The sequence below is a fragment of the Acidithiobacillus ferrivorans genome (assembly GCF_016250455.1).
In the GTDB taxonomy this organism is placed as follows: domain Bacteria; phylum Pseudomonadota; class Gammaproteobacteria; order Acidithiobacillales; family Acidithiobacillaceae; genus Acidithiobacillus; species Acidithiobacillus ferrivorans.
In genome coordinates this window covers 715,344-827,718 of sequence record NZ_CP059488.1, presented here as the reverse complement: position 1 = coordinate 827,718, position 112,375 = coordinate 715,344, and the positions used below count along the sequence as shown (strand labels likewise).

The window sequence follows — 112,375 nt, the reverse complement described above, 5'->3', positions numbered from 1 at the left end:
GGCCCGCAACAGCAACGGAAAATCCTTTTCCAGAATTTGGTCCTGCAAGGCTTTGCTACCCGTAGAAACCAGTACTTTGCGTCCGGAAAGCATGGCCGGCAGAAGATAGGCGAAAGTTTTGCCCGTCCCTGTCCCTGCCTCGATCAAGGCGACACCGCCGTCGCGCAACGTATGGGCCACCTGCGCGGCCATGGCCTGTTGCTGCTCCCGTGCCCGGAACTGCGGCAGCACTTGGGCCAGCGCCCCGGCTTGCCCCAACAGCACGGACCAGTCTTCTTCCTCCCCGATCACTCCCGACACCCCATTTCCGCTCCCATTTTATCGTCAGCCCTGCTATTTTTACACAATTTCGTGGTAAAGAGGGCATTCCATGTATAAGCGGCGCGCACGCGTCCTATTCTGGCATCCGACTGATCCGGCAAAGGCCCACTATGCCGCCGCGTTAGCGGAAGCCTTGGGTGCGGACTGGCTGGAAGCGAGGGCGGATGAAACCGACCATGCCTGGCCTGATCTCCTTATCGCCCTCGATTGCCACGCTGCGCCAGATATCCCTCGCGCGGCGCATACCCAATGCAAATACTGGCCCCTGACCCAGGATGACTGGGAAGACGCGGTGCGTGCGCGCATCCTCGGCGTCCTCGGCGGCTTGCGTCTGCTCGCCCGCATGGACCAGAGTCCGGCGCCCGGCCAGACGTCGCCCGTTGACAAGACACCCCGGCTGAACTAAACCTCTAACAGTTGATCACATCTGTATGCGCCATAGAAACGCATTATCGGTCGGCGCAATCATTCATCGACAGAGCACACTGCCTGTTGACTTCAGGAGGAGAGCACGATGGAAGTCATCCATAAGGACGCGCAAGGTATCACCATCCGCTTCGACAAAAAGGATCTTGCTAAAATAGCCGAACCCATAGTGAAAAATGCCGAAAGCTTTGCCAAGGATACCTTGGATATTGTCTACCTGCTGGCCGAGCAGGACTACCGAACAGATGATCACTTCGAACAACCACCCCATGTTTTTGACTAAAGGAAGCCATCCATGCGAATTCGCGAAGAGAAGGAGCAGAGCGTAGATATTGTTCTGACCGCCCGCGAGGCGGCGCAAATCGCCAGAAACATCCTGGAGAACCAAAAAGCGGCCGGTCCAGGGGCGGTGGCACTGGCCGAACTGCTCCAGAAAGAAGGCTTCACGGCTGCTCAGGGTCAGGCATCTGATCGTTACGAGTGGAAGACGCCGGATGATATGGAGCAGAACACCTAAGCACTCTTGTACATCGCGGCCAACCGTGTTGCGGGCATTTAAGACCCTGCGGGCTGAAACAGTGCGCGGGGTTTTTAGCACTGATGGGCATATATTTACTTGGTCGTCAGGAAGCGTTGGATACTGGCAAGCTCCGCGCGCCGTCAAAATGTGCCGCCCAATAAGGGTCCTTCAGGCTTGCCACCTGAACGCCCGTACGTGGGGTCTGGGCACTGACAAAGTGCTGGTGACCAATGTAAATCCCGACATGGGAATAAGGCCGATGCAACGTGTCAAAAAACACCAGATCACCAGGTTTCAGATTGACCCGGGAAACTTTCCGCAACTCAGATGCCTGGGCATAAGCGGTACGCGGCACCTTAATATCAAACTTCGCTAATATATATTTAACAAAGCCACTACAATCGAACCCAGAGGATGGGCTCATACCACCCCAACGATAGGGAGCACCAATAAATTTAAGTGCGGAAACCACCATCGAACGAGGTGATAGCCAAGAATGGTCAGCAGAGTGACTGTCCGTCTCCGCATACTGCCCTTCTTGCGCAATATCATTGGCTAGTTCGGTTACTGCTTGTGGCCCGGCAGCGGCATCACCACTGCTTTCCAACGCCTGCAAGGGGTGGCGTGCCCAATGATAGGCATGGCTGGCCAACATCGCCAAAGCGAGTCGCAAATGAGACTGCTCTGGTGCTGAAGTAGCGATTACCGCATCCACCGGCGTCTCATTCGTCACCATACCTGCCTTGACCGGCGCCAGCGCATGATCGACAAAAACGGGGGTCGTTACCTGTTCCGCATCGGCCGCAGGAAAGGATTGCACTTTAAAGTCATAAGTCGCAACGCGCTGCGGCGCCGCACCCACTCCGGCAAACTCGACAGGCGCGAGGTGCATCAACCGCAACGCCGTCGGTGTCAACGCTATATAATCGTCTTTTGGAGCTCGTAATAGCGTCCTATGGGCAGTTCGAAAAACCACCTTTTTCGCCTGCCTGGCAGGTACCAGCCTCTTGTTACGGATGAACTGTATTTCGACTGCTTTCGAGTTTCTCGAAGCGCTCTTATCACGGAGCCCTGCGTGGGTGTGCTGACTGGTCCGATGCAAAGCCTTGTGGCCTGCCTCGTGCGGCGCCGCCTGACACACACTGATCCCACCTAGAAACGTCAATACCGCCACAGCAATCCGCCAGCGATGCTTCTGCATTCTTAAATCTCCCGAATCACCTGGGAATCGCCGCTGCATAATATGCCATCTGGCTGATTATGCAGCGCCATTGCCGTTTCTCATTAAAGACTAGAGAAACTTTGAGGCTAGCCCTTGCTCACAATAAAAAAGCCGAATAAGTTCGGCTCGATATGCATACTGGACGTGGATGCACGGCAACGACTCAGAGTATCGTACGGGCGGACGCCCGCACGATAGCTCCCTCCCAAATCGGGTCGAAAATCAGCCATTAGCAAAATCGATGCTCCATAGTCCATGTTTGGGACTATAGGTCGTATCCATGCTCGAGGCAAGACCCCATCACTAGTTATAATATGACATGGCGTCAGCCCTTATAGCTACTGGCCCGACAATTGCTTATAAAGATTGGGCATGATCGTCATGGAGAGGAAACCGATGCATATTTCGACAGTGAAAAGGCGGGGGCAAATACCTGCCGGCAAAACCCTGATGCGCTCCAGAAATGGACTCTGGTCCCGATCTGCCCTCTTGTCTGGCTTACTCGCCCTCTTGCTCTTCCTGGTGCCCCCTCTGGTGGCGGCTGCCCCAAATGGCGCAGTGCAAGACGCTGCACCGCTCCTCCAACGGCTGGACCATGCCCACTGGATCGCTCAGGGACATGGTCCGCACGTCCTCTATGTCATCTTTGATCCTAACTGTCCCTACTGCCATGTCCTCTATGATGAACTACAACCACGTATCCAGCCGGATCAACTTACGGTTCGCTATGTGCCGGTGGGATACCTCGCCCCCTCCAGTTTTGGCAAGGCGGCCGCAATACTGGAAGCCAAAAATCCACTGGCCGCTATACAAAAGAATGAAACGGGCTTCAATGTGACCAGTCATGACGGCGCCATTCCTGAAATCCTGCCCAATACAGCCAGCACCAACGCGCTCCACTCAAACATGGGGATTCTTAAGGCTACCGGGCAAAAAATCGTCCCCACCTTGATTTACACACGCCGCGACAACACCGTGAAAATTATCAAAGGCACCCCAGACCAGGCGGATTTGCCTGCGGTTTTGAAGGAGATTCGCTGAGGCCACCCAGTAATGCGCTAAGTTGTAGATCAACGACGAGAACCTGTTGACAGGCACACCCATTTATATAATATTAAGAATCATTCTCATTCAATATAAAGAGTGGCCCGTGCCTTTGCTTTTCCGCCCCACTACTGTGCTTCTCTTCTTCTGCGCCAGCGTCCTCGGATCCGTCTCCGATACCTGGGCGGCGGATGGTCCCGCGTCCTCCGGAAATGGGCCGATCCTGAACATCTCCGGTATTTCGCCCAAATATTTGCCTACTTACAACTATATTGCCGATGGCCTCTCCTGGGCCGGACACCTTGATAGCGAGGTTTTCACCAATTTATCCGGCGGGATCAAACAGGGCAACGAAGGCAATATCGTCGGGCAGATAGGCGCCGAATATGACACCGGAAAGGCTGGTCTGTGGAAAGGCGGTAAATTTACCCTCTCCCTGATAGGCATTTACAACAGCGCTATTCAACAGAACTATAGTGGCGACATCCAGACGGCCAGTAACATCTGGGCACCCGACGCGGTCCGTTTTTACGATGCCGCCTTCCGTCAACACTGGACGGACTGGCTCAATACCCGTGTCGGTTACATGGATGTGAACTATTACTTCGATGTCACTGCCAACGCCTTGCAGCTCATGAACAGCTCCTTTGGCATGGCGCCGACCATGACCGTTAATGTCCCTGGTATCGCCACCTATCCTTACCCAGGCCTGGGGCTTCTGGTGGGCACCCATAGCGAGCACCTGAGTAGCAAGATCGCACTATTTCAGGGTAATCCTCAGCATCAGGTCTCGGCCTTTGAGCGCGGCTACATGGCCTTGTGGGAAGGCGGTCTGCACTGGGGCAAAGCGGCGGAAGACGACCTTGAGGACAGCAGCGACAACTATGGTCAGTACATCCTTAAAGCAGGTGCCTGGCATTACCAGCTGTCCGACCCGGACCGCTACGGGCTCTCCCCCACAACTTCGGGCGTCTATGCCGTCGCCGAAGGGAACTGGAGCCTGCCGGGAGAACGTCGGCTGGGGGCCTTTTTCCAGATGGGTGCTGCACCACAGGACATCAACCCCGTCCCCTGGTATCTGGGACTGGGCCTACGCCTGGGTCACCCCTTCGCCAGTCGCCCGGATGACAGCCTGTCCATCGGTATGGCGCGCACTTGGCTGCGTCCAAATCCCGTGGCAGAGAGCATTGGCAGGGAAGCCACAGCTATCCGCAATGCCGAGACGGCTTACGAACTCACCTACGTCGCGCAGCTCACTGGGCACCTCAACCTGCAGCCTGATCTGCAATATATACAGCATCCCAACGGCTATTTTCCTGATGCAACCGTCGGTATGTTGCGTTTGCATGTGGAGTTTTTCTGAATGCGGAGGCCGAGTCAGTGAATCCATCCCTGTTCGTAGGAGATCTTAAACTGGGCGACAGCGCCAGAGTACGCGATGTCACCGGCGGCAGCGGCATGCAGCAACGCATGCGCATGCTCGGTATCCGCCGGGGCACCGATATCCGCGTGGTCCATGGCCCGGGCCAGCGCGGTGCGGTATTGCAGGTGGGTGGAGCACGCATTGCGCTGGGCTGGGGCGTCATCCAGCGTATTGAGGTGGAGTTGCCGGGGGCCGATTCCCGGAATACAGGAGAGCAGGCATGAGCGCATGTCACGAAGAAAACCAGAAAATTCCAGCCACAGCAGGACTGCCGATCATTGCCCTGGCAGGTAATCCGAACTGCGGTAAAACCACCCTGTTCAACCTGCTGACTGGCACCCATCAACAGGTAGGCAACTGGCCAGGCGTTACCGTGGAGCGGCGCAGCGGCAGCATGAGCCTGGACGGACGCAAAGTCTCCGTGGTGGACCTGCCGGGTGTGTACAGCCTGCTGGGGGGAGGCGGCGAGGATCAAGCCGTGGCGCGCGACTGCCTGCTCGACGGGCCGGTCGACCTGATCGTCAACATTGTCGACGCCTCCAATCTCGAGCGGCATCTGGCCCTGACTGCCGAATTGCTGGAAACAGGTCGCCCGATGGTTCTGGTAATGAACATGGTTGACGAGGCCGAGGCCCAGGGACTGGAAGTGCTCACGACTGAGCTCTCCGCAGCGTTAGGTCTGCCGGTTGTATCCATGGTCGCCCGCAAGGGCAGGGGACGCAGTGACCTACTGGACAGCCTGACGCAGGCACTTAGGCAAGCACCTCATGGCACGCCGCCTCCCCATGGCCTGCTGATTGAACGGGCATTGGGTACCCTGACCGCCCTGCTGCCGGAGAGCAATCCCGTGCGCCGGCGCTTCGCAGCCTTGCGCCTGCTCGAAGGCAGCGCCGAACCCGCCGACTCCGGGATGGAACATACCCTGCAGCAAATCATCGCAGAGGTGGAGGATGGCAGCGCTGAAACCCCTGCCGATCTGATCATGGACCAACGTTTCGGCTGGGCGCAGGAAATGGCCGCCACGGCGCTGCGTCGTAACGGACATGCCGGAATGCGCCAGCGGGTCACCGACCTGCTGGATCATGTGGTACTGAATGACTGGCTCGGTGTTCCCGTTTTTTTGCTGGTGCTCTATCTGATTTTCGTCGTCAGTTTCAGCGGCGGCAATATCTTTTTGGATTTCTTCGATCAGGCCTCCGCTGCGCTCCTGATTCACGGGGTCGGTCATGTGCTGCTGGAGACGGGGCTACCCACTTGGCTGATCTCTATCGTTGCGGGGGGCGTTGGCGGTGGACTGAATCTCGTGATTTCCTTCATTCCCCCTATTGGCCTGACTTTCATCTTTCTGGCCTTACTCGACGATTCGGGTTACATGGCCCGCGCCGCCTATGCCATGGATCGTCTGATGCGCCGCCTGGGACTACCCGGCAACGCGCTCGTTCCCATGGTGATCGGTTTCGGCTGTAATGTACCCGCCATCATGGGATCACGCATCATCGAAGATCCGCGCGGACGTATCCTGACCGTGTTGATACAGCCCTTCATGTCCTGCTCCGCACGCCTGACCATTTATATGGCCTTTGCCGTGGTGTTCTTTCGCAGCAATGGCGGACAGGTAGTCTTCGCCCTCTATGTGCTGGGTATTATCGTCGCCCTGCTGACGGCCTGGCTGCTCGGCAAAACCGCCTTGCGCGGTGAGGCACTGCCCTTCGTCATGGAACTGCCGCCCTATCGCCTGCCCAGCATCCGGAGTGTGGTGTTGCAGAGTTGGCAACGCCTGAAGGTATTCATCTTCCGAGTAGGCCGGGTGATTGCGGTCATCGGCGTGGTGCTCTTCATTCTCCCAGGCATAGGCTGGACAGATCACGGGCTGCGCAGTACCGACATTGACCATTCCCTGCTCGCCCAGGGCAGCCGCGCGCTGGTGCCAATTTTTGCGCCCATGGGGATTGACCAGGGGAACTGGCCAGCCATTTCCGGCCTGATCGCAGGGGCCGCCGCCAAGGAGATCGTGATCGGCACGCTGAATGGCATTTATCAGCGGCAGAATGCAGCCGACCTGATGGCAACCTACCGCAACCCCGACATTGCCGGGCAACTCTGGGGTGCGCTCAAGACAATCCCCACTAATGCCATCACCTTTATTACCACGCTGGACGACCCTTTGGGCCTGTCCGCTATAGAATCCACTGCTTCCACCCAACAGGCCTCGGGGGCAGAAAGCGCCACCCTCCAGGCGATTGCGGCCGGCTTCACCGCCCTTTCGGCATTTGCTTACCTGGTTTTTGTGCTGCTTTACGTGCCCTGCGCCAGCACCATGGGCGCACTCCGCCGGGAAGTCGGCTGGGGTTGGATGATCTTCTCCCTGCTGTATGGCTCCAGCCTGGCCTGGGGAGCGAGCACGCTGATTTACCAGACGGGCACCTTCGCCGAACATCCGGGATCCTCTGGAGCATGGATCATAGGGGTGCTGGCAGCCTTTGCCTTGCTGGTCATCGGTCTGCGGCTTTATGGGCAGCGCGCGGCCACCTTAGCGAAGCCCTCTCTGAACCAGAGGGCGCCAGCATGAAACCTTTGTTCGCGGTTCGGGAGGTACTGCAGAAACAGGGCATGGCCAGCGCCAGCCAGATCGCAACCGAATTAAAGCTTTCTGTCAGGCTGGTCGAGGATATGCTGACCTACTGGCAGCGCCGAGGCACGGCAGAGCTGGTACTGGTCGGAGCCCCTAAAAGCTGTGGCACCCGTTGCAATTCAGGCGGATGCGGCAGTTGCAGCAGTACCTCTGCGGCCCCCGTTCAGGCCTACCGCTGGTGCGACAACGCAGGAAAAGCAGCAATAGCTATCGTACCAATTGCTCCGCTGCTACATGGGGATAGAAACAATATAGATGTCGTGTAGCTTAATCGTATTGATGAAGGTAGCCTTTATAACCCCCATTAGACCGCATGCGCTCAACTGGCTGTTGCGCTCAATGGACGAGGATCGACCGCCTCGCGCTTGATGTCAACCATCTTGGCCGGACGTTTCGCAGAATGCAGAATATTGTATCATGCAGGGAGCAGCCTAAGGTTTGAAGTGCACCGGCCAAACTAACCGCAAACAAAGGCCCCACCTGCTCGATAACCTGACCCATTGTCTCAATGATGGGGTCCTTCTATGTTATCTTAAATACTCAGAGCGGTGTTTGATCGACCATGGCGAACGAGGTGGCAAATGCGGGTAAAAGTAGCAGCCATTCAGATGGCCGTAGAGGGCGACGAGGCTGACAATATCGCCAAGGCGTTGCGACAAGTAACCTCGGCGGCGGACGCCGGTGCCCAGATTATCCTCCTCCAGGAACTTTTCAGCACGCCGTACTTCTGCAAGGACCAGAACCCGGATTTCCTGCTGCTGGCGCAACCCCGCGAAACCCACCCTGCCCTGCTGGCCATGCAAAAGCTGGCGCGGCAACGCGAAGTCGTGCTCCCCGTCAGCTTCTTTGAGCGGGCCAATAACGCGCTCTTTAACAGCCTGGTAGTCTTTGATGCGGACGGTAGTGCTCTGGGGCTCTACCGCAAGGCACACATTCCGGATGGCCCCGGTTATCAGGAAAAATTCTATTTCAGTCCGGGTGATACGGAATTCCGTGTGTTTGACAGCCGTTACGGACGCCTCGGCGTCGCCATCTGCTGGGACCAATGGTTCCCGGAGGCGGCGCGGGTGATGGCGCTGCAAGGTGCAGAAATCCTGCTCTATCCAACCGCCATCGGCTCTGAACCTCAAGCTCCGGAAATCAACAGCCGCGGGCACTGGACCCGGGTTATGCAGGGCCATGCTGCTGCCAATCTGGTCCCCGTGGTGGCTGCCAACCGGGTGGGCCGGGAAATCGGCCGGGAGAGCGAAATCACCTTCTATGGCGGATCTTTCATCAGCGATGCTACCGGCGCGCTTATAGTCCACGCCGAACAGGAGGAGACCATCCTCTACGCCGATTTCGACCTGCAAGCCCTCGCCGCACAGCGGCTGGAGTGGGGCCTCTTCCGTGATCGCCGCCCTGAACTGTACACGCCCATCCTGACGTTAGACGGGAATCCGCGTCGTGGATGATTCCCGCCCCCCCGTGCCACCCGTCATCGCGTTGAGCGCCTATGAGCGCAACGGAGAGGCCTTTTCCCTCGCCCCTCAGTATGCCGCCGCCGTCTGTCAGGCGGGCGGGTTGCCTATCCTCTTTTCACCCCAGCACCCCGAGGCTCAACTTATTCTGTCGCACTGTAACGCGCTAGTGCTCACCGGCGGCGGCGATATCTCTCCCGATTTTTACGGTGCGCCATGTGACGACAGCATCTATGCCGTGCACCCAGACCGCGACACCGCTGAGATTGCTCTGGCGCGCGAGGCCATCGCCCAGGGTATCCCGGTGTTCGGCATCTGCCGCGGCCTGCAGATCATTAATGTCGCCTTGGGCGGTGACCTTCTCCAGGACCTGCCCAAAAGCATCGGTACCCGCATCTGCCACCGCAACGCCGAGTATAATCCCATCATGCATGAGGTCATCGTCTTGGCGGACACGTTGCTAGGGAGAATCGCCGGGCGGGATACCCTGGAGATATCCTCCTGGCACCACCAGGCCATCGCGAATATGGCCCCCGCACTACGCATCAACGCCATCGCCGAGGATGGCGTCATTGAAGCCGTGGATATGCCCGACAATCCAGATGTCTTCGCCGTCCAGTGGCACCCGGAACATACGGCCGCCGGTGACCCGCATCAGCAGGCCCTGTTTAACTGGCTGGTACAGCGCGCTGCCCGGCGCATAGCGCGCGCAACGGGGCACAGCGAGAAAAAGGCTTAGCGGGAAGGGTGTTCGGAAGGCTGCAACCGCTGTTGCAGCCAGGCCAGCGCAGCGGGAATCAGCGAAATCACGATAATGGCGACAATCACCATATTCAGATGGCTTTTGACCCAGGGAAAACGCCCGAGGAAATAGCCCGCGCCGAGCAAGCTCCCCACCCACAGGAAAGCGCCCGTCAGATTAAAGCCAAAGAAGCGACGGTACGGCATGGCGGCAACCCCTGCCACAAAGGGCGCGAAGGTACGAATAATAGGCAGAAAACGGGCGATAATCACCGTCTTGCCGCCATGTCGTGCATAGAAGCGCTGGGTCGTATCCAGGTGCCGGACATTGAGCAGGCGCCCGCCAAAAAGGCGGATACCCCAGCGCCGGCCCACCCAGTAATTCACCGCGTCACCCAGCACCGCCGCGGTCACCAGCAAACCCAGCAGCCAGGGTGCGCTCATGATGCCCGCACCGGCCAGGGTACCGCAGATAAATAACATGGAGTCACCCGGCAGGACCGGCATGATCACCAGCCCTGTCTCGGCGAAGAGAATCAGGAACAACAGGGCATAGACCCAAGCCCCATATTCCTGAAGAAACACTATCAGGTATTGGTCAAAGTGCAGCAGAATCTGCACGAGATGATGGATATCCGACATTGGCGCAATCACCACCCGGTGCAACGTGGATTCACACGTCTTCCAGAGCGCCGCAGTAACGCTGATAGTGCCGTTTGAACATCAGCTCCAATTCAACAACGACCGTCCCTGCCGCTTCCCCCCCCATCACATGCCTGGACATCAAACTGGAGGTGTCGTTGAGCATCTCCTTGGCATCAAGCATGGCATAGCTTTCCCGCAGGCGTTTAATCGCGCCAATAACGGTCTCACCCTCCTTAGCGGGCAAAATCTTCGGTTCCTGATGCACCACCGATGTTTCTGGCTGTTGCCGGCTTCTCAAAAAATCGGCAAAGGCCAGCAACTGTTCCTGCTCCGCATCTCCCAGCTTCCGCATGACACGGAGAAAATGACGCTCCCGGCTATTCATACATCATTCCCGGTATCCACCTTGAGGGAGAATACCCGTGGTTTGCGTTTCTCCGTCATGAGAGACAACTCGCGAACCAGGGCGATGATGACCCGGTCCGTAGTTTTCTGCATCTCCGGCCACAGCGCCCGCGCCTGCGCCAGGAGTTCGCCGATATTCTCGGGCGTTTCGCGGTCTTCCTCCATGAGGATATCTTCAATCAGCCCCGGCTTCATCTCCGGCCGGAACAGCAACCCTACCACCCCCTCTTCCGGGCGGAAGGCTATCCAGCGACCCTCGTCATCCACCACCAGTGGCTTGACACCCTCCGGCAGGGTAGCGGTTCCCGGTGACCAGACCATTACCTGAGCGCCGTCCACCGCCTGCGCCAGCGGGTCGTTACGGCCGGCATCGGTGGTATGGGCGGTGGTGAAATAGGCGTTATGGTAGGGCTCCAGATGCAATTCGGCCCCTTCATACTGCGCCAGCAATAACGCGCCCAGACCAAAGCCCACCACTGGCCGCTTCGCCTTGCGGAACATGGCGATGGTGTTGAGTTCCTGGGTAAGCCATTTATATTTGTCGGATTCGAGCGGAGACATGGGACCGCCCAGCAAAAACAGCGCATCAAAAGTCAGCGCATTGCTTGGCAGTTCGTTACTGAGAAAAACCCGGAAGTAACTGAACCCGATGTCACGCTTCTCCAGTTGAGTCTCCACGATGCCCAAAAACTCGGAGTAACTGTGCTGCACCACGGCAAAATGCTTCATATTAACGCTCTCGACGCACCGGCACGGATAGTATGTCCCTGCTACAACGGTCTTTGGCGAATTCCAGAAACTCATCCATCACCAAACTGCGGAATTTTTGCTTCTGATAAACGAAGGAATAGGGGCGGGCCAGCGGCGGATTCAAGGGGCGCGCCAGTAAAGTACCCAACGCCAACTCCTTGAGGACCGTCGTCTCGGAGACAATAGCCACGCCCAGCCCGCCTTCTACCGCCCCTTTGACCGCTTCCGGACTACCCAATTCCATAGTGATATGCAGATCGTTGGCGTCCACACCGACCTGGTGCAAATACTCCATAGTCACCTCACGGGTGCCTGATCCTTCCTCACGGGAAACAAAAGGATAATCCAGCAACTCCTGCGCGGTCACACTTTCATGGGCACCCAGGGGATGATCCGGCTCGGCAATAACCACCATGGAATCCATGCAGCACTTGAGGGTGGCGAGGCTCTTGTTGGTTATCAAACCTTCCACCAGCCCCAAATCGATACTGTTATCCTCAATCATGTGGACAATTTTATCCGTATTACCCACATGCAGGCGCACCTGCACGTCGGGATACTTCATTTTAAAGTCACCCAGCACCCGAGGCAGCATATATTCGGCGATGGTCGTACTGGCGCCGATGAGCAGATACCCGCGCAGATCACCCGTCATTTCCCCGACTCGATTGGACATCTCGGTATACAGCGAGATGATCCGCTCGGAATACTCATAAACCACCATGCCAGCCTCGGTAAGGCTGATGCGGTTATGGGTGCGGTCAAACAAACGCGTGTTGAACTGCTCTTCCAGTTGCTTGACCTGGAAGGTCACCGCCGGTTGGGTCATATGCAACGTATCAGCCGCTTTGGTAAAGCTGAGCAGCTTTGCCACGGTGTGAAAAACCTGTAACCGCCTGTCTGCCATGGAAGTCCTTAAGTCGCCCGCGACTTTTCACCAGTTTAGAGGTAATATCTGAGCGCTTCAATACAGTACTAATGGAGGATAACCCATGCCCAAAGCTTGGGAAAAGCTCGACCTGCAGGGCGCTGGGGTACAGAGTCTACAAATTCGCTTGCAAAAACTCCAGAAAAAATCCCTAAGGAGTTATCTATACTGGTGCTTATTTCCTGTTGGCGCGCATCGTTTCTATCTGGAACAGTCCTGGGCCTGGGCTTTTCCGCTGGTCAGCGCTGGAGTCATTGTGCTGGCCTTTCTAGGCTTAACTTGGGCAGCCATCGGCCTTGCCGTTGTGCTCTGCGCCGTTGCGCTCTGGGACCTCAGCCGCATTAGCCTGTGGATCAGCGCCAACAATAAGGAACTGCGTAAGGCCAGCTGGTTCGCCCAACAAACGCCGGCCGCCCCGTCCAATTACCAGGGACGCGTGGATACCGGCGAGCAGCCAGCGCAATGGCAGCGCGAGTTGCAAGACTATACCCAAGCCAAGGAGAGCGAGCGGGCCGGGCACCCTGCCGCCAATGCCCCCGCCCAAAAGGGTTTTGCGCCAGGCCAGCGCCGCCTCTCTTTCGCAGAACAGGAGCGCCTGCTCGCCGCAATGACCAAAGCCCCCAAAAGTACCCTGGGGCAGGAACCAGCGGACTCCACCAAAAAATAACCGGAAGCCTTTTGATGCATGCTACTCCTCCTTCTCAAACATGGCCAGATAGCGCCCCTTCGGGAGGGGAAGCTGCCTGGCCACCGCCAGCAAATCGGCGAGATGCCGGGGCATGCTCAGTCCCACCAGCGTCACACCGATGCCTGGTGTCGAACGCACGAACTGGATGGCACGCTGCGCGGCATCGGCCAGTTCCGGCATAGCCTCCAGTAGAGAAGGCACCTCTTCCCGTGCCAGCAAACCTTTACCGAGAGGATGACTCGCCATAATGGTCAGTTTGAGCTGAAAAGCCGCCTGGATGGTCGAGCCGATATTGCCCTGCCCCGTCACCTGACTGAAGCGGGTGTAAGCTTCTGGCATCAAGGCATTAAAGGGTAACTGTACCACCCGCAGGTGGTGGCGCTTGCCTTGCCCCGCAGCCTTTTCGGCCAGCCCGATCAGACTGGTCAGGGACTGGAACAGGGTATCATCCGTCGCTACCCGGCAGGCATTGAAAGTGGAAATGCCATAATAGCGAATCTTGTTGGCTTGCACTGCCGCTTCGAGCATGGTGAACACGTCAATCAACTTATCGTACATCGCTCCCTTGCCGATCACCGGGATATGCACTTCCGGCTGATCGATCAGATAGACATCCAGAGTCTCTAGGCCCATCTGTGCACGCAGGGTATCCAGTTGCCAGGCGATATATTCTGGGCTCAGGCAATGGACGCGCTGAGCAAGGTCTGCCTCCTTACCCAGCCCCTTGACCACCACTTTTTCTCGGAAGAAGGCCAGCGGATCTTCTGGGCGTCCCTCGGCGAAGGTCAGGAAACCGCCCTTCCCGACCACAAAAAACTCCTCTCGCTGAATGCCTGCCGCCATCGCCTTGGCAATTCCCACCCCGACCGCCCGCCCGGCCCGCCCGAAACGATAGTTGGCCCCGGTGTCGATGACGTTGATGCCCGACCGCAAGGCCTGCGCCACAATGGCCGCAACGGCGACATCCGTCACGTCATCCACCGCGCCGGGGAAGGTGCCAACGCCCAGAGAGGACAGCTTGATGCGGGTGTTTAGAAAGTCACTGAAGTGTTCGTCAGCAAGGATCCCGGCGAAGCGCCCCGCATAGGCCTTGGTACCAGCACTGCTGGCGGCCCCCGGAATCAACCCATTTTCCGCAGCATTCACGCAGTGTTACTCCTGTTGGTAAAGAGGGGATGATGGTGCAGCAAAAAATCCAGGCGTTCGCGCAATTCGGTACGCACCGGGCCGGGCCGGGGTGTATCTTGCAATGCCAGGAACTGTTGACCATAGTCCGGTGCGTCCGCATCGTCCAGCTCCCATTCGACCGCCTTGAGCAGGGTTTGCCCGGTAGCGGGCAATTCCGCAGGCAACGAACGCCCTGTCAATATCGCCCAAAGGCCGGTCCAGCAACGCGCCAGGGCAATGGGATGATAACCACCCCCGCCCAGCACCAGCAGACGCGGACTTTCCGCCACAATCTGGCGTAGGACCTGCCAGAATAGGCCGTTGGAGACCCGAAACTTGCTCAAGGGGTCGGGTGCGAGGATATCGGTGCCCGCCTGCAAAACGACGACATCTGGGGCGAAGTGCTGCAAAAGGCGCGGCCACAACACCGCAAAAGCCAGAGCATACTCACTATCATTCACTTCTTTGGGCAACGGCAGATTAACCGCTAATCCCGGCCAGTCGGTGAGCTTCCCGCCCTGATAGGGATAGGCATAGTCCGTATCCATGTGCAGGGAGACCGTCAGCGTGTCGGGGTCCTCCACAAAGGCCGCCTCCACCCCATCACCGTGGTGGGCATCCATATCCCAGTACAGCACCCGCAAACCGGCACGACGCAAACGCTGGATGGCCAATACTGGATCGTTGAAATAGCAAAAGCCACGGGCCTGACCCGGTGCGGCATGGTGCATTCCGCCTGCGGGGCTGAAGGCGGTTACGCCTTCCAGCACGGCTTCCGCCGCGAGCACGCTGGAACCGGTAGCCAGGGAGGCTGTATCAAAAAAACCGGGGAAATACGGATTCTCCAGCGTACCCAACTGATAACGCTGGCGATCGCTGTCTTCCACGCCACCGCGAAACTGGGCACGCTCAAAGGCCTGTATGTAATCCTTGGTATGGAAGCCAAAAAGCTCCCGATGGCTGGCCGGGCGGCCCTGCCGGTATTCTTCCGGCGCCATGGCCCCGTAGCTATTGATGAGGTCCAGGGCCAGGGACACCCGCGGAATCGCCAGGGGATGGTTACTCCCATAACTCGCCCGCCGGTAACGCATCGCCCCGACGAAGACTGCCCGACGGGTCGCGACGATCTGCGGGCGCAGCATCTCCCGCTCATTCATTCTGCCAACGACCGCCTGCACCGCACCTGTCATGCACTGTGGCCGCGCAGGCGCAGGTAAATCTCCGGCAGGCGCATCGGCAGATTATCGAGATGGGGCAGCACGAGATAATGTCCGGGGCCAAAAACCAGCGGCAGATATTCGCCGCCGCGTGGGTCGAGACTGATGCAAAAGGCATGGACACCCAAGTCCTGCGCCTCCTTCACCGCCATGCGTGTATCCTCCTGCAAATAGCGGGAATCACCGGCATCATCATAATCCGCCGGACGACCATCCGACAGGATCAACAGCAAACGCCGCTGCGCCGGACTCTGCAGCATCAGCCGCGAGCTATGACGGATTGCTGCGCCCATGCGCGTCGCCAGCCGTCCAGACAAGCCGCCCAGCAAGGCCCGCACTCGCGCATCAAATGTGTCGGCAAAGCGCTTGATGGGGTAAAGCAATACCTCGTCATGATACTTGCTGGCGAATCCATAAAGGGCAAAAGGATCCCCCACTTCCACCAGTGCCGCACCAAAAAGCAACATTGCCGCACGCAAGCGATCCACCACCCGCACGCCGGAGTCTCCGATCTCCGCCATGATGGAGGTAGAGAGATCGGCGAGCAGCAGCACCGAATTATCCCGCTGTTGCGGTCGTCGTTGCTGGTAGATACTGGCTTTAGGCGAATGCCCCGCGCGCCGTTCCACCACGAACTGCACTGCCGCCTCCAAATCAGGCTCGTCACCCTCGTACTGGCGACGGCGCGGCGCCATCCGCGTCGGCTTCTGCGCTTGTAGTACCCGCTTCAGACGCCTTAACGTACCGTCATATTCGGTAGCAAGGGCGATGGCCCTGGCTTCATCGTGTTCACGCAGGGGACGCTCATGCACCCGCGCCCAGCCCTCTTTATAATTCTGCTGCCGGTAGTCCCATTCGCGATAAGGCCAGCCGCCTTCAGGCCCTTGTACCCCGCGACCACTGCCCATGACCTTGGCAGGCATGGGAATACCGACCCCAACCCGTCCGCCGGTCCCCTGAATATCCTCAGGAGGAATATCCATATCCGGATCATTGCCTTCTGCCTGTTGCGGGGCCTCTCGCGGCTTTTCCTCATGACCGGCAACCCCCAGTTCACCGCCGCCATCCATCTCTGGAACATCCATATCGCGCTTCTGGCGTGGATACACCGGTCGTGCCGCATTGGGCGAATGACCGGGCAGATAGGCGCGGGCGCGCTCAGCTAGGGAGATCGGTGGCAAATCCGTCGTTGCATAGAGGGTGAGCGCTGCCCGGAAGGCGTCAACAATATCGGTTTGTGCCGTCATCAACACCGCAAGACCCCCGGGCAATCTTCCGGCCATAGCATCTTCCAGCATGTTCATAGCCGCCTGATAGTAGCACCCGGCAGCCCCCTCCGGCCGGCTGCGCTGATGGGATATCCGCAGCACCCGCGCCAGATAACCGGGCATCTCCCGCTCCAGTGCGCTATCCACACGTAAATCTTCACAGAGATCAAAAATCAGCTGAAAACGAATCATATCGTCGCCAAACTGGGCGAACAGTGGCCGCCAGGTGATCCGCTGGTCGGGATCCAGAGGTGGGTGCTGCACGCCGATCTCGGCAAAAAGGGCATGGATGGCGTCTTGCTCATAACTGTCGAAGACCAGATGCGCACCCGTATGATAGAAGGCCAACAAAGCCTCCTCCCGGTCGAGCATCACCGCCGGCACGAAGAGGCTGCGCCCGTCGGTCTCGACAAAACTGCGGCCGCCCTCCTCCAGGCTCCATTCCCCCTCTTCCAGGGGTAGATGCAGCCCGGTCCAGGCCTGGAGCAGGAGCCCGAAGAGCCGCTTGTGGGTTCCCATACGAAAGCCCGGCAGGATCTCCAGCAAAAAGCTGCGCGACTCATCACTCTCCAGCCGGAACCAAGCCTCACCACGCACCCTTCCCGCCGCCAGCACATCGCCGCCGCGCCGCGCCCATGCCGCCACGCCCGCCAGACCGCAGATGCCGCGCACTTTGATGGCACCGTCCAGATATGTCTCCAACCCCAGACGCCCCTTGGCGAGGGAATCAGCAGGCGTTAACAGCGCCCGCAGCCCCTCAACTCCCGCATCGCCAAACAGGATGGCTGCAGGCACCTGGAAATAGGACGCCGCGCTGTCCACATGCCGGTCAATCCAAGCAGCACCCAAGGCAAACCACAACGCCTCGCCCTCTGCACCCCAACCCCGGCGTACCGCACTGGCCTGCGCGAAGAAGCCCACCGCCGCCCGAAAGGTACCGCGCTGACGGAGGAACTGGCGCGCCTGATCCAGCCAGGGGTCCAGGCCCCCGAAGGTCTTTAGCAGATCGGCGGTAGCATGGAAAAACGCCTTGCCTACTTCCCGGTCATAGAAAAACAAATCCCGTCCGCTCTCCAAGTAACGTAAGGTTACCGCCTCCCCGAATGGAGTGACCGCTGGCAAAGCGAGTCGCGCATCCCGCCCCGCCACAAAACTGATGGCCGCCAGATGGTCGAGGATATCCTCCGTCGCCGCCGACATGGGCGCTCCTTAGCCCTGTTCCGGGAAAAAGGTCCGAAAAATCTCCAGCAGCGCCTCCGCCAACTCCGGATCGTCCGTCTGCGGATTGATGATCGCCACAGTACAAGCCTCCAGCGCATCGAGACCCGCCACCATCAATGCACCCGCATAAATCAGCGCCCGAGTGGAGGTGACTTCCTGCAAGCCCTGTTCCTTCAGGTTACGGGCCTTGCCTGCAGCGGCTACCAGTGCCCGGGCCCGGGCCTCATCGATACCGGCCTCCTTCATCACAATCCGCGTTTCCACATCAGCAGGCGGATAATTAAAGTTCATCCCGACAAAGCGCTGTTTGGTAGAGGGTTTGAGGTCCTTCAGCACCGTCTGGTAACCTGGGTTGTAGGAAATGACCAGCATAAAATCGGGGTGCGCGGTAATTTCCACGCCGAGCTTTTCAATGGGCAGAGAACGGCGATGGTCGGTCAGTGGATGGATGACGACCGTGGTATCAGTGCGCGCTTCAACAATCTCATCCAAGTAGCAGATTGCCCCGGCCCGCACTGCTTTGGTCAGCGGGCCATCCTGCCAGACCGTTTCGTCGCCCTCAATCAGAAAGCGTCCGACCAGGTCTGAACTGGTGAGGTCTTCATGGCAGGCTACGGTCACCACCGGTCGCTTCAGACGCCACGCCATGTGCTCCAGAAAGCGGGTTTTGCCGCAGCCTGTCGGCCCTTTGAGCATTACCGGCAGACGCCGACCCCAGGCCGCCATGAATACCCCGACCTCATTCGCCACCGGCTGATAAAAGGGCTCCACGAAGAGCAAGCGCAAGCCGTTACTCTCTGCCATTTTCGTCTCACTCATACCTTGCCCCCATGATTTTGCTCAGCATGACTGCGCATGTATAGAAAGATGTGACGCAAAGTATGAATCACCATGCGCTCCGGCTGTGCGGGCAACGCATCTGCACGCTCTGCGTTCAGACAATTCTGGTAATAAACCAGTTCACGGCAATTATCGCGAATGGTATTCCAGTGGGGTAAGCCCTTCACCAGCGTTTTCCATAACTCCAGCAAATCTGCATCACTGGCATAGGGCTTGTGCTCTGCAGCCAGCATGATGCGCAACATCGCTGCCGCTTCTGCCACACCCGCCGCCACCAACTCCGGCAACGCCATTCCGGCAACCTGTTGCCGTGCCAGTGCTTCAATACGCTCGTGCGCTGCATCTAATGTGCTTATTAATTCGCTTGACTTGCTCATCATCACTCCTGATGGGATTTACGGTCGCACCTGCTACCACTCCGGGCGATTTTCGTCTAGGATAAAAGAGTTTTAACCGAATGTGTGTACAATTCATTTTATAGCGTGATTAAGAAGGGGCTACCATGAGTACGAATCTGATCAAAATGGTCAAACTCAACAACCTGCAATACAACGCCAACCGCGACCCGCAAGTTTATCGCCGCGTCGCTGGCCATCCTTTCCGGATTCAGGCCATGCTGGAAGGCAAGGGCAGCGCCCAGATCAGCGTCACCTGCGAAGGCAAGACGCTGAAAGAAGCCAGCCTCGAATTGCCCGGTATTTTCTCCTACGAAATTACCTTCAAGAACGCCGGCATCCGTATCGCCACCCTCACTGTCAGCGCTGGCGGCCAGAGCGAAAGCCACGACCTGCTGCTGGACACCGAAGCTCACGCCAAAGTCGGTTAATAGTTCACCGTCGGTAGCGCCCATCGGTGCTCCAACTGATGGGCAAGACCCCCAACATTTACCAGCCAAACTGGGCAAAAAACTCCGGCAGGCGCTGTAAACCCGTGTCTCGGTCAAAAAAACGATCCGCCCGCGCCGAACGCGCCGCATCCCGCCGTTCCTGACTTCCGCCCAAACAAAATATCGCAATATTCAACTGATATTCCCGCCGCAAGGTGTCAATCAGCTCAATAGGATCCCCAATCTCCGGATCATCCAGATTGAGCAGCATAAAACGATGCAGTAAGACTTCCTGCCAATCACCGAGGTCGTCCAAGTCCGTCGCCTCCGTCATCTCCCAGCCTTCGGGCGTCGTCGTCACGACGGCCACGCGCAGCTCTGGATCACTCGCCATGAGAATAAAACGCTTGCGCATCCGATCACTGATACTGGGCACCAGGCCACCTCCATTACATTGATTTGGAACAAACCACCCACACCGACAGACTCAATCCGCCCATACTGCCGTTTCCAATAGTCGTTCACCCCAGAGCGAAGCCTCTTTGCCGACGACTTCTCGCAACTGTTCACCTAGCCGGACAGAGTCAGGCTGCAGGAGGCCTATTAACCGGCCCGCCTGCTCCGCTGGCCAGGCCGAACCCGCGACGCGACGCAAGGCACCATTTTCCGTCCATACCCGCAGCCAGTGGCCATCGGGCCAGTCTCGCTCCGTCAGGAAAGCGCCCGCTTTGAGCTTGATACCGGCAGGCACCCGACGACGGGCCGGTTGGTTCCAGTCCACGTCCTCCAACTCCGCCTGTACCATCGCACGTTGTTCGGTCTCGGTAGGAGCCGTCGGCAGGACGACATCCCAACCTGCCGCTCTGAGCAACGCCGGGCAGGCCTCCAGCACAGCCTCGGGACTGACCACCCTGCCCAATAACGGCAACCAACTACACAGCCCTTCCTGCAACGCCTCGAGCAGCCATGTGCGAAAACCCGCCGAAGGCGCTGCCACGCACTCCACAAAGGACGCCCACTGCGCCTCGAGGATGAAGCTGCCGCCCAGCACCAGACTGTGCCTGATGGTCGCGGCCCCGGTACCACCGATCTTGCACCCCTGACACCAGAAATCATGCCCTCCCCGCGCCTCCACTTTCAGGCCGAAATACGCATGCACCGCGATCACCCAAGGGGCCATCAGAGCAAACAGTTCAGGTGCGCGGCGCACCCGCGTGGCAGGCGGAAAGATAAAGAAATAACTCAACTGACCAGGATCTACCCAGACCAGACCGCCACCCAGGGCGCGTTGCACAAGCGGAATTTTCAGCCGCTCGCAAGCCGAGCGATCCAGCTCCGCAGCTGGCCCCTGCGCGGCTCCCAGACTCAGGTGGGCGGCAGACCGCGCCAACAGCAGAATGGGTACATCCTGCTCGCCCTGCGCCTCCGCCAAGCCAACATAAGCACGATGCAGAGCCTCCGGGGCGAGCATCCCCAGATGAATCAGGCGAATTCGCATAATTTACAATACCGCATCCAGTCGGAACGACCTATGCGCCCAATCAGCTCTGGGCGACCCCATCCTGCACTTCTTTATCCTTCGGCCGATAAAAAGCGGAGAAATAGAAGTCGCGCTCATTGAGGGCCTGATGCCAGAGCACCCGTTCTTCCACGCCCGCCTGCATGATCCCTGCCATGGCCATGGACTGCTCACTGTCGAGGATCAGAATGGTATCCTGCAGGTCCTCGTCCAGATCGATGAAATGCGCCGCCAGTCCTTGCGGCTCCTGAATATGCACCAAAAAGGACTTGCAGGACGGGTCTTCGGGGTCCAGCGGCGTCATCACCAGTCGCCCCATGTAAGCCATGCGCGCCAGTTGATTGAACCGGGGAATCTCCAGCTTCTTCCCCATCTTGTACTTTTTCAGCTCATTTTTCAGACTGCTTACATCGGTAATCGGTATCGACTTCATGATAATCCCTAGTAATGCGCTCTGTTATATGTTCCCCCAAAACCTCCTCTCCGCGCAAGGCGCCCACACAAAAAAGGGGGACGGTTGCCCGTCCCCCGCATACCCTTGAGGAGGGATTTTTTAGAAGTCGTAACCGACCTGAAGACCGTAGGAGTTTTCATACATGGTAGCGCTGGCGGGCATAGGTCCACCAAAAGGGGAAGAACCTGCCGGACCAGTGTTGGTATTGGAGAATTCGTGCATGTAGGCCTCCGTCAACTTCCACCCCATACCCAACTTTTGCGTGGCGCCGAAGGTGATGGCATTCTGCACGATGGCCGGGAAGATCAGGTTGGAGGCAATCGTGTTGTTACTGATGGGATTGGAGCCCCAAGTATAACCGGCACGCACCTGCAACCAGTTGTTCACGTCATACTGCGTACCGAAATTGGCTACCCATTGGTTGCTCCAGTGCATGGGAAGTGCAATGGAGGATGCCCCACCCACTGCCGAACCGCCCTGGTAAGCCGTCCATGGACCATAAATATTAAAATTATTCATCGTATTGTGCCAGTTGATCCACTGCCCTTCGACACTAATCAACCACCGCCGAACCGGACGGATCGCCATACCCAAGGCAATTTGCTGAGGATAATTGAGGTGTCCGCTATACTGACCAGGCGCTCCCATCACACCATTACCTGTCGCCGGATTCACCTGATTTTGCTGGCCTGCTTGCCAAGTCATGGGAGTAAACATGATGGGGGATTTATAGGTCGCACCCAACGTGACCATATCATTGACTTTATAGAGCACGCCCAGTGTTGCCCCTACACCATAGGCCCAGGAAGGAGTTGACAAATTCAGCCCACCGGTAGCTGGTAAAGGACCAAAACTTGTGGGTACATATTGGGTAAGCGTCTGCTGAAAAGAGCCCTGCTCCGCAGCAATATTCAACGACGCGCCGACGGCGAGACGATCATTAACCTTCCACGCAACCGACGGTGCCATCTGCATGAAAGAGATACTGCTATAGGCTTGCGCATAACCACCCATGGGCATCTGGGGATTTGGCGCTAAATTCTGCAAATAGTTAACGCCCAATCCGGAAGTTCCATAAACACCACCACCAAAAACCCAATTCTTGGCGAATGCCGGGGCTACCCAACCGATGGCCGGAATACCGTAGACATTAGTGTGGCTGCCGATCTCGCCAAATCCCAAATTCGTCTTGCGCACCGGATTAAAAATCTCCGCCGAAAATGCCGCCTGCGGAGTCATCAACGCCAATCCGGCCGGGTTGCTCATGGCCGCAGACAAAGGATCATCCGGAGCCGCAACAACGGCACCCGCCATGCCCATGGCATACTGCCCAATACCAATCAACTGATAACCATCTGTTGCAAATGCACTGACCGACAGGCCCACCGCCAACGTCGCGCCAACCGCAATTCCTAAAATCTGTGACTTTTTCATTTTAATCCTCCGCCCTCAGTTGTATCGCTAATGACACAGTGATTGTGTTGGAACTGGAACGGTGTTGCAAGGCCTTGGTTCTATCAAATTTTTAATCCATTTATCAATCCATAAAATATTGGTTTATTAGCAATAATAAATATTATGAGATTTTATGATTGCCACGCACAGCGCCCAACAAAAAAGGGGCCAAAGCCCCTCTATGCGCACTACATAATACGCCCCGATTCGGGGCGAGACCTTGGTGCTAACCCAAAAACTGTAAATCCTGCAAGCGCATCTGGCGCCGCACGACCTCCACATCTTCCTTGTTCAGCGCGAAAGGAAAGGAACGGATGTCCGAAGGCGACGAATCCCCATAAGGCCGGTTACAGGCGCTGACTTCTTCATCGTCCTTTCCTGGGCAGCCAGAGGTTTGAAAGGGCTTACCGGAGTTGATGATGTCTTCCAATTCGGCCTGCGGGTACCCGAAGTCTGCAACCCGGCCATAGACGTCAAATCCCATATCTTCGTAACGGCCACCGGCATAGTCAATCAGGAAGCGGCCCAACTGCACCCGGCGCCAATGATCCTGGGGCACAGCATCCCAATCTTCCATCATGGAACCCTTCTCGGGGAAGAAGGCGAACATATGATTGTGACCGCCCATATCTTTCATCTTCTGGCAGACGGCGAGGATTTCCTGCTCCGTCTCACCCATGCCGCAGATCAGGTGCGCGCCGAATTTCTCGGGTCCATAAATCTCAGCCGCCCATTCGATGGTCTGCCAGTACTTATCCCAGGAATGAGGGCTCTGTACCGTCTTGCCACGGGTGCGCTCAAAGATTTCCGGCGTCACGGCGTCCAGTGCGACGGTAAAGATATCGGCACCCATCGCCTTGAGGTCGATAAGATCCTGCTTCTCCATGGTGGTTGGATTAGAAAGGATGGATACAGGGATGTGGGGCGCCACTTCCATCCAGCGCTTCAGCATGACTTGTGTATCATGATCAGAATCGGGGTGGGTAATCATACTGATGCACATGCGCTGGAACTGGCCCTTGTCGCCGTTCTTGGCGACACGTTCGAGCATTTCATCCACGCGCACCGTCGGCCAGTCCACCCGGATGAAGTTGCGGTCGGCGTAATCACGGCTCTCTTCGCGGTGCCGGGCCAGACCACAATAGGTACAGTTGGCACGACAACCTTCCGGATAGGTCATCAACAGGTTCAGGCAATTGGTACAGGAGGTCCGGTGCATCACCCCGGGCACCAGACCCAGCGTAATCGCCGCCGCGGTGCTTAACTGCACATATTCAGGCGACCGCATCGTCGGCGTTTTGACGAAATAATCCGGGCGATAAAAGTTCAAGGTCTGGGAATTTTCTTGCGCTACCGCACTCATGGAAGTTCCTCCTGTCATTCCGCCTTAAGCGGCAAAGTATTCATCAAAGGCGATCCAACCGGATCGCATCACCCTGTCTTCCTGGGCCGCAGGCTGTCGCCAGACGGCCTCCAAAGATTTTCTCCGTTGCACAGCCCGCGCGAGGGCCGGACCAAACTGATCCTGCATATCTTCTGCGTAACTCTCTAATGCGTCCTCATCACCCGCCAGGTAATCAGCGGCCGCCAATCCTGCGCCCGCACCACTGATCACCGCCGCGGGGATGCCCGCCCCGGTAATGGGATGGGTAAGCCCGGCTGCATCTCCGGCAAGTACCACGTTGCCATGCACCATGCGCCGAATGCCGCCCACGGGGATCGCGCCGCCGGTACGCCCAAGGACTGATTCACCGACGATACCACGCTCTACCATCTGCTGATGCAACTGTTCCAGCGGCAACTTAAGATTGTCCTCAAAACGCCGATCCGCACCCAGTCCGAGATTGGCCACCGGCCCGCGCGGGAACAACCAGCCATAGCCTCCCGGAAAAGCATCCGAAAGGAAAATATCCGTATCCGCATAGGGACGCAGCAACGGCACCGTGTATTGACGCGTATAAACCACCTGTTGATGCGGCAAGCCTACAGCCTTCGCCACCAGGCTGTGCGGCCCATCGGCACCGATCAGCAAGCGGGGACGCACGGTGAACGCTTCATCCGTGCCGCGCCGCAGGCGGGCCACTTCGCCATCCCAAGCGAGGAACTGACAACGGATTTTCACCTGCGCGCCCGCCGCCTGCGCCAATTCCGCCAGCCCCTGATCAAAACGTGCCCGGTCAATCATCATACCGGGGAAGACGCTGTGATGCTGTAGCCCGGATGGCAGCACCGTCAGCATTCCTTCTACGTCCTGCACCCGCGAATCCGTTTCATGCACGGTACGCAAGAGCGGCATGGGGACAAATTCGGCGCATTGCACCGGGACACCGATCTCCGCACGGCGATCAACGCAAATCACCGTAAGGCCGCGGCCCGCAGCGGCACGCGCTGCCGCCGCGCCAGCCGGACCGGCACCAATCACCAGTACATCTGTGGCTAAAGGGCTCACGCGTCTTTTGCCGCCATCCGCAATACCGTCGCGAAATGCTCCGGCTGTAAGCCGAAACCATCGACGGCCTGTTCCTCGAATAATCCCGCAATGATGCCATCCACGTCATTCAGATGGACATTACGCAGCGCTGCCTCAAGGTCGACAATAGCGCGCTGCGGCTGGATAAAATAGTCACCGCTAAAGTGGACTTGCCGCACCCGGTTCCCATAGTTATCCCAGAGCATTTCCGCTTGCAGTGTGCCACCGGGGGCGCGTAACGTCGCTTTACGCAACGGCATATCGTCACGCGCGCGGTGGTTGATGCCGAGCCACTCCGCGTCACGCACCTTCGCCAATGCTTCCGGCAGCAATGCGGCAACCGCATCTGGCAAGTCGCCCTGGACAAAAGACAGCCCCAACTGCGCACGGAAACCATCCAGCAAGGCTTTCTGCACCACCATCAACTCCGGCGCTTTACCCAGCAAGGCTTTTAAGCTCGTCACCCGTTCCGCCACCGAAGAAACTGCATGGGCGTCCAGTTTCTCCAATGGCACGCGCAGTACGCGCAGCATGCGCGGGATATCCAGATCGACGAGCACCGTGCCCTGAAACAGCAACACGTCTCCATCCATAATCCCTCCGGTGCCGGAAATCTTTCGCCCTTCCACTTCAATGTCATTGCGCGGACGAAACTGCGCGCGCACCCCCAAAAGTGACAAGCCGGTCGCTGCCGCTTCACAGATCTTCCGTGACAGTGACGCCATATCACCCTGGGGCAGTGCGTCCCGCCGACACACCAACTCCCAGCCTATCTGGGTGGGATCAAAAATTAGTGCGCCACCGCCGGTGAGACGACGCTGCACGGCGATCCCTTGTGCACGGCAAAACTCCAGGTTGAGTTCCTGCTCTGGTGACTGGTGATAACCGACTAGCGCGGATTCCTCAAAGCGCAGGAAACGAAAAATGTTGGGAGTCCGATTTTCCAACATCGCCAGGAGCAACGCTTTGTCTAAAGCCATATTTTCGTCGGCAGCGCGCAGTCCGGTATCAACCACAAGCCAGTCATCAGAGGCGTGTGCCGTCATAATGCAAGCCACCGGGAAAACATGGAGCCCAGAGAAAGCACTATCGTCTCAGGCCGTAAACACAATCGGGATATCCCGCAGTTGTGTACGACGCTTCGGCGCGACAGGAACATAATCCAAGGGTATGGTGGTCGTCTCATCACCGAGTGCCAGGACTTCTTCACCCACGATCATGGAACAACAAGAAGGTGTCACAAAAACATCCCGGTCCAGATGTTTGGCGAGCGCCAGCATGCCATCAGAGGGAAAGGCCACGCCGTTCAGTCCCGCCATGACCGCATAGGTGTCGGTGATGGAACGATGCACGCCAGACGGACGCGCGCAGCCCAGCAATAGCGGGGTTTCCGGCAGAGCAGCACGCGCATCCATAAAGAATTTGCCGATTTCTTCTGTCGCTGGCGTCGCGAAGGGGCGACTCGAAGAAGCATACTGCGGCATGATTACCACCAGCACCAACGCACTGGGCAGATGCCGCCGGATAATTTCGAGAGAGTTCCACTCACCCAGCAGCTCTCCGTAATGCAACCCGATGACAATATGCGGCACCACTTTCATCTTGGTGGCCACCAAGGCTTCCAGCGCGTCCTCAAAATCATCCACCGAACGGCGCAAATGGTAGACCTGGTTGATGGTATCCTGCGCACCGATTACATCCATCATGGCCACATCGACGCCCGCATCCTCCATCCCGCGGGCAAACTCCGGGGTCGCAATACCCGTATGCATGGCAATCTGTAAATTCGGATAGCGATCCTTAATCTTGCGCACCATCGGGAAATAGGGTTCATAATGGACCACGTTCTGATGGTCAGACCCCCCCGAAAGAAGCAGCCCACGGCCCCCATCCAGGACAATCTGGTCCACCAGCCGATCCAGTTCTTCTGGCGTCCGCACCGCAATCATCGGCTCCAGTATCTTCGCCTTACAGTGATCGCACTGTAACTTGCAGTCCCCACCGGTGATGGAAATGGCCGGGAAGGCATTCTTCCCGCAGGCGGAGACCTCCGACGTTTCATGATGCTTGAAAGAAGGCGTATAGAAATTGATACGACCCACCTGGCTACCGGACAAACCGGACCACCGTTCGCGCATAGAGTCCACTAAATCTGCATTGAGGACCAAATCCTCCAAAGCCTCTACTTGAGAAACCGCGTTCAACCATGGGTTCATATGAAGTTCCATCCTTTACACAAAGAGAAAGCTAGACGGCCGCATGTGCGGCCGTCTTCTGGAGTCATGGCGGGTTTTGCTGGTCAGCAGCCGCCAAAACCATCCGTCGTCATCTTTTCCTCAAAGGCCACCAAGACATCGGCACCAGTCTTCAATTCACCGGAATCACCGGCAAAGTCCGCCGGGGTCAGCTTAGCGATCCAACCGCTGCCATAGGGGTCTTTATTGATAAGGCCGGGATCTTTCGCAACGTCTTCATTGCTTGACAAGACCGTGCCACTGACGGGACTCTTCAACGGGCCTACCCACTTGCCAGACTCAACCGTGGCTGCCGACTTGTCCTTCTTGATATCCTTACCGGCACCCTTGGGCGTATAAGAGACGATCTGTCCAGCCAACGCACAGGCATAGGAGGTCATGCCGATGGTCACACTGCCATCGTCTTCCCTGCGCAGCCACACGTTGGTATCAACGTTGTACATCAGATCTTCGGGGATTTCACAGCCACGTACAGTTCCCATCATTTTCTCCTTCGGGTTACATTTTAGGTAAACAGAGGCTGCTGCCAAGCAGCATTATTAAAAAAACAGCAATCGGTCCACGGACAAAATCAAGTCGGCGAGATCACCGGCAGATGCCACCGCATCCACTTCCTCAATCAGGTTATCGGCCTCGATCTCATAACCAGGAAGTGCCGGGCGACAGACGTGAATGACTACCCCGGCATTTTTCGCGTCACGAATAAAGTCGATAATGCGCTTACCACCGGCCACCGCCGAGAGGTTCTCCGCAACCCCCGTCTGCATCAGTCTGACCGCTTCCATCGTGCAAAAAATCTTAACCTCGGCATCCATAGAAGACAACAGGGCGCCCAGATAAAACGGTGTTGCACAGCGATGTGCCATGCTCGGCCCACTGGTCATCACGATGACTACCGACTTTTCGCCCTGATCCTCCAGATAGTGATCGCTCATCGCATTCCTCGTTCACAGTGAATATCGTCACGCAAACAGCGCTGCCGGTACAACTCAAAGGCAGCATCTCCAGTAGACAGCCTTTCGAGCGCAACGTCTACCGAAGCCACGGGACGCACCCGTGCGATCCATGCTTCGTAGGGTTCAATATTGAGAAGATTAGGATCTTCCAATACATCTTCGTTGGCCAAATCAATCACGCAATCAAAAACATTTGGCACCGGTCCCGCCCATTTCGCACTCTCAATAGTGGCAACCGGCTTACCCACCGGACGACGTGTCCCAGGCCGGCGTACCCGGACATGCAAGATCTTTCCCGCAATCGACTGAGATATGTCGGTCATACCCACAGTAAGTGTGCCATCACCTTCGCGTCGCACCCAGATTTGACATTCCCGATCGTAATATAACTCGGCGCGGAACTCGCAACCGTTACATTCCATAGCCTTCCCCTGAGGTCAGCGGCGGGTAAAAAGCGCCCCGCAAAGGGGCGCCTTTCTACACCTTTAGATAATACCTTTGGCAGCGAGGAGATCCATCGAGTCGCTGACATTGTCGGGAATGCCAACTTTGCGCGCAGATAGACCCATGGCCAAACCGAGCAGCTGGGTGAAGTAAATCACCTTGACGTTCGACTTGATGCCGAACTCTATTTCAGCACGGACCTGATGCATTTCCAGGCCAGAGTGGCAGGTAGGACATTCGGTGGCGATCACTTCCGCACCGGCATCTTCCGCCGCCTGGAGGATGTTCAACACCAGCTGAGTGGAGGTATCCGAATCCGACAGCGTGTGCGCACCACCACAGCATGCAGTTTTGAGGGGAAAATCGACATTGACAGCACCGGCAGCGGACAACAAATCATCCATAAAATGTGGTGCATAAGAAGACTCAGAATCAGGACCCTGGTCCTTCTCCGGAAAAATCTGCCGGGGACGGGTGTACATGCAACCGTAGTAGTTGGCAATTTTCAGTCCATTCAAGCTCTTCTTGACCTTGCTCTTGATGCCATCGGTGCCCACTTCCTCCATGAACCATTCCAACGCATGCAAGCTGCGCACGTCGCCTTCATAAACAGGATCACCCGCTTTGTTGGCGAGTTCCTGCACCGTCTTCATGGTTTCTTCCGAAGTAGCACACTCATATTCAGTCTGCTTCAGGTTACGATAGCAACCGTTACAAGGCGCCATCACCGTATCGCAGCCCTGCAGCTTACTGGCAATGGCCAGATTCCGCGCCGACATATAGGTCTGCAACATGGGATGAATATTCTTCACCTCCATAGCGCCACAGCAGTTGTAGTCTTCGAGGTTTTCCATCTCCAGACCGAGCTCTTTCACCAGAACACGGGTGGATTTGTCATAGGGTCCGCCGGAACCTTCCAGCGCACAGCCGGGATAATATGCAACCTTAGCCATGATGAGCGGCCTCCTTCTGTGCCTTCACATATTCAGCGAGGACTTCACCAGTTTTACCCCAGGATTTGGTCTTCGGACGGAACATCACATTCATTCCCATTTTGGCCAACTGACCTAATGGCATGTGCTTAGTCAGACGCTTGCCAAATTCCACGATCCAGGCCTGTACCAGGGGCTGGCCAGAGCGCTTGAAGAATCCCACCATGACCTCGGTATCTTCGATACGCCCGAATTCGATGCATTGATGGGTAAACTCCTCATCAAAATGCGTCGACAGCGTCTTCGGCGTCAAACCGTTATCTTCCAGCCAATGCGCCGTCGCTTTCATAACCCCTTCAGGACGGACATCCTTAGGGCAGATATTGGTGCATTTATTGCAGGAAACACACTGCCAGATGATATCTTTATCTTTTATCAACTCGGCTTTCAGCCCCAGACGAATCAGATAAATCCAGTAACGCGGATTAAAATCCACATTCTGCGCATACATGGTGCAGGAATTGGTGCACGAACCGCACTGCCAGCAGCGATGCACGTTCTCACCGCCACTGTAACTCTGGATGATCTCTTCAAAATGCTCTTCATAGTCCGTCAGCGTGCGCGGGGTAATCATGGTGTTCCAGGAACCGGAAACATCCACCCCATCCACCACCAGGTGATCGTGCTGCAAAATCCGATCGGGATCGATCAGTGTTTTCTCATGAATAGCCATAGCTGCTCCTATACCCTAATTCATTAATGAATGTCGTCTCTTTTGATACGAGAACCACCCATTCGCCGGTGTACCTCTACGCCCAGCAACTTACGGATCTGTTCCGTAAAATCTGTTTGGCCGCCAAAATCGGAACGCAAAAAACCTTCTGCCATAGCACGCACGTATTGCGAATACTGGTGGGCCAGGATGATATCGACCATATAAGGTACATCACGATACACCCCTAATTCTAACAGCGCTTCCCGCATCCACTGGCGCAAGCCCTCAAACATTTCCGGACTTTCACCGAAAGGGAAATCAGTCAGGTAGTCACCGCCACGGATGAATTCCCGCACTGCACCTGAGCTCGTACTTTGATCCCAGACCCAGCGCGTCATCAGCGGATATCGCTCGGGATCGCTGAAGTGTAAAACTTCGGCCCCCATATCCCTGATAACGCGTTTCGCCTTTCCTGTAGCAGGCAAAGCCTCTTCAAAACGCATCATGCGCTGTGCCAGATCGCCGTGACCATCCAGCAAATCGCGCATCACGTCACCCACCCGTGCAGCGCCCTGCTCTTCTATGACCGGCCAGATTTTGCGTCTCGCGGTGAACATCTGTTCAACGAGATGCGCCATTCGCTCATCGGTCAGCGGCTGCTGGTCTTCCAGAAGAAGACGTCGAAAATTCGCCGTCTTTTCTGTCAGACTACTCACCAGGTCAGCAAGACCCTGCTGTCCCTCAAATGCCGTTTCAAGCTCATAAAAGGATCTGTTGAGCAGTCCCTTATCGAGATTAATCGGCAGCGAGGCAGGAACGATATGCTCTGCGTTCCCGTTGTCGTAGATGTCAGCTGGCAATTTTCTGCTGTCCGTAGAGATCCGCCACCGCCCGCGCACCGGCGGACTGGCCTTGCGCGATAGATGTATCAATATCTTCTGGACCAGTCGCCGCGCCACACACGTAGATACCCTTGCGCGTCGTGCCCTGGCTGTTCGTGTACTGTTCCGCACGATCGATAAATCCATGCTTTTCCAGACCAATACCAAAAGTCTTGGCGATTTCTGGATTTAAGGTGTTAGGATCCATACCGATGGCATGCACGACAAGATCCATCGGAATGACGATCGGACGTTTGACCAAAGTATCTTCACCCTTGACCAGCAAACGGCCATCGGGAGACATGGTGACCTCGGCAATACGCGCCTTGACGAACTTAGTCTTATACTCTTCCTGGCTCTTCCAGTAGAACTTGTCTTCGTAAAGGCCAAAGGTACGGATATCCATGTAATAAATGAACACATCAGTACTCGGAGAGATTTCCTTGATCTCCATGGCAAGATTGGTGGAAACCGTGCAGCAGATCTTGGAGCACCATTCACGACCAATCTGGCGGTCGCGCGAACCGACGCAAAGCAGAATAGCCACGCGCTCTGGAACCCGGCCATCGGAGGGACAACGAATCTGACCTGCAGTCACCATCTGCTCCATCTGGGTAGTGGTAAGCACATCTTCGTAAGTGCCGAAGCCCCATTCCGGCTTGTTGATGGAGTCGAAATGGGTGAACCCGGTGCCGAGAATGATCGCTCCCGCTTCGACCTTATCGCCGTTGCTCAGGGTAGCTGTAAAGTTACCGGCTTCGCCCGCCACCTGCGTGACCTTAGCAGACTTGTGGATGCTGACGTTCCCGTCGCCTTCCACACGGCTGACCATACGGCCAATGGCATCTTTAGCCCACTCGCCCGATGGTACCAGCTTGGCATAGCCCGAGATAATGGGAGCACCACCAAGGATATCTTCTCTTTCGACGATGACCGCCTTTTTACCCATCGATGCGATGGTGGCTGCCGCCGACAAACCTGCCGGACCAGCACCTACGACTAAAACCGTATCTTGTGCACTCACTGAACTTCCTCCTTAAGCGCCCGCTTTCATATTAATATTTTGATTGGTGGCGAGTTCGGGGTTGTAGAGGTATTCCACATTACCCTGTTCCACCTGTTTGAGATATTCCTGGAAGCCGGCCTTGGCTTTATCCCAGCTGATGCCCATTTTTTCGACCAGGTCTTCACAGGGTGAAGCGTGCCACTGCAACTGGACGATTTTGAAGGGATCGGCGCCACAGGCCAGGGCCGCGAGTTGCACGTCGGCGATGATCGGCATGGAGTAATTCATGTCGTGCGCCTTGCCGATCCACTGGTTCTTGTCCAGCGTGGTGATGCAGCCGGTGTCGATGCCGATCATGACGTCGGCCTTGGCTTCTTCCCGGGCTACCTTGATCTTGCGATTCATGGAAAAGCTGCGGGTGAACTCGCGCTCGGAAATGATGTGGCGGAAACCAAAGCCACAGCAGTCGTACCAGGTGGAGTAGTCGATAACCTGCGCACCCAGGGCCTGCGCGACGGAGGTGCCGACCGCTGTGCGATTGCCGCCGAGCACCGTGTTGTCATACACGGCGTCTTCCTGCACCATCTTGTAGTAATGACAGGCGGCATGGACGGTGACGCGAATATTGCTCATGTCGACCACCTGCATCTCCGAGGCAATGCGGTGACGCATAACGTGCAGCCATTCACTGTAGTGCACCACTTCTTCGGGGATGACGATCTTGCCGTCGACCAGACGCCCAAGTTTGCCCAGAATCTTCTTGACCTTTTCGCGCAGTTCAGCGGATTCGATCAGATACTTGCGGATTTCCTTGTAATTGCCGAAGGAAGTGCCGCAGTGGACCAGAGGGAAGAAGTGGCCATTCTCAAAACCGTGCTGCTTGCCGGAGACATAGGCCTGATGGAAATTGCGCAGGAAAACGGCGGCGAGAGATTCAACGTTGCCGATGCCGGAACCGTGGTAGTTCCAGGCGGTGCAGGAGGTCTGATCGGTTTCGTCCAGGTAATCGACCCCCAGGTGATTCATGAACCACATGAGACTGGTGGGGTAGCCGGGGATATTGCCGCACTGACCACAGCTTTTGTGATGCCAGAGATTGTTGGTCGGAACCCGTTTTTTCCAGCCAAACAACGTGTCCACTTCGACGGCCTTATGTTCGTCGGTGATACGGTGGACGATGATCTCGCCTTCCTTCTCCAGTTGCCACATGTGATCACGGATGTCGTCCATCCGCTCACCCAGGTCCACCGTGCGCCGGTCAACATGATTACGCACCCAGGCCGTAGCCGCCTCAGCTTCGTTCGCCGAAAGATTCGTATCCTGAAAAAAAGCGCCGTGACCCGCTACGCCCTGCTGCGTGCTGTTGTCGCTCATGATGGTCTCCTCAGTCCTTATCACTCTGGCTCTCAAGCCAGTCTTCATAATCTTCGCGCTTCTCGTCAATGAAGTCCTCAATAACATCGAACAGATTTTCATCCATAGTTTCCAATGACTTAAGTACACCCGTCATTTCCCATATGGTGTACATCTCTACGGAGGTCTTCAGCGAAACTTCCCACGCCGTTTCCACAGTCTGCAAGGTGCGCACCGGAATGGCCTTACGCAGGATCCGTAGATCACCTTCCACCTTTTGGATATTGGGGCCCCAGTCGGGGAAGTGATCGGGCTGAATCATATCCGGGGACAACTGGTTGCCCGTGGTGATTAGCTTGAGCATGACGCGACCGAAGGGCCGCAACACATCTTTCGCCGACTGCATGCCATGACGAATAGACACTTCGCGCAGAATCATAACCAGCCCACCAGGGGAATTCTTGAAAGGGCAACGTGCCGCGCAGGTCATGCACTGTGCACAAGCCCATATTTTTTCCTGCATCACATCATATATTTGCTCGACATTCTCGGTCCACAGCAGCTGGACGATCTCGCGCGGACTGTAATCATAGAACTGCGCAGACGGGCAGGTAGCCGTACAAATGCCACAATTCAAACATCCATTGAGTTCATGGTCATAACGAAAATCCGCGCGGACTTCGTCAAACATCTCCTTCATCTCAGCGTAAGTCGCCATTTACTCGCTCCTCGCTAGCAATTAATACGTCATACCTGTTGGCCCGCAGTGCAGATCGGCAGTTCACATAAAGAGTGTGATATCAGACTCTCCGGCAAACTCAAAGAACGAGGCAGCACCACCAAGTTCAATTCCGTCAATAAAATCCGCCGTATCAAAATCGAAAAGATCAACGGTCATCTGACAGGCAATCATCCGCACTTCTGCTTCAACACAGAGTTCACGCAGTTCTTCAAGACTAGCAACACCTTTTGCCTTCATTTTGCTCTTCATCATGGACGTGGCCATTCCTTCCATGCCCGGAAGCACCATCATCAGTGTCGGCATGGGTATCGGCATTGGCATTGCGGGATTTCCAAGCGGGCTCACGCGCAGATGGCTCAAGTCCTTCTTCAACAACTGCAAGCCGTAGAAGGTGAAGAATATCTCCACCCCATAGCCGAGCGCTGCTGCGGTAGATGCCAGAATGAAGGGCGGATAACCCCAGTCCAGAGTGCCCTTCGTGGCAATAATTGCTAATTTTTTCTCGTCCATTGCTTTGTGCTCCCGGTCGGGCTTCGCTTCCCAACCTTATTAAGTTAGGCCTTCTGGATAAAGAAGATGAATTCGCCAGCGGCTTCCGCATGCTCCAGCAGAGGATTCTTGGTCTGCTTGGCAAATGCTTCGAAGTCCTTTACGGCGCCTGGATCAGTAGCAACAATCTTCAAGACCTGTCCGGAGGTCAGTTCACCAAGCGCCTTCTTGGTGCGGAGAATCGGTAGCGGGCAATTCAGTCCGCGGGCGTCGAGTACTTTGTCTTCTTGTACCATGAGTTAACCTCCTCAGTTATAATGCCTGAAAAACTACTTGCAAGACTCTATCAGGAAAAGCATGAACAGCAAGGCAAATATTTTGATTTGATGATTAAGCACCCCTATTTTAGAATATCCTTATTTACCTGGCAGCTGCACAATGGGCAAGCCCCGATTGGCCCATGCAGATATTCCCCCATGCAAATTAAGCACTTGGCTAAAGCCCTGTGCTGCGGCAAAGGCCGCTGCCTGTGCCGAACGCCCACCGCTCAGACAGTAAAAAATGATCGGTTGCGATTTATCCAGCTGCTGCAGTGACATGGGCAGCAGGTGCAAGGGCAGGTGTTTGGCACCATCGATGACCCCCCGGGCGACTTCGCCGGGCGAGCGCACATCGATCAAGGTGAACACGCCCCCCTGTTCCGTTAAGGTATTAAGCTGATCTGCGGTGATTTCTTGAAAACCGTACATGCGTCACTCGTTTACATGAAAGAAAGGTTAATTGATCAGTCTACACGATGCTCCGCACAGCGTGTAGCACCAGTTACCGGCAACGTCAGAACCCCAGAGGCTACCCCCCGAGTCGCATCATGAACACCCTCGCAGAACGGCTTGGGTCATTTACAAACTGATGTCGCTCCGGTTTATCGCGCCAGATACCCTGAATAATGGCCTCGGCAATTTGTCTGTCACTATTCGACCCCCGTATAAGGGGCAAAAGTTCCAATCCGTTATCCTGACCCAGACAATGTACCAGGCGCCCCGCCGCCGTGAGCCGTACCCGATTACAAGTTGCACAAAAATTATCGCTGATGGGGGTAATAAAGCCCACCTGGGAACGCACTGCCGGAAGCTGATAAAGACGGGCCGGACCATTATCCGCAGGCCTGGTCACGGGTGGCAGCGGACCGAATTGCTGCTCTATGACTTGCTGCGCTTCCGCGGCGCTCAAAAATTGTACGTCCTGGGCGTCCGCCCCAGCCTCGCCCAGGGGCATAGTCTCAATAAAGCGTATGTCGATATCGCGCTGCATCGCATACTCCACCAGCGCGGGCAGGTCATTTCCATTATCCTGGCGAAGCAGCACGACATTGAGCTTAATCCGTGGAATTTCCGCGAGAATAGCTGCTTCGATACCGCTCAGCACACGCTGCAAGTCACCGCCCCGGGTCACCCGGGCAAAGACTTCAGGATCAAGACTGTCGAGACTGATATTTAAATTATTGACGCCTGCCTGCCGCAGAGCCTCTGCGTGACGCCCTAACAGCAACCCATTTGTGCTGATACTGATCTTGCCCACACCGTGACGACGTGCGGAGCCGACGAGAGCAAGAATCTGCGGATGAATGAGCGGTTCGCCACCCGTAAACCGCATATGGCGGACGCCGAGCTCGCTGAAAACACGAATCAGGCGATCATATTCTTCTGCCTGAAGATGGTCGTCCCGCGCGAAGAAGGGGGTCCCCTCTTCAGGAGAACAATAACTACAGCGAAAGTTGCAGTGCTCAGTCACCGAAATTCGCAGGTAGGTGACATACCGACCAAACTGGTCCGCTAATGCGGATTCCCGTATCGGTTCTGCAAGGAACCTCTGCAACATGCCTTCCACTCCTTGGGGATTTCTCCCTCAGAAATCTATACTAGACCTCTTTTAAGATCGAGTTCAACACTGCTGGCGACCATGATAGAGGTTGACCACATGCTGTGCTTCGACAAAAAACAGCCAGCGCTCCACACCGATTCCGAAGATGACCGACAGAACGGCAATCCAGGCGAAGGCTGGCTGTCCAGTGGCCATACTGATCACCAGTGCGACAATAGGAATGACAAAGGCGAAGATAAACATCATGACCTTGATGCTCCGCGCTTTAGCCGTCGGCAAGGTATGCCCGAATTCTTCCGTCAGGAAGGTACCAAAGGTATGTCCCTGTTCCAGAATGCGCACGGTAGAACGATTGAAACCGATAGCGGTACGTATGGTCGGTCCACCTGGACGACCGATCCAGAAATAATAGATCCCCTTCATGACGGCGGACGCAGCCAACAGGGCCAGAGCGACACCCACCAGCGTGCTCGCCGGAGCGCCCATGATAATCCGCTCTGCGGCCAACACCGTAGCACCGATCGCCAGGCCCATGGCGTAAAAATTGGCGGGGACCAGCGCTGTATTCCACTGACGAATCGTACGCAGTACCGCGTAAATCATGCCTTGGCAGAAAATGGTGACCAGTCCGACCACCCCAGCTAGATTCAACAGAATCAGCCCGGCGGTGTCGTGGGTACCACCGGTGAAGAAAACCCAGCTCAGATAGAGCGCCGCGAATGGATAATAGAGCACCGCAAAAACACCCTCCCGCGCCAGCCAGGAAGTGCGCCAGCGGGTAAAGGCTCGCCAGGCATTCTTGGGATTTGCGAGATGGGCCGTGGAGGACAACATCCCGATACTGACGAAAACGAGGGAGAGAATCACCGCGACCATCGTCTGCAACGGATTAAGACCTCCGTCAATCTGGAAGTCATTGACGATGGCCGTAAGGGCCATGATGCCAAAACCGCCGCCGGAGAACAGGGTCAGGAATATAACTGCGAGAGCCGGATGCATGGGATTTCCTTAACGCTCAACCACGCGATTGACCCACTCCTTCACCTTGCGAACAGCCTTTTTCTTGAGCTCTTCGGTCGGGATGGGGGCGTGGACACGAGGGGGCAAATAGTGATTTGTGGGGTTGTAATCAAGCTCGGGCATAAGCTGGTAACCACCCCGGTCGCGTACCGCCCGGCTCACCGGGCTTTCCGGATCGTCCACATCGCCGAACATACGGGCGTGTGCCGGGCAGGTCAGCACGCAGGCGGGCTGCCGCTCTTCTTCCGGAATCTCCATGTCGTAAATGCGGTCGATGCAAAGCGTGCATTTCTTCATGGTGCCGGAGACACGATCCAGTTCGCGGGCGCCGTAAGGGCAGGCCCAGGAACAGTAGTTGCAGCCCATGCATTTATTCTGATCGACCAGCACAATACCGTCTTCAGCGCGTTTGTAGGAGGCTCCGGTCGGACACACAGTCACGCATTCAGCGTTCTCACAGTGCATGCAGGACATGGGGAAATTAATGGTTTTGTTGTGGGGGTAGTCGCCCACCTCAAAGTGACGGATGCGGTTGAACCATACGCCCGAGGGCTTGGCGCCATAGGGGTCGTAGTCCGTCAGCGGCGCTGTTGTACCGCTGGTATTCCATTCCTTACAGGCCACTGCGCAGGCATGGCAACCTACGCAAGTGTCCAGATCAATGACCAAACCGAGTCTCATGGCATTCTCCTTGGCGCCTCAGGATTTCAGGTTGACGGGCCTGTGGGTGTGATAACGCAGCACATCAGGGGTAGGGGTGTCTCCAGGTAGAGGCTTTATGGTTGGGAATACTGGCCAAGTGCCCTCTTCTCCCGGTGCTGCCGGATAGATCTTGACCATCAGGTCATACCAAGCAGCCTGTCCGGTGATCGGATCGGAATTCGTCAGGCGTCGTTCACCCTGCTTGGCTGGCAGCAGTTCGGAGATGAGATGGTTCATCAGGAAACCACGAGTCGCTTCGGCAGCCTCGGGTTTCAATCCCCAGGCACCTGATTGCTTGCCAATGGCATTCCAGGTCCACACCGTATCTGCCTGGCAGCCTTCGATGAGCTTGACCTGCACACGAATTTTACCGTTGTGACTCTCTACCCAAACCCAGCTTTTATCCTCAATCCCCATCTGCAGGCCGCGCTGACGGTTCATATAGAGATAGTTCTGGGCGATGATCTGACGCAGCCAGGCATTCTGGCTGTCCCAGGAGTGGTACATCATCATCGGTCGCTGGTTGACGGCGTAGAAAGGATATTCCTTCTTATCGATGCGCTGCTGCTCTAAAGGCTCATAGAAATCGGGCAGCGGATCAAAGTAGGTTGCCAGACGTTCGCGATCCACCGGATCTTTGGGCTGCGGCCCATCGTAAAGTCCTTGTCCCGCCAAACGGAAGCGCTGGAAGGTCTCAGAATACAATTCGATGACAATAGGATCAGCCGTCGGATTGAAGCCAACACGCTGCGCCAGCTCCAGATAATCCTTGTTGGCAAAGCGGTAAAAAGCCATGGATTCCGGCAGGTGATACTTGAAGAACCCTTGATTTTCGATATACCGATCCCACTGGTTGGGGTTTGGCTCGCCACGCAAATGGCTATTACCATCCGCGCCACGCCAACCCGCCAGGAAGCCAATACCCGGCGCCCGCTCATAGTTAATGATGAAGTCTTTATAACTCGTAAACCGGGGCTCTCCATTCTCTTTGGTGAATGCCGGAAACTTGAGACGACCGGCGATATCCACCATCACTTCCTGCCAGGGCCGCACATTGCGGTCGGGCTGGAGAATGGGATGACGAATGGAGTCACAAATGGCGTCCGGTTCCGAAATGGGGCGATCAAGCAGAGAAATCGCGTCGTAGCGCTCCAGATAGGTGGTATCAGGCAGAATCAGATCGCCGAAATTGACCATTTCGGAATGGAAGGCATCCACGACCACAAGGAAGGGGATTTTGTATTCGCCATCGTCGTCCTTAGATTTAAGCATCTCCTGCACGTTAGCCGTGTTCATGGTGGAGTTCCAACTCATGTTGGCCATGAAGAAAATCAACGTGTCGATAGCATAGGGATCTTTGTTGACCGCGTTGGTGATTACCATGTGCATCAGGCCATGGTTGGCGATCGGTGCCTCCCACGAATACGCCTTATCGATGCGTTTGGGTTGACCATTTTCATCAATGACCAAATCCTCCGGTGCCGTGGGAAAACCCAGCGGCAGGGACTTGAGCGGCGTATTCGGTGCGCTGTGTTGCGCGGGCTTATTGGGTGGCGGTACCGGCTTGGGGTAGGGCGCTTTGGAACGGAAGCCACCGGGACAGTCGATGGTGCCCAGCAAAACCTGGAGCAGATGGATGGCGCGGGCCGACTGCATACCGTTGGAGTGGGCAGAGATACCGCGCATGGCATGCATGGACACCGGACGCCCGATGAATTTGTCGTGTTTGCGACCCGCCCAGTCGGTCCACTCCACTTCGATTTCAATACTCTCCTTGAAGGCCACATGGGCCATTTCCAAGGCCAGACGCTCAATGGTCTCGGCAGGAATCCCGGTAATCTTGCTGGCATTTTTGGGCGAGAACTGATCGTCCAGATAACGCTCAGTGAGCACGGACATAACGGTGCGCACGGGCCTCCCGTCTGGCGCGCTATACGCGCCAAAGAGGGCGCCAGTGGAACCGGCTTCCATCCCGTTGGCGAAGGCCTCTTTTTTGAGGTCCCAAATCATGGGATGCCCTTCGGCATCCCGCAGAATCAGGCCATCACCCTTTTTGCCGGGGGTGTTGACCACGAGGAAGGGTGCATTTGTGTAGCGCAGGAGAAAATCCCAGTCGAACTGTTCGTTCTGCAAAAGTACATGCACCATGGAGAGTGCCAGCAGTCCGTCAGTGCCCGGCTTGATTGGCACCCATTCGTCCGCAATAGCCTGATAGCCGGTGCGCGCCGGATTGATGCCGACAAATTTACCGCCGTGACGCTTGAGTTTCTCTAGTCCGATCTTCAAGGGGTTGGAAGAATGGTCTTCAGCAACACCCCAAAGCATGAAATACTTGGTGCGCTCCCAGTCTGGGTCGCCAAACTCCCAGAAGGCATGCCCCAACATATACAGGCCCGCAGTGGCCATATTCACCGAACAGAAGCCACCATGAGCAGACCAGTTGAGCGTACCGAACTGCTGCGCCCAAAGGCCGGTAAGTGCCTGCATCTGGTCTCGGCCAGTAAAAAAGGCGAGTTTGTTGGGGTCCGTGGCACGAATGTGGGCGAGCCGCTGAGTCAGGGAATCGATAGCCTCATCCCAGGAGATTTCTTCAAACTCACCGGCACCACGCTCGGTACCCGGCTTACGCCGCAGCGGATTACGCAGCTTCCCGGGGGAATACTGCTTCATGATCCCGGCGGAACCCTTTGCACAGAGAACGCCCTGATTGATCGGGTGGTTGCGATTGCCCTGAATAAATCGCACCTTGTTATCCTCTACCGTGACCTTGATGCCACAACGGCAAGCACACATGTAGCAAGTCGTGTATTTAATTTCCTGCTTGCTGTGGTCTTCAAATTCTGTGGCGCTAGCCATCTTGTACCTCGCGTCTGCATGCACCAAATTAGAGACATCCTTGTTATCCCCGGAATGTTGGCGGAGCAGACCTGATAAAGCAAGTCAGCGTTTTTGATTTTGTAATAAGTAGCTCTTATTTGCTTTGTACCCGGCGCGGTGAGTAGCTTAAGGGTACTTAATCCGAGGAGAGTCACGCATGAATCGCAATGAGTTCAAAGAACATTCGCGCATTACCGTTTCCTGGAAGGATAGAGAAGGCAAGCTGCGCCCCGGCAATTTCTACGTCTATGCTCTCCTCAAGGACGCCATGATCGTCCGCGCCACGGACAAAGACGGCTTGTTACGCAAACTTGCCTTCAGCGACGTGCTGCGCGTGGTGAAGTTTCAGGACGTGGCGCCGCAAGATCGCTACATGATCCCTGATGAGATCCTGAAGGAGGCGAACTGGAAAGATCGGGATGTGATGGTGCGCTACAGTTCTTCACCAAACTGCGGTAAGTAGGTATCAGGCGGAAGGCGGATATGACGTCTGATCTCTCTCCCAGAGGCCCGTCTTGCCGCCGTCTTTCCGCAAGAGGCGGATATTTTGCAGCAGCATCTCGCGATCTATGGCCTTGCACATGTCGTAAATAGTAAGCAAACCCACGGAAACCGCCGTGAGCGCTTCCATCTCGACACCCGTCTGGCCGGCGCAACGCACTTCGCTACGGCAAACAATCCGCGCCGGATCATACGCAGGCGTCAATTCGACTTCGACGCCCGTGAGGAGCAGGGGGTGTGCCAAAGGGATCAGTTCCCACGTTTTTTTGGTGGCTTGAATAGCTGCGATGCGTGCCACCCCCAGGACATCGCCCTTCCCGATCCGTCCAGATTCTATGCACTCCAGCGTCGCTACCGCCATGACGATTTCGCCCGCCGCCAGTGCCGCCCGAATGGTCACCGTTTTTTCACCAACGTCGACCATGTGCGCTTCCCCAAGCACATTAAAATGATTGAGACTATCGAGACTTGACATAAATCTGGCACTCCTTTTGCTTAATGCTATGGACATACGCAACTCAGGAAGCGGACATGACCTTTCCAAAACGCCTCTGGCTGTGGATGATTCTCTGTTTTTTCAGCATCTCTGCGCAAGCCGATCTGCGCTTTTTGCTGCCGCCGGTCAGCAGCCCGGCGGTGATGTATGCCGCGTTCACGCCGCTCGCCAAGTATCTGAGCCAGGCAGTAGGCCAGAAGGTCGTCCTCAGCTTCAGTGCCAACCTGGAAAACTTTTATAATGAGGCCGAGAAACCGACGGCACAGATTGTCCTGTTCTGCCCGATTTCCTATATTCGCACCGCGCATACCGAAGCCTACCGACCACTGGTTGCGGTGACCCCCACTCCTGGCGGGAATCATAGTGTGATTGTCGTACGCAAGGATAGCCACATTCATAGGATACTCCAGCTCCGCAACCAGAGCTTCGTGATGGGCGATCCGGCCTGTGCGGCTTCATCGCTGATTCCCCTGTCGCTGTTCCACGAAGTGGGACTCACGCGCAAAAGCTTCAGCACCTTTCGCCAGAGCGGCTCTGACCAAAGCGCTCTGATGGACGTGGCCGCACGTTTCTATGATGCAACGGCCGTAGCAGAAAACGTGGCGGCGCCCTACTTGCGTTCAGGCAGTTTGCGCATTATCGCCCGCGCTGATGTAGGGCCAGGCGACCTGCTAGCAGCCTCATCCGAGGTTCCGGCGGCAGTACGATCGCGCCTGACCGCCGCTTTTTTACAGGCTGATCGGACCGATCCAGCCGCCCTCCATGCTTTGGGTGGGCTGGCTGCGGGCTTTCAGCCCATCAGCGATGAAGACTACAATGTACTGCGTACGCTCTATAAGGACATACATGGTGTCGCCTTGAATCCCAAGATTCGGCAGGAAGCATTGACACTCGGTATCCCGCCCACGTTCACCCCCCTCTCCGCCTATCGTATTTTTGCGCCACTGCAAGCGACCTTATCTCAAATCACCCAGCGCCCTGTCCGGATCGTCATCCCCCGTAATGAGAACGCATATGTCGCAGATGGACGCAAGGGCCGTTTTGACTTCGCCTTGCTGACGCCCAAAATGGTACCTGCGGAAAAAAAATGGATGATTCCGCTCGCAGAATCTGTGCCGTACAAACACGAACAGGGGCTAGCCATCATCGCGCGCGATGCCCCGCAGGGGACCAAACTTAGATTATCCGACCCGCTGTCGGTCGCCTACGCCAGTCCCTATTGCAGTGGGAAGTCTATTATGACGAAAAAACTGCATAAACTCGCAAACGGGCGCACTATCGTTTGGTTGGCCGTCGGATCAGAGCGCGCCGTATTCACCCATTTAGCCGACGGCAAGGCGCAATTGGGCGTTGTTCGGGTAGCAACCATCACTGCTCTGGAAAAGGAGTTACCTGGAACCTGGTCTATTATACAGAATGCGGGAGATGCACCGGCCTGGACACTGGCTGCCAATCGGCAGTTGTCGGCGGAGTTGCGTGATCGTGTGGAAAAGAAGGTCCTGGCGCTACCCGCGGAGGCCATGAAGGGCACGGGCTTTCAGAACTTTAGTTCGCCCAGGCCATGAGCAGTTCTTTCAAGGACGACCAGGTATCGGTGCGCGGCAGCGCGTCTCCGGACCCGCATGAGGTAAGCACATTACCCACCTTCTTGGCGCGCTTCGTGCGCAATTTGACCCGGTCCTATATCGTGGTGGTGCATCCCATTTTTCGGTCTTGGCAGAATATGACCTGGCGTGCCAAGAGCATGGCTTTTGTGCTCTTGCTGGTGGCCCTCATCTATCTTTTGATTGCCCTCTTCTTGTATACCTCTGTACGCACGGATCTTACCAGTCAGGTGCAGACTGAACTGATGCGCCTGACCCAGAATCTGGCTAGCGACGCCGCCGATCCGTTGCTCCTCAAGGATGGCGGCAAACTCAGCAAGCTAGCCAACTCCAATAATCCTTTAGTGCGCTCGATCGTGGTGGTTAACCACTTGGGCGTTATTGTCGCCAGCAAGAATATTTCGCAATTGGGGCAAGTCCTCCGGCTGCCACTGCCCGATATGGCGAACCATCAGACCGATCAGTTTATAGCCCCTATTCTGGCGGGCGGGCATCGCCTCGGGGCTGTCTGGGTGAATAGCGACCGTCAGCAAATTGCTGAACTGGTCAACCAGCGATTGAATCGCACGACCAGCCGTTTGCTGATACTTGGCTTGATTACAGCTTTACTGGGTTTGCTGGGTGCTTACCTGGTGAGTTTGGCAATGACGCGTCCAGTACTGCGGCTCCTTGGCGAGATTGAGAACATGGGAGCACGACTAGGCCTTGAGGAACGTCCGACAACACCGTGCCAACAACAACCCCTGTCCGGGGATGAATTGCATCGTCTGGAACGTGCTTTCCGCCTGACAGAGCAACGTCTCAAAGAGCACCTAACGGAACTTCGGCAGTTACATCAACGCCAGCAAGCCATGCAATGTATGGCCACTATCGGTGAGATGTCGGCGCAAGTGGCGCATGAAATTCGCAATGCCTTGTCATCTCTGCGCGGCGCCGCACGCTATCTGGTACGCCATGGGAACGAGGAAAATCAAGGGGATTTTATTTGCATCATTGAAGAGGAAGTACAACGCCTCTACGACATGACTCAGGGCTTTCTCGATTTTGGCAGGCCCTATGCCGCTATGCCCGTGGATATAGAGATCCGCAGTTTGCTGAAACATAGCGTACAGCGCCACACCATCGATCTGGAGGCTAAGGCCATCACCATTTCTGTGGATTGCCCTCCGTCGCTACACGCAGTGCTGGACCCATCGCTGATCGGGCAGGCACTCAGCAACCTGCTCCTCAATGCCATAGATGCCCTGCCACCAACAGGTGGTCATATCTTCCTTTACGCAGAGTCGCTGCCATACTACCAACTCAATATTGGTGTCCGCGATAACGGTCCTGGCATACCCGATGAAAAACGCAGCACCATTTTCAAGCCTTACGTCACCACCAAAACCAAAGGCAGCGGACTCGGGCTGGCTGTAGTTACCAAAATCATGATGGTGCATGATGGCGGGGTAGAACTACGTGCCACAGCAAGCGGTGCAGATTTTGTCCTGCATTTGCCGCTGCGCCTCCCCGCTCAGGTCAAAAATAGGTTAAGTTAGAGCCATTCGAAATTCAGCAGCGAGTAGTCCATGACAAATCCTGTATTGATTGTAGAAGACGAAAAAAATCTGCGCCGTGTACTTGTCGCTGTCCTAGAGGCGGAAGGCTACCCGACCATCGCGGCGGAAAATGCCGAAGAAGCTCTGGACATGATACAGACCAAGCATCCCGCCCTGGTTCTGACCGATCAGCGACTGCCCGGACTCTCAGGAACAGAGCTGTTGCGCCGGATTAAGGAAACGCACCCAGAGATCCCAGTCATTATCTCCACGGCCTACGGAGAGATTGAACAGGCCGTGGAAGCCATCAAGGCGGGGGCCGAGCATTATCTGACCAAGCCGGTCGATGAAGGCGAGCTTATTGCCCTCATTCGCCAGACTTTAGCTCGGCACGGGGAATCTCTGCCGCCGCTGCACCGGGAGCTGCGCCGATATGGCCTGATTGGCGTGAGTCGTGTCATTGAGACGTTATTGGAGACTATTGATCTGGTAGCGCCAGCACCATCAAACGTACTCATCACTGGAGAATCCGGTACCGGAAAGGAGCTGGTTGCGCGCGCGCTGCATCAGGCGTCGCCACGAGCCGAGCAGCCTTTTGTCGCGTTCAACTGCGGTGCCATTCCTCTGGAACTGGTGGAAAGTGAAATTTTTGGCTATGAGCGCGGTGCTTTTACCGGCGCCACCCGAGCTCAGGCGGGCAAGCTGGAAATGGCGGCCAGTGGCACGCTCTTCCTCGACGAAGTCGGTGACATGCCACTGCCCATGCAGGTCAAAATGTTACGTGCCTTGCAGGAACGGGAGTTTACCCGCCTCGGCACTCATCAGCCACAACGCCTTGCGGCCCGCATCGTCGCGGCCACACATGTTGATCTCGCGAAGGCAGTTAGTGATGGCCACTTTCGTGAAGACCTGTACTATCGCCTCAATGTGATTCCGCTCCATATCCCGCCGTTGCGGCAGCGACGAGCCGATATCGCACCTTTGGTGCACCATTTTCTGCGACAAATTTGTACGGTTATCGGCCGGGATCCCATGGTCACCATCGCTCCAGACGCCCTGGCCGCCCTGGAGGCATATGAGTGGCCAGGGAACATCCGTCAACTCGAGAATCTTCTGGAACGAATGGTTGTCCTCAATCGCCATGGCCACCTCCAGCGGAGTGATCTACCCGCCGAAATTGCTCGACACCAAAGCGATAACGCTTTCCCTACTTCCAGCAGCCCGTTCGACCTGCCAGCGCTCGAGCGCCAAACCGTACTCAACGCGCTCGAAAAGACCCGGTTCAACCAGAGCCAGGCGGCAGTTCTCCTGGGAATCAGTCGCAAACAACTGCGCACCAAAATGAAGAACATCGGACTCCTGGGTGATCAGGATGGTGAAGACGACACCATCGACACCTGATGGAAGAAATAAACGGGACACGCTATAACAAACTGGCCCTTTTGGCGCAGCAGAAGCCACCCAGAATGCACCGCACGACACTCCTGGGATCGGCACCACCGATCCCAGACAACAGCAATCCCGCCCGACATACCACGCCTCTTTACATAACTTGAATTAAAACAGGCTGATTTTATCTGATGTTCAAAGCTCTGCGTCGGCGCATCCCCCCACATCATCGACGACAATATCAATCGCCGCCCGGCAACAAGCGTGCAAGTTTTCTTTGGCATGAAAGCTGCTAGATATCCTTGCCGCACCCGTGGAATTTTCAGCGTCAGAGGAACATTTCAATGCAGCGCAGCTTGAGTCGACTTGTCAACCTGATGTTACTGGCTAGCTTTTCATCCGCTCTGCCTTTCGCGGTGATCGCGTACGCCACTGTCGCTGATTCCACGATCCATAATATTGAAACTGGCGCACTATCGCCGCTGATCGTGCAAACGGGACTTGCTTGGCCTGTCATGCGCACCCCGGCGGAAGCATGGCGGGGAAGGTAGGCGCGGCATGGCCCATAAAGGGTATCAGCTTTCAACAGAGGTTTCGGAGCAAAGAAAAGTTGGTCTATTTTCTCGGTGATTCTGAAAATCTGTTCCCTTACGCATGGTACCGGGATTTGGCAAAAATGTGGTCTTTGAATTAAACCAGAGAGCAAACTTAAGGAGACTTTTTGTGATGAATAACACGATACATAGACGCCAGTTTTTGGGTACTACTTTAGCCACTGGGGCGGTCGCCGCCGCAGCGGGAATCGGCCTGATAAAGCCCCAACTGGCCTTTGCAGATAATGTACCCGGCTGGCCCGCCAAGGCCTTTGATGCCAAGGTTCTTAAAGATGCTATGAGCAATGCCATTGGCAAAACACAAGTGGCTGTTTCACCAAAAGTTAAACTGACTGCACCGTCCATCGCTGAAAACGGTGGTGCAGTGCCAGTCACCATCGAAATTGATTCGCCGATGACCGCCGATGACTATATCGCCACGGTTTACTTGTTCGTGGATCACAACCCGACCCCCCTTACCAGCCAGTTCACCTTCACTCCGGCTTGCGGACAGGCTTATATTCAGGAACGCATCAAGATGGCCAAGACGGATAACGTCCGCGTGGTAGCGAAAACCAACAAAGGTGAATTCATGGCCTCAGCACCGCGTGAAGTCAAAGTTACTATCGGTGGTTGCGGCGGTTAATTCCAGAAAACTCCAATTTTACAGAGGATATCATTCATGTCAGAAAATATCGGCAACCCCATGATTCGCATGGAAAGCAGCGCAAAAAAAGGTGAGATTATCGAAGTGCGCTCGTTGATCATGCACCCTATGAGCACCGGCCTGATGAAGGATAAGGCGGGCAAGATTATTCCCGCTCATATCATCCAGACAGTAAACATTACGTTCAATGACAAGCCACTCCTGAATATCGATTGGAGCACCGCAGTGAGCACCAATCCCTATCTGGCCTTTAAATTACGCGCGGAAGACAGCGGCACCCTGAAGATGGTCTGGAAAGACAACAAAGGTGGGGTTTGGAGCGCCGACGCCAAACTGACCGTAGCCTGATTTTATGCGTGCCGTCCGGAAATCTCTAGCCAATATCAAACGGCAGTGCCGCTATGACTACGCTGCAGACCAATCTTACATCCCTTTTCGAGAGCTGCCGATACCGGGAGTCGGCGCTTACTTCCCGACCTGTCGGGTCACGTGACCTGCCGAGAATACGCTGCAAAAACGTATGGAAGGATGGGACAAAAAAGCAGGGACGGCAGCGCAAGTTCCGGAGAGCATGGATTATTGCAATCCGGAATATTTCATGAGCCATTTAAGTACTGGCATCAGGATCAATGTTCCGGGCTATCGGCCCTCATCGAAGCCACCGAGCGACACCCTTCCTCTGGAACAGCTCTCCTGAAACAACCAACTAACGGGAAATACAAATGATGAATATACTCAAGACGATTTTCGTACCAGCCACCCTCCTGTGCAGTGCATTGTTATTTTGCGGGCCTGCAGTTGCCGCAAACATTGCGGCACCGGTGTCCGGGATGCCAGCTATCAATACCAGTACCCCCCTCTACATCGTGAATGTGCAAAAGGGGGTTACCCCTGCACAAATAAAGATGGGGATCCAGAGTGGTGCGGAGGCAGAGAACATGAATCTCGTAGGCTCTTTGGATGTTCAGCAGGGACTCAAAGCACGCGGCATCAAGAACAGCCAGCCTTATGTTATCTATGAGGTATGCAATCTGGTGTTGGGGGCTAAAATTCTCAAGACCACTCCAGAATTCGGCGCCTTTGCACCCTGTAAAATTGTGATGTATGAACAGGGAGGTCAACTTAAACTTATGACCTATTTACCCACCTATGCCCTGAGATACTTTCCGAAGAATGCCGAGTCCGCGAAGGTCGCCAAAGAATTGGATCGGCAGATTATTACAGTGATGAAGCAGGCTGCGGCCGGTGGGCTTTAAGCACTATTGGAGGATTCCATGAATTTAGGAAGACGTGATTTTTTGCAGTTGATGGGTATCGCAGGGGCCGCAAGCTTTTTTTCGCCCGGTGCTGCGCAATCTGCTTGGGGTGCTGAGGCTGATCCCTATGAAATTCCCGACTATGGTAATGTGACTTTATTACACATGACCGATTCCCATGCCCAGCTTTTGCCGGTCTGGTGGCGGGAACCCGATACGAATATCGGTGTTGGGCCGGCGCTTAACCAAACACCCCACCTTTGTGGGAAATGGATGCTGGATTATTATGGAGTAGCCACACCGGCATCTAACGAATATGCCTATTCTTGCCTCGACTATGACACCCTGGCCCACAAATATGGGAAAATTGGCGGTTATGCTCACATCGCCAGCCTGGTCAAGCGGTTCCGGGCGCAGCGCGGAGATAAGGTGCTCATGTTGGACGGTGGCGATAGCTGGCAGGGTTCGGCAACCAGCCTCTGGACCAAAGGCGCGGATATGGTCGGTGCCCAGAACTTACTTGGCGTCGACGATTTTGTCGGCCACTGGGAGTTCACCTACGGTCAGGATCAGGTGGAACATCTGGTCAAAACCGAACTGAAGGCAAACTTTCTGGCACAGAACATCTTTAGCAATACCTGGCAGGAACTGGTATTCAAACCCTACCACATTCATGAGGTAAGCGGACGCAAAATCGCGGTGATCGGCCAGGCTTTTCCGTTCACGCCCATCGCCAATCCTGAGCGTTTTATGCCCGACTGGGGCTTCGGCATCCACACCGAACATATGCAAAAAATGGTAACAGAGTGCCGTGAACAACATCATGTTGATCTGGTCGTCGTGCTCTCTCACAATGGCGCTGATGTAGATAAAAGAATGTCGTCTCTGGTGAACGGTATTGACATCATTCTCGGGGGGCATACCCACGATATTATGGGTCCAAAGCCATTTATGGTGAATAAAACCCTGATCATAAATACCAGCACCAACGGCAAGATATTGGCCAGATTTGATCTGGATGTGGGTAAAGGCAAGCTGAATGGCTGGCGTTTCCACTACCTACCGGTATTCTCTAACCTGATCAAAGAGGATGCTGAAATGGCCGCATACATTCAAAAGGTCCGCGCACCTTACAAAGATAAGCTTGCGCAGCCCTTGGCGACCACCGAAAGTCTCCTCTATCGGCGTGACAATTTTAACGGCACTTTTGACCAGCTTATCTGCAACGCATTGCGTGAAGAAATGGACTGTGAGATATCTTTTTCACCGGGATTCCGCTGGGGCTACTGTAAACTTCCGGGCGAAATAATCACCATGGAAGATGTGATGGGACAAACTGCCATCACTTATCCTCAGGTAACCGTTAACACCTATACAGGCGAAGAAATCAAAAGCATCATGGAACAGGTCGCTGATAATATTTTCAACCCCAACCCTTATTATCAACAGGGTGGAGACATGATTCGGGTCGGCAATATTCAATACGACTTCAATCCTGATGAAAAAATTTATCACCGCTGCAGCAACATGCGGGTTGGTGGTAAATCCATGTCACCCACTAAAAAATACAAAGTGGCCGGCTGGGCATCCATGAAGCCCGTGGAGGGTAAACCCATTTGGGAAGTTTTCGCCCATTGGCTACAGTCCAAAAAGCAGGTGCGCGTAGACAAACTGGATCTGCCCGTGCTCAACAAAGATATGGCAAGCAACCACGGCATTGCCTTCCCGAAGTCCTACGATTTATAAACTGTTGTAGATAACAGGCGTAACGCACCGGCGCTCAGCGCCGGTTTTTTTGCGCCCGTCGTGCTGATTTCTGCCGAACACCCAGCCTGCTCGGCGTCCACGCAGGTTCAGACACCCCTCAAAACGGATGCTGCAGCCATTCCATCCACTGGCTTCATGGCTTTGGTCTCGGCCATTGCTCATGCTAGACTGCTCCATGCACATGGCTTGTTGCGGATGCAGTGACCTTACTGTCCCTTCGAAGCGGTTTCTTCCACTTTCAGCAAGGCTTTCAACTTGATGATATTCAAAAGAATTCTTGGACTTTTCTCCACCGATCTCGCCGTGGACCTGGGCACGGCCAACACCCTGATTTACGTGCGCGGCAAGGGTATTGTGCTGTCTGAACCCTCCGTGGTAGCCATCCATACCGGGCGACATGGGGCCACCAGCCGTCGGATGTATGTCGGGGAAGAAGCCAAACGTATGCTGGGCCGCACACCGGCCAATATTACGGCAATCCGACCCCTGAAAGACGGCGTGATTGCCGATTTTCAGATTACCGAGGCCATGCTCAAGCACTTCATCAGGCGTGTGCACCATCAACGCTTCTTGAGCCCAAGCCCGCGGATCATCGTCTGTGTACCCTATGGCGCAACGCAAGTAGAACGGCGAGCTATCCGTGAGTCGGCGATGAGCGCGGGTGCCCGTGAAGTACACCTGATTGAAGAGCCGATGGCGGCTGCCATTGGGGCCGGGATGCCCGTTGCGGAACCAACTGGCTCTATGGTGGTGGATATTGGCGGTGGCACCACCGAAGTTGGTGTCATCGCGCTGGGTGGGGTGGTCTACTCCCAGAGCGTGCGTGTCGGTGGCGACAAAATGGATGAGGGGATCGTCAACTACATTCGTCGCAATTACGGCATGCTGATTGGCGAGACTACCGCCGAAGAGATCAAGAAGAGGGTGGGCTGTGCCTATCCCGGTCAGGAAGTACGCAGCATGGAAGTACGCGGACGCAATCTCGCTGAAGGCGTTCCACGGACTTTTACGATTACCAGCAATGAAATTCTTGAAGCCCTTCAGGAGCCATTAGGAGCAATTGTCGGCGCTATCAGACTCGCACTAGAGCAGACCCCCCCCGAACTCGCCGGTGACATCGCTGAACGGGGCATGGTATTGACCGGCGGTGGCGCCCTCCTCCGCGATCTCGATCGCCTGATCATGGAGGAAACAGCACTACCGGTCATCGTTGCGGAGGATCCACTAACCTGCGTGGCGCGGGGCAGCGGCCGGGCGCTCGAAGAGCTGGAGTTGCTGGGTGAGGTATTTGCTGACGATTAAGCTTACGGCCTCTCCTGAGCTACCATGCCTGCATTGTTTTTTCCTCGTCGCTACCCGCCGCTCCTTCGCGTAGCGGTACTTGTTCTGTTGTCCGTATTTGTTTCAGTGTTCAGCGAAAAACATCCCAACATAAAAAGTGTTTCTTTGACCATGGCTTATCCGGTGCAATGGATAAACATGCAGGAAACCGGCTTCTGGCAGCAGGTTGACAACTACCTGCAAAGTCGTGCTGCGCTAGAATCCGAAAATATCAAACTACACGCTGAGCTCATTCGTGCCCAGCCCAAACTATTAGAAGCAGATATCCTGCGTAACGAAAACCGTCAGCTTCTTGCGTTACTTGACAGTATCCCCCAGCCGCCTGGGAAAGTAACCGTCGCACAGGTTATCGCGCAGAATTTCTCACCTGGGAGCCAATTGTTAACCGTCAACATAGGCGCGCGCGCCGGAGTATTTGTCGGGCAACCCGTTCTTGCCGCAGGGGGAGTGGCTGGCCAGGTAATCCGTGTTTCTCCTATGAGCAGTCAGGTGGCTCTGCTTTCTGATCTGGACAGCAGCATTCCCGTACAACCCGCAGACGCGGACACGCCCTTGCTGGTAGACGGCAGGGGGGATATCGATCGCCTTGCAATACCCTTTCAACCGCGCAACACCTCCCTCAAGGTCGGCGACAAACTCGTCACCTCTGGCTTAGGCGGGCGTTACCCACCGGGATTGAATGTCGGTACGATTTCCGCAGTGATCCATAATGGTGACCAACCCTTTGCACAGATTGCAGTGCAACCCGCTGTTCGCCTGGGACAGCTGAATACGGTGCTTATGCTCTGGGACCGTCCATTCCCACAGCCCGCAGTTACACCATGATCGCCATCGCGCTCATTCTCGGTTTTTTCTTTGCGCTTACTGCAGAAACCATTCCCTGCGGCCCATTTTATGCGTTACTCCATCCTGATTTTGTTGCTCTGCTGCTCCTCTATTGGGCGATCAGCAGCAGCTCTGAACTGAGCTTCACCATCGTCTGGCTGATTGGTCTGTTTCAGGATATGGTACTCGGAGATGTACTGGGAGCCCAGGCCATCGCCGGGGTTATTATGATTTATCTGCTCTACACCAGCCTTGGCAGAGTCCGTCGCCTGTCGTCCTGGGAGCAGCTGTTCTTTATATTTCTATTACTGCTCATGCATCGTTTGCTGGTCTGGTTGTGGCAAGCTTGGGCAGGGGTTATCACATGGCACTTTTCGCTGCTCTTAGGGCCCTTGATCGGCGCTCTGCTGTGGCCGCTTTTTACGCTAGCCCTCGATTATCTGCGTCACACATTACGCCCGCGACGTCCATGAGCGCATTGCAGCCCACCCAAAAATATCGACAATGCGTTCGTCGGCTTCTCGTCGTGGCGGGACTGATCGCTCTGCTTGCCGCCCTATTGGCTATACAGGTATTCAGGCTGCAGGTAGGGCATCACAGCCAATCCAGCCGTAACACTATTGCGTTACGGCAAGGACACCCAGGCAATATTGCCTATGCGCCCGCCGATCATCCGCATATCGCCGACCTCCTTGCCAGAGCAGCAATCGATACCCACCTCAATATTGCGACAGGGCCGGAGATCAACCCATGAACTGGCACATTCGCCTGCTGCGGCCACTACGGAAACTGGACCCGGCACTCATGACGGGCATCGTGATACTCATGCTCATCAGCCTCGCGGTACTATATAGCGGCAGCCAGGAAAGTGTCCGCGTGGTGCTTGCCCAATTATTGCGATTCACTATCGGCATCGTCGTATTGGTAATCGTCGCCAATACACCACCTGAACGCATTCGCGCCTGGGCACCCGCCTTGTACGCCATAGGTATCATCCTGCTCACTATCACCCTCGTGGTGGGCAAAACCGATCTTGGCGCACGCCGCTGGCTGGGAGTCGGACCGTTGACTTTTCAGCCCTCGGAGCTTATGAAACTCACCCTGCCGCTCTTCCTCGCCTATTACTATTCCCAGCAGGAAAACGTCCGCCACTGGCTTTCTGCTGTCGCGGGATTTGTGCTTATTGCCCTCCCCTTTTTGCTCATCGCCAAGGAACCAGACCTGGGCACAGCCGCACAAATTGGTGCTGCCGGGATCTTCATGATGTGGCTGGCAGGAGTACGCCGCCGCTGGTTTGTCGGGCTCATCATCCTGGTCGCAGTCAGCGGACCAGTACTCTGGCATTTTCTGCACGGCTACCAAAAAGAGCGCATCCTGATTTTCCTGGATCCTCAACGCGACCCCCTCGGGGCGGGATACCACATCATTCAGAGCATGATCGCCGTAGGCTCTGGTGGATTTTGGGGAAAGGGCTGGTTCAACGGCACCCAGGTCAACCTCGATTTTCTGCCAGAAGCCCAAACCGATTTCGTTTTTGCGGGATTTGCCGAGGAGTTTGGTCTGGTCGGGGTTATTGTCCTCATCTCTACCTACCTGCTCATTGTCTTGCGCGGCCTGGTAATCGCCTATGAGAGCCGGGATTCTTTCGGTCGCCTCATTGCCGGCACCCTGAGCCTGACTTTCTTCCTTTATATTCTCATCAATATGGGCATGACTACCGGGATCCTACCCGTGGTAGGAGTGCCTCTGCCACTGATAAGCTATGGCGGGACAGCCATGCTGACTTTTATGATCGGGTTGGGTATCCTGATGTCGGTCCACGCCCATCCGCGCATGCACGAATAATGCGCTTTCTCCCCAAAAATGTTGGTTTTGGGCACTGCCTGCCGTACCCCGGCATGGCTTTCTGCCGGGGCATCGCTATAATTCCGGGGATACCCAAAACCATTCCAAATTTCAATCAGCGCTCACTACTGAGGCCCCTCATGATTGTCCGTACTTCCCTGATCACCCGAATGCTCTTGTTGTTCGTCGGCTGGTGTCTCGCTCCTTGGGCGTTTGCTGCGACCCCAACCCCCATGCTGCCCACACCGCCAGCACCGGCTTTGCCTGCCATCGTCAGCTATGTGCTGATGGACTACGATACTGGGCAGATTATCGCGGCCAAAAGTGAAAACTTGCGGCGGGCGCCGGCCAGCCTCACCAAACTTATGACGGCTTATCTAACTTATCAGGCTATTCAGGACGGCACCCTCACTGCTCAGGAAAGCATCCAGATCTCCAACACAGCCTGGAGGACGGGGGGCTCCAGTATGTTTGTCCAACCCAATGCACCAGCGAATGCCGATCAATTACTGCATGGACTGCTGATTGATTCAGGGAATGACGCGGCGGTGGCGCTTGCGGAAGCGGTGGCTGGCAGCCAGTCAGGCTTTGTCACCCTGATGAACGACATGGCCTTGCGCCTCAATCTGCACAACACCCATTACAGCAATGTCGATGGTCTGCCAGACAGCAACCTCTATACCACCGCGCTGGATGTCGCCAAGCTGTCGCACGCACTCATTCAGCAGTTCCCGCAGGTGATCCAGATTACCAAAGAAAAGTCTTATACCTATAATGGTATTACTCAGCGGAGCTGGAACCCCGTACTTTTCCGTGACCCTACGGTGGACGGGCTGAAAACCGGCCTGACCGACGCCTCCGGTTATTGTATTGATGCTACCGCCATGCGGCAGGGTCGCCGTCTTATCGCCGTTGTTCTCGGCGGGCCGAACTGGGCTGGCAGCACCAATGCCGTCGAAGCCCTGCTCGATTACGGATACCGATTTTTCATCGACCATCCGGTTTATACGGCCGGGGAAAAAGTCCGCGAGATCACCCGCAGCGATTTATCGCCCATGCATATCCCCGTAGGGGTCGAACAAGCCGTGAACCTTACGGTTCCGAAAGGACATTTTTCCGAGCTACAGCGCGTGGTAGAAATCACACCCAATCTCCAGGCTCCGTTAAAGAAAGGTGCAGTCATCGGGCGACTCGTCCTCCTGCTGGATGGCAAGCAGCTGAAGTCCGTGCCAGTTGTCACCCAGACTTCTGTGGAGAAGGCGGGCTGGATAGCGCAGATCTTTCACCGGATCAGTAACGCACTGTAAGCAAAAGATGCTGAAGTTACGACAGCAATGCCGCCAGCTTCCTCTGAACCACCGCCCATCCAGGCACCGCAGGTCTTCACCTCAGACGGAGGAAGACTTACCATGATCAGGAGATACCATGGATTGGTCCTGTCCGACGATGACACGAGGGGATTACGAGACGCTATGGAAACCGAAAAAAATCCAGCAGCAGACTTTCCGCACCTGCACCATGTCAAGGCCATTGGTCAGCACGCTGATCTACTCGCGGCGGTGCGTGCGGCGATCGCACCTCATGCACCGGACTTGCCGGACATGGCTTTCTCCTGCCGACCCAGCAGTCAGGGACAATATCAGGCCGTCACGGTTTCCCTGGAGATCAACAGCCATGAGCACCTCCTGGCTGTTTATAGCTCCGTCAAAGGGATTGATGGCGTGATCCTCTGCTTATGAATACGCCCATACTCATTCGCTGCTGGCCAGGGTTGCTTCCTTACTTCACAGTGCTGGACGCCATGCGCGAATTCACGTCCCAGCGAGATGCCGACACGCCGGATCAGATGTGGCTTCTCCAGCATCCTCCGGTTTTTACCCTCGGACGCAATGCTGACGCGGCAGACGTTCTTGACCCTGGCCCCATTCCGGTCATTCGCAGTGATCGCGGTGGCAAAGTCACCTATCATGGACCGGGACAATGGGTAGTCTACTTGCTCATCGATCTACCCCGTATAGGAATCAACGTCCGGACCTTAACCACCGCCATGGAACAGTCCGTCATTCATCTGCTCCAGCAACGTGGCGTGACTGCTCATGCGCGTCGCGATGCTCCCGGAGTCTATGTGGGCGATGCCAAAATTGCCTCCTTGGGCTTGCGTATTCAGCATGGTCGCAGTTACCACGGCCTCAGCCTCAATACCGAGATGGATCTGAGCCCATTCCAGCGTATTCATCCTTGTGGCATGGTCAATCTCGCCGTCACTCAGGTGCATGACCTCTGTCCGGACTGGTCAAGTCGTGATATTGCCGAAACTCTGATGGCGCAATTGGCTATCAGCCTGGATCGCCCCTTAAGAAAAGGAGGGGCCTGACATGGACCCCCAACATAATGCTAAAAAAGCCGAGCGCGGTGCCGAAAAGACCGCACGTAACCCCATACCCATCATTCCAATAAAGTCCGAACGCCAGCCCAAGCCCCAGTGGTTGCGGGTACGATCACCCTTGACCCCCGAGGTGGACAGGCTCAAAAAGATTCTGCGTGCAGCGGACCTCCACACGGTCTGTGAAGAGGCCTCCTGCCCCAATCTGGGCGAGTGCTTCGGCGCTGGGACGGCGACCTTCATGATCCTCGGAGACATTTGCACCCGTCGCTGCCCCTTCTGTGACGTGGCCCATGGTCGCCCACAAGCACCTGATCCCCTGGAACCTGCGCACCTTGCCCAGACCGTGGCAACGATGGGACTGCGCTTCGTCGTCATTACCTCCGTAGACCGTGATGATTTGCGCGATGGCGGCGCCCAGCACTTTGCTCAGGTTATCTCGGCCCTGCGTGAAAGTTGCCCGGAACTGCACGTAGAAATCCTCGTACCGGATTTCCGCGGCCGGGTAGACAAGGCCTTGGCAGCACTCCGGGAGACACCGCCCGACGTCTTCAATCACAACCTGGAAACCGTACCACGCCTGTATTTGCAGGCTAGACCAGGTGCAGATTATAGCCACTCGCTGCAATTGCTCTCGACTTTTAAGGCACAGCACTCTGCAATCCCCACCAAATCCGGACTCATGCTGGGCCTGGGCGAGGAACTCGATGAAATCCGCACGGTGATGCAGGACTTGCGGCAGGCCGGATGCGAGCTACTCACCCTGGGGCAATATCTGGCACCCTCTCGCCATCATCTGCCGGTCGCCCGTTTCGTTCCACCGGAAGAGTTTCAGCAGTTACAGCAAGAGGGTATGGCCATGGGTTTCCGCCACGTCGCCAGCGGCCCCCTGGTGCGATCTTCCTATCATGCCGAGCGCAGCTTCCATGAGATACGCAGGGACTGAGCGGAGCCAGAGGAGGCATGTTGCTGCGCTACACCACCGTACTTACCCTGGCCTCAGCGTTGCTGCAGCCGCCCGGTCTTTTATTGGTCCTCGCCGCCATCGGCTGGTTGGCAGAAACCATGGGGTGGCGTTATTTCGGGCGAGTGCTCATTCTGCTCACCCTGGGTAGCCTTTATTTTTTCTCTACCGCTGTCGGTGCCAAGCTCCTCCTCCTGCCGCTGGAAGATCGTTACCCCCCACTCACAAACCCCGTGGGCAACAGTGAAACGCCCGGAGCAATTGTGGTGCTGGGCGGCGGCGAGGTCATGCGGTCCCCGGAATCTACCCAAGAGACCGCGAATGCGCGCACGCTCGTGCGCCTGATGGCCGCCGCCCAACTGGCCAAACAAACCGGACTCCCCATAATTCCCAGCGGCGGAGCACCGCGACTGGGCGCCCCGCCCGAGGCGGTCACCATGGAGCACATCCTGCGCCAGGATTTAGGCGTACAAAGCACTATCTGGCCGGAAACCCAATCCTACAATACCGCAGCTAACGCCGCAGACAGCGCGGCATTGCTGGCCGGGCACCATATCCGCCAAGTATACCTGGTGACCTCTGCATTGCACATGCCACGGGCGGTCGTCTGGTTCCGCCACGCTGGCTTGAACGTGATCCCCGTTCCCACCGATTACCGTCTGGATCGGGTGAGCGGACTCCGGCTGGATAGCTGGCTGCCGCGGGCCATTTATCTGGAAATCAGCAGCGAGGCGAGTCACGAGTACCTCGGGCTGTTTTGGCTCTGGATTCAGGAGCAAGGGATCGGGGGTGGTCACTAGTAGACCCTCCACCCCCGAGGAGAAAATGATGTTCTACGGCTTCTGATCGGGGAAAGTCACCTGGACGTGCAGATGTTCCTGATTGGTGGCGCTCGCCAAAGACAATGGCGGCGGCACCGCGGCGCCGTTCGCCGATGGACCGTAAGGTGCGTATGCGTAAGGCGTTGCGGGAAGTGCGGCAGACAGTGTTTTATAGCTCGGCGCGTTGACCCCGATGGGGAGTGCCACGGTGTTATGCTCCGCCACGATACGCCGGACCGCGGCCCAATCAATATCCTGATTGATGTGATTCTGCACCATAAAAGACTTGATCGTCATAACAGCACGCTGTAAATCCGGGATGCCTTTCTGGTGATAGGCATGCATCGGCTTGTATGACTGCAGATAGACTTGCTCATCACGTACGCCCACGAGGTTGGGCTGATCAATGATCCGCACCGGGGTACCCACCGGAACCATGGGGAAAAGTTGCGCGACATTCTCCGGGAACATCTGAAAACAGCCCTGACTGGCCCGCATACCAACACCCCAGGGGTGGTAAGTACCATGAATGAAGATGCCAGAGAGCCCGGTCTCCATCGCCAGTTCACCCATGGGGTTTTCTGCACCTGGTGGCCAGTACCACGGGATATCCATATGGAATTTCTTCTCGAACCACGCGTGGATATTTTTGGGGACGTTCCATGCGGGCATTTTAAACTTGGCAATAATCTGCGTGGCCGTCAAACGCTCCTTCCAGCCCGGCAAAAAGACACCAACAGGATAAGTGTATACCACCCGGTCATTCGTCGGAAAATAGTAAATTCGCCGTGCCGGAATATCCACGACGATCCCGGTCCATGGCTTCGGCGGCAAAACATACTCGGCCGGGATAACCACCTTGCTGGCCTGACCAGGGAGCCAGGGGTTAATGCCGGGGTTGGCCGCCGTCACCTGATTGTAACCCAGGTCGTAGAAACGCCCGATATCCAGAAGCGTATCATCGCTATGAGTGGTTATTGCCTTAAGCGCTCCAACAACATTACCCTGAGCGGGCAAAGCATAGACACCGGCATCTGCCACCGTCGCACCATACCCCATGAAGGCTGCCAGGCACCAGACACCTAACTGTTTTCGCATCATTATATTTTCCTGTTTGCGGCACATTAAGAAAAAGCAAAAAACGCCATCCACCGCACGCGCGCATTGGCAGCGTCCGGCATTACCGTCATAATCATAAGGTAAAAGGAGGCGTGTATGGAATCACCACACCTGATATTCTTGAAAAGTGTAGTAAACAATAAACCTGCTTCCAGAGAGAAATTACGCGATGCGCTACATCGTCTCGATCATATGCTAACTGATCTGACTAACGATCTGCGCGTGACTTACGGGGGTCCCTACGTCGGTCTGAATCATACGCCGCGGCAACACCAGATCTGTGTCGCCGAACAGCAGTGGTCACTACAGGAGCGCGGCTGGGGGGTCGCGATTTGCACGAGCCATCCTGTGCATGGATGGCGTGCCGAATGGCGACTGGCCACCGTAAGTCGTGAGCGCCTCCCCCTCGTCGTCAACGCATTACCCGCATTATTTGCGGGTTACGCGGCTGCGGTGGATGCCTCTTCGGCTGCAAGTCGTCCCAGCACGAGGCGCATCCATGAAATTGCCGAGCTCTTCGCACATTGACAGCACCATTAAAACGCCTATCTACAAGGCTAACGGCGGCAAAGAAGCAAAACCGCGTCCATCCTGAAGCGAGATTCCTGCATGGAATTACCCATCGGTAGTCTGATCATTATAGCTTTCCTCATAGCCATGGTCATCTTGACCGGATTATGGAAGGTGTTGCGCGGGCAAAAACTCCTCAACGCCTCAAGCACGCTACGCAATGCCCGCGTGCACAGCGGGAGTCAGGCACCACAAGCAACTCCAGCCATTAAAACCGGTCCAGCCAACGATATGCCGGAGACAAGTTCCTTTGTACAGGTCAATGAAACCAGCATTCTTGACGAGGTGGAGATTTATCTTTCCTATGGCCACCTTGAACAGGCTGCCACGTCCCTGAGCTGGTACGTGGATCACAACCCCGACAATATTCAGCAGATGCGCCGACTGTTGTCGATCTATCGTGAAATTTCTGACATTGATCACTTCGCTGAACTTTTAGAAAAGCTCAATGATTCTGGTGCCATCCCTGGCACAGAAGCCCAGGATCTTGTTTTGGAAGGATTAAAGCTGGATCCACAAAACCTGCAATTGCGGGTAACTGCAGAAAATTTAGGGGTGAACAGCGCGCAAATCGCCGCGGTCGTCACACACGCCCTGCATGCGCCGCAATCTGCGATATCTTCCTCACTCGTAAGTGCACAGAGAGCGTTGCAGCAAGCCATCGTCAACCCGGAACCGCTGGATCTTCTGTCTGGATTCGTTGTGAAACCCGGGCAGTCATCGAGCGGAGCTTCGAAAAACGGCGCTCCGGACGCAGGTGTCATGCTGCTGACCGGGTCCGAAGACCTCACGCCGCTGGCTGAGGAAGAATATGAGGTGGTGGCCGGGCTGATTTCGCCCATCAGTGCCGCACGTCACCTGCTGACGTGTCGCCAATATTCTGAGGCCGAGCGCCTGTTACGCCGTAACCTTATTCTCGATCCGCGCAAACTCATCCTCCAGGTTACCCTTTTGGAGATGCTTTACATCCAGCGGCGATGCACCGCCTATGCTGAATCCCTCCTTCAGCTCTATATTACATTGTGGGGCGCAGGTAGCGACTTGCGGACGCGATTGCTGCACCGTGGGCAGCGGCTGGGTAAGCATGACCTGTGGAACTCCCTTGCCGAGAGTGACGGAGAAGAAAATACTCTTGCAGAACTGGCCGAGCAGTACGGACTTTATCTGCCGATCACTGCCATACCACTGAGCAGCCCACCACTGGTAACAGAAGAGATTCGCCGCGATCATCAGATCACCCCGAAGGACAGTGAGGACAGCCTTATCAAAGAATGCAACCTGCTTTTGGAGTATGGGCAGGTAGATGAAGCCGTAGATCTTCTGGAGAAAGCCGCATTAGCTCAACCGGACCATAGCGTTTATTACGGACCGCTCCTCGAAATGTATGAACGGATGGACGCCCGCGAGCGCTTTTCCCAATTCATCCAATCGATTCTTACAATGGATACGCAGCCCAATGAAGACATCATGCGCCAAATGTTCAGCCTTGCTGAACGCCTCCAGCGCCACCCGCAACGACAGATCATTTAGGATTTGATCATGACGAAAAACCCCTCTAATAGCGACAGCATTCTCGTTCGCAGCATCGGGATGGATGCACGCAAAGAAGCCGTCTTCCGTATGGCTTTCAAAATGTTTACCCGACGCCATTATCAACTGCTGGATACCGGTGGCACACAAACACCTGCAGTGACCATTATTGATGTGGATGGTGCGGAGGGTATGGCTATCGCTCATCGATTGCATAGCGAACAACCGGAACAACGTATCCTCCTGACGAGTGTTTCCCCGCAAGCCGATAGTGTGTTCCCGGTGTTGCAGAAACCTGTACGTATGGAAACCCTGTTTCCAGCGCTGGAGTCGTTGCTGAATGGTAGCCCCGCACCTGGAAAACCAGCAGGAAGAAGCGGTGCCACGGTCATGCCTATTCGGCCCGAGGTCACGATCCCCGCGCTGTCCGCCGCCGTTGTCCCATCGCCCACCGCCGCAAACCCGCCTGCTCCCAAACCCGTCACGGCGCCAGCCGCTACGCCACGTCACACTCCGGTTCTGCGCCCTGAAGAAATACGTCATTTCAACCCTCAGGCCGGTCTACTGGGACTTTTACAGATGATCCGGCGCGATCAGTCGTCGGTCGTTATTGTGGATGATCAACAACGGATCCTTCTACAATTAGATCCGATAGCTGATCAGGCCATCTTGCTGACGGACGATGAACATCTCAAATCGCTGGCGCGAGAAGAGCACCCGCGGCTACAAATGCGTGCCCCCAACAACACCGACGTCCCCCCTCATACATCCACACGGCATCTCACTCTTCAGTCTCTGCTCTGGCAAATGGGTGCATGGACAGCTGATGGACGTCTCAGCCAACAGCTACAGATCAACGCCCCGGTACAATTGAAGCAATGGCCCAATCTGACGCGACTTACCATGCTGCCTGACGCACTGCGTTTAGCAGCTTTTCTTGCCCGTTCGCCGGCATCTCCGGCATTGACGGTGAAGATGCTACGCATTGAGCCTCATAATCTCTTCAATTTTCTTGCCGCCGCAGACAGCTTAGGGCTGTTGCGCTACAACGCGGCAGAGAATCCCGACAACCGCATCCAGCCAATGATGCCTAATGCGCCAACGGTTGCAGAAATACCCGCGGCCAAAAGAAGCTTCTTGGGCCGTCTCCTTGCCCGCATTTCAGGGCTGTAAAATGCAAATGCAAAGAGTACTTGGCCAAAAATTATATTGAAGGAGCCAACGTTGTGAGAGAAGACAATAAAATCATCTTTACCGGTCCTGTTGGTGTAGGCAAAACAACGGCCATTTCAGCATTATCAGACATTCCAATTATCTCCACCGATGCCCAAGCTTCGGATATGACACTAAACCGCAAGGGTCACACCACCGTGGCGATGGATTATGGCGTCCTTAAGCTGGATGAGGGCACTAAAATTCACCTGTATGGCACCCCTGGTCAAGAGCGTTTCGACTTCATGTGGGACATTCTCACCACTGGTGGTCTGGGTCTCATCTTGATGCTGGACAACACCCGCCCTAACCCGAAAAAAGATCTGCACTTTTTTCTCCATGCCTTCAAAGATTTTATTGTAAACGTTCCCGTAGTCATCGGAGTTTCAAAAACGGATATCCAGGCACAGCCCCGGATAGCAGACTATGCCAGCATGCTCCCGGAAGTAATCGCTGATCTGCGGATGCTTAATCCCATCCCACCAATTTTCGAAGTAGATGGTCGTAACAAGGACGACGTTAAAAATCTGGTTATGGCACTTCTTTATTCCATCGATCCCGGGATCGGGGATCAATCATGAGCATCGAACTGGTCGCCACCAGCGCTGATCTCTATGGTGAAGTGACACCAGCCGGGGCTTTTTACGCAACATCCAGTCCCGATCAGGAAGGAAACCGGGCAATTCTTTTATATATTTTGCGAGAAGGACACCGAGCCCCCTTCAGCATCAAGGCCGCACAGCGTTGGACCCAGGCGGCAAACGCAGAGGAAGCTCTACGCAGCATTTTCCGCCTGCAACGACTGGGGTTGTTACGGGGCACTGAGCATCCACGTCAGCAAGAAGATAAACGTCTGGAAGATGCGTTACCGCCCCTCCTCGCGCAACTTTCGGATGTACACAAGACACTCCTCGCCGACGAAAATGGCTTTTATCTCGCCGCAGCCGGCTACACCCATGAAGCCGCAGAAGAACTCGCCGGACTTTCCGCAGACTTACTCTCCTTACAGGCCAGGCATGGCCGTTTGCTGAAAAACAACCTGCGTATCAACACTGAGACCTGGGGACTGCTCGATCCTGCCGGACGCTCTGAGCTGGGGTTCTGGCCATTATTTATCGGTCAACAACGTTTCATGCTTGTGGTCAGCGGTACGCCTCGCCTGCAGGATCAATCCTTCGTTACGCTGGTACAAGATCTAGGCAATCGCTATTTCTAAAAAATAACCATTTTCATACACTTATCAAGTCATCAGGAGAATAAAAATGCGTGAAGAAATGCTCAAGTCCGTCCTCAGCGATCTGAACGGGTCTTCTGCGGACATCGAGGCCTCAGCCGTAATTTCTACCGACGGACTCACTATCGCCTCACTGCTTTCTTCCACCATGGACGAAGACCGGGTCGGTGCCATGGCGGCGGCGATGCTTTCCCTGGGCGACCGCACTGCCATAGAACTGGCACGAGGCGAGTTGGAACAGGTCATGATCAAGGGCGATAACGGCTATGTCCTGCTTATTCACGCTGGCCCGGATGCCGTTCTTACCGTCATTGCGCGCAAAGAAGCGAAGCTTGGACTGGTATTCCTCGACGCGAAGCGGGGGGCATTGGGGATTGCCGAACTACTTTGAGGCCAGTCGCGGCGTGCAGACAGACGGGCACCCTTCACAGAGCAGGCTGCGTTGGGTCATAATGCGCGAAACTTCTGCCAGAGATCCGTATGACCTTCCAGGAAATCATCCAGCGGCTGCAAGGCTTCTGGGCCGGTCAGGGCTGCGTTTTGCTCCAGCCCATGGACATGCCCGTCGGTGCCGGCACCTTCCACCCTGCCACTTTCTTGCGGGCCATCGGCCCCGAGCCATGGCGAGCCGCCTATGTGCAGCCCTCCCGGCGTCCCACGGATGGCCGTTACGGAAACAATCCCAATCGTCTTCAGCACTACTATCAGTTTCAGGCGGTGCTCAAACCTAGTCCATTGAACCTGCAAGAACTCTACCTCGAATCGCTGGCGACCCTCGGCATTGATTCCCGGGTACAAGATATCCGATTTGTGGAAGATGACTGGGAGTCACCGACCCTGGGTGCCTGGGGACTGGGCTGGGAAGTCTGGTTGAATGGAATGGAAGTCACCCAGTTCACCTATTTCCAGCAGGTGGGCGGCCTGGATTGTCATCCCGTGATGGGGGAAGTCACTTATGGTCTGGAGCGACTAGCCATGTATCTGCAAGGCGTAGAGAGTGTTTATGATCTCGTGTGGACCCCCGGCGTACTCTACGGAGATGTGTTTCATCAGAACGAAGTGGAGCAATCCCGCTATAATTTTGAGCTGGCACCGGTAGAAGACCTCTTCCAGCGCTTCGATCAGGCAGAAAAAGACTGCCGCGCGTTACTGGCGGCGCATCTCCCCCTGCCCGCCTACGAACGGGTGCTAGACTGCTCCCACACCTTCAACCTGCTGGATGCCCGCCATGCCATCGGCGTCAACGAGCGCGCTCGATTCATCGGCCGCGTCCGTACCCTCGCCCGTGGCGTCGCCGAGAACTATGCCGAAGCGCGTGCTGCCCTCGGCCATCCCTTACTGCGGAGCCAAGATGTCAGCGACTGAAGATCTCCTGCTGGAATTGGGTTGTGAAGAATTGCCAGCGCGGGAACAAATGCCTCTGCAAGATGCAGCGACCGAGATCGTGGGCCAATTACTCGACAAAGCCGGGTTGCAGTATGGAAGCATCCGCAGCTATGTCACTCCGCGACGTCTCGCTCTCTGGATTAAAGACGTGTCCCGGCAGAGTCTACCGCAGGAAACCCTGCGCCGTGGTCCGCCTGTAGAGCGCGCCCGTGATGCGCAGGGCAAACCCACGGCGGCAGCAGAAGGCTTTGCCCGTTCCTGCGAGGTCGGCGTTGATGATCTGCTCACGCTGGAGACGGACAAGGGTCCCGTCCTTGCTTGGCGGGAAGTCGGCGCGGCCCAAGATAGTCATATCCTGTTACCCGCGATCGCCAGCAAACTGGTAGCCAGCTTGCCCCTGCGCAAACGTATGCATTGGGGGGCACGTTCTGATACTTTCCTGCGTCCGGTGCGCTGGCTTTTGCTGCTTCAGGGCCAGCAGGTGCTGAACTGGAATGTTTTTGGCTTGGATGCTGGTGGAGAAAGCTTCGGGCACCGCGTCCATCATCCCCAGTCGGTTCAGATTATCAACCCCGCCGATTACGCCGAGTCTTTACTACAGGCAAAGGTGATGGTGGACTTTGCAGAACGTCGCGCGCACATCGCCCGCAAAATAGTAGCTTTAGCTCGTGAGATGGCCGTCAACCCCATCCTGCCAGATGCCTTGCTGGACGAGATCACCGGACTCAATGAATGGCCGGTTATTCTCGCGGGCAGTTTCGCCGAGGACTATCTGCGGGTACCGGAAGAAGCGCTGATTACGGTCATGATGCAGCACCAGCGTTATATCCCCCTGCGCGGCCAGGATGGGTGTCTGGTGCCCCATTATCTGTTCGCGGCCAACCTGCATAGCCTGGATGCGCAGGTCGTCATCAACGGGAATAACCGGGTACTGCGCGCCCGACTGGCCGACGCTGCATTCTTCTGGGATCAGGATCGCCAGGTCTCCTTGCAGACGCGACGGGGCGCACTCGCCGGAGTACTGTTTCAGGACGGCCTCGGCAGCATTTTCGACAAAACCACGCGTCTGCAGGCACTTGCGGCAGCCCTCGCGCCGCACTTTGCGGTGAATGCAGGCGACATGGACCGTGCCGCTGCGCTTTGCAAAAGTGACCTGCTCAGCGGTCTGGTAGGCGAGTTCCCGGAACTGCAGGGCATCATGGGCGGCCACTATGCCCGACATGACGACGAAAATATCCGTGTTGCCACAGCCATCGCCCAGCATTACATGCCCAGTGGTCGCGATGATGAAATTCCGGCAGAGGCGCACGGACAGTGTCTGGCCATCGCCGACAAACTGGACACCCTCTGCGGCTTTTTCGCCATCGGCAAAGTGCCCACCGGTGACCGCGACCCCTTCGCCCTGCGCCGCGCCGCACTGGGGGTGCTGCGCATTGTGCTGGATGCTCGGGTGCCCCTGAATCTGGACACAGCGATAACTAGTACGCTGACCGCTTACGGCAGTACTTTTGCCAAGAATAGAACAGAGACGCGGACTGCAGTGCTCGACTTCTTTCAGGATCGGATGCGTGTCTATTTTCGGGAAGAGGGCTTTCGTGCCGACCAGATCGCCGCCGTGCTCAGCCGCCAACCCCACGAGCCACTGGATGCGCGCCAGCGTCTTGAGGCCCTCGCCCTTTTCCAGGCTGAGCATGCGTCGGCGGATGCTCTGGCAGCGCTGATCAAACGAATCAACAATCTATTACGCAAGGAAACCCTCTGCGCCGACTGGCAAGTAGACCCGCAGCATTTTGCGGATCCCGCAGAGCGCGCACTGTGGGAACACTGGCAAGTCTTGGCGCAACCCGTTCATGTGCAGCTCGCAAAACGCCAATATGCCGCCACGTTAGACCTGCTCGCGGGCTTACGTCCCTCGGTCGATCAATTTTTTGATGCGGTCATGGTCCTTGCTGAAGAACCTGTACTCCGCCAGAACCGTCTCGCCCTGCTTGCCCAACTCCAGGAGGCGTTTCTGCGCATCGCCGACTTTTCGCAGTTACAGGGGGTCTGATGGGGCAACTGGTGATCCTTGATCGTGACGGTGTCATCAACGAGGACAGTAGCGCCTTTATCAAATCTCCCGCCGAGTGGCGCCCTATTCCGGGCAGTCTAGAGGCTATTGCGCGGCTGAACCGCGCCGGCTACCAGGTGGTGGTAGCCACCAATCAGTCCGGTGTGGGTCGGGGGCTTTTCGATATCCGTACCCTGACCGCTATTCATCGGCGTATGCGTCAGGAACTCGCTGCCGTAGGCGGTCGGATAGATGCCATTTTCTTCTGTCCCCATACTCCGGAAGCAGAATGCGCGTGTCGCAAACCGGCGCCCGGCCTGCTTCGCGAGATACAGGAGCGCCTGCAGATCTCGCTGGAACAGGTTCCCGCCATCGGTGACAGTATGCGCGATATGGTCGCCGCGCGTGCAGCCGGTGCACAGCCCATGCTGGTGCTGACGGGCAAAGGCCAAAGCATGCGTTTGGCAGCGGAAGCGGCGGGCGTCTCCGTTTTTGCGGATCTTAACGCGGCGGTACACGCCATTCTCGGCATTCCGTGATACGTACCATTCGCAGCAGCTTGTTCTACATTGGTTTTACGATCTGGACCCTGGTCTGGGCCTTTTTCAGCCTGGTCGTCACCCTGTTGCCGCTGACAGCGCGGGTCTGGACCAGTCGTTTATGGGCACGTACTGGCGTCGGTTGGCTCCATTGGAGTTGTGGCCTGCGTTATCGGGTTTGCGGCCTCGCCAACATTCCCGCCACGCCCTGCGTCATCGTCGCCAACCATCAATCGGCACTGGAAACACTGCTCCTCTGGTGCATCTTCCCACGACTCTCCTATGTACTGAAAAAGGAACTCCTCCGTATCCCGGTGATTGGCTGGGGCCTGCATCTGTCCTGGCCCATCGGTATCGACCGCGACGCTGGCAGACAGGCCTTAGTGGAGGTGATTGAAGAAGGCAAAGCCCGCCTGGCGGCAGGCTTTAACGTAGTGATCTTCCCGGAAGGCACCCGCCACCCCTGCGGCGAGGTTGGTCCTTTCAGCAGCACGGCCGCTGGCCTGGCCATTCGCGCTCAGGTTCCGCTTCTGCCCATCGCCGTGAATAGCGGGTGCTTCTGGCCACGCGCAGATTGGCGCAAATGGCCGGGGGTGGTTGAGGTGCAGATCGGCCCCGCACTAGCCCCCGCAGGTAAAGCCGCAGCCCTCAACCAGCAAGCGCAAGACTGGATTACAACGGCGGTTGCAGAGATGGGGACAGGGCCTGCTGTAAAAGCGCTTTAACCAAAGTACCGGCGATATCCTGACCCGTGATTCCTTCGATACCTTCCAAGCTGGGGACGGGATTTACTTCCAGTACCATGGGCTGCTGATCTTCCGCCAGCATGATATCCACCCCGGCAAAACCCAGACCTAGTGCAGACGCCGACAGGCGGGCAATGGCGGCAAAATCTTCCGGCAAATCCGGCAGCGCCGACGCCCGGCCCCCGCAATGCAGGTTGCTGCGAAAATCCTCAGTAGAAGCCTCCCTGCGCATGGCCGCAATCACCTTGCCGAAGAGGACGATCATCCGAAAATCCTGACGCCCTGGAAGAAAGCGCTGAACCATCGCTTCGTGTTGCAGATGAAGAAAGGTGTCCAGCATCCCCCGTGCCGCTATATCCGTCTCCGCCAGACTGACGCCCACCCCCTGGGAACCACTGAGCAGTTTGTGTACCAAGGGCGTACCCACGGCAGACACTGCCAGATCACGCTGCTCCATCTGCGTGAAATAGGCCGTCTTCGGCACCGCAACACCCGCGGCAACCAGGACCTGCAAAGAAGCAAACTTGTCGCGGGACAACTCCAACGATTCCGCACTGTTGAGGCAGCAGCTGCCTTCCCCCGCAAAAAAACGGAGCAGGCGTGACCCTAAGTGCGTCAGCGGACCACCTACTCGCGGAATCACCGCGGTGCAGGGCGCCAAAAGAGCGGACCTGTAGTAAAGCCGCGCCTCGGTATTATCTAACATCAGCAAGCAATGCTCAGGCTGAAGCAAAACGGGTTCTGCGCCCGCCGCGGCAACCGCATCCAGCAGGCGACGGGTCGAGTACAACCCGGTATGATGCGAGAGAATCGCAATGCGGGGCAGCGCTGGCATAACTTAAGGAATATCCTCACGAAAATTCAGCAGTGGCAATTCACCATGGGCAATGGAGCGCTCAATGAATCCAGCGCGACCGGGCGCGCGCTGTTCCAGTGCCGCCCGCGACAGGGCAGATTCACCCCCAATCGCGGCAAAAAGCACTTCCAGCTCCCAGGGATCCACCCGCAACGTCCCGAAGGGATTATCCCGCGTCGCAGGTCGCCAAAACAGGTTCGGCAACCATCCTTTACTGCACACTGCCGGAGCCAGATACAATGCGCGACAACGTTCGGCAATCTCCCCCGGTGCCGGAATCTGCGTCAGTCCCAAGTTTCCCATAATATCACATCCATTTGTTTTTATGTGCATAAGTGCACCTGTAACCCATCCGAAGACATAAACACAAAACACTACCCACAATAAATAATTGTATAGCCATTTACTTGGCAACGGAATTATTGTGGAGCACAATAGTCAACTACTTGGGTACGTGTAAAACATATTCGCAGCAAGTGGCCTAACGGCCAAGGAGACCATCATGAGCGACAACAGCACGCAGCAGGGCGTAGCGGGTCACGGCGCTTTTTTTCAGGATACGAATCTTTCGGCGAACGAAGCTGAGGCGGCTACGGCCTGGGTGCGTAATCATGTTGACCGGCGCACGGTGGACCTGGGTGAGCGGATGGACGACATCCGTGATCACATGTGGCAACTGGAGAAGGAAGGCGAGATCATCGTCCACCGTATCACCGACGAACATAAGGCCGTCGAAGTGGACACGTTGTTTGGCTGGAAAAAACGGGTTCCGACCAACAATCTCTGGCATCACAAAAGCTGTGGTCAGTGCGGCAATATCCCCGGCTACCCCACCAGTCTCATGTGGTTCATGAATCACCTGGGGGTCGATTACCTGGACGAAACCGATCAGACCTCCTGCACCGCCTGGAACTACCACGGTTCCGGCATCGGCAACGTTGAATCTCTCGCCGCCGTTTTCCTGCGCAATTTCCATCAGGCCTATGTCTCCGGCAAGCAGCACGGTTTTGAGAATGGCCACTTCTTCCCTCTGGTCCACTGCGGCACTTCCTTCGGCAATTACAAGGAAATCCGCAAGTATCTGATCGAATCCGCTGAACTGCGCGAAAAGGTCAAGAAGATTCTGGGCAAACTTGGGCGTCTGGTCGACGGCAAGATCGTCATCCCCGAAGAAGTGGTGCACTACAGTGAATGGCTGCACGTTATGCGTCACCGCATTGCCTCGGAGATGCAGGTGGTCGACATGAGCAATATTCGCGTCACCGTCCATGCCGCCTGTCATTACTACAAGATGGTGCAGGAAGACGCCGTGTATGACAACACGGTGCTCGGCGGCAATCGCACAGCGGTCGGCACCTCCGTCGCGCAGGCCCTGGGTGCGCAGGTTATCGACTACTCCACCTGGTACGACTGCTGTGGCTTTGGTTTCCGCCACATCATTTCCGAGCGCGAGTTCACCCGCAGCTTTTCCATGAATCGCAAGATCAAGGTAGCCCGGGAAGAAGCCAAGGCCGACGTCATGATCGGCATCGACACCGGCTGCATCACCACGCTGGACAAGAACCAGTGGATCGGCAAGGCGCACGACATGAATTACTCCATGCCGATCATCGCCGACGTGCAACTCGCGGCCCTGGCCTGTGGCGCCGATCCCTTCAAAATCGTCCAGTTGCAGTGGCACGCTTCACCCTGTGAAGACCTGGTCGAAAAAATGGGCATCAGCTGGGATAAAGCCAAGGCCGGCTTCCAGGAATATCTCAAACAGGTGGAACAGGGTAATGTGGAATACCTCTACAACCCCGAACTCGCCACCAATCAAAATATTAATATGAAGAAGGCTTCCGCCTGATTCAGATGGATGCGCGAAATAACTCCGCCTAGTGCGGAGTTATTTATTTCCCCCGGAATCTATCCGGGCATGAAATACTTCAATCCACAAAAACCTCCCCTTCCGGCACATTTTTCGAGTATGCTTAAGCACACTCGCCAACACAGGCGATGGCTTTATCCGTTTAAACAGGAGGATGACAGTGGACCCCAAGGCCCTCAATACCCGTTGTGTAGAACTCTTTCAGAATCCCAATGTGCGCCTGCGCCTGTGGAATGCGCGGATGTTCTGGCAGGTTGGCAATCAGATGAATGTCGCACCGGCCGCGCTCACCGATCCCAAAGTAGACACCTGTGAGCTGGAAGTCATGCTCAGCGCCGCTGCGTTGACGGATTCCCAGTGTGCCGCAGAACTGGACAAGCGCGAGCCGGGCCGCGCCGCCTTCATTCAACGCCAGATTCGGGAAGGTATGCGCCCCCTCCTGCGTTCGGTCCATCCGGCTTAAGACAGCGCCCCGCTTCACCGGGTAATGAGGAGCAGAGCCTGAATATGCTGCTCCAAAACCGCATCAAGCCAAAAGCGCATTAATCTGCCGGGCACAGATAAAATCATTAGCCGTCAGTCCATCTATGGCATGGGTGCTATAGCGCACCACACAACATCCATAACCGACTTCCATATCAGGATGGTGGTCTTCCCGGTTGGCAATCCAGGCCACAGCATTTACAAAGGCCATGGTTTCGTAAAAATTTTTGAAATGGCAATCCCGGCGTAGCGTATTGCCATCAAGCTGCCAGCCGGATAAATCCTGTAATCCAACTTGAATGGCCTCCGCCGACAACCCTGCCATCCCGCCTTCACAGGGTTGGCAACCCCCGCTGCGCAAGTCACTCTCCATTTTTTCCTCCTTTTTGGCAAAATCGGTGCAAAGCGCTATCCTTGCGCCATCCAGCAAGTCATTCATCAGGGAACTGCCCCCATGTCCAAAAAACCCGCCGCCCCGCTACAGACGCCCGATGGCAGCCAGCATATCCTGCTGCATTCCTGCTGTGCGCCCTGTGCCGGACCTATCATGGATGATATCCGCGCGGCAAACATCAATTTTACCGTACTTTTCTACAATCCCAACATCCATCCCCAGGCCGAGTATGAGCTGCGTAAGGCAGAAAATATCCGCTACGCTGAGCAACTTGGGGTGCCCTTTATTGACCTCGACTACGATAAGGACAACTGGTTTGCCCGGGTGAACGGGCTGGAGTGGGAGCCGGAGCGTGGTGAACGCTGCACCGCCTGCTTCGATATGCGCTTTGAGCGCTCCGCCCTGTACGCTGTTGAACATGGCTTCAGCATTTTCTCCAGTACTCTCGGGATTTCCCGTTGGAAGGATATGCAGCAGATTAATGCTTGTGGACACCGGGCCGCCGCGCGCCATGCGGGCTTGGAATACTGGGACTATAATTGGCGCAAGGACGGCGGCAGCGCGCGGATGATCGACATTGCCAAACGTGAGCAGTTTTATCAGCAGGAATACTGCGGCTGTGTGTACTCCCTGCGCGACAACAATCAGTACCGGATCAGTCAGGGCCGCGGCAAAATCATCCGCGGGGTGAAGTTTTACGGCCGCGACGAACGGATTCAGGAGCCAGATGCAGAGGCCGCGGGGGCTGCTGGCATCAAAAGCTCATAGCAGTTTCCCAATAATTCCAGCGCCAAGTAATGCAAGAGCAAATTGCACTCGCACGCCTTGCCCCACGCCGACGAGGCACCATATGGCCTCCCACGCTGCAATAATGACCGAATGAGCATCTATCCGCATCCGGACAACGCGCTGCGCCAACCATTGCCCCGCTTGCCAGCCACGCCGCCAATTACGTTTAGGCGCTTGCCGCAGTCCCGCTATTTTTACTCACTGCTGCCAGATAGGACCAGGAAAAACCGGGACCTGGGTCCCATTTACGACCGGGGGCAATGTCCGAGTGTCCCACCATGCGTTCAGGATTCATGCCCGGGAATAGGCCCTGCAAGTCTGTCGCCAATGTCGCCAGACGCTGATACTGGATCGGCATGAATGTAGTACTTTCACTGCCCTCCAACTCGACGCCGACACTATAGTCGTTACAGGCTGGGCGGCCCTGCCACGCAGACGCCCCGGCATGCCAGGCACGCTGAAATACGCCGACATGCTGCCACAAAGTACCATCCCGTTCGATAAAAAAGTGTGCGGAGACATGCAAGTCGCGCAAAGCGCCATAGTACGGATAGCTACTGAAGTCCAACGTCCCCATGAAAAAACGCTGCACGTCACCGCTACCAAAGCCCTCAGGCGGGAGGCTGATGGCATGCACCACCAGCAGGTCCACCACCGTGCTCACCGGACGTTCGTCATGGTAAGGCGACGGCGCGCGCTGCGCCTGACGGTGCCAACCCGCACCGTCCCAGGCCGTCACGGCATCTCTTCCGCTGGCTGATCAGCCATCGCTGTCAGCCAGCGGTCTAATGCATGCACCCGCGCTTCCACCTGAATGGGGCGCTGATAATGGCCATCCCGGAAAAGAAAAAGTGCGGGCAGATGATAGACATTCAACTCCTGAGTGATCCCCATATCGATCCCTGCGTCGACCTCCCAGACTCGCAGGCCACTGCGGGTAGCCTCGTAATCCGTCAGCAACTTGCGCCAGATCCGACAGGAATGGCAGCCTGCGGAGGTAAAAAAAAGGATGATCAGTCCTTGGGAGGTCGCCATGCGCTGCCAAAAACCCAACTCCGATACCGTTTCCATGAACGTCTCCTCAAGTGCCAGTCGGCCAGGAATAATCCGCAGAAGCGCCATCACCGCAGTTCCTATGCATGGGCGGGCGAGCCTCTTTTCCGACAACGTACTGGATAATGACGGGTCCCTCGGTAAGCACCTGCCCGTTGTCGAGCAACAGGGCGGGCAGATTGCCGTCGGCACCAGTTTCTGTTTTTTTGCCGGCGAGGTCTACCTTTTCCTTCAGGAAGAAGAGGAGAATTGCGCAGTGGAAGTCACGCTCAGCGCCATTGGCAGGCAGGAAGAATATCCTCAGGGGATTGCGGGAAAGTGCGTGTCGCCCTAGATCTGCGGATGCCGCCGTTCTTGGGGTTGTTGCAGGCGGTTCAAGGCCGAGAGATAGGCCTTGGCGCTGGCAAGGACGATGTCCGTATCCGCTCCCAACCCATTCACGATGCGTCCGTTCTGCTGCAAACGCACCGTGACCTCCCCTTGGGCGTCGGTACCCGTCGTGATGGCATTGACCGAATACAGCAATAATTGCGCGCCGCTTGCCACCACCGCTTCGATGGCCTTGAAGGCGGCATCCACCGGCCCTCCACCCACGACACTGGCGGTCTTGGCCACGCCTTCCACCAAGACCTCCACCCGGGCTTCGGGATGGGTGCCCATCTCCGAGCAAACGCGCAGATAACCCAAGCGATAGCGTTCTGCCTGTTCCTCCTGCATATCCTCATTGACCAACGCCTGCAAATCTTCGTCGAAGATTTCGGCTTTGCGATCGGCCAAGTCCTTGAAGCGGGCAAAGACCACATTCAACGCCTCCCCCTCCAGATGAATACCGAGGGCACCCAGGCGCGCCCGCATGGCCGCCCGACCCGAGAGCTTACCCAGGGTCATACGGTTGGCGGCCCAACCCACATCCTCGGCACGCATGATCTCATAGGTTTCGCGATGTTTGAGGACGCCATCCTGATGAATACCTGACTCATGGGCAAAGGCATTGGCACCGACAATGGCTTTGTTGGGTTGCACCGGAAAACCGGTAATGGTGGACACCAATTTGCTGGTAGGTACGATCTGGCTGATGTCGATACGGGTATCACAGGCGAAGGCATCCGTCCGGGTCCGCACCGCCATGACAATTTCTTCCAGGGCTGCATTGCCCGCCCGCTCGCCCAAGCCATTAATGGTGCACTCCACCTGACGCGCGCCATGTTGCACCGCCGACAGCGAGTTTGCCACCGCCAAACCCAGGTCGTTGTGGCAATGGACGGAGAAGATCGCCTGGTCGGCATTGGGCACCCGCGCGCGCAGGTTGGCGATGAGTTGCCCGAAGCGGTCCGGGAGGTTGTAACCCACCGTATCCGGGATATTGATGGTACGCGCTCCGGCGTCGATCACCGCCTCGATGACCCGGCAGAGGAAATCCTCTTCGGAACGCCCGGCATCCTCCGGCGAGAACTCCACGTCATCGCAATACTGCCGGGCAAGCTTCACCGCCGCCACCGCCCGCTCCAGAACTTCGTCGGGGGACATGCGCAATTTGGCCTGCATGTGTACCGGACTGGTGGCAATGAAAGTGTGGATGCGCCCCGCCGCTGCCCCGGCGATGGCATCCCCGGCGCGGCGGATATCAGCGTCCCGGGCACGGGCCAGAGCACAGATACGGCTGTCCTTTACCGCCGCGGCGATGGCCTGCACCGCAGAAAAATCGCCGTTGCTGGCGGCGGGGAAGCCCGCCTCGATGACATCCACGTGCAAACGCTCCAGGGCCTTGGCGATACGCAATTTTTCATCGCGCGTCATGGCCGCGCCCGGCGACTGTTCGCCGTCGCGCAAGGTGGTGTCAAAAATGATTAAGTGTTCTTTGGATAAACTCATGGATCACCCTTTCCAGATCGCTTGTCGTGATTATATCGCGTTGGCCGGTTTTCACGAAGGATGCGCCGATCTGCCCCCATTCCGCAGAAGCGCGCTACAGCCAGCGATATGCTGTTTGCTCGCTGATCCCCAAGGCGTCGCCCACCCGACGACGGTTACCCTGATAGCAACGCAACAATTCAGCAAGGTTAGTCGAGTGCTGACCAGCCTTGCTGGTTTCAGGGCGTGCAAACGGTTCTGCCATTCGGGAGTGCTGAAGTGCCTTTGTCCTGCTTCCCAAGTATTGTGATAGAGTTTAAAGAATATAACCGAACTCACCTATCCATTCGCCTTTCCGGTAATCCAGACTGAGCCAGCGTGGTATAAAAGCATCTGTTCGTTTCAGTGGGAACGTTTGTAGATCCTGGACGGGCTGGTCAGAAATGGAGCATGTTTTAGCGCCTACAGCGCGGAACCAAATCTCAACGGACGCTTGGTGTGCATCCAGCAGCATGGAATCGGGGTGATGGGAAGACAGGAAATATGTCTTCTTGCGGATCAGGCAGCTGAATAATAACTCCAAATAGACGCAGAGTGGTTCATTACGAAGATCAAGCTCCCGCTTGGCCGCAGAGGTCATCCGCAATTGGATTTTATGGGTTGCGTTCAACATCCAGGGCTCTCACATAAAATCTAGCAATAACTTCGTCTCTGGCTTGTTTTAATTGCTCAGGGTGCGAAACAAGCTCATGAGACTTTTCCATTACACATAACTTGCTATTGATTAAACATGAAGACACCTAAAAGTCTCTCTCTATCTTGAAAGTATTCATAATAACATCAATCATTTGGTTTCTTGCTCCATGTATGACGGCATCCATAATATCTCCTTCTGACCATCCCATTGCAATTAGTCTATCCATATCTGTCTGCGATACTGCAGCTGGGGTTTGCACCGCTTTGAGTGTTAGGAGTAAAATAGCCTTTTCACGCTCTGGCAATGGAGTTGCTTCTGGGTTTTTCTTTGTTGCAGATACATCATCCGGAGATTGACCAAATTGATCGATTAAAAGCGCCTCATTAAACCCTACACAATAGTCACAGTGGTTGGCCTGAGACACCAGCATTCTTATAGTTGCGGTAAGCGCAGGACTAAGATGTGGGTGATTGCGATAATATTTGATACTTTCCCATTGCTGAGAGAGCGCCGCCTCACTCCACCCCTGAACCTGAAGCACAGCCGGCACCCGTCCAAAGGCCGCTTCAATTTCCTGGTAGATTTTAGCAGTTTTACCTGTAGCTTTTTCTGGTGTCAGTGGATGCAGGATGGGCATAGACGATCTCCTCAATAGAAAGCATACATACAGACTAGTCGGTATTGCGATAGAGTTCAAGTTTTAAGCTCTCGGAATTTCAATATTGATTTCGCCCTTGGTTTCAGATGTCATCAGCCAAGCTTCTGTCTGGAAAGCACATTCTATTTAATTTTCGGTGGTTGCCCACCCTGCAGCCATGATTGTAGAAAGAAGATGCCAGCAAACACCGGCTAACCATTTGATTTATTGGCCGGGAGTGAGGATTTTGACCCCCGACCACCAGAACCCTTCGGTTACTCAAAGTCCTATACCTGGATCTCGCCGCGCAGCAATTTCCGTAACGCATCGATGACCGGCGCATGCGTATGGAACCCGGCCCGCTCCTAGCACGGTGTAGACCTCCTGGAGCGGCTCGCACAACGTAGCGGACCACGCGAGTTCCTCGTACCCCATGAGTCCAGAACGGGCAACAACCCGGCCCCGGTCACCCTGGCGCAACCGAATCAAGGGAAGTTCAAGACCCGTTTCCGATACAGTGGGTGGCGCCATTATGCCGACCGGTGACATGTACCAGAAAAGGGGTTTGATCGTGTGGAATCCTGTGCTTGCAATGTGTGGATTAAGAGCCAAGCTCAGTAGGCTGATGTTTGTGCATATGGTTATTATTCGCTCATCTGGTGATGTGATTTATGGATAGTGGTCACCAAATAGTGGAAGCGAGGATGGTCGGGCTATAACGGCCCGCCAGTTTGATGGGTAGCCGTTAACAGTGACAGTTGGCGGAACACTCGGGGGGCGTTCCGGAGCCCACCCAAACCCCCAGGACACGAGAACGGGGGTGTTTTCATGAAAATACGGACGTGTTTCTTTCGCATCCTGGCGATTGCAATGGCGCTCGTCATCGCCGCGGCCCCCGCTCTGGCGATGACGGTCAAAGGAGACCGGGCTGCCTGGGGCGAGATGGTGGCGGCCTACAAGAAGCTGAATCAGCCAAATGCCCTGCGGACGAGGAAGCATGGAAATAGTCAGGATCGGCAGCCGGACCGCGGCCAGGATGGATATTCCGGGAATGTCGAGCAAGTGGCAATGCGGGCGCATGGCTGTCGCGCCATCCCTTCCGCCGGATCCTACGAACCTGCAGGGGACGGTAAATATCTCCCGCGGTCCCGACACACAGATCGCAGGAATGCCGGTCCACACGTACACCTCCACCGTCACTCACACCGTGGTGGGGCCTGCCCCGCAGCATCCGGTGAAGACGACGCTGTCCATCAACGCCCAGACCGGCTTTCCCATGCGAAGCGTGACAGGGGTCGGAGGAAAATTCACGATGACGACGGACTACTCTGACTATGGAGCCAAATTCGTCATCACACTACCAGCGGTCTGCGGCTGAGAAGGTCGACGTCTAGGCCACGTGGCATCAGCATGGAGCTGAGGTATCCTGATTTTACAGGACCTGCCGAAAGCATTCAGAAAACATTCGTTTTTAATGGAAGGCATCGAAAGGATATTGCCGGTCTGTATAGCCGGCCGCTGTGAGTTCGGTTAGATCAGCATGGCCTTTGTGGCCTGCTGCATTTCGTCTGGCTTGACATCACGGATATGGGCCTGTGAGTCCGGATGCTTCACAGATCAATCGTATTATCGCCTTGGTCGAGAAGGAACGGGCCAAAGGAGACATCATTGAGGGCGAGCGCAATATCCTGGATGCCGCCGGAGAGATCGCGGGGAGGCAGGCGCATGAGCAACACCGTGATCGTTACTATTGAGCAGACTCCTGGTTATCGCATGGGCGGGATCGCGGTGATCTTTGGTGGCCGTCAGAGCGGCGCAACCAATATGGGGTGAGCCAGACGCGAGATGATGCCCTGGCGCAACGCCTCCAGCAAGGTATAGGCTATCCACAAATCGGCATCGCTGGCGGAACGGCTGGAGAGCACCCCCCAAAAGGCCCTGAGCATTGCGCCCCCAAAGCCAAGCCGACAGATGCCGGGCGAGGTCACTCTGAGCCATATTGTTTTGGGTCCATTGCAAGATGCGCGCGAAGGTCTGCGCTTGGTTGGCGACGAGGGCAAAAAAGAGGGCGTATGCTTGGCCTTCGGAGACACCCCTCCCACCACGATTAGCGTCGACCATTCGCCCCTGACCGTCGATGAAGTATTGCTGATAGCTGCTCCACAGGCTCTCCCAGGGCGGAAACGCGACATCTACACAACCCGACAATACCCCGACAATACCGTGCCGTGCCCCAAGGATGGCCAGCAACAGCTGCGCTATAACGTTCTGGCAAAGGAGAAGCTCGCATAACCGGTGCTGGGTAAACCTCTGGTGTAGGTTACGCCCCCCTCCCCTACCACATTCCAGCCATCGCCCAGCGCAATGGAGGCAAAGGCACCCACCTGACGAATGCGATAATCGACCCCGCCCTGTAAAATCCCTTCAGGCCCGAAGCTCAACCAGTGCACCGGCTGATACCCCCCCTGAAAACGGCTCCAATACGCACGCTGACCAAAGGAATAGCTGGCTATGGTGCTGGCATATAAAGTCGAAGTAAAATCATAACGCACCTGGATTTGCGGCATGAAGGTTACGGTGCTGCCCAACGGCCCCCCCGCTGCGAAGTCGGGATGAGACGAGAAGTACTGATAGCCCAAAGCGCCAGATAAGGCCAACTGATAGGCGGCCCCCTGCCAAGCATAACCCACGCCACCCTGTATGCCAGGGGCCGTGACACCCACCGTCACTGGTGTTTTATTTTGCGTAGTGGCGTAATGATAAGTCAGATAGTTGGCAAAGACCGTCCCATACCAGCCAGACCCCAGGCGCGCCCCAGCAAAAGGCAAGATTGCTCCGAGATAACTATAGGAGTTTTGCGGAGCCAATTGCGTACCCCCCAGTAGCAATGGCTGAGCCATGGCTGGACCCGCCCCCGCGAGCAGGCCCATCAACGCAGCCGTGCAAAGTATAGCGCGCCGCATAGTCTTTCCTCCTTTTTGGTTCGAGATATTGTTCTACCGCCTGGACGAGCACTACCCCTGACTGCCATGCGCCCTTGCACTGTGGTCTGATGGGCTTCAGACATATATCCTTATGTCTCATTCTGTCGCATGAGGGGCCCCCTTAATCAGACGGCATTGCAACCATGTTTTCCTATACCTTATGTAAGCTACAACTGGTGAGTCGGCGCGGCATCGCGCTTGGCACCCGATTTGGTGGGGACCAATAAATCGGTGTCCCAAGCCTTTCGCACCATGCTAACGTCATCTGGATTTCCGACGGATTCTTCCACATTTCCGGGTTTGGATTTCATAACGGCCCGACTTAAGATATCCATTTCCACGATATCAGAGCCAAGGCACTTACTGACGCTAAACGGGCTGCTGGAAGGGACTACGCACAGTCCCAGGCTGGCCACCAGGTGGCGACATGACTGAGGCATATATACGCGCCAGAGAAACAGAACGAATCGCCCCTCTCGACAGGATTGTAGAAAGATTGGAGGATGTAGAAAAAAGGCGCCAGCAAATACCGGCTAACCATTTGATTTATTGGTCGGGGCGAGAGGATTTGAACCTCCGACCACCTGAACCCCATTCAGGTGCGCTACCAGGCTGCGCTACGCCCCGCGAGACCGGTAATATACTGTCGAAACCTGACTCTGGTCAATGCCCATGACGGCACAAATTCAGTAGTGCTGACAACTCTGCACGTAAATATTGCAGGCGACCATCACCCGCCACCCTAATCTGACCTGGAAAATCGGCCATTTCCAGTCCTAATCGCGCCTGATCTTCTAAATTTTCCTGGCGCGCCGCATGCGTTAAGCCCTGCATCCGCTCGCGGGCACCATGAATAGTATATCCCTCACCATAGAGCAGCAGACGAATCTGCCGGGCCAGCAGCAAATCATGACTTTGATAGTAGCGCCGATTACCCTTTCTTTTTAATGGACTAAGCTGTGGAAACTCCTGTTCCCAGTAGCGTAGCACATGCGCTTTCACCCCGCAGAGCAGGGCAGCTTCGCTAATCGAAAAATACCGTTTCTCGGGTATCTCAGGGAGTGGCGCGAGGTCTTTGCCCGCCTTTCCCTTAGCCGTTGTCTGGTTCGCTACCATTCACGTAGGCTTTGAGTTTTTGACTCGGATGGAAAGTCACCACGCGCCGTGCCGTAATGGTAATCTCCACACCCGTCTTGGGGTTACGCCCGGGACGAGGATTTTTATCGCGCAATGTAAAGTTGCCAAAGCCAGACAGCTTCACCTCTTCACCCTGCGCCAAATTCTCACGAATGCCATCAAACAAGGCTTCAACAATACCTTTGGCCTCCCGCTTATTAAGACCCATACTCTCGAACAGCATATCCACGATTTCTGCTTTAGTAACCGCCATATTATTCTCCCTATGCCCTGAGTCCGATGGAACCAAGTCGCTGCACGGCAACCAGCAACCGGTCCATTTCTGCTTGTACATCTGCGTCGGTCAACGTCCGCTCAGCATCTTGCAAGAGCAGCGCAAAGGCCAAACTGTATGTTCCCACCATCAGAGAAGCGCCCTGATAACGATCAAAAATCGTAATTTCCTTAACCATACCCGATGCGCTTAGCCGCATGACGTTCAACACGGTTCCCGCCAGAATATCATCCGGGATCACTAAAGCCATATCCCGCCGCAACGCCGGAAAAGGCGACAACGGCGTGAATCGGGAGACATTCACCAGACCATCCAAGCATTCTATATCCAAATAGAAGAAAAATGGCGATTTGTCCAGGTCACACTCTGCCGCCAGCGTCGGATGTAACGCACCGAGCATACCCACCCGCTGATCTGCCACCCAAATTTCTGCGGCCTGCCCCGGATGCAAAGCCGGATGATTTGCTAGCGGCCGGAAAGAAAATTCTGTCTGCGGCCACAGCGTAAGCAAAGCGCTCACATCCCCCTTCAAGTCGTAGAAATCGGCCGCACGCTGTGGCTGCGCCCAACTTTCCCGGTCGGCTGCGCCGACCATACAACCACCCAGGACCAGGCGCTGGCCATTCGCAGAAAACACCCGCCCCAGTTCAAAAATCCGCACCCGATCCTGCTGCCGCTTCACATTGAACTGGAGCGCTTGCATCAGGCCCGGCCAGAGACTGGCACGCATGACGGCCAAATCCGTAGACAGGGGATTGAGCAGGGCCGGCGCGTCGGCATCCGGGGTAAAAACATCCTGCGCCTGACGGGAAATAAAACTGTAGGTGATTACCTCGTGATAATCACGCGCTTGCAGGATGCCGCGTAAAGTAGTCGGCTGTGGCCCTCGCGCCATAGCTAAGGGCTGCAGGGTGCCCACTGGCCGATGGACGGGCAATCGCTCATAGCCGTATATTCGGCCCACCTCCTCGATCAGGTCTGCCTCGATGTGCAGATCAAAGCGATGGCTGGGGGAAATCGCCTGCCAACCATCGGGAATCTCGCTAACGCGCAGCCCCAGACGGGTCAGCGCTGTTTCGACCACGGTATCTTCATAATCCATGCCCAGAATGCGCGCCAGTCGCGCACGACGCAAAGTAATCGGAGCGTGCTCCGGTAACTGGCCGAGCACCGTATGGGACCGCGTTGCCCGTAAATCGGCTTTGCCCAGGATGGCCAGCCGTGTCAGGACGGCAGCGGCCACCCTGGGTGCCAGCGCAAAATCAACACCGCGCTCGAAGCGCATGGCGGCATCCGTCTGCAAACCCAGACGGCGTGCACGGCCTTGAATAACCTTGGGCTGAAAGAAAGCAGACTCCAGAACAATAGAGTGGGTCTGTGCTGATACGGCAGTACGCCGCCCGCCGATAACGCCCGCCAGAGCCACCGGACCGGCACGGTCAGCGATCACCAGCATATCGGATGCCAGCGGCAAATCCCGGCCATCCAGTGCGTCAAGAATCTCTCCGTCCTGCGCCCAGCGTATGCTGAGTCCTCCTTGCAAAGTTTCCGCATCAAAGGCGTGCAGCGGCTGTCCGGTTTCGAGCATGTGCAGATTCAATAGATCAACTACCGGATGGATACAGCGCTGTCCGGCACGTCGCAAGCGCTCATGCAGACGATCCGGCAAACGTTGCGGTACACCATCTATCCACAACGCGGTATAAGAAGGACAGGCACTCTGCGCCGCTGTCGCAATATGCACGGGAAAGTCATCTGGCGTTGACGACCCCTCCTCCGGGCCAGAGGTCACCCAGGAACATTTCGCCATCGGTTCCAGAGGATTGCGCAGGGTGCCCGCACCGAGTGCGCATAAGTCTCTCGCCACGCCTAGCACAGAAAGCGCATCACCGCGGTTTGGCGTTATTCCCAAGGTCAGCACCTGGTCGTCCAGACCCAGATAGTCGCGCAAGTCGGCCCCAATGGGTGCATCTGCGTCCAAAATCAGCAACCCGCTGCTGCCATCGTCCAGCCCCAGCTCAGCTGCAGCGCAGAGCATCCCTTCCGAGGCAATGCCACGCAGGGCCGCAATGACAATATCGCGATCGCCAGGCAAGCCTGCACCGGGCATCGCCAAGGGTACCCGCTGCCCCACTGCCAGATTATCCGCTCCACAGACAATGGTACGCAGTCGCCCATCGCCCACATCCACCTGCGCCACCCGTAGCTTGTCCGCCTCCGGATGGCAGACAACAGACTGAATGGCAGCCACGACCACGCCATGAAAAGCCGGTGCAGCGTCCTCGACGGCCTCCACCTCAATGCCGCCCATGGTCAGGCGCTGGGCAATTTCCTCCGTATCCCAGGAGGTGTCCAATAATTCACGAAGCCATTGAATACTGACGCGCATGATGGGTCCTCAGGAAAACTGTTTGAGGAAGCGCAGATCATTCTCGAAGAAGAGACGCAGATCATTCACTCCATAACGCAGCATGGTGAGACGTTCAACACCCATCCCAAAAGCAAAACCACCGAAGCGCTCGCCATCGATGCCAGCGCCAGCCAGCACCACAGGATGCACCATTCCGCAGCCTAGCACTTCCAGCCAACCAGTCTGCTTGCAGACCCGGCAGCCGGAGCCGCCACAGATGAGGCAACCGATATCAATTTCGGCGGAAGGCTCCGTGAAGGGAAAGTAGGATGGACGGAAGCGTACCGGGAGATCGGGCTTTGCGAAAAATTCCTGGAGGAAGTCTGCTAATAAACCGCGCAAGTCGGCGAAACTGGCATGTTCGTCAAGCAACAGACCCTCGACTTGATGAAACATCGGCGTGTGGGTGACATCGGAGTCGCGCCGATACACTCGACCCGTGGCGATCATACGTAGCGGGGGTTGGTGCATTTCAAGAAAGCGAATCTGAACCGTCGAGGTTTGCGTACGCAAGAGACGCGTCGAATCCAGATAAAAGGTATCATGCATCGCACGCGCAGGATGATCTTCCGGAATATTGAGCGCAGAAAAATTATGGTAATCGTCCTCTATTTCGGGACCATCGCTAGTTTCAAAACCTAGCCTGGAGAAATAATGTTCGATCCACTCCAGAGTCTGCCGAATAGGATGGGTAGAACCACCAGCCACACGCCGCCCCGGCAGGGTCACATCCAGCCGCTCCTGCTGCAGGCGTGCCTGAATAACCGCCCTTTCGAGTTGTTCTTTGCGCTCCTGCAAGAGCAATTGCACTTCGAGCTTGCGCTCGTTGAGCAACTGCCCGGCTTCCCGTCGCGCCTCTGGCGATAATTGCCCGAGTTGTTGCATGGCCTGGGTGAGAGCACCCTTCTTGCCGAGCCATTGGAGGCGAATCTGTTCCAGAGTATTCAAGTCGGCGGCTGCCGCGATCTCTCGGGCAGCCGTCGCAACGGGGGCCATGGATTGCAAAAACATCGCCACAGCCTCCGCCACCGTCAGGCTGCCAACTGGCCTTTGACCACCTCGACGAGACGGGAGAATGCCGCCTTGTCACGCACGGCGATATCTGCCAAGACCTTGCGATCCAACTGGATACCCGCGCGCAACAGGCCATTCATGAACCGGCTATAGGTCACACCCTCAGAGCGCGCCGCCGCGTTGATACGCACGATCCACAAACTACGGAAATCACGCTTCTTGGTCCGGCGATCGCGATACTCATAAGTCAGAGCCTTCATCACTGCCTGATGGGCAATGCGATAATTGCTCTTGCGCTGACCACGGAAGCCCTTGGCACGAGCCAGAACTTTCTTGTGGCGGGCGTGGGCGGTTACGCCACGTTTCACTCTAGACATGGTACTGTTCCTCTATCATCAACCGTAAGGAAGCATACGCCGCAATGCGGCCTGATCGCTACCTGAAGTAACCAAAGTATGGCGCAAATGGCGCTTCCGTTTGGTCGTCTTACTCGTCAGCATGTGATTCAAAAAAGCCTGACGATGCTTAAATTTACCGGAGCCGGTACGCTTAAAGCGCTTAGCCGCCCCACGATTGGTTTTCATTTTTGGCACGATGGTCTCCTATTTTTTCCGCGGCGCGACAATCATCACCATTTGTCGCCCTTCCATGCGTGGCCGTTGTTCAACCACACCCACTTCCGTTAAATCTTTTTCTACCCGATTGAGCACTTCCATACCCAATTCGGGATGAGACATTTCACGACCACGAAAGCGCAACGTAATTTTCGCGCGATCTCCATCTTCAATAAAACGCAGAATATTGCGCAGCTTGATCTGATAATCGGCATCATCGGTACGCGGGCGAAACTTTACTTCCTTCACCTGCGTCTGTTTCTGCCGACGTTTTGCGTCATGCTGGCGTTTGCTTTCCTGAAAACGAAACTTTCCGTAGTCCATAATCCGGCATACCGGAGGATCGGCTTGCGGGGCAATCTCGACAAGATCCAGTTCAACCTCTTCTGCAGCAGCGATGGCCTCCATGAAGGATAACACACCTAACTGTTCCCCCTCGACACCTATCAATCGGACCCGTGCTGCGGTAATTTCCCGATTGATATTCACTTCTTTCTCTGTCGCGATTGCCTTATCCTCCTCGCTAGCCTTGCCACTCCAGGGTATTCGACCGCTCCCGATCCATCTTCTGCAGAGCGATACCCACGGCGTCTATGGTCAGGGCACCGAGATCCTGGCCATCCCGATCCCGCACCGCCACCGTATCCGCTGCTTTTTCCCGTTCCCCAACCACCAGCAGATAGGGCACGCGGCGCAAAGTCTGGGCGCGTATCTTATAACCTATCTTCTCGTTTCTCAAGTCCGTTTCCACACGGATGCCGCGCTTCATCAAGGCATCGCTTACCGATATGGCATATGCAGCATAATGCTCGCTGATCGGCAACACCACGGCCTGCACCGGAGCGAGCCAAAGTGGAAATTTACCTTCGTAATGCTCAATCAGCACGCCGAAGAAACGCTCGATAGAGCCGAAGATAGCGCGATGTACCATGATCGGCACCTTGCGCGCACCGTCTTCCGCCACATATTCCATGGCAAAGCGCTCCGGCAGGTTGAAATCCAGTTGCACTGTACTACACTGCCACTTGCGGCCGATAGAATCTTGAATTTTCAGATCAATTTTCGGGCCATAAAATGCGCCACCACCTTCATCCACCTGATAGGCCAAGCCGGCACGCTCCAGGGCATTGCGCAATGCTTGGGTAGCCGCATCCCAAATCTCGTCACTGCCCACCGAATGCTCAGGGCGGGTGGACAAGTTTATTTCGTATTGGCTGAAACCGAAGGTACCGAGAATTTTCTGGACCAGCGCCAACACGCCGAGAATCTCCGCCTCTATCTGATCGGGTCGACAAAAAACATGGGCATCATCCTGGGTAAAGCCGCGCACGCGCATCAGGCCGTGTAAAGCACCAGACATTTCATGGCGGTAGACCGTACCCAACTCGGCCCAGCGAATGGGCAAATCGCGGTAGGAATGCAGCTTGTCTTTGTAAATCAGAATATGGAAAGGGCAATTCATGGGCTTGAGCTGGTAAGGCTGGCCCTCGTCCTGCATTGGATCGAACATGGACTCGGCGTAAAAGTCCTTGTGCCCGGAGGTGAACCACAACTGCTCGTGGGCAATATGCGGCGTGTAGAGCAGTTCGTAACCCGCCTCGACGTGCGCGCTGCGCCAGAAGTCTTCAATGACCCGGCGCACCCGCGCGCCACTGGGGTGCCAGAATACCAGCCCACCGCCCGCGTCTTCCTGAATAGAAAAAAGATCCAACTCGGTGCCGATGCGCCGATGATCGCGTTTCTCGACTTCCGCAAGCTGCTGTAGGTAAGCATCCAGATCTTTTTGCTGCGCCCAGGCGGTGCCATAAATGCGCTGCAACATGGGATTACGCGAATCACCGCGCCAGTAGGCACCCGCTACCCGCTGCAATTTGAATGCCCCCAAAGAACCCGTCGACGGCACATGAGGACCACGACACAAGTCCACAAAATCTCCCTGCCGGTACAGGCTCAGGGATTCACCTTCGGGAATAGCGCGGACAATCTCGACTTTGTAGTCTTCGCCCATCTTTTCAAACAGGGCAATGGCGTCTTCGCGGGATAGCAGCTCACGGTGCACCGGCAGATTTTCTTTGACCAGGGCGCGCATCCGCTCTTCAATGGCCTCGAGATCCTCTGGGGTAAAGCCGCGCGCGAAGGCGAAATCGTAGTAAAAACCGTTAGCAATGACCGGCCCGATAGTTACCTGAGCTTCCGGATAGAGGGACTGTACCGCCTGGGCCATCAGATGCGCGGCCGAGTGGCGGATCACTTCCAGGCCATCTGCGCTCTCACGCGTGACAATCGCCACTTCAGCATCCTGATCCAGCATCGTTGAGAGGTCTTTGAGTCTGCCATTGACCCGCATGGCCACTGCGGCCTTAGCCAGACCGCTGCCGATCGCCTGCGCCAGCGCCAGCCCGCTTAAAGGCTCCGGGAACTGACGATGACTACCGTCCGGCAACTGGATATCGGGCATGCTTCCTCCAAAGAAAAAGCACCAGTGAGCATTGCCCCTCTGGTGCGGGATTTGGTAGGCGCGGGCGGTTTCGAACCGCCGACCTCTACCGTGTCAAGGTAGCGCTCTCCCCCTGAGCTACGCGCCTGCAGCCCGCAAATGTACCGACTAGCGGGCCGCACGTCAAGATCTGCGCAATATCGGTCGTATATTAAAACGCCAGATAAAGCCCGGAATCGCAAAAACGGTGAACATGCACAAGGCCACCGTATAAAACTCCCAACCCTGATCGTGGATCCGACCATCCAGGTTATACTCTATACTTATACCGATGATGCCGACGATGACGTACATTACCAGCCACTCGAGCAGATACCATTGCAACGCTTTTTCATTGGCCATGGCACGGAAAAAGAACAGGCGATCACTCAACCACGGCAAATTAGCTGCGATAAACGCCAGTGCGATATAGGCTAGCGCCCAGTCTTGCATACTCATCAAATCACTCCCTGCATGGCATAGAAACAAAAGGCCATCAGCGGCCCCGGCAGGATGCCGAGCACCAACAGCGCCAGACTGTTGATGCTTAATGCGGTACTCGCCAGATCATCACGCACGATAACCCCTGCCTCGGCATCGGCGTGGTCAAAGTACATCACTTTGACCACGCGCAGATAATAAAATGCCCCGATCACCGCCAGCAGTACACCGATCACCGCGAGCCAGACATACCCGGCGGCAATGACGGCCTGAAACACTGCCAGCTTGGCATAAAAGCCCACCGTCGGTGGCACCCCCGCCATGGAAAACATGATGATCAGCATCAGGAAGGCATACCAGGGTTTGCGCTGGGCGAGACCCTTGAAATCATCAATGCGTTCCGCCTCAAAGCCTACCCGGCTGAGCAACAAGATCATGCCAAAACCCGCCAAGGACATCAGCACATAGACCACCGTATAGAAGAATGCACTGGCCAATCCGGTCTCGGTACCAGCGACAATGCCCAGGGACAGGAATCCGACATGACCGACGGTGGAATATGCCAGCATCCGCTTAATATTCTGCTGGGCAATAGCGATCACATTACCGACCACCAGAGATACCAGGGTCAGCGCGACAAAAATCTGCTGCCAGGATTCCAGCATTCCGTAGCCACCGTCTACCAGCAGACGGATGATCAAGGCAAAGGCACCAATTTTGGGTGCCGAGGCAAGGAAGGTGGTTACCACCGTGGGCGCCCCCTGGTAGACGTCAGGCAACCACATATGAAAGGGTGCCGCACCCAGTTTGAAGGCAATACCGGCGACAATAAATACAATGGCGAAGACCAGTACCAGGTTACTCGCGGTCACATTCACCAACGCGTCGGCAATATCCCGCACATCCAGGGTCCCGGTCAGCCCGTAGAGGAGGGACATACCGTAGAGCAGCAATCCAGAGGCCAAAGCGCCCAGGACAAAGTACTTCAGGCCGGCTTCCGTCGCCACCACACTATCACGATAAAAGGCGACCAAGGCATACTGACTGAGGGCCAGCAATTCCAGCCCGAGGTAAATGCTCAGCAGACTACCACCGGAGACCATCACCATAATGCCCAATAGCGCAAAAAGCAGCAGCACGAATACTTCGCCACGGTAAATACCACGGTCCACGAGGTAGCGCTTGGAGTAAAGCACCACCATCAGCACGGCAAGATAACTGAACAACTCGGCAACGTTGGTGAATGGATCGAGGACAAAGAGGCCGGCAAAGGCCGTACCGCTTTGCCCCATTTCAAAAATGGTCAGCACCGCAGCACCAATCAGGGTCAGCACCGTCAGTACTGCCGCCAGATCACGCAGACGATCGCCCCAGAACAAGTCCGCCAGCAAAACAATGCAGGCCATGGTCAATACCCAGATTTCCGGTATGGCGAAAGTCCAGTGCACAAGGAATGAATTCATAGGCAAAGTCCTTTACGCCGGGATCTTGGAAAGAGACACCTGAGTGACCAGATGCTGTACCGAGTTGTGCACAATATCGAGGAAAGGTGCCGGCCAGAGACCCAGCAGCAGAGTGAAGGCTGCCAAGGTGGCGAGTACGAACATTTCCCGCCCGTCCAGATCCTTCAACCCGGCCACTGCAGTCTGCGTAATGGCGCCGAAAATCACCCGCTTAAAGAGCCACAGGGTATAACTGGCACCAGTAATCAGGCCAGTAGCCGCCAGAATCGCCGCCCAGGGACTAACCTGATACGTGCCAAGCACCACCATGAATTCGCCGACAAATCCGGAAGTGCCCGGCAGACCGACGTTAGCCATGGCAAAGAGCATCATCAACGCGGCAAAAATCGGCATGACATTGGCCACACCACCGTAGGCGCTGATATTACGGGTGTGCATCCGGTCGTACAGCACACCAACGCAGAGGAACATGGCCGCACTGACAAAGCCATGCGACAGCATCTGAATAATACCCCCCTCAATGGCTACGCTATCAAATACAAAAAAGCCCAGCGTCACGATGCCCATATGGGCGATGGAAGAATAGGCAATCAGCTTCTTCATATCATCCTGAACGATGGCCACCAGCGCCACATAAATAATGGCGATCAGGGACAGGGCTATCATCAGCCAGGCCAGCTTATGACTGGCATCGGGCACAATAGGCAGACTCAAGCGTAGAAAACCATAAGCACCCATTTTAAGCATGACTGCGGCCAGGATGACTGAGCCCCCTGTCGGCGCCTCAACGTGTGCATCCGGCAACCAGGTATGCACTGGCCACATAGGGATTTTCACCGCAAAGGCGAAGAAAAAGGCCAGAAAAATGAGAACTTGTGCACTCATCCCCAAAGGGGTTTTCTGAAACACCAACAAACCGAAGCTGTCACCACTGTGAAAGTACAGATAGAGCAGCGCCACCAGCATCAGAACCGACCCCAGAAAGGTATACAGAAAGAATTTGATGGTGGCATATACCCGCTTTGGCCCACCCCAGACCCCAATAATCAGGAACATGGGGATGAGCATCGCCTCCCAAAATACGTAGAACAGGATGGCATCCAGCGCACAGAAGACGCCGATCATCATACCTTCCATGATCAGGAAGGCCGCCATGAATTGCGCTACCCGCTCCTTCACATTGCGCCAAGAACTGATAATCACGAGTACGGTTAAAAGACTGGTGAGCAGGATAAACCACAGGGAAATACCGTCGATACCCAGGTGGTAAAAAATATTCAGGGTGGGGATCCAGGCGACCCGCTCACTGAACTGCATCGCCGCCGTATGGGTATCAAACCCGGCAAAAAGCAGAACAGTCACAGCGAAGGCGGCGAGGGACACCAACAACGCCAGCCAGCGCGCCGCTGCCGCGCGGCGGTCGCCCACCGCGAGGACCAACAGGCCGCCGACAATCGGCACCCAGATGGCGTAACTGAGGAGGGATGAATGTGCCATACCTATCCCCTCCAGACCACAAAATAAGTCATGAGCAAAATCAACCCGATAATCATTGCGAAAGCATAGTGGTAAATATATCCCGTTTGCACGCGCCGCCAGGACAGAGCGGCTTTACCCACTTCGCGAGCGGTACCATTGACCATAATACCGTCGATGAGGCGCTCATCACCCACATGCCAGAACAGACGGCCAAGCTGTAGGACACCACGTACCAGAACCGTCCGGTTAAAGTCATCAAAACCATATTTGCTTTCCAGCACCCAGATAAAGGGGCTGAGCATTTGGCTCAACACTAGCGGAAGCCCCGAACGCAGCCAGTAGAAATAAGCTGCCATGGCGATGCCCAGCAGCGCCAGCCAGAAAGGCCAGGTCAGGAGTCCTTGCAGGAGAAACTCTCCCGCACCCTGCCAGTGGGCACTGATCTCGCCGAGGGTATTGAACTGTGGCGCAATCACCAGGGAAGAGTCGAGGAAGTTTCCCAATGCAATCGGGCCGATATAGGTCCATCCTGAATAAATAGATGGAATAGCCAGGGCGATCAATGGCACGGTAATGACCCAGGGTGACTCATGCAAATGCGCGCGGGTATGTTCATCCATGCGCGGTGTGCCATGGAAGACCAAAAAAAACATGCGGAACGTATACAAAGCCGTGACCAGGGCTCCTGCCACCAGCATGAATTCTGCCCATCCTGCCCCCGGCAACGTGGAGAGTCCTACCGCCTCGATGATGAGGTCCTTACTGAAGAAACCGGCGAAGGGCGGGATGCCGGACAATGCCAAACTACCGATCAGAAAAGTAATATAGGTGATGGGCATGGCTTTGCGCAGCCCACCCATTTTGCGGATATCCTGCTCGTTAGCCATTGCATGAATCACAGAGCCCGCTGCCAGGAATAACAAGGCCTTAAAGAAGGCGTGGGTCATCAGGTGGAAAATTGCCGCAGAAAAAGCGGAGGCACCCAGCGCCGCGGTCATGTAACCTAATTGGGAAAGGGTCGAGTAAGCAATGATGCGCTTGATATCGTTCTGCACCAGACCGATGAGACCCATAAAGAGTGCGGTCACCGCGCCGATGAGCAGCACCACGGTAAGGGCCGTCGCTGACTGTTCATAAATAGGTGACATCCGTGCAACCATGAAAATGCCTGCCGTAACCATGGTGGCGGCATGGATCAGCGCAGAAATGGGAGTCGGACCCTCCATCGATTCCGGCAGCCAGACATGCAAAGGCACCTGCGCCGATTTACCCATGGCGCCGACAAACAGGAGCAAAGCAATCCAAGTCAACACACTCCAGGGATGACCGGGGATGATTTCTAACGTCTGCCCCACCAGATGCGGTATGGCCGCGAATACCATGCGGTAATCCAGACTGCCGCAATAGTGGTATATAGCTGCAATCCCGATCAAAAACCCAAAATCGCCGACCCGGTTGACGATAAAAGCCTTGAGTGCTGCAACATTGGCACTTTCCCGCTGAAACCAGAAACCAATAAGCAGATAGGAAACCAAGCCTACTGCTTCCCAGCCAAAAAAGAGCTGGAGAAAATTATTACTCATCACCAGCATGATCATGCTGAAAGTAAAGAGGGCAATATAACTGAAAAAGCGCGCATAGCCCGGATCATCATGCATATAACCAATCGTATAGAGATGCACACACAAAGACACAAAAGTCACAATGACCAACATCAAAGCGGTCAGACTGTCAATATCAAATCCGATGGATACTGGCAGGTGGCCTAATACGGCCCAAGTATAGACATCACCGTAAAAGGTCATGCTCTGACTGGTCTGCCAAAGCACTGCCAACGACAGATAAAAAGCGATGGCGACGCCGATGATGGGCGCCCAATGTGCCTGCTCCCTGAGCTTCCAGCCCAAAAATCCAGCCACCAGGGAACCTACCAGCGGTGCCAATGGAATAGCCAGATACATGGCGAGAGGGGGAAAGGCGTTTAACCAGTCAAAAACCCACATATCAACCCCTCAACTCGTCGATATCATCCACGTTGATGCTATGGCGATTACGGAAATAAACCACCAGTATCGCCAGACCAATAGCCGCTTCGGCAGCCGCCACGGTGAGAATAAAAAACACAAAGATCTGTCCGTCGAGATTGCCGAGATAACGGGAAAATGCGACCAAATTGATATTCACCGCCAGCAGCAATAATTCAATAGCCATGAGCAGAATGATGACATTCTTGCGATTGAGAAAAATACCGACCACACCGATAGAAAACAGTATAGCGCCGAGGATGAGGTAGGCTGCCAGGGTCGGTTGTCCAGCACTCATGATTTTGGCTCCCGCAAATCCACCAGATGCATCCGATCTTTGGCGCGCACGGCCATCTGTGCACCAACATTCTGGGTTTTGGTACCGGCCCGGCGCCGCAAAGTCAGAGCGATGGCGGCAATAATCGCCACCAATAGAATAACTGCGGCTATTTCAAATGGGTACAGATATTGAGTATAAAGAAGCACTCCCAGTGCCCGCGTGTTATCGGCGTCAGCCGGTATGGCTGCGGGTGCGGGAACATGACCTAGCGGAGAAATCCAGAAAACAGCTGCCAGTTCCAGTACACCGAGAATAGCAATAGCCAGACCTAATGGCAGATAGCTGAGAAAGCCTTCCTTGAGGCGCGCCAGGTTGATATCCAGCATCATCACCACAAAAAGGAAAAGCACCATCACCGCACCCACATAGACCAGGATCAGGATCAGCCCCAGAAATTCCGCCCCCAGCAAAATGAATAGGGCTGCTGCATTAAAAAATGCCAGCACCAGATACAGTGTCGCGTACACTGGATTACGCGCCGTTACCACAAGGGCTGCGGACCCCAGCAGTATGGCAGAAAAAACATAGAACAGAATGGTGGTTACGGGCAGCATGGTATCTGTTCTCCGTCAGCGATAAGCACGATCAGCGTCGCGATCAGCAGCCAGCTCCGCTTCCAGACGATCGCCATTGGCCAGCAACATGTCTTTGGTATAAATCAGGTCGCTGCGAATTTCGCCGTGGTAAGACAGCACCCGGCTTTCGACAATGGAATCCACCGGACAGGATTCTTCACAAAGTCCGCAAAAAATGCACTTGCTGAGGTCAATATCATAGCGGGTCGTTCGCCGTGTTCCATCGCTGCGCGCTGCGCTTTCGATGGTAATGGCCAGAGCGGGACACACGGCCTCACAGAGTTTGCAGGCGATGCAGCGCTCCTCGCCGTTCTCATAGCGGCGCAAGGCATGCAGGCCCCGAAAACGCGGGGACTGCGGTGTCTGCTCTTCGGGGTATTGCACGGTGATTTTCCGGGCAAAGAAATACCGGCCAGTGAGCTGCATACCACGCAACATTTCGGTCAGGAAGAAGGTGTTAAACCATTGCTTGGGGCGAAATTGCATAGTGTTCTCCTCAGCGCAGAATGACACGCAAGGGCGTTTCCAGGGCAACGCCGACAATGACAATCCAGGCGATGGTTACCGGGATGAATACTTTCCAGCCCAAACGCATGATCTGATCATAACGATAACGGGGAAAAGTGGCGCGAATCCATAAAAACACATACAGCAGGAAAGCCGTTTTCAGCAACAACCAGACTATTCCGGGTATCCAGGTGAGCATTGGTGTATTGATCGGCGCATACCAGCCACCGAGAAAGAGCACCGTCGTCAGCAGGGAAACGAAAATCATATTGGCATATTCGGCCAGAAAGAACAGTGCGAAGGCCATCCCGGAATATTCCACATGGAAGCCCGCCACAATTTCTGATTCGCCTTCCGCCACGTCAAAAGGCGCGCGGTTGGTTTCCGCTATGCCGGAAATAAAGTACACCAGAAAGAACGGAAATAATGGCAGCCAGTACCAGGACCAGAAACCGCCGCCCGCCTGTGCTTCAACGATTTTGCTCAGGTTCAGAGTCTGCGCCAGCATCAGCACCCCCACCAGGGCAAAACCCATGGCGATTTCATAAGCCACCAACTGGGCCGCCGCCCGCATGGCCCCCAGAAACGCGTATTTGGAATTGGACGCCCAGCCGGCGACGATGATGCCGTACACCCCCAGACCGGCAATAGCCAGCACATAAAGCAGGCCACCATTCATATTAGAGATAGCCACACCTGGACCGAAAGGAATAGCCGCCCAGACCAGCAGCGCTGGCACAAAAGCCAGCACCGGCGCGGCCAAAAACAGAAAACGATTGGCATTGGTAGGAATAATCACTTCCTTGAACATCAGTTTGATCGCATCCGCAATCGGCTGCAGCGAACCCTTGAAGCCCACCCGGTTGGGACCCAGACGCACCTGCATATAACCGATCACCTTACGCTCGGCCAAGGTCAGATAGGCCACACCCAACAGTAGCGGCACTACGACGATAACGATCTTGATCAACGACCAAAGAATCGCCCACCACGCCGTATTCTGAAAATCATGCATGACCCCGCCTCCTAAACACTAGCCGCGGCGGCAGGCGGTATGGCCATGGTCACCGTGCAGGGCGCATAAGTGGCGCCTAATGCTGCGGTTTCGCTATACCCCATAGGCACCCAGACAGTACCCATCGGAATCCGCACATCCAGCACCAGAGGCAGGAAGACTTTACCGCTATGGCTACTGATTTCGACCGAGTCCCCGCGCAGGGCCAGCACCTTGGCCTGATCTGGATGCATTTTCGCCACGGCGGGCTGGGCGAGGGGTGCGGCACGGCGTACCAGTGGATCGCCCTGATAGATAGACCAGTCGCCCAGACGGCATAAACCATCGGCAGACATCGGCACCGGGTCCTGCTCCAAAGTGGGAAAGGCATGGAAAGGCGGCACATCTAGCGCATACTCACCGATCTCGTGCTGCCAGGCGGCAGTGACTTCACTCAGTTCATTAAACTGGAACCGGGGCAGTTTAAGACCGTCACCGAGTACGCGCAGTATCTTCCAGGCGGGACGCGCCTCGCCCGGCGTCTTTACCGCTGCCCGAAAGGATTGCAGGCGCCCTTCATTGTTAATGAACGATCCGGCACCCTCGGCAAAAGCCGCCATGGGCAGAATCACGTCAGCATACCGCTGTGCTTCGCTGGCGAAATGCGCGATGCTCAGCACAAACTCTGCTTTTTGCAAAGCCGCCAGCGCCGCTGTGCCGCGCATCGCATCCACACCCGGCTCTGTACCAAGAAGTATGAAGCCCCGCATTCCCGCATCCCAAAGAGCATCGGTGGGCAGCCCCATTGCGGGCGCCATATGCCCCCCTGGCAAACGATGCGGCACACAGCCACTCAACCAGGCTCCAGCGCTATTGGCCTCCTGCGCCAGCCAGCCAACCCGCCCACCAGCCAACTCGGCAAGCGTTTCAATCTGTACAATCATCGCCGCCGCCTGCGGGTGATGCAGCAAAGCACTACCGATGAGGATCAATGGGTTATCTGCCGCCAGCAAGGTACTTGCCACATTCGCCAAGGCCACTGTAGCGGTCTTCTCCACGGCACCAGACAACTGGCTGCACAGCGCTTCATAGAGCGCCAGATCCGCACCGGCATCCGCCACCAACTGGATTACGGGATAATTGAAATCCTGGCGCTGACTGTCCAGGGCAATGACGGTGCCCCCTTGCAATACGGACTTGCGCAGTCGATGGTTGGTGAGCGGCTGTTGTTGCCGCGGGAAGGCGTGGCAAAGCAGCACGACAGGTTCGCGCTCCAGATCTTCCAGCGCCATGTTCAGAGCCGGATAGATCGGCATCGCGGCATCCGCACGAAAATCCTGCTGCCGCAGACGATGGTCGACATGCGGACTGCCCAGACCGCGCAGCAATGCCTGAAAAAGGAAAAGCTCCTCGTTGCTGGACTGTGCAGATATCAATCCGGCCAAGCGTTCTGCACCATGCCGGATAAGCACCTGCTCCAGTCCTGACAAAGTGGCATCCAGCGCTTCCGCCCAGGAAGCCTCACGCCACACCCCGTCAACACGGAGCAGGGGCTGCGTCACACGATCTTCAGCTTGCAGAGCGGTATAGGCATAACGTCCCTTGTCGCAAATCCAGTCTTCATTCACCGCTTGGTTGGCGCGCGGTAGCACTCGCAGCACCTCACGGCCCAGACTCTGCATATCGGTGTTACAACCCGTCGAACAATGCGGACAGAGTCCTGGCGTATGCTTCAGCTCCCAGGAACGCGCCTTGTAGCGGAAAGGCTTGCTGGTCAGTGCCCCCACCGGGCAAAGGTCAATCATGTTGCCGGACAATTCCGACTGCACAGCCTTGGCGACATAGGTACCGATAGCCATGTCCTCGCCACGTCCGGTTGCTCCCAGTTCCATGATACCGCCAATCTCCTGGCCGAAGCGTACGCAGCGGGTACACTGGATGCAACGGGTCATTTCCGTCGCGATGAGAGGACCGATGTCCTTGTCCTCCACGACCCGCTTCTCTTCCGTGTAGTGGCTGTGCGGATTGGCGAAACCCATAGTGATGTCCTGCAAGGGGCATTCGCCGCCCTGATCACAGATCGGACAGTCCAGAGGATGGTTGATAAGCAGAAACTCCAGTACGCCCTGCTGTGCCAGCTTCGCCTTGCTCGAAGCGGTGGCAACCTTCATGCCGTCGGCAACGGGTGTTGCACAGGCAGGCAAGGGCTTGGGGGCTTTTTCTACATCCACCAGACACATGCGGCAATTGGCCGCGACCGACAATTTCGGGTGATAGCAGAAAAATGGAATATAAATCCCCAAGGACTCGGCGGCTTCCATAATGGTCGTCCCCGCTACCACCTCAATGGCTTGCCCGTCGATTTCAATATGTGGCATCAGGCAGCTCCCATGCTGATCAGGCAACGCTTATGCTGGATGTGATATTCATATTCTTCACGAAATAGGCGGATGGAGCTCACCACCGGAGCGACACCGCCATCGGCCAGAGCGCAGATGGTGCGGCCCTCGATGCGTGAGCCCACATCCAGCAGCAGTTGCAGGTCTTCTTCGCGGCCCTGACCATTTTCGAGGCGATGCATCACCCGCCACAGCCAACCCATGCCTTCCCGGCAGGGCGTACACTGACCGCACGATTCGTGCATGTAAAAGCGGGAAATACGCTCCACCGTTTTGACGATACAGACACTGTCATCCATGATGATCACCGAACCGGCGCCCAGCGCCGAACCGGCTTTGGAGATGGAATCATAGTCCATGGTCACCTCCATCATGGCGGCTCCCGCCACCATGGCCGTGCTGGTTCCTCCGGGAATAACCGCCTTCAACTGACGGCCCGGCCGCAACCCGCCGGCCATCTCCAGCAAATCCTTAAAGGGCAGGCCCATGGATACTTCATAATTACCCGGCTTCTGCACATGACCTGTCACCGAGAAAATTTTGGTGCCACCGTTATTGGGCTTGCCCAGGTTCAGAAACCAGTCACCACCCTTGCTAATGATGTCCGGGACTGAAGCAAAGGTTTCCACGTTATTAATAGTAGTAGGGCGTCCGTATAAGCCGTAACTGGCTGGGAAAGGGGGCTTGAAGCGCGGTTGCCCCTTCTTCCCCTCCAACGCCTCCATCAGTGCCGTTTCCTCACCGCAGATGTAGGCACCCGCCCCGCGATACACATACAGATCAAAGGAGAAATCGGTGCCGAGAATGTTCTGTCCGAGATAACCCTTCGCGTAAGCCTCTTCCAGCGCTGCCTCCACAATGTGGATCGGTTCTACAAATTCGCCGCGGATGAAAATATATCCGGCACTGGCCCCCATGGCATAGGCACCGATAATCATGCCCTCGATCAGACGATGGGGTTCATAGCGCATGATATCCCGATCCTTGCAGGTACCTGGTTCGCCCTCATCGGCATTGCAGAGCAAGTACTTGGTACCGGTCACGCCCTTAGGCATAAAACTCCACTTCAGTCCGGTGGGAAAACCGGCACCACCCCGGCCGCGCAAGGCGGATTTTTTTATCTCGCTGATGATCTGATCCGGCGCCATGGGGTCCAGCAGCACCTTGCGCAGAGCAGCATATCCCCCTGTCCCGGCGTACACGGAAAGTCGGTGGGAGTCGGGCACACCACGATTCTGCAGAGTAATGCCGTTAACGAACATCGTCAGACCCCCCACGTAATTTTGCCAGCAAGACATCCAGACTTTCCGGAGTCAGATTCTCGTAATAGCGATCCCCGACCTGCATCATCGGTGCATCTTTACAGGCACCCAAACATTCCACCTCCTGCAGGGTAAACAGACCATCCGCTGTTGTTTCTCCAAGACCTATACCCAAACGTTCGCTCAAGTGTTTAATCACCGCGTCAGAACCATTGAGGAAACAAGAGACGCTGCCACAGACGCAAAGCTTGTGCCGACCCACGGGCCGAAGGTCGTACATCGTATAAAATGTCGCCACTTCATAGGCATGAATCGCCGGGAGGCCCAGCAGATCGGCGACATACGCCATCAGCGCTTCGCTCAGATAGCCCTGCTCCTCCTGAGCAATGCGCAGCGCCGCCAACAGCGCCGAACGCGCCTGCTCCGCTGGATATTTAGTCCGCTCATGGGTAATTGCTGCCAGAGATTTTTCCGATAACATCGCTTACCTGTCGATCTCGCCAAAAACAATGTCCATGGTGGATAAAATAGCCACCACATCTGCAATCATGTGTCCGCGCGCCATTTCGTCCATGGCGGCAAGATGCGAAAATCCTGGTGCCCGGATTTTCATCCGATAGGGTTTGTTGGCGCCATCGGAAATCATATAGATGCCGAACTCGCCCTTGGGCGCCTCGACCGCGGTATAGACTTCACCTGCAGGAACCGTCATCCCCTCAGAAAAGAGCTTGAAATGATGGATCAGCGCTTCCATGCTGGTTTTCATCTCTTCGCGGGGCGGTGCGGCCACCTTGAAATCGTCGGTAATCACCGGACCGGGGTTTTTGCGTAGCCAGTCCACACACTGGGCAATAATCTGGTTACTCTGCCGCATCTCCGCCACCCGGACCAGATAGCGATCATAACAATCTCCGGTTTTGCCTACCGGAATGTCAAAATCCAGATCGGCATAAGCGGCGTAAGGTTGCGTGCGCCGCAGATCCCAGGCCACCCCGGAAGCGCGCAGCATGGGTCCGGTGAAGCCCAGTTGAATCGCGCGCTCTGGACCCACTACACCGATGCCCACGGTACGCTGCTTCCAGATACGATTGTCGGTCAGCAGGGTCTCATACTCATCCACATAAGTGGGAAAACGGCGGGTGAAGTCTTCAATGAAGTCCAGCATGCTGCCCTGCCGGTTACCATTGAGTTCTTCCAGGCGCTTGGCATTCCGGTAAGGAGATGGCTGATACAAGGGCATCTGTATTGGCAAATCACGGTAGACACCGCCCGGGCGATAATAGGCGGCATGCATGCGCGCCCCGGAGACCGCCTCATAGACATCCATAAGATCTTCCCGTTCGCGGAAGCAGTAGAGGAAAACACTCATGGCCCCGACATCCAGCGCGTAAGCCCCCAGCCAGAGCAGATGATTAAGCACCCGGGTGATCTCATCGAACAGGGTACGGATATACTGCGCCCGGGCGGGCACAGCGACGCCGAGCAGTTTTTCCACCGCCAGGCAGTAGGCATGCTCGTTGCACATCATGGATACATAATCGAGACGATCCATGTAAGGCAGGTTCTGCAAATAGGTCTTGTTCTCCGCCAGCTTTTCAGTGGCACGATGCAACAAGCCGATATGGGGATCGGCGCGCTCGATCACCTCCCCATCCAGTTCCAGTACCAAGCGCAACACACCATGGGCAGAAGGATGCTGCGGCCCGAAATTCATAGTGAAATTATTGATTTCGGGCATTGTAGTGACCCTCCCCTTCCTCGCGGAGGATACGCGGCACCACCACGCGCTCCTCAGTCCGTGTCGGCTCGTAGACCACCCGTCCCTGATCTGCGTCGTAGCGCATTTCTACCATACCCACCAAAGGAAAATCCTTACGGAAGGGGTAGCCCACAAAGCCATAATCCGTAAGGATCCGCCGCAAATCGGGGTGGCCCTCAAAGAGAATTCCGTAAAGGTCAAAGGCCTCACGCTCAAACCAGTTGGCCGCCGCCCAGATATCCACCACCGAGGGCACCATGGGCAGATCGTCATCCGCAAAAATACGTACTCGCAAACGCTGGCGATGTTTCAGGGAGAGCAAATGATAGACCACAGCGAAGCGGGGACCTTCCCAAAGCCCATCGCCGTAGTCGACATAGTCCACACCACAGATGTCCACTAACAGATCAAAGGCGCAATTCACGTCATCCCGGAGCCAGCGACAGGCCGGCAGAAAACCTTCACGAGACAACTCCACGGTCAGTTCGCCGCGGTCCAGACGCGCATTACGCAGGGTTTCCCCTAGTTCCGCGCCCAGATTCCGGCGCAAATTTTCGAGTGCGTCAGTCATGGTTCACCTGGCAATGGTATTGGTGCGACGGATTTTTTTCTGCAGCTGTATCAAGCCAAAGAGCAAAGCCTCAGCGGTGGGCGGGCAACCCGGCACGTAGATATCCACGGGCACGATACGGTCACAACCGCGCACAATGCTATAGGAATAGTGATAATAGCCGCCACCATTAGCACAGGAACCCATGGATATCACCCAGCGGGGTTCCGGCATCTGGTCATAGACCTTACGCAAGGCCGGCGCCATTTTGTTAACCAGCGTCCCCGCCACAATCATCACGTCGGACTGGCGCGGACTGGGACGAAACACAATACCGAAGCGATCTAGGTCATAGCGCGCAGCACCAGCGTGCATCATTTCCACCGCACAACAGGCGAGACCGAAGGTCATGGGCCAGAGAGAACCGGTACGGCTCCAGTTCACTACCGTATCAATACTCGTCGTGACGAAGCCTTTCTCGAGGATACCTTCTATTCCCATTCCAGCGCCCCTTTCTTCCACTCATAAATGAAGCCGACGACGAGGATGGCGAGGAAGATCATCATAGCGAGAAAGCCCATCATGCCGATTTGATCGAAAACCACCGCCCAGGGAAAGAGGAAGGCAATCTCCAAATCAAAAAGAATGAAGAGGATGGCCACGAGATAGTAGCGCACGTCAAATTTCACGCGTGCATCCTCAAAAGCCTCGAACCCACATTCATAGGGTGAAAGCTTTTCACTATCCGGCTTACTTGGTCCCAGCGAAGCCCCCATCAGCAGCGGGACCACGCCAACCACCAATGCAACCAACAGAAATATGAGCACTGGCAAATAGTGGTTCAACATCCCCAACCCCTCCACCCCAATACTGGCCTCGGAAAACCTCCTCCAAAACCACCTATAAATTATTTTTTATATATAAAGTCAGTCTCTGGTGAAATCCAGGGACAAAAAAACAGCCCTGCGGGCTGCAATTTGGTGCCGAAGACCGGACTCGAACCGGTATAGCTTGCGCCGCCGCCCCCTCAAGACGGTGTGTCTACCAATTTCACCACTTCGGCTTAACGCTTGGAACTCTCTCATGACACGCTAACGACGTCAAGGCGTGGCGAGGGGTTTTCCCGCAGAAGCAGAAGAGACCGCAGCAGCTGCCAAACCCGCTGTCGTTGCTACCGACTGCGTCGGAGCAGCAGAGACTGGTACAGCTGTCGTCATTGGCATGGTGCTAGGCAAGACGATACCAGAAAGCACATTGCTGCTGGAATGATCGGAAAGATAGGCCAGTCCGAGACTGTTTAAAAAAAACACGGCGCCAATCACGGCAGTGGTGTGGCTCAGGAAATTACCCGCACCACGCGCACCGAAAACAGTCTGCGAACCACCGCCGCCAAAGACCGCACCAATATCCGCACCCTGCCCCTTCTGAATCAGAATAAGCCCCACCAGGACGGTACAAATAACGACCTGGAATATCAGCAACACCGTGTACATCAATTCAGCCTCCTCGTCCTGCCAACTCGGCAGCACGACAAATTTGGATAAACTCACCCGCCTGCAAGGAAGCACCACCGACCAGTCCACCGTCAATATCTGCCTGGTCAAAAAGTGCGGCTGCATTGTTACCTTTAACACTCCCGCCGTAAAGCACTAAGAGACGTTTGGCGAGTTGCGCCGAATAGGCGGCCACCAGTCCACGGATGAAAGCATGCACCGCCTGCGCCTGTTCGGGGCTCGCACTCAGACCGGTGCCAATGGCCCAAATGGGTTCATAAGCAATGATCATATTAGGCTGGCTCGCTTCGAGATTCAACAGCGGCAAGATGGCTTCGACCTGACGGTATAATACCGCCTCCGTGGCGCCATGTGCCCGTTCCGCTTCAGTTTCGCCCACACAAACCACTGGGATAAGACCGGACAGTAGCGCTACCTTAACTTTCTGGGTGACCTGCATATCACTTTCCGCAAAGATTTGCCGTCGCTCTGAGTGCCCAATCAGTACATAACGACACCCCATATCACGGAGCATGGCCCCGGATATTTCTCCCGTATAGGCACCGCTGGCCTCCCAGAAGAGGTTTTGCCCACCCCAACGCAGGGCGCTGCTTTTGGCCTCCTGAGACACTGCGTGGAGCAGGGTAAAAGGCGGGAAAATCACCACCTCCGGGCGCATTGGTTCCAGTTCGGCATGGAGGATGGCTTGGGTGAGATGCACTGCATCCGCGCTCAAGCCGTTCATCTTCCAGTTTCCTGCTACCATTGTGGGACGCATGACACTCCTTCCTTATGATCAATGCCCACGACAACTGCATCGTCCCTGGGGGTGCCGACGGCATGGTCATGATTATTTAATGTATCGATTAGTGTAAAGATTCCGCCTCCAATGGTCAATTTAGCGGTCCCAGGACCGCGCTGGCAAGCGCCAGCTTTGCTAGTCCTGTAGTCAGCGTCGCCGCCACATCAGCCGCCATATCAGCGGATGCCGCCTCTACCATGATCCGTAATAAGGGTTCTGTCCCGGATGGCCGTACCAGTAAGCGTCCGGTGCCGCCCAGACGATCCTCCGCATCAGCAATAAGCTGACGCGCTAATGGCTGGTCGAGCAAACTTTGCGCACCCGCTATGCGTACGCTCTTCAGCACCTGAGGAAAAGGACGGTAGCCTTCGCGCAACGCTGCCAGCGCCTCACCAGTGCGGCGCAAAATAGCCAATATCCGTAGCGCGGCAAGGATACCATCACCAGTGGTATTCGCGGGTGTAATGATGTGCCCCGATGACTCGCCGCCCAGCGGATAACCATGGCGACGCATGGCCTCCAACACATAACGGTCACCCACGGGCGCCCGCACCATAGGCACACCGCAGCCAGCCAGTGCCTGTTCCAGAGCGAGATTAGTCATGACCGTACCGACCACACCAGAGAGCTCGCCATACTGACACATATCCCGTGCCAGCAACCAGAGAATTTCATCACCGTCGATCAGTTCACCCTGATCGTCCACCAAGAGCAAACGATCACCATCACCATCAAAGGCAATACCCATATCGGCGCCGGTGCGAAGCACTGCGGCACGCAGCGCTTCAGGATGGGTGGAGCCCACCTGATCGTTGATATTGATGCCGTTGGGCTCCACTCCCAGCAATTCCAGGGTGGCGCCCAGTTCCCCAAAAATCATCGGCGCCACTTTGTAATTGGCGCCGTGCGCACAATCCAGAACCAAGTGCATACTGCGCAGATTGAGGTCGGCGGGGAAGGTGGTTTTGCAAAACTCTACGTAACGCCCCACCGCATCGTCTACCCGCCGTGCCTTACCCAGGCGCTCTGATGCAGACAGAGTCATGGGCCGGTCCATCCATGCCTCGATGGCCTCCTCCTGGGCGTCCGGCAGCTTATAACCGTCGCCCGAGAAAAATTTGATGCCATTGTCCTGATAGGGATTGTGTGAGGCGCTAATGACAATACCGGCATCCGCGCGCAAGGTGCGGGTCAGATAGGCGATGGCTGGTGTCGGTAAGGGGCCGACCAGCAGAACATCGACGCCCGCTGCGGCCAACCCGGACTCCAGAGCAGACTCCAGCATGTATCCGGACAGACGGGTGTCCTTGCCAATAACCACCTGGGGCCGACCCGGCGCGTCGGCCGTGAGCACATGTCCCGCAGCCCAGCCCAGACGGAGAACCCATTCCGGATGAATGACAGAATCACCGACCTGACCGCGCACCCCATCGGTCCCAAACCATTTTCTCGCCACAGCTTTTACTCCATATATGGACGGCTTATCAGCGCCTGAGGCGCAGCCCTGCCTGTAGTTATAAAAGATGAATCTTCATATCTTCAACGCAAACCAATTCCGCGCCAGACTCGCAGCGCCTGCACCGTTTCTGCCACATCGTGGACGCGCACAATATGGGCGCCATGCTCTACTGCCCACAGTGCAGCAGCGATACTGCCAGCCCCACGAGCTGTAGCCAGTCCCACACCAGAAAGCTCGCCGATCATGCGCTTGCGGGAAAGGCCAACGAGCAGTGGCACATCCATGGATGCAAAGGCATCGAGATGACGCAGTAAACTGCAGTTAGCTTCCAGATCCTTGGCGAAACCAAAGCCGGGATCGATGAGCAGATGTTGTCGGGGAATGCCTGCTGCGACGCAATGCTTTATGCGCTCAAACAGGAAGTTCTTCACCTCTGCCACCACATCGCCGTAATGCGTTTCTGTTTGCATATTCTGCGGGGTACCCCGCATGTGCATCAGACAGACGGGAACACCCAACTCGGCGATAGTCGCCAGCGCCAGCGGATCGGCACGTAACGCCGTCACATCATTCATCAGCCCCGCACCCAAGGCCCAGGCGGCGCGCATAACAGCTGCTTTGTTAGTGTCAATGGAAATGGGCAACGGCACTGCTGCCGCCACCGCCTCCAATACCGGCAGCAGGCGGCGCAACTCATCCTCAAGCGCCACTACCGGCGCCCCGGGACGGGTAGATTCCGCCCCGATATCGATGATATCGGCGCCTTCTTCCCACATCCGTTGGGCGCGGGCAAGAGCAGCCTCCACAGACAGATAGGTGCCGCCATCGGAAAAAGAATCGGGGGTGATATTGAGCACCCCCATAACACAAGGGCGCCCGAGAACCAGCGGGCGCCCGTTGCAATCCAGCGTCAGGGTCAAACGGGGTGTTCTCCCGGATTCAGACTAGGCAACGGCTGCCCGCCGGATTTGTCCGTCGTCGTGACATTGCCACCGGGTGCGGAGGGATAATTTCCCGCGTCCTCTACCGGCGGCTGCGGGTCACGACCTGCCATAATGTCACTCACCTGCCCCGCGTTCAGCGTTTCATACTTCAGCAGGGCTCGGGCCATGGCCTCGACCTTGTCGCGGTTTTCTTCAATCAATTTACGGGCAATGCCGTAGCGCTCCTGGATAATATCGCGCACCTCCCCGTCTACGGTTCTCGCCGTCTGCTCAGAGATATTACTATGCTTGGTCATTTCCCGACCAATAAATACTTCTTCCTCTTTTTCACCGATGACCATCGGCCCGATGGTAGACATACCCCACTGTGTCACCATTCGCCGCGCCAGGTCTGTGGCACGCTCAATGTCGTTACCCGCGCCCGTCGTCATCTGATTGAGGAAAACTTCTTCCGCAATGCGCCCGCCCATGAGAATGGAGATGTTACAGAGAATTTCCTGACGCTCGTAGTTGAAACGATCTTCCGTCGGCAACTGCATAGTGAGCCCCAGAGCCCGGCCACGCGGAATGATGGTGACCTTATGCACCGGATCCGTGCCTGGCAGTAGCTTAGCTACCACAGCATGGCCAGACTCGTGATAGGCCGTGGTTTCCCGTTGCTTATCGCTCATGACCACCGACTTGCGCTCCGCCCCCATCATGACCTTGTCTTTGGCATCCTCAAAGTCGTGCATATCTACCAGACGCTTGCTCCTGCGTGCCGCCATCAGTGCTGCTTCATTGACCAGGTTGGCCAGATCCGCACCGGAGAAACCAGGGGTACCCCGGGCAATAACCTTGGGATCCACGTCCGGAGCAATCGGCACCTTGCGCATATGCACCTGCAGAATCTGCTCGCGCCCGCGAATATCCGGCAACGGTACGGTGACCTGCCGGTCGAAACGACCGGGCCGCAACAACGCCGGATCCAGCACATCCGGACGATTGGTAGCAGCAACCACAATGATGCCCTCAGTACCTTCGAAACCATCCATTTCCACCAGCAACTGATTCAGGGTCTGCTCGCGTTCATCGTTACCGCCACCCAGGCCCGCACCGCGCTGACGACCCACCGCATCAATCTCGTCAATAAAGATAATGCAAGGGGCATGCTTTTTAGCCTGCTCGAACATATCGCGAACCCGCGATGCGCCGACACCAACAAACATTTCCACAAAGTCGGAGCCGGAGATAGAGAAGAAAGGTACCCGTGCTTCGCCCGCAATCGCACGCGCCAGCAAGGTCTTACCCGAACCCGGCGAACCCATGAGCAATACGCCCTTGGGAATCCGTCCGCCAAGGCGCTGGAACTTCTGCGGATCGCGCAGGAATTCAACAATCTCTGCAAGCTCATCCTTGGCTTCTTCAATGCCCGCCACATCGGCGAAGGTGACCTTATTGTTTTCTTCCGTCAGCATCCGCGCCTTGCTGCGGCCGAAAGTCATTGCTCCCCGACCGCCCGCGCCACCACCACCCATCTGGCGCATGAAGAAAATCCACACACCGATCAGCAACAGCATCGGGAACCACGAGATGAGGATAGAAAGCAACAGTGATTGCCCTTCCGGCGGCTTGACCGAGATTTTCACCCCGGCAGCCAGCAGTTGGGGAACGAGTTGAGTGTCGTTGGCCGGCGTGTAAACACTGAACTGCTGCCCGGAGCTAAGGCTACCATTCACATGGTTACCATTGATGGTGACATCGGCAACCTGACCTTGCTTCACACTAGTCACAAAGGTCGAAAAGTCCATAGCCTGGGCTGGCGTCGAACTGCTCGTATTGAGGTTCTGAAACACCAGCATCAGAATGACGCCAATCGCCACCCACAACAGCACATTTTTTAAGACATTATTCATTCACACACCCCCCGAATGGGAGAACCAGACTGATTAATAAGACCAATATATCGTTCGATGTTAGCCTTCCCAAGATCACCTGACAAGAGCAGGTTTTTCACCCTTGTGTTCCACCCACGGTCAGATCACGGATTTTCAGCGTCGGCTGCCCAACGCCTACGGGCACACTCTGGCCATCCTTGCCACATACACCCACTCCTGTATCTAATTGGAGGTCGTTGCCAATCATTTCAACCCTGGTGAGCACATCCGGGCCGTTGCCAATCAGGGTGGCCCCTTTGACTGGCTTGGTTATCTTCCCATTTTCAATAAGATACGCTTCAGAAGCGGAAAAAACGAATTTGCCGTTAGTGATATCCACCTGACCACCCCCGAAGTTGACGGCATAGAGCCCATGTTTGACACTGGCGATGATTTCCAGGGGATCGCGATTCCCGGCCCGCATGTAGGTGTTAGTCATCCGCGGCATCGGCAGGTGCGCGTAGGATTCGCGGCGGCCATTGCCCGTTGAATGCGTTCCAGTCAGGCGGGCATTGAGGGTATCCTGCAAATAGCCTTTGAGAATACCATCCTCAATCAGCGTAGTGCACTGAGTCCGGGTCCCTTCATCATCGACATTGAGACTACCGCGGCGACCATCCAGAGTACCATCATCAACAACCGTGACGCCCGGCGCCGCGACCCGCTGGCCGACCATGCCACTGAAGGCGCTGGTACCCTTGCGGTTGAAGTCACCCTCCAGACCATGACCAATGGCCTCATGCAGCAATACTCCCGGCCATCCTGGTCCGAGGACCACTTCCATACAACCGGCAGGCGCCGCTTCCGCCTCCAGGTTGACCAAGGCCTGACGCGCAGCCTCCCGGGCAAAGTCTTCGGCCATGTCACCCTGAAGAAAGGTCTGATAATCGTAACGACCACCACCACCAGCACTGCCCTGCTCGCGCCGCCCGCCCTGCTCGACAATGACGGAGACGTTGAGCCGTACCAGGGGGCGCACGTCGGCAGCCATGGTACCGTTGAGACGCGCCACCAGCACCACCTCAAAACGGGCACTCAGGCTGGCCATCACCTGAACAATACGCGGATCACAGGCCCGAGCAGCCCGTTCCACCCGCTCCAGCAGAGCGATTTTCTCGCTATTGGGAATGGAAGCCAGAGGATCGACAGGCGGATAGAGCGCCAGCCCCTGACGCCGCTGCCAGACCAGCCCTTTCGTCTGCCCCGGATGATGGACAATGGCGCGCGCCGCCTCTGCCGCCGTCAGCAAGGCATCTACGGCGATCTCGTCAGAATAAGCCAGGCCCTGACGTTCACCGCTCACCGCTCGCACACCCACGCCCTGTTCAATGGAGTGACTACCCGACTTTACGACCCCTTCTTCCAGGCTAAAGCCCTCGCTGCGACTGTACTGAAAATACAGATCAGCATCGTCCAGGGCGCGATGGGAGAGATGGCCAAATACTTTTTCCAACTCCCCTTCGCTGACCCCACCGGGGGCAAAAAGAGTAGCGCGGGCAATTTCCAAGGCTGAGGCAGTCATCACGTTCCTTCCTGGCAGATTAATTAGGATAGGATCAGTATGCGCCCAACCAATCGTTTAGAACAAGTCCAAATTCATAAACCGGCAGAGATGCCCTCGCGCCCGCCTCCGGACAAGAGATAAATTTTCATTGTTAAATGATACTTCTGGCCTGGTTATCCACATCTTTTGCCAAACTTGCACACGATGTTACGCACAAGATATGGTTGACACCAACGGAAACAGGTCTATATTTAGTGCTTGGGCGCTCTGCGATCCGCCTTGCACGCCGCCCCGGTGTATCCTTAGATTACGCTGCCTCGCTGTTTGCGTTCACTATCGCCCCGATTATTTAGGAGTCGCCCATGTCCAACCCTGCCGCCCAAGCCATCGTCAGCAACCCTGCTTACGACCCCTCCGAAGCCAGTCATTACAAAGTCATTCGTCGCAACAACGCGGTGGTCAATTTTGACGCCAGCAAGATTCACATCGCTGTGACGAAGGCCTTCCTGGCCGTGGAAGGCGGCAGCGGGGCGGCCAGCGCACGCGTCCGTGACCTTGTCAGCCGTCTGACAGAACAGGTGATTGAAGCACTGAAACGGCGCCAGCCAGGGGGCGGCACCTTTCACATTGAAGACATTCAGGATCAGGTGGAAC

At 56.0% G+C, this 112,375-nt stretch carries 124 protein-coding genes, 3 tRNA genes and 1 pseudogene (2 of these 128 only partly in view); 47 read left to right on the top strand and 81 right to left on the bottom strand.

The genetic code is table 11. The annotated features are described in order from the left end of the window. Positions 1–300 carry the beginning of an ATP-dependent DNA helicase gene (locus tag H2515_RS04250; RefSeq protein ID WP_198660972.1) on the bottom strand. The gene continues 1,626 nt to the left of window position 1, outside the view, so only the first 300 of its 1,926 coding nucleotides appear in the window; the start codon lies at positions 298–300; its stop codon lies beyond the left edge, outside the window. Between the two features lie 70 nt (positions 301–370). Between H2515_RS04250 and H2515_RS04245 the strand changes: the two genes are divergently transcribed. The 3 genes from H2515_RS04245 to H2515_RS04235 all read left to right on the top strand — a co-directional run bounded on the left by H2515_RS04245 (position 371) and on the right by H2515_RS04235 (position 1,264). Beyond that, the gene (locus H2515_RS04245; RefSeq protein ID WP_198660971.1) at positions 371–727 is read left to right on the top strand and encodes a hypothetical protein; all 357 of its coding nucleotides are present in this window, start codon (positions 371–373) and stop codon (positions 725–727) included. Positions 728–835: 108 nt separating this feature from the next. Further along, complete coding sequence (locus H2515_RS04240) at positions 836–1,030, top strand: hypothetical protein (protein WP_014029782.1); 195 nt, start codon at positions 836–838, stop codon at positions 1,028–1,030. A 12-nt stretch (positions 1,031–1,042) separates the two neighbouring features. After that, positions 1,043–1,264, top strand: a complete 222-nt coding sequence (locus tag H2515_RS04235) for a hypothetical protein (RefSeq protein WP_035195251.1) — start codon at positions 1,043–1,045, stop codon at positions 1,262–1,264. 106 nt (positions 1,265–1,370) lie between these two features. Here H2515_RS04235 and H2515_RS04230 read toward each other — a convergent pair whose 3' ends face one another. Beyond that, positions 1,371–2,159: a C40 family peptidase gene (locus H2515_RS04230; protein WP_232821543.1), complete on the bottom strand. Its 789-nt coding sequence runs from the start codon at positions 2,157–2,159 to the stop codon at positions 1,371–1,373. 726 nt (positions 2,160–2,885) lie between these two features. On the opposite strand from H2515_RS04230, the gene H2515_RS04225 reads away from it, so the two are divergent. The 7 genes from H2515_RS04225 (at position 2,886) to H2515_RS04195 (ending at position 9,787) form a co-directional block, all read left to right on the top strand. After that, positions 2,886–3,530 (top strand): thioredoxin fold domain-containing protein, encoded by a 645-nt coding sequence (locus tag H2515_RS04225; protein ID WP_232821542.1) that lies wholly within the window; start codon positions 2,886–2,888, stop codon positions 3,528–3,530. Between the two features lie 109 nt (positions 3,531–3,639). Next, on the top strand, positions 3,640–4,896 hold the full coding sequence (locus H2515_RS04220) for a carbohydrate porin (protein ID WP_198660969.1): 1,257 nt from the start codon (positions 3,640–3,642) through the stop codon (positions 4,894–4,896). 17 nt (positions 4,897–4,913) lie between these two features. Further along, on the top strand, positions 4,914–5,180 hold the full coding sequence (locus H2515_RS04215) for a FeoA family protein (RefSeq protein WP_081919595.1): 267 nt from the start codon (positions 4,914–4,916) through the stop codon (positions 5,178–5,180). Beyond that, positions 5,177–7,525, top strand: a complete 2,349-nt coding sequence (gene feoB / locus H2515_RS04210; RefSeq protein ID WP_198660968.1) for a Fe(2+) transporter permease subunit FeoB — start codon at positions 5,177–5,179, stop codon at positions 7,523–7,525. Before H2515_RS04215 ends, feoB begins: the two co-directional genes overlap by 4 nt. Next, positions 7,522–7,854 carry a FeoC-like transcriptional regulator gene (locus H2515_RS04205; protein ID WP_014029790.1) on the top strand — a complete coding sequence of 111 codons (333 nt, stop codon included), beginning with the start codon at positions 7,522–7,524 and terminating at the stop codon, positions 7,852–7,854. Before feoB ends, H2515_RS04205 begins: the two co-directional genes overlap by 4 nt. Positions 7,855–8,169: 315 nt before the next feature. Beyond that, entirely contained in the window at positions 8,170–9,042 is an 873-nt protein-coding gene (gene aguB / locus H2515_RS04200; RefSeq protein ID WP_198660967.1) for an N-carbamoylputrescine amidase, read from the top strand. Then, on the top strand, positions 9,035–9,787 hold the full coding sequence (locus H2515_RS04195; protein ID WP_035195262.1) for a gamma-glutamyl-gamma-aminobutyrate hydrolase family protein: 753 nt from the start codon (positions 9,035–9,037) through the stop codon (positions 9,785–9,787). Before aguB ends, H2515_RS04195 begins: the two co-directional genes overlap by 8 nt. On the opposite strand, the gene H2515_RS04190 is transcribed toward H2515_RS04195, so the two are convergent. Genes H2515_RS04190 through H2515_RS04175 form a run of 4 tightly spaced genes read right to left on the bottom strand, consistent with a single transcriptional unit; the run spans position 9,784 to position 12,496 of the window. Further along, a complete protein-coding gene (locus H2515_RS04190) occupies positions 9,784–10,431 on the bottom strand; it encodes a VTT domain-containing protein (RefSeq protein WP_198660966.1) in 648 nt (215 codons plus the stop codon). The genes H2515_RS04195 and H2515_RS04190 overlap by 4 nt on opposite strands. A gap of 31 nt (positions 10,432–10,462) precedes the next feature. Then, complete coding sequence (locus H2515_RS04185) at positions 10,463–10,819, bottom strand: hypothetical protein (protein ID WP_014029794.1); 357 nt, start codon at positions 10,817–10,819, stop codon at positions 10,463–10,465. After that, complete coding sequence (locus H2515_RS04180; RefSeq protein ID WP_198660965.1) at positions 10,816–11,568, bottom strand: type 1 glutamine amidotransferase; 753 nt, start codon at positions 11,566–11,568, stop codon at positions 10,816–10,818. The genes H2515_RS04185 and H2515_RS04180 overlap by 4 nt, the downstream gene beginning before the upstream one ends. Position 11,569: 1 nt before the next feature. Then, complete coding sequence (locus H2515_RS04175; RefSeq protein WP_035195269.1) at positions 11,570–12,496, bottom strand: LysR family transcriptional regulator; 927 nt, start codon at positions 12,494–12,496, stop codon at positions 11,570–11,572. Between the two features lie 85 nt (positions 12,497–12,581). On the opposite strand from H2515_RS04175, the gene H2515_RS04170 reads away from it, so the two are divergent. Then, positions 12,582–13,184 (top strand): TM2 domain-containing protein, encoded by a 603-nt coding sequence (locus H2515_RS04170; protein WP_198660964.1) that lies wholly within the window; start codon positions 12,582–12,584, stop codon positions 13,182–13,184. 21 nt (positions 13,185–13,205) lie between these two features. Here the strand turns inward: H2515_RS04170 and H2515_RS04165 are convergent, their stop codons facing one another. The 5 genes from H2515_RS04165 to H2515_RS04145 are packed head-to-tail and all read right to left on the bottom strand — an operon-like array spanning position 13,206 to position 19,298. Continuing rightward, a complete protein-coding gene (locus tag H2515_RS04165) occupies positions 13,206–14,351 on the bottom strand; it encodes an aldo/keto reductase (RefSeq protein ID WP_198660963.1) in 1,146 nt (381 codons plus the stop codon). Beyond that, positions 14,348–15,529, bottom strand: a complete 1,182-nt coding sequence (locus H2515_RS04160) for an acetoin utilization protein AcuC (protein ID WP_232821541.1) — start codon at positions 15,527–15,529, stop codon at positions 14,348–14,350. Before H2515_RS04160 ends, H2515_RS04165 begins: the two co-directional genes overlap by 4 nt. 29 nt (positions 15,530–15,558) lie before the next feature. Then, positions 15,559–18,057: a nitric oxide reductase activation protein NorD gene (locus H2515_RS04155; RefSeq protein WP_198660961.1), complete on the bottom strand. Its 2,499-nt coding sequence runs from the start codon at positions 18,055–18,057 to the stop codon at positions 15,559–15,561. A 9-nt stretch (positions 18,058–18,066) separates the two neighbouring features. Next, positions 18,067–18,897, bottom strand: coding sequence for a CbbQ/NirQ/NorQ/GpvN family protein (locus tag H2515_RS04150; RefSeq protein WP_198660960.1), 831 nt, complete (start codon positions 18,895–18,897; stop codon positions 18,067–18,069). Continuing rightward, on the bottom strand, positions 18,894–19,298 hold the full coding sequence (locus H2515_RS04145; RefSeq protein ID WP_232821540.1) for a hypothetical protein: 405 nt from the start codon (positions 19,296–19,298) through the stop codon (positions 18,894–18,896). The genes H2515_RS04150 and H2515_RS04145 overlap by 4 nt, the downstream gene beginning before the upstream one ends. Before the next feature lie 122 nt (positions 19,299–19,420). On the opposite strand from H2515_RS04145, the gene H2515_RS04140 reads away from it, so the two are divergent. Next, positions 19,421–19,744 carry a hypothetical protein gene (locus tag H2515_RS04140; protein ID WP_014029803.1) on the top strand — a complete coding sequence of 108 codons (324 nt, stop codon included), beginning with the start codon at positions 19,421–19,423 and terminating at the stop codon, positions 19,742–19,744. A 58-nt stretch (positions 19,745–19,802) separates the two neighbouring features. Here the strand turns inward: H2515_RS04140 and H2515_RS04135 are convergent, their stop codons facing one another. From H2515_RS04135 to H2515_RS04020, 24 genes are all read right to left on the bottom strand, one after another. Further along, entirely contained in the window at positions 19,803–20,180 is a 378-nt protein-coding gene (locus H2515_RS04135; RefSeq protein ID WP_081919597.1) for a hypothetical protein, read from the bottom strand. Between the two features lie 51 nt (positions 20,181–20,231). Then, positions 20,232–21,242, bottom strand: coding sequence for a lipoate--protein ligase family protein (locus H2515_RS04130; protein WP_051984948.1), 1,011 nt, complete (start codon positions 21,240–21,242; stop codon positions 20,232–20,234). A 43-nt stretch (positions 21,243–21,285) separates the two neighbouring features. Then, a complete protein-coding gene (locus H2515_RS04125) occupies positions 21,286–21,696 on the bottom strand; it encodes a hypothetical protein (protein ID WP_014029806.1) in 411 nt (136 codons plus the stop codon). A 120-nt stretch (positions 21,697–21,816) separates the two neighbouring features. Next, positions 21,817–23,151 (bottom strand): OmpP1/FadL family transporter, encoded by a 1,335-nt coding sequence (locus H2515_RS04120; protein ID WP_065412796.1) that lies wholly within the window; start codon positions 23,149–23,151, stop codon positions 21,817–21,819. A 247-nt stretch (positions 23,152–23,398) separates the two neighbouring features. Continuing rightward, positions 23,399–24,535 carry a radical SAM protein gene (locus H2515_RS04115; protein ID WP_065412795.1) on the bottom strand — a complete coding sequence of 379 codons (1,137 nt, stop codon included), beginning with the start codon at positions 24,533–24,535 and terminating at the stop codon, positions 23,399–23,401. Between the two features lie 24 nt (positions 24,536–24,559). Continuing rightward, a complete protein-coding gene (locus tag H2515_RS04110) occupies positions 24,560–25,621 on the bottom strand; it encodes a geranylgeranyl reductase family protein (protein ID WP_198660959.1) in 1,062 nt (353 codons plus the stop codon). Then, positions 25,618–26,688: a lipoate--protein ligase family protein gene (locus tag H2515_RS04105; RefSeq protein ID WP_198660958.1), complete on the bottom strand. Its 1,071-nt coding sequence runs from the start codon at positions 26,686–26,688 to the stop codon at positions 25,618–25,620. Before H2515_RS04105 ends, H2515_RS04110 begins: the two co-directional genes overlap by 4 nt. A 48-nt stretch (positions 26,689–26,736) precedes the next feature. Then, positions 26,737–27,858, bottom strand: coding sequence for a radical SAM protein (locus tag H2515_RS04100; RefSeq protein ID WP_198660957.1), 1,122 nt, complete (start codon positions 27,856–27,858; stop codon positions 26,737–26,739). An 83-nt stretch (positions 27,859–27,941) separates the two neighbouring features. Further along, on the bottom strand, positions 27,942–28,382 hold the full coding sequence (locus tag H2515_RS04095) for a glycine cleavage system protein H (protein ID WP_231551291.1): 441 nt from the start codon (positions 28,380–28,382) through the stop codon (positions 27,942–27,944). Positions 28,383–28,436: 54 nt separating this feature from the next. After that, on the bottom strand, positions 28,437–28,832 hold the full coding sequence (locus H2515_RS04090) for a DsrE family protein (protein WP_035195289.1): 396 nt from the start codon (positions 28,830–28,832) through the stop codon (positions 28,437–28,439). After that, positions 28,829–29,275, bottom strand: a complete 447-nt coding sequence (locus H2515_RS04085) for a glycine cleavage system protein H (protein WP_035195291.1) — start codon at positions 29,273–29,275, stop codon at positions 28,829–28,831. The genes H2515_RS04090 and H2515_RS04085 overlap by 4 nt, the downstream gene beginning before the upstream one ends. Before the next feature lie 63 nt (positions 29,276–29,338). Further along, the gene (locus tag H2515_RS04080) at positions 29,339–30,250 is read right to left on the bottom strand and encodes a CoB--CoM heterodisulfide reductase iron-sulfur subunit B family protein (protein ID WP_035195293.1); all 912 of its coding nucleotides are present in this window, start codon (positions 30,248–30,250) and stop codon (positions 29,339–29,341) included. After that, entirely contained in the window at positions 30,243–30,962 is a 720-nt protein-coding gene (locus H2515_RS04075) for a 4Fe-4S dicluster domain-containing protein (protein ID WP_035195295.1), read from the bottom strand. The genes H2515_RS04080 and H2515_RS04075 overlap by 8 nt, the downstream gene beginning before the upstream one ends. 23 nt (positions 30,963–30,985) lie before the next feature. Continuing rightward, the gene (locus H2515_RS04070; protein WP_198660956.1) at positions 30,986–31,804 is read right to left on the bottom strand and encodes a hypothetical protein; all 819 of its coding nucleotides are present in this window, start codon (positions 31,802–31,804) and stop codon (positions 30,986–30,988) included. Continuing rightward, positions 31,794–32,849, bottom strand: a complete 1,056-nt coding sequence (locus tag H2515_RS04065) for a CoB--CoM heterodisulfide reductase iron-sulfur subunit A family protein (RefSeq protein WP_014029818.1) — start codon at positions 32,847–32,849, stop codon at positions 31,794–31,796. Before H2515_RS04065 ends, H2515_RS04070 begins: the two co-directional genes overlap by 11 nt. A gap of 12 nt (positions 32,850–32,861) precedes the next feature. Continuing rightward, complete coding sequence (locus H2515_RS04060) at positions 32,862–34,205, bottom strand: heterodisulfide reductase-related iron-sulfur binding cluster (RefSeq protein ID WP_198660955.1); 1,344 nt, start codon at positions 34,203–34,205, stop codon at positions 32,862–32,864. A gap of 10 nt (positions 34,206–34,215) precedes the next feature. After that, positions 34,216–34,902: a 4Fe-4S dicluster domain-containing protein gene (locus H2515_RS04055; protein WP_014029820.1), complete on the bottom strand. Its 687-nt coding sequence runs from the start codon at positions 34,900–34,902 to the stop codon at positions 34,216–34,218. Between the two features lie 63 nt (positions 34,903–34,965). After that, positions 34,966–35,436, bottom strand: a complete 471-nt coding sequence (gene dsrE2 / locus H2515_RS04050; RefSeq protein WP_014029821.1) for a sulfur carrier protein DsrE2 — start codon at positions 35,434–35,436, stop codon at positions 34,966–34,968. Positions 35,437–35,480: 44 nt separating this feature from the next. Continuing rightward, positions 35,481–35,711, bottom strand: a complete 231-nt coding sequence (locus H2515_RS04045; protein ID WP_014029822.1) for a sulfurtransferase TusA family protein — start codon at positions 35,709–35,711, stop codon at positions 35,481–35,483. A 120-nt stretch (positions 35,712–35,831) separates the two neighbouring features. Continuing rightward, a complete protein-coding gene (locus H2515_RS04040) occupies positions 35,832–36,164 on the bottom strand; it encodes a rhodanese-like domain-containing protein (protein ID WP_014029823.1) in 333 nt (110 codons plus the stop codon). Between the two features lie 100 nt (positions 36,165–36,264). Further along, positions 36,265–37,293 (bottom strand): GTP 3',8-cyclase MoaA, encoded by a 1,029-nt coding sequence (gene moaA / locus H2515_RS04035; RefSeq protein ID WP_065413148.1) that lies wholly within the window; start codon positions 37,291–37,293, stop codon positions 36,265–36,267. Positions 37,294–37,356: 63 nt separating this feature from the next. After that, complete coding sequence (locus H2515_RS04030) at positions 37,357–38,295, bottom strand: dimethyl sulfoxide reductase anchor subunit family protein (protein WP_198660954.1); 939 nt, start codon at positions 38,293–38,295, stop codon at positions 37,357–37,359. Positions 38,296–38,304: 9 nt separating this feature from the next. Further along, complete coding sequence (locus tag H2515_RS04025; protein ID WP_014029826.1) at positions 38,305–38,997, bottom strand: 4Fe-4S dicluster domain-containing protein; 693 nt, start codon at positions 38,995–38,997, stop codon at positions 38,305–38,307. 18 nt (positions 38,998–39,015) lie between these two features. Then, positions 39,016–41,874, bottom strand: a complete 2,859-nt coding sequence (locus tag H2515_RS04020) for a molybdopterin oxidoreductase family protein (protein ID WP_198660953.1) — start codon at positions 41,872–41,874, stop codon at positions 39,016–39,018. A 178-nt stretch (positions 41,875–42,052) separates the two neighbouring features. Here H2515_RS04020 and H2515_RS04015 point away from each other — a divergent pair, with 178 nt between their 5' ends. Next, the gene (locus H2515_RS04015) at positions 42,053–42,358 is read left to right on the top strand and encodes a hypothetical protein (RefSeq protein WP_014029828.1); all 306 of its coding nucleotides are present in this window, start codon (positions 42,053–42,055) and stop codon (positions 42,356–42,358) included. A gap of 3 nt (positions 42,359–42,361) precedes the next feature. Here H2515_RS04015 and moaC read toward each other — a convergent pair whose 3' ends face one another. Continuing rightward, entirely contained in the window at positions 42,362–42,871 is a 510-nt protein-coding gene (gene moaC, locus H2515_RS04010; protein WP_198660952.1) for a cyclic pyranopterin monophosphate synthase MoaC, read from the bottom strand. Positions 42,872–42,927: 56 nt separating this feature from the next. Between moaC and H2515_RS04005 the strand changes: the two genes are divergently transcribed. The 17 genes from H2515_RS04005 to H2515_RS03920 all read left to right on the top strand — a co-directional run bounded on the left by H2515_RS04005 (position 42,928) and on the right by H2515_RS03920 (position 59,864). Continuing rightward, complete coding sequence (locus tag H2515_RS04005) at positions 42,928–44,457, top strand: PhnD/SsuA/transferrin family substrate-binding protein (protein ID WP_198660951.1); 1,530 nt, start codon at positions 42,928–42,930, stop codon at positions 44,455–44,457. Continuing rightward, on the top strand, positions 44,454–46,034 hold the full coding sequence (locus H2515_RS04000; protein WP_172804426.1) for a sensor histidine kinase: 1,581 nt from the start codon (positions 44,454–44,456) through the stop codon (positions 46,032–46,034). Before H2515_RS04005 ends, H2515_RS04000 begins: the two co-directional genes overlap by 4 nt. 30 nt (positions 46,035–46,064) lie before the next feature. Beyond that, positions 46,065–47,435 (top strand): sigma-54-dependent transcriptional regulator, encoded by a 1,371-nt coding sequence (locus tag H2515_RS03995; RefSeq protein ID WP_035192267.1) that lies wholly within the window; start codon positions 46,065–46,067, stop codon positions 47,433–47,435. Between the two features lie 714 nt (positions 47,436–48,149). Then, positions 48,150–48,662, top strand: a complete 513-nt coding sequence (gene soxY / locus H2515_RS03990; protein ID WP_014029833.1) for a thiosulfate oxidation carrier protein SoxY — start codon at positions 48,150–48,152, stop codon at positions 48,660–48,662. 36 nt (positions 48,663–48,698) lie between these two features. Continuing rightward, positions 48,699–49,031 carry a thiosulfate oxidation carrier complex protein SoxZ gene (gene soxZ, locus H2515_RS03985; RefSeq protein WP_035192269.1) on the top strand — a complete coding sequence of 111 codons (333 nt, stop codon included), beginning with the start codon at positions 48,699–48,701 and terminating at the stop codon, positions 49,029–49,031. A gap of 374 nt (positions 49,032–49,405) precedes the next feature. Next, positions 49,406–49,939 (top strand): DUF302 domain-containing protein, encoded by a 534-nt coding sequence (locus H2515_RS03975; RefSeq protein WP_232821539.1) that lies wholly within the window; start codon positions 49,406–49,408, stop codon positions 49,937–49,939. Between the two features lie 18 nt (positions 49,940–49,957). Continuing rightward, on the top strand, positions 49,958–51,685 hold the full coding sequence (gene soxB, locus H2515_RS03970; protein ID WP_198660949.1) for a thiosulfohydrolase SoxB: 1,728 nt from the start codon (positions 49,958–49,960) through the stop codon (positions 51,683–51,685). Positions 51,686–51,964: 279 nt separating this feature from the next. Next, positions 51,965–53,008 (top strand): rod shape-determining protein, encoded by a 1,044-nt coding sequence (locus H2515_RS03965; RefSeq protein ID WP_035192271.1) that lies wholly within the window; start codon positions 51,965–51,967, stop codon positions 53,006–53,008. A 24-nt stretch (positions 53,009–53,032) separates the two neighbouring features. After that, positions 53,033–53,872 carry a rod shape-determining protein MreC gene (mreC, locus tag H2515_RS03960; protein WP_065413143.1) on the top strand — a complete coding sequence of 280 codons (840 nt, stop codon included), beginning with the start codon at positions 53,033–53,035 and terminating at the stop codon, positions 53,870–53,872. Next, entirely contained in the window at positions 53,869–54,345 is a 477-nt protein-coding gene (gene mreD / locus H2515_RS03955) for a rod shape-determining protein MreD (protein ID WP_035192273.1), read from the top strand. The genes mreC and mreD overlap by 4 nt, the downstream gene beginning before the upstream one ends. Beyond that, a complete protein-coding gene (locus H2515_RS03950; protein ID WP_198660948.1) occupies positions 54,342–54,626 on the top strand; it encodes a hypothetical protein in 285 nt (94 codons plus the stop codon). The genes mreD and H2515_RS03950 overlap by 4 nt, the downstream gene beginning before the upstream one ends. Beyond that, positions 54,623–55,717 (top strand): rod shape-determining protein RodA, encoded by a 1,095-nt coding sequence (gene rodA, locus H2515_RS03945; RefSeq protein WP_198660947.1) that lies wholly within the window; start codon positions 54,623–54,625, stop codon positions 55,715–55,717. Before H2515_RS03950 ends, rodA begins: the two co-directional genes overlap by 4 nt. Positions 55,718–55,857: 140 nt before the next feature. After that, complete coding sequence (locus H2515_RS03940) at positions 55,858–57,024, top strand: D-alanyl-D-alanine carboxypeptidase family protein (protein ID WP_198660946.1); 1,167 nt, start codon at positions 55,858–55,860, stop codon at positions 57,022–57,024. Between the two features lie 165 nt (positions 57,025–57,189). Beyond that, complete coding sequence (locus H2515_RS03935; RefSeq protein ID WP_035192275.1) at positions 57,190–57,456, top strand: YbeD family protein; 267 nt, start codon at positions 57,190–57,192, stop codon at positions 57,454–57,456. Continuing rightward, a complete protein-coding gene (gene lipB / locus H2515_RS03930) occupies positions 57,453–58,091 on the top strand; it encodes a lipoyl(octanoyl) transferase LipB (RefSeq protein WP_035192276.1) in 639 nt (212 codons plus the stop codon). Before H2515_RS03935 ends, lipB begins: the two co-directional genes overlap by 4 nt. A 1-nt stretch (position 58,092) precedes the next feature. Continuing rightward, positions 58,093–59,046 (top strand): lipoyl synthase, encoded by a 954-nt coding sequence (gene lipA, locus H2515_RS03925; RefSeq protein ID WP_065413141.1) that lies wholly within the window; start codon positions 58,093–58,095, stop codon positions 59,044–59,046. Positions 59,047–59,063: 17 nt separating this feature from the next. Further along, complete coding sequence (locus H2515_RS03920; RefSeq protein WP_198660945.1) at positions 59,064–59,864, top strand: YdcF family protein; 801 nt, start codon at positions 59,064–59,066, stop codon at positions 59,862–59,864. Between the two features lie 33 nt (positions 59,865–59,897). On the opposite strand, the gene H2515_RS03915 is transcribed toward H2515_RS03920, so the two are convergent. After that, a complete protein-coding gene (locus H2515_RS03915) occupies positions 59,898–60,986 on the bottom strand; it encodes a L,D-transpeptidase family protein (protein ID WP_198660944.1) in 1,089 nt (362 codons plus the stop codon). A gap of 114 nt (positions 60,987–61,100) precedes the next feature. Here H2515_RS03915 and H2515_RS03910 point away from each other — a divergent pair, with 114 nt between their 5' ends. The 10 genes from H2515_RS03910 (at position 61,101) to H2515_RS03865 (ending at position 70,250) form a co-directional block, all read left to right on the top strand. Then, complete coding sequence (locus tag H2515_RS03910; RefSeq protein WP_198660943.1) at positions 61,101–61,532, top strand: hypothetical protein; 432 nt, start codon at positions 61,101–61,103, stop codon at positions 61,530–61,532. Between the two features lie 81 nt (positions 61,533–61,613). Continuing rightward, the gene (locus H2515_RS03905) at positions 61,614–63,104 is read left to right on the top strand and encodes a hypothetical protein (protein ID WP_198660942.1); all 1,491 of its coding nucleotides are present in this window, start codon (positions 61,614–61,616) and stop codon (positions 63,102–63,104) included. Positions 63,105–63,113: 9 nt separating this feature from the next. Continuing rightward, on the top strand, positions 63,114–64,277 hold the full coding sequence (locus H2515_RS03900; protein ID WP_035192282.1) for a hypothetical protein: 1,164 nt from the start codon (positions 63,114–63,116) through the stop codon (positions 64,275–64,277). Positions 64,278–64,330: 53 nt separating this feature from the next. After that, positions 64,331–64,897 (top strand): GTP-binding protein, encoded by a 567-nt coding sequence (locus H2515_RS03895; RefSeq protein ID WP_035192283.1) that lies wholly within the window; start codon positions 64,331–64,333, stop codon positions 64,895–64,897. Then, complete coding sequence (locus tag H2515_RS03890; RefSeq protein ID WP_035192284.1) at positions 64,894–65,532, top strand: roadblock/LC7 domain-containing protein; 639 nt, start codon at positions 64,894–64,896, stop codon at positions 65,530–65,532. Before H2515_RS03895 ends, H2515_RS03890 begins: the two co-directional genes overlap by 4 nt. A gap of 46 nt (positions 65,533–65,578) precedes the next feature. After that, positions 65,579–65,941 (top strand): roadblock/LC7 domain-containing protein, encoded by a 363-nt coding sequence (locus H2515_RS03885; RefSeq protein WP_035192285.1) that lies wholly within the window; start codon positions 65,579–65,581, stop codon positions 65,939–65,941. A gap of 89 nt (positions 65,942–66,030) precedes the next feature. Continuing rightward, the gene (gene glyQ / locus H2515_RS03880; RefSeq protein WP_198660941.1) at positions 66,031–66,915 is read left to right on the top strand and encodes a glycine--tRNA ligase subunit alpha; all 885 of its coding nucleotides are present in this window, start codon (positions 66,031–66,033) and stop codon (positions 66,913–66,915) included. Beyond that, positions 66,902–68,986, top strand: a complete 2,085-nt coding sequence (glyS, locus tag H2515_RS03875; RefSeq protein ID WP_198660940.1) for a glycine--tRNA ligase subunit beta — start codon at positions 66,902–66,904, stop codon at positions 68,984–68,986. Before glyQ ends, glyS begins: the two co-directional genes overlap by 14 nt. Next, positions 68,986–69,525, top strand: coding sequence for a D-glycero-beta-D-manno-heptose 1,7-bisphosphate 7-phosphatase (gene gmhB / locus H2515_RS03870; protein WP_014029857.1), 540 nt, complete (start codon positions 68,986–68,988; stop codon positions 69,523–69,525). Before glyS ends, gmhB begins: the two co-directional genes overlap by 1 nt. Further along, positions 69,522–70,250: a lysophospholipid acyltransferase family protein gene (locus H2515_RS03865; RefSeq protein WP_014029858.1), complete on the top strand. Its 729-nt coding sequence runs from the start codon at positions 69,522–69,524 to the stop codon at positions 70,248–70,250. The genes gmhB and H2515_RS03865 overlap by 4 nt, the downstream gene beginning before the upstream one ends. On the opposite strand, the gene H2515_RS03860 is transcribed toward H2515_RS03865, so the two are convergent. Together H2515_RS03860 and H2515_RS03855 are read right to left on the bottom strand one after the other, a co-directional pair. Further along, positions 70,198–71,106 (bottom strand): ATP-grasp domain-containing protein, encoded by a 909-nt coding sequence (locus tag H2515_RS03860; RefSeq protein ID WP_198660939.1) that lies wholly within the window; start codon positions 71,104–71,106, stop codon positions 70,198–70,200. The two genes, H2515_RS03865 and H2515_RS03860, sit on opposite strands and share 53 nt — an antisense overlap. 3 nt (positions 71,107–71,109) lie before the next feature. Next, positions 71,110–71,430 carry a hypothetical protein gene (locus H2515_RS03855; RefSeq protein WP_035192291.1) on the bottom strand — a complete coding sequence of 107 codons (321 nt, stop codon included), beginning with the start codon at positions 71,428–71,430 and terminating at the stop codon, positions 71,110–71,112. 199 nt (positions 71,431–71,629) lie between these two features. On the opposite strand from H2515_RS03855, the gene H2515_RS03850 reads away from it, so the two are divergent. Together H2515_RS03850 and H2515_RS03845 are read left to right on the top strand one after the other, a co-directional pair. Continuing rightward, positions 71,630–72,976 (top strand): heterodisulfide reductase-related iron-sulfur binding cluster, encoded by a 1,347-nt coding sequence (locus tag H2515_RS03850; protein WP_198660938.1) that lies wholly within the window; start codon positions 71,630–71,632, stop codon positions 72,974–72,976. A 181-nt stretch (positions 72,977–73,157) separates the two neighbouring features. Next, positions 73,158–73,460 carry a hypothetical protein gene (locus H2515_RS03845; protein WP_198660937.1) on the top strand — a complete coding sequence of 101 codons (303 nt, stop codon included), beginning with the start codon at positions 73,158–73,160 and terminating at the stop codon, positions 73,458–73,460. 63 nt (positions 73,461–73,523) lie between these two features. Here the strand turns inward: H2515_RS03845 and H2515_RS03840 are convergent, their stop codons facing one another. Beyond that, positions 73,524–73,919: a 4a-hydroxytetrahydrobiopterin dehydratase gene (locus tag H2515_RS03840; protein WP_232821538.1), complete on the bottom strand. Its 396-nt coding sequence runs from the start codon at positions 73,917–73,919 to the stop codon at positions 73,524–73,526. A gap of 15 nt (positions 73,920–73,934) precedes the next feature. Here H2515_RS03840 and H2515_RS03835 point away from each other — a divergent pair, with 15 nt between their 5' ends. Continuing rightward, positions 73,935–74,642 carry an epoxyqueuosine reductase QueH gene (locus H2515_RS03835; protein ID WP_035191420.1) on the top strand — a complete coding sequence of 236 codons (708 nt, stop codon included), beginning with the start codon at positions 73,935–73,937 and terminating at the stop codon, positions 74,640–74,642. A gap of 187 nt (positions 74,643–74,829) precedes the next feature. Here the strand turns inward: H2515_RS03835 and ampD are convergent, their stop codons facing one another. Further along, a complete protein-coding gene (ampD, locus tag H2515_RS03830) occupies positions 74,830–75,402 on the bottom strand; it encodes a 1,6-anhydro-N-acetylmuramyl-L-alanine amidase AmpD (RefSeq protein ID WP_014029865.1) in 573 nt (190 codons plus the stop codon). Then, the gene (locus H2515_RS03825) at positions 75,399–75,734 is read right to left on the bottom strand and encodes a thioredoxin family protein (RefSeq protein WP_035191417.1); all 336 of its coding nucleotides are present in this window, start codon (positions 75,732–75,734) and stop codon (positions 75,399–75,401) included. The genes ampD and H2515_RS03825 overlap by 4 nt, the downstream gene beginning before the upstream one ends. A 64-nt stretch (positions 75,735–75,798) precedes the next feature. Here H2515_RS03825 and H2515_RS03820 point away from each other — a divergent pair, with 64 nt between their 5' ends. Then, a complete protein-coding gene (locus H2515_RS03820) occupies positions 75,799–76,050 on the top strand; it encodes a hypothetical protein (protein WP_065412532.1) in 252 nt (83 codons plus the stop codon). Here the strand turns inward: H2515_RS03820 and H2515_RS03815 are convergent. The 4 genes from H2515_RS03815 to H2515_RS03800 form a co-directional block, all read right to left on the bottom strand. Further along, positions 76,047–77,588 (bottom strand): 2-isopropylmalate synthase, encoded by a 1,542-nt coding sequence (locus tag H2515_RS03815; protein ID WP_198660936.1) that lies wholly within the window; start codon positions 77,586–77,588, stop codon positions 76,047–76,049. The two genes, H2515_RS03820 and H2515_RS03815, sit on opposite strands and share 4 nt — an antisense overlap. 94 nt (positions 77,589–77,682) lie before the next feature. Beyond that, positions 77,683–77,832, bottom strand: a complete 150-nt coding sequence (locus H2515_RS03810) for a hypothetical protein (protein ID WP_158306943.1) — start codon at positions 77,830–77,832, stop codon at positions 77,683–77,685. 51 nt (positions 77,833–77,883) lie between these two features. Then, positions 77,884–78,240, bottom strand: coding sequence for a hypothetical protein (locus H2515_RS03805; protein WP_141672281.1), 357 nt, complete (start codon positions 78,238–78,240; stop codon positions 77,884–77,886). Positions 78,241–78,367: 127 nt separating this feature from the next. Beyond that, entirely contained in the window at positions 78,368–78,901 is a 534-nt protein-coding gene (locus H2515_RS03800) for a carboxymuconolactone decarboxylase family protein (RefSeq protein WP_014029869.1), read from the bottom strand. An 828-nt stretch (positions 78,902–79,729) separates the two neighbouring features. Between H2515_RS03800 and H2515_RS03795 the strand changes: the two genes are divergently transcribed. Together H2515_RS03795 and H2515_RS03790 are read left to right on the top strand one after the other, a co-directional pair. Beyond that, positions 79,730–80,233, top strand: a complete 504-nt coding sequence (locus H2515_RS03795; RefSeq protein ID WP_198660935.1) for a hypothetical protein — start codon at positions 79,730–79,732, stop codon at positions 80,231–80,233. A gap of 263 nt (positions 80,234–80,496) precedes the next feature. Next, positions 80,497–80,655 (top strand): hypothetical protein, encoded by a 159-nt coding sequence (locus H2515_RS03790; protein ID WP_176712657.1) that lies wholly within the window; start codon positions 80,497–80,499, stop codon positions 80,653–80,655. A gap of 51 nt (positions 80,656–80,706) precedes the next feature. Here H2515_RS03790 and H2515_RS16010 read toward each other — a convergent pair whose 3' ends face one another. The 35 genes and pseudogenes from H2515_RS16010 to tldD all read right to left on the bottom strand — a co-directional run bounded on the left by H2515_RS16010 (position 80,707) and on the right by tldD (position 111,739). Continuing rightward, complete coding sequence (locus H2515_RS16010; protein WP_232821647.1) at positions 80,707–80,847, bottom strand: hypothetical protein; 141 nt, start codon at positions 80,845–80,847, stop codon at positions 80,707–80,709. A gap of 55 nt (positions 80,848–80,902) precedes the next feature. Continuing rightward, a pseudogene (locus H2515_RS16005) lies at positions 80,903–81,022 on the bottom strand (glycosyl hydrolase family 8); the annotation flags it as partial. Between the two features lie 137 nt (positions 81,023–81,159). Then, positions 81,160–81,864: a cellulose biosynthesis protein BcsS gene (gene bcsS, locus H2515_RS03780; RefSeq protein ID WP_198660934.1), complete on the bottom strand. Its 705-nt coding sequence runs from the start codon at positions 81,862–81,864 to the stop codon at positions 81,160–81,162. Between the two features lie 571 nt (positions 81,865–82,435). Beyond that, positions 82,436–82,512, bottom strand: a tRNA-Pro gene (locus H2515_RS03775). Between the two features lie 36 nt (positions 82,513–82,548). Continuing rightward, positions 82,549–83,001: a MerR family transcriptional regulator gene (locus tag H2515_RS03770; protein ID WP_035191405.1), complete on the bottom strand. Its 453-nt coding sequence runs from the start codon at positions 82,999–83,001 to the stop codon at positions 82,549–82,551. Then, entirely contained in the window at positions 82,976–83,275 is a 300-nt protein-coding gene (locus H2515_RS03765; protein WP_014029871.1) for an integration host factor subunit alpha, read from the bottom strand. The genes H2515_RS03770 and H2515_RS03765 overlap by 26 nt, the downstream gene beginning before the upstream one ends. Positions 83,276–83,285: 10 nt before the next feature. Next, positions 83,286–85,685, bottom strand: a complete 2,400-nt coding sequence (pheT, locus tag H2515_RS03760) for a phenylalanine--tRNA ligase subunit beta (RefSeq protein WP_198660933.1) — start codon at positions 85,683–85,685, stop codon at positions 83,286–83,288. Positions 85,686–85,694: 9 nt separating this feature from the next. Next, positions 85,695–86,717 (bottom strand): phenylalanine--tRNA ligase subunit alpha, encoded by a 1,023-nt coding sequence (gene pheS / locus H2515_RS03755; RefSeq protein WP_198660932.1) that lies wholly within the window; start codon positions 86,715–86,717, stop codon positions 85,695–85,697. A 20-nt stretch (positions 86,718–86,737) separates the two neighbouring features. Continuing rightward, positions 86,738–87,097: a 50S ribosomal protein L20 gene (rplT, locus tag H2515_RS03750; protein WP_012537291.1), complete on the bottom strand. Its 360-nt coding sequence runs from the start codon at positions 87,095–87,097 to the stop codon at positions 86,738–86,740. A gap of 18 nt (positions 87,098–87,115) precedes the next feature. Beyond that, positions 87,116–87,313, bottom strand: a complete 198-nt coding sequence (rpmI, locus tag H2515_RS03745) for a 50S ribosomal protein L35 (RefSeq protein WP_014029874.1) — start codon at positions 87,311–87,313, stop codon at positions 87,116–87,118. Positions 87,314–87,322: 9 nt separating this feature from the next. Next, positions 87,323–87,823, bottom strand: coding sequence for a translation initiation factor IF-3 (gene infC / locus H2515_RS03740; RefSeq protein ID WP_035191398.1), 501 nt, complete (start codon positions 87,821–87,823; stop codon positions 87,323–87,325). Positions 87,824–87,857: 34 nt separating this feature from the next. Continuing rightward, on the bottom strand, positions 87,858–89,792 hold the full coding sequence (gene thrS, locus H2515_RS03735; protein WP_035191396.1) for a threonine--tRNA ligase: 1,935 nt from the start codon (positions 89,790–89,792) through the stop codon (positions 87,858–87,860). A gap of 52 nt (positions 89,793–89,844) precedes the next feature. Further along, a tRNA-Val gene (locus H2515_RS03730) sits at positions 89,845–89,919 on the bottom strand. Between the two features lie 35 nt (positions 89,920–89,954). Continuing rightward, on the bottom strand, positions 89,955–90,269 hold the full coding sequence (locus tag H2515_RS03725; protein WP_035191394.1) for a DUF2818 family protein: 315 nt from the start codon (positions 90,267–90,269) through the stop codon (positions 89,955–89,957). After that, the gene (gene nuoN / locus H2515_RS03720; protein WP_035191392.1) at positions 90,269–91,714 is read right to left on the bottom strand and encodes an NADH-quinone oxidoreductase subunit NuoN; all 1,446 of its coding nucleotides are present in this window, start codon (positions 91,712–91,714) and stop codon (positions 90,269–90,271) included. Before nuoN ends, H2515_RS03725 begins: the two co-directional genes overlap by 1 nt. Before the next feature lie 12 nt (positions 91,715–91,726). Next, the gene (locus H2515_RS03715) at positions 91,727–93,211 is read right to left on the bottom strand and encodes an NADH-quinone oxidoreductase subunit M (RefSeq protein WP_035191390.1); all 1,485 of its coding nucleotides are present in this window, start codon (positions 93,209–93,211) and stop codon (positions 91,727–91,729) included. Between the two features lie 2 nt (positions 93,212–93,213). After that, positions 93,214–95,196, bottom strand: coding sequence for an NADH-quinone oxidoreductase subunit L (nuoL, locus tag H2515_RS03710; RefSeq protein ID WP_065413066.1), 1,983 nt, complete (start codon positions 95,194–95,196; stop codon positions 93,214–93,216). A gap of 1 nt (position 95,197) precedes the next feature. Further along, a complete protein-coding gene (gene nuoK / locus H2515_RS03705) occupies positions 95,198–95,515 on the bottom strand; it encodes an NADH-quinone oxidoreductase subunit NuoK (RefSeq protein WP_014029881.1) in 318 nt (105 codons plus the stop codon). Beyond that, a complete protein-coding gene (locus H2515_RS03700) occupies positions 95,512–96,111 on the bottom strand; it encodes an NADH-quinone oxidoreductase subunit J (RefSeq protein ID WP_035191386.1) in 600 nt (199 codons plus the stop codon). Before H2515_RS03700 ends, nuoK begins: the two co-directional genes overlap by 4 nt. Before the next feature lie 15 nt (positions 96,112–96,126). Then, entirely contained in the window at positions 96,127–96,618 is a 492-nt protein-coding gene (gene nuoI / locus H2515_RS03695) for an NADH-quinone oxidoreductase subunit NuoI (protein WP_014029883.1), read from the bottom strand. A gap of 10 nt (positions 96,619–96,628) precedes the next feature. Then, positions 96,629–97,654 carry an NADH-quinone oxidoreductase subunit NuoH gene (gene nuoH, locus H2515_RS03690; protein ID WP_035191385.1) on the bottom strand — a complete coding sequence of 342 codons (1,026 nt, stop codon included), beginning with the start codon at positions 97,652–97,654 and terminating at the stop codon, positions 96,629–96,631. Between the two features lie 11 nt (positions 97,655–97,665). Next, complete coding sequence (nuoG, locus tag H2515_RS03685) at positions 97,666–100,011, bottom strand: NADH-quinone oxidoreductase subunit NuoG (protein WP_198660931.1); 2,346 nt, start codon at positions 100,009–100,011, stop codon at positions 97,666–97,668. Continuing rightward, positions 100,011–101,330: an NADH-quinone oxidoreductase subunit NuoF gene (gene nuoF, locus H2515_RS03680; RefSeq protein ID WP_232821537.1), complete on the bottom strand. Its 1,320-nt coding sequence runs from the start codon at positions 101,328–101,330 to the stop codon at positions 100,011–100,013. Before nuoF ends, nuoG begins: the two co-directional genes overlap by 1 nt. Next, positions 101,284–101,775: an NADH-quinone oxidoreductase subunit NuoE gene (nuoE, locus tag H2515_RS03675; protein WP_065413062.1), complete on the bottom strand. Its 492-nt coding sequence runs from the start codon at positions 101,773–101,775 to the stop codon at positions 101,284–101,286. Before nuoE ends, nuoF begins: the two co-directional genes overlap by 47 nt. Before the next feature lie 3 nt (positions 101,776–101,778). After that, on the bottom strand, positions 101,779–103,032 hold the full coding sequence (locus tag H2515_RS03670; protein WP_198660930.1) for an NADH-quinone oxidoreductase subunit D: 1,254 nt from the start codon (positions 103,030–103,032) through the stop codon (positions 101,779–101,781). Then, the gene (locus H2515_RS03665; protein WP_035191378.1) at positions 103,016–103,624 is read right to left on the bottom strand and encodes an NADH-quinone oxidoreductase subunit C; all 609 of its coding nucleotides are present in this window, start codon (positions 103,622–103,624) and stop codon (positions 103,016–103,018) included. The genes H2515_RS03670 and H2515_RS03665 overlap by 17 nt, the downstream gene beginning before the upstream one ends. A gap of 3 nt (positions 103,625–103,627) precedes the next feature. Then, positions 103,628–104,104: a NuoB/complex I 20 kDa subunit family protein gene (locus H2515_RS03660; protein ID WP_014029890.1), complete on the bottom strand. Its 477-nt coding sequence runs from the start codon at positions 104,102–104,104 to the stop codon at positions 103,628–103,630. After that, positions 104,095–104,451: an NADH-quinone oxidoreductase subunit A gene (locus H2515_RS03655; RefSeq protein ID WP_014029891.1), complete on the bottom strand. Its 357-nt coding sequence runs from the start codon at positions 104,449–104,451 to the stop codon at positions 104,095–104,097. The genes H2515_RS03660 and H2515_RS03655 overlap by 10 nt, the downstream gene beginning before the upstream one ends. A gap of 130 nt (positions 104,452–104,581) precedes the next feature. Continuing rightward, positions 104,582–104,666, bottom strand: a tRNA-Leu gene (locus H2515_RS03650). Positions 104,667–104,703: 37 nt separating this feature from the next. Beyond that, positions 104,704–105,096, bottom strand: a complete 393-nt coding sequence (gene secG / locus H2515_RS03645; protein ID WP_065413061.1) for a preprotein translocase subunit SecG — start codon at positions 105,094–105,096, stop codon at positions 104,704–104,706. A gap of 4 nt (positions 105,097–105,100) precedes the next feature. Next, entirely contained in the window at positions 105,101–105,874 is a 774-nt protein-coding gene (gene tpiA, locus H2515_RS03640; RefSeq protein WP_065413060.1) for a triose-phosphate isomerase, read from the bottom strand. A 115-nt stretch (positions 105,875–105,989) separates the two neighbouring features. Then, on the bottom strand, positions 105,990–107,354 hold the full coding sequence (glmM, locus tag H2515_RS03635) for a phosphoglucosamine mutase (RefSeq protein ID WP_065413059.1): 1,365 nt from the start codon (positions 107,352–107,354) through the stop codon (positions 105,990–105,992). 83 nt (positions 107,355–107,437) lie between these two features. Continuing rightward, complete coding sequence (gene folP, locus H2515_RS03630) at positions 107,438–108,277, bottom strand: dihydropteroate synthase (protein ID WP_035191374.1); 840 nt, start codon at positions 108,275–108,277, stop codon at positions 107,438–107,440. Continuing rightward, positions 108,274–110,196: an ATP-dependent zinc metalloprotease FtsH gene (ftsH, locus tag H2515_RS03625; protein ID WP_035191373.1), complete on the bottom strand. Its 1,923-nt coding sequence runs from the start codon at positions 110,194–110,196 to the stop codon at positions 108,274–108,276. The genes folP and ftsH overlap by 4 nt, the downstream gene beginning before the upstream one ends. Positions 110,197–110,293: 97 nt before the next feature. Then, a complete protein-coding gene (tldD, locus tag H2515_RS03620; protein ID WP_198661401.1) occupies positions 110,294–111,739 on the bottom strand; it encodes a metalloprotease TldD in 1,446 nt (481 codons plus the stop codon). Between the two features lie 344 nt (positions 111,740–112,083). Here tldD and H2515_RS03615 point away from each other — a divergent pair, with 344 nt between their 5' ends. Next, positions 112,084–112,375, top strand: the start of a protein-coding gene (locus H2515_RS03615) for a ribonucleoside-diphosphate reductase subunit alpha (protein ID WP_198660929.1). The gene runs 2,561 nt beyond the window's last position; only the first 292 of its 2,853 coding nucleotides appear in the window; its start codon is at positions 112,084–112,086; its stop codon lies off the right edge, out of view.

Excerpts from the sequence above, each read along its gene's own strand:
- H2515_RS04245 (WP_198660971.1), top strand. The coding sequence starts at position 371 with ATGTATAAGCGGCGCGCACGCGTCCTATTCTGGCATCCGACTGATCCG.
- H2515_RS04240 (WP_014029782.1), top strand. The coding sequence starts at position 836 with ATGGAAGTCATCCATAAGGACGCGCAAGGTATCACCATCCGCTTCGAC.
- H2515_RS04235 (WP_035195251.1), top strand. The coding sequence starts at position 1,043 with ATGCGAATTCGCGAAGAGAAGGAGCAGAGCGTAGATATTGTTCTGACC.
- H2515_RS04230 (WP_232821543.1), bottom strand. The coding sequence starts at position 2,159 with ATGCACCTCGCGCCTGTCGAGTTTGCCGGAGTGGGTGCGGCGCCGCAG.
- H2515_RS04225 (WP_232821542.1), top strand. The coding sequence starts at position 2,886 with ATGCATATTTCGACAGTGAAAAGGCGGGGGCAAATACCTGCCGGCAAA.
- feoB (WP_198660968.1), top strand. The coding sequence starts at position 5,177 with ATGAGCGCATGTCACGAAGAAAACCAGAAAATTCCAGCCACAGCAGGA.
- H2515_RS04205 (WP_014029790.1), top strand. The coding sequence starts at position 7,522 with ATGAAACCTTTGTTCGCGGTTCGGGAGGTACTGCAGAAACAGGGCATG.
- aguB (WP_198660967.1), top strand. The coding sequence starts at position 8,170 with ATGCGGGTAAAAGTAGCAGCCATTCAGATGGCCGTAGAGGGCGACGAG.
- H2515_RS04190 (WP_198660966.1), bottom strand. The coding sequence starts at position 10,431 with ATGTCGGATATCCATCATCTCGTGCAGATTCTGCTGCACTTTGACCAA.
- H2515_RS04185 (WP_014029794.1), bottom strand. The coding sequence starts at position 10,819 with ATGAATAGCCGGGAGCGTCATTTTCTCCGTGTCATGCGGAAGCTGGGA.
- H2515_RS04180 (WP_198660965.1), bottom strand. The coding sequence starts at position 11,568 with ATGAAGCATTTTGCCGTGGTGCAGCACAGTTACTCCGAGTTTTTGGGC.
- H2515_RS04175 (WP_035195269.1), bottom strand. The coding sequence starts at position 12,496 with ATGGCAGACAGGCGGTTACAGGTTTTTCACACCGTGGCAAAGCTGCTC.
- H2515_RS04170 (WP_198660964.1), top strand. The coding sequence starts at position 12,582 with ATGCCCAAAGCTTGGGAAAAGCTCGACCTGCAGGGCGCTGGGGTACAG.
- H2515_RS04160 (WP_232821541.1), bottom strand. The coding sequence starts at position 15,529 with ATGAATGAGCGGGAGATGCTGCGCCCGCAGATCGTCGCGACCCGTCGG.
- H2515_RS04155 (WP_198660961.1), bottom strand. The coding sequence starts at position 18,057 with ATGTCGGCGGCGACGGAGGATATCCTCGACCATCTGGCGGCCATCAGT.
- H2515_RS04150 (WP_198660960.1), bottom strand. The coding sequence starts at position 18,897 with ATGAGTGAGACGAAAATGGCAGAGAGTAACGGCTTGCGCTTGCTCTTC.
- H2515_RS04145 (WP_232821540.1), bottom strand. The coding sequence starts at position 19,298 with ATGATGAGCAAGTCAAGCGAATTAATAAGCACATTAGATGCAGCGCAC.
- H2515_RS04140 (WP_014029803.1), top strand. The coding sequence starts at position 19,421 with ATGAGTACGAATCTGATCAAAATGGTCAAACTCAACAACCTGCAATAC.
- H2515_RS04130 (WP_051984948.1), bottom strand. The coding sequence starts at position 21,242 with ATGCGAATTCGCCTGATTCATCTGGGGATGCTCGCCCCGGAGGCTCTG.
- H2515_RS04125 (WP_014029806.1), bottom strand. The coding sequence starts at position 21,696 with ATGAAGTCGATACCGATTACCGATGTAAGCAGTCTGAAAAATGAGCTG.
- H2515_RS04120 (WP_065412796.1), bottom strand. The coding sequence starts at position 23,151 with ATGAAAAAGTCACAGATTTTAGGAATTGCGGTTGGCGCGACGTTGGCG.
- H2515_RS04115 (WP_065412795.1), bottom strand. The coding sequence starts at position 24,535 with ATGAGTGCGGTAGCGCAAGAAAATTCCCAGACCTTGAACTTTTATCGC.
- H2515_RS04105 (WP_198660958.1), bottom strand. The coding sequence starts at position 26,688 with ATGACGGCACACGCCTCTGATGACTGGCTTGTGGTTGATACCGGACTG.
- H2515_RS04100 (WP_198660957.1), bottom strand. The coding sequence starts at position 27,858 with ATGAACCCATGGTTGAACGCGGTTTCTCAAGTAGAGGCTTTGGAGGAT.
- H2515_RS04095 (WP_231551291.1), bottom strand. The coding sequence starts at position 28,382 with ATGATGGGAACTGTACGTGGCTGTGAAATCCCCGAAGATCTGATGTAC.
- H2515_RS04090 (WP_035195289.1), bottom strand. The coding sequence starts at position 28,832 with ATGAGCGATCACTATCTGGAGGATCAGGGCGAAAAGTCGGTAGTCATC.
- H2515_RS04085 (WP_035195291.1), bottom strand. The coding sequence starts at position 29,275 with ATGGAATGTAACGGTTGCGAGTTCCGCGCCGAGTTATATTACGATCGG.
- H2515_RS04080 (WP_035195293.1), bottom strand. The coding sequence starts at position 30,250 with ATGGCTAAGGTTGCATATTATCCCGGCTGTGCGCTGGAAGGTTCCGGC.
- H2515_RS04075 (WP_035195295.1), bottom strand. The coding sequence starts at position 30,962 with ATGGCTATTCATGAGAAAACACTGATCGATCCCGATCGGATTTTGCAG.
- H2515_RS04060 (WP_198660955.1), bottom strand. The coding sequence starts at position 34,205 with ATGAGCGACAACAGCACGCAGCAGGGCGTAGCGGGTCACGGCGCTTTT.
- H2515_RS04055 (WP_014029820.1), bottom strand. The coding sequence starts at position 34,902 with ATGGCGACTTACGCTGAGATGAAGGAGATGTTTGACGAAGTCCGCGCG.
- dsrE2 (WP_014029821.1), bottom strand. The coding sequence starts at position 35,436 with ATGGACGAGAAAAAATTAGCAATTATTGCCACGAAGGGCACTCTGGAC.
- H2515_RS04045 (WP_014029822.1), bottom strand. The coding sequence starts at position 35,711 with ATGGTACAAGAAGACAAAGTACTCGACGCCCGCGGACTGAATTGCCCG.
- H2515_RS04040 (WP_014029823.1), bottom strand. The coding sequence starts at position 36,164 with ATGTACGGTTTTCAAGAAATCACCGCAGATCAGCTTAATACCTTAACG.
- moaA (WP_065413148.1), bottom strand. The coding sequence starts at position 37,293 with ATGTTGCAGAGGTTCCTTGCAGAACCGATACGGGAATCCGCATTAGCG.
- H2515_RS04030 (WP_198660954.1), bottom strand. The coding sequence starts at position 38,295 with ATGCATCCGGCTCTCGCAGTTATATTCCTGACCCTGTTCTCCGGCGGC.
- H2515_RS04025 (WP_014029826.1), bottom strand. The coding sequence starts at position 38,997 with ATGAGACTCGGTTTGGTCATTGATCTGGACACTTGCGTAGGTTGCCAT.
- H2515_RS04020 (WP_198660953.1), bottom strand. The coding sequence starts at position 41,874 with ATGGCTAGCGCCACAGAATTTGAAGACCACAGCAAGCAGGAAATTAAA.
- H2515_RS04015 (WP_014029828.1), top strand. The coding sequence starts at position 42,053 with ATGAATCGCAATGAGTTCAAAGAACATTCGCGCATTACCGTTTCCTGG.
- moaC (WP_198660952.1), bottom strand. The coding sequence starts at position 42,871 with ATGTCAAGTCTCGATAGTCTCAATCATTTTAATGTGCTTGGGGAAGCG.
- H2515_RS04005 (WP_198660951.1), top strand. The coding sequence starts at position 42,928 with ATGACCTTTCCAAAACGCCTCTGGCTGTGGATGATTCTCTGTTTTTTC.
- H2515_RS04000 (WP_172804426.1), top strand. The coding sequence starts at position 44,454 with ATGAGCAGTTCTTTCAAGGACGACCAGGTATCGGTGCGCGGCAGCGCG.
- H2515_RS03995 (WP_035192267.1), top strand. The coding sequence starts at position 46,065 with ATGACAAATCCTGTATTGATTGTAGAAGACGAAAAAAATCTGCGCCGT.
- soxY (WP_014029833.1), top strand. The coding sequence starts at position 48,150 with ATGAATAACACGATACATAGACGCCAGTTTTTGGGTACTACTTTAGCC.
- soxZ (WP_035192269.1), top strand. The coding sequence starts at position 48,699 with ATGTCAGAAAATATCGGCAACCCCATGATTCGCATGGAAAGCAGCGCA.
- H2515_RS03975 (WP_232821539.1), top strand. The coding sequence starts at position 49,406 with ATGATGAATATACTCAAGACGATTTTCGTACCAGCCACCCTCCTGTGC.
- soxB (WP_198660949.1), top strand. The coding sequence starts at position 49,958 with ATGAATTTAGGAAGACGTGATTTTTTGCAGTTGATGGGTATCGCAGGG.
- H2515_RS03965 (WP_035192271.1), top strand. The coding sequence starts at position 51,965 with ATGATATTCAAAAGAATTCTTGGACTTTTCTCCACCGATCTCGCCGTG.
- mreC (WP_065413143.1), top strand. The coding sequence starts at position 53,033 with ATGCCTGCATTGTTTTTTCCTCGTCGCTACCCGCCGCTCCTTCGCGTA.
- mreD (WP_035192273.1), top strand. The coding sequence starts at position 53,869 with ATGATCGCCATCGCGCTCATTCTCGGTTTTTTCTTTGCGCTTACTGCA.
- H2515_RS03950 (WP_198660948.1), top strand. The coding sequence starts at position 54,342 with ATGAGCGCATTGCAGCCCACCCAAAAATATCGACAATGCGTTCGTCGG.
- rodA (WP_198660947.1), top strand. The coding sequence starts at position 54,623 with ATGAACTGGCACATTCGCCTGCTGCGGCCACTACGGAAACTGGACCCG.
- H2515_RS03940 (WP_198660946.1), top strand. The coding sequence starts at position 55,858 with ATGATTGTCCGTACTTCCCTGATCACCCGAATGCTCTTGTTGTTCGTC.
- H2515_RS03935 (WP_035192275.1), top strand. The coding sequence starts at position 57,190 with ATGGAAACCGAAAAAAATCCAGCAGCAGACTTTCCGCACCTGCACCAT.
- lipB (WP_035192276.1), top strand. The coding sequence starts at position 57,453 with ATGAATACGCCCATACTCATTCGCTGCTGGCCAGGGTTGCTTCCTTAC.
- lipA (WP_065413141.1), top strand. The coding sequence starts at position 58,093 with ATGGACCCCCAACATAATGCTAAAAAAGCCGAGCGCGGTGCCGAAAAG.
- H2515_RS03920 (WP_198660945.1), top strand. The coding sequence starts at position 59,064 with ATGTTGCTGCGCTACACCACCGTACTTACCCTGGCCTCAGCGTTGCTG.
- H2515_RS03915 (WP_198660944.1), bottom strand. The coding sequence starts at position 60,986 with ATGATGCGAAAACAGTTAGGTGTCTGGTGCCTGGCAGCCTTCATGGGG.
- H2515_RS03910 (WP_198660943.1), top strand. The coding sequence starts at position 61,101 with ATGGAATCACCACACCTGATATTCTTGAAAAGTGTAGTAAACAATAAA.
- H2515_RS03905 (WP_198660942.1), top strand. The coding sequence starts at position 61,614 with ATGGAATTACCCATCGGTAGTCTGATCATTATAGCTTTCCTCATAGCC.
- H2515_RS03900 (WP_035192282.1), top strand. The coding sequence starts at position 63,114 with ATGACGAAAAACCCCTCTAATAGCGACAGCATTCTCGTTCGCAGCATC.
- H2515_RS03890 (WP_035192284.1), top strand. The coding sequence starts at position 64,894 with ATGAGCATCGAACTGGTCGCCACCAGCGCTGATCTCTATGGTGAAGTG.
- H2515_RS03885 (WP_035192285.1), top strand. The coding sequence starts at position 65,579 with ATGCGTGAAGAAATGCTCAAGTCCGTCCTCAGCGATCTGAACGGGTCT.
- glyQ (WP_198660941.1), top strand. The coding sequence starts at position 66,031 with ATGACCTTCCAGGAAATCATCCAGCGGCTGCAAGGCTTCTGGGCCGGT.
- glyS (WP_198660940.1), top strand. The coding sequence starts at position 66,902 with ATGTCAGCGACTGAAGATCTCCTGCTGGAATTGGGTTGTGAAGAATTG.
- gmhB (WP_014029857.1), top strand. The coding sequence starts at position 68,986 with ATGGGGCAACTGGTGATCCTTGATCGTGACGGTGTCATCAACGAGGAC.
- H2515_RS03860 (WP_198660939.1), bottom strand. The coding sequence starts at position 71,106 with ATGCCAGCGCTGCCCCGCATTGCGATTCTCTCGCATCATACCGGGTTG.
- H2515_RS03855 (WP_035192291.1), bottom strand. The coding sequence starts at position 71,430 with ATGGGAAACTTGGGACTGACGCAGATTCCGGCACCGGGGGAGATTGCC.
- H2515_RS03850 (WP_198660938.1), top strand. The coding sequence starts at position 71,630 with ATGAGCGACAACAGCACGCAGCAGGGCGTAGCGGGTCACGGCGCTTTT.
- H2515_RS03840 (WP_232821538.1), bottom strand. The coding sequence starts at position 73,919 with ATGAATGACTTGCTGGATGGCGCAAGGATAGCGCTTTGCACCGATTTT.
- H2515_RS03835 (WP_035191420.1), top strand. The coding sequence starts at position 73,935 with ATGTCCAAAAAACCCGCCGCCCCGCTACAGACGCCCGATGGCAGCCAG.
- H2515_RS03825 (WP_035191417.1), bottom strand. The coding sequence starts at position 75,734 with ATGGAAACGGTATCGGAGTTGGGTTTTTGGCAGCGCATGGCGACCTCC.
- H2515_RS03820 (WP_065412532.1), top strand. The coding sequence starts at position 75,799 with ATGCATGGGCGGGCGAGCCTCTTTTCCGACAACGTACTGGATAATGAC.
- H2515_RS03815 (WP_198660936.1), bottom strand. The coding sequence starts at position 77,588 with ATGAGTTTATCCAAAGAACACTTAATCATTTTTGACACCACCTTGCGC.
- H2515_RS03810 (WP_158306943.1), bottom strand. The coding sequence starts at position 77,832 with ATGGCAGAACCGTTTGCACGCCCTGAAACCAGCAAGGCTGGTCAGCAC.
- H2515_RS03805 (WP_141672281.1), bottom strand. The coding sequence starts at position 78,240 with ATGTTGAACGCAACCCATAAAATCCAATTGCGGATGACCTCTGCGGCC.
- H2515_RS03800 (WP_014029869.1), bottom strand. The coding sequence starts at position 78,901 with ATGCCCATCCTGCATCCACTGACACCAGAAAAAGCTACAGGTAAAACT.
- H2515_RS03795 (WP_198660935.1), top strand. The coding sequence starts at position 79,730 with ATGAAAATACGGACGTGTTTCTTTCGCATCCTGGCGATTGCAATGGCG.
- H2515_RS16010 (WP_232821647.1), bottom strand. The coding sequence starts at position 80,847 with ATGCTCAGGGCCTTTTGGGGGGTGCTCTCCAGCCGTTCCGCCAGCGAT.
- bcsS (WP_198660934.1), bottom strand. The coding sequence starts at position 81,864 with ATGCGGCGCGCTATACTTTGCACGGCTGCGTTGATGGGCCTGCTCGCG.
- H2515_RS03770 (WP_035191405.1), bottom strand. The coding sequence starts at position 83,001 with ATGGTAGCGAACCAGACAACGGCTAAGGGAAAGGCGGGCAAAGACCTC.
- H2515_RS03765 (WP_014029871.1), bottom strand. The coding sequence starts at position 83,275 with ATGGCGGTTACTAAAGCAGAAATCGTGGATATGCTGTTCGAGAGTATG.
- pheT (WP_198660933.1), bottom strand. The coding sequence starts at position 85,685 with ATGCGCGTCAGTATTCAATGGCTTCGTGAATTATTGGACACCTCCTGG.
- pheS (WP_198660932.1), bottom strand. The coding sequence starts at position 86,717 with ATGTTTTTGCAATCCATGGCCCCCGTTGCGACGGCTGCCCGAGAGATC.
- rplT (WP_012537291.1), bottom strand. The coding sequence starts at position 87,097 with ATGTCTAGAGTGAAACGTGGCGTAACCGCCCACGCCCGCCACAAGAAA.
- thrS (WP_035191396.1), bottom strand. The coding sequence starts at position 89,792 with ATGCCCGATATCCAGTTGCCGGACGGTAGTCATCGTCAGTTCCCGGAG.
- H2515_RS03725 (WP_035191394.1), bottom strand. The coding sequence starts at position 90,269 with ATGAGTATGCAAGACTGGGCGCTAGCCTATATCGCACTGGCGTTTATC.
- nuoN (WP_035191392.1), bottom strand. The coding sequence starts at position 91,714 with ATGAATTCATTCCTTGTGCACTGGACTTTCGCCATACCGGAAATCTGG.
- H2515_RS03715 (WP_035191390.1), bottom strand. The coding sequence starts at position 93,211 with ATGGCACATTCATCCCTCCTCAGTTACGCCATCTGGGTGCCGATTGTC.
- nuoL (WP_065413066.1), bottom strand. The coding sequence starts at position 95,196 with ATGTGGGTTTTTGACTGGTTAAACGCCTTTCCCCCTCTCGCCATGTAT.
- nuoK (WP_014029881.1), bottom strand. The coding sequence starts at position 95,515 with ATGAGTGCTGGACAACCGACCCTGGCAGCCTACCTCATCCTCGGCGCT.
- H2515_RS03700 (WP_035191386.1), bottom strand. The coding sequence starts at position 96,111 with ATGCTGCCCGTAACCACCATTCTGTTCTATGTTTTTTCTGCCATACTG.
- nuoI (WP_014029883.1), bottom strand. The coding sequence starts at position 96,618 with ATGCAATTTCGCCCCAAGCAATGGTTTAACACCTTCTTCCTGACCGAA.
- nuoH (WP_035191385.1), bottom strand. The coding sequence starts at position 97,654 with ATGCATGATTTTCAGAATACGGCGTGGTGGGCGATTCTTTGGTCGTTG.
- nuoG (WP_198660931.1), bottom strand. The coding sequence starts at position 100,011 with ATGCCACATATTGAAATCGACGGGCAAGCCATTGAGGTGGTAGCGGGG.
- nuoF (WP_232821537.1), bottom strand. The coding sequence starts at position 101,330 with ATGTCTTGCTGGCAAAATTACGTGGGGGGTCTGACGATGTTCGTTAAC.
- nuoE (WP_065413062.1), bottom strand. The coding sequence starts at position 101,775 with ATGTTATCGGAAAAATCTCTGGCAGCAATTACCCATGAGCGGACTAAA.
- H2515_RS03670 (WP_198660930.1), bottom strand. The coding sequence starts at position 103,032 with ATGCCCGAAATCAATAATTTCACTATGAATTTCGGGCCGCAGCATCCT.
- H2515_RS03665 (WP_035191378.1), bottom strand. The coding sequence starts at position 103,624 with ATGACTGACGCACTCGAAAATTTGCGCCGGAATCTGGGCGCGGAACTA.
- H2515_RS03660 (WP_014029890.1), bottom strand. The coding sequence starts at position 104,104 with ATGGGAATAGAAGGTATCCTCGAGAAAGGCTTCGTCACGACGAGTATT.
- H2515_RS03655 (WP_014029891.1), bottom strand. The coding sequence starts at position 104,451 with ATGTTGAACCACTATTTGCCAGTGCTCATATTTCTGTTGGTTGCATTG.
- secG (WP_065413061.1), bottom strand. The coding sequence starts at position 105,096 with ATGTACACGGTGTTGCTGATATTCCAGGTCGTTATTTGTACCGTCCTG.
- tpiA (WP_065413060.1), bottom strand. The coding sequence starts at position 105,874 with ATGCGTCCCACAATGGTAGCAGGAAACTGGAAGATGAACGGCTTGAGC.
- ftsH (WP_035191373.1), bottom strand. The coding sequence starts at position 110,196 with ATGAATAATGTCTTAAAAAATGTGCTGTTGTGGGTGGCGATTGGCGTC.
- tldD (WP_198661401.1), bottom strand. The coding sequence starts at position 111,739 with ATGACTGCCTCAGCCTTGGAAATTGCCCGCGCTACTCTTTTTGCCCCC.